Origin of the sequence: Kribbella capetownensis, from assembly GCF_004331485.1 — a bacterium.
In the GTDB taxonomy this organism is placed as follows: Bacteria; Actinomycetota; Actinomycetes; order Propionibacteriales; family Kribbellaceae; genus Kribbella; species Kribbella capetownensis.
In genome coordinates this window covers 55,702-148,819 of sequence record NZ_SJKD01000015.1, presented here as the reverse complement: position 1 = coordinate 148,819, position 93,118 = coordinate 55,702, and the positions used below count along the sequence as shown (strand labels likewise).

96 protein-coding genes (1 of these 96 cut by a window edge) are annotated in these 93,118 nt (G+C 66.8%); 56 read left to right on the top strand and 40 right to left on the bottom strand.

The window, feature by feature from the left end; translation table 11 throughout:
• Both E0H75_RS40930 and E0H75_RS40925 read left to right on the top strand, forming a co-directional pair.
• Positions 1–330 (top strand): methyltransferase (locus E0H75_RS40930; protein ID WP_272948981.1); only part of this gene is annotated, 330 nt, incomplete at its 5' end.
• 53 nt (positions 331–383) lie between these two features.
• Positions 384–680 carry a putative quinol monooxygenase gene (locus tag E0H75_RS40925; protein ID WP_131519105.1) on the top strand — a complete coding sequence of 99 codons (297 nt, stop codon included), beginning with the start codon at positions 384–386 and terminating at the stop codon, positions 678–680.
• A 60-nt stretch (positions 681–740) separates the two neighbouring features.
• Here the strand turns inward: E0H75_RS40925 and E0H75_RS40920 are convergent, their stop codons facing one another.
• From E0H75_RS40920 to E0H75_RS40905, 4 genes are all read right to left on the bottom strand, one after another.
• Positions 741–1,598, bottom strand: a complete 858-nt coding sequence (locus E0H75_RS40920; RefSeq protein ID WP_165554425.1) for a GNAT family N-acetyltransferase — start codon at positions 1,596–1,598, stop codon at positions 741–743.
• Entirely contained in the window at positions 1,595–2,110 is a 516-nt protein-coding gene (locus E0H75_RS40915; RefSeq protein WP_202873431.1) for a GNAT family N-acetyltransferase, read from the bottom strand. Before E0H75_RS40915 ends, E0H75_RS40920 begins: the two co-directional genes overlap by 4 nt.
• A 68-nt stretch (positions 2,111–2,178) precedes the next feature.
• Positions 2,179–3,447: an MFS transporter gene (locus E0H75_RS40910; RefSeq protein WP_131519104.1), complete on the bottom strand. Its 1,269-nt coding sequence runs from the start codon at positions 3,445–3,447 to the stop codon at positions 2,179–2,181.
• Positions 3,448–3,577: 130 nt separating this feature from the next.
• On the bottom strand, positions 3,578–4,108 hold the full coding sequence (locus E0H75_RS40905; protein WP_131519103.1) for a hypothetical protein: 531 nt from the start codon (positions 4,106–4,108) through the stop codon (positions 3,578–3,580).
• 519 nt (positions 4,109–4,627) lie between these two features.
• Between E0H75_RS40905 and E0H75_RS40900 the strand changes: the two genes are divergently transcribed.
• Positions 4,628–6,919 (top strand): BTAD domain-containing putative transcriptional regulator, encoded by a 2,292-nt coding sequence (locus tag E0H75_RS40900; RefSeq protein ID WP_165554423.1) that lies wholly within the window; start codon positions 4,628–4,630, stop codon positions 6,917–6,919.
• 81 nt (positions 6,920–7,000) lie between these two features.
• On the top strand, positions 7,001–7,753 hold the full coding sequence (gene ppgK / locus E0H75_RS40895) for a polyphosphate--glucose phosphotransferase (RefSeq protein WP_131519101.1): 753 nt from the start codon (positions 7,001–7,003) through the stop codon (positions 7,751–7,753).
• 23 nt (positions 7,754–7,776) lie between these two features.
• Here ppgK and E0H75_RS40890 read toward each other — a convergent pair whose 3' ends face one another.
• The 10 genes from E0H75_RS40890 to E0H75_RS40845 all read right to left on the bottom strand — a co-directional run bounded on the left by E0H75_RS40890 (position 7,777) and on the right by E0H75_RS40845 (position 17,458).
• The gene (locus tag E0H75_RS40890) at positions 7,777–8,757 is read right to left on the bottom strand and encodes a calcium/sodium antiporter (RefSeq protein WP_131519100.1); all 981 of its coding nucleotides are present in this window, start codon (positions 8,755–8,757) and stop codon (positions 7,777–7,779) included.
• 109 nt (positions 8,758–8,866) lie between these two features.
• Positions 8,867–10,480 (bottom strand): ABC transporter permease, encoded by a 1,614-nt coding sequence (locus tag E0H75_RS40885; RefSeq protein ID WP_238163565.1) that lies wholly within the window; start codon positions 10,478–10,480, stop codon positions 8,867–8,869.
• Complete coding sequence (locus E0H75_RS40880) at positions 10,477–11,391, bottom strand: ABC transporter ATP-binding protein (RefSeq protein WP_131519099.1); 915 nt, start codon at positions 11,389–11,391, stop codon at positions 10,477–10,479. The genes E0H75_RS40885 and E0H75_RS40880 overlap by 4 nt, the downstream gene beginning before the upstream one ends.
• A gap of 86 nt (positions 11,392–11,477) precedes the next feature.
• Positions 11,478–12,143: a TetR/AcrR family transcriptional regulator gene (locus E0H75_RS40875; protein ID WP_131519098.1), complete on the bottom strand. Its 666-nt coding sequence runs from the start codon at positions 12,141–12,143 to the stop codon at positions 11,478–11,480.
• A 93-nt stretch (positions 12,144–12,236) separates the two neighbouring features.
• A complete protein-coding gene (locus tag E0H75_RS40870) occupies positions 12,237–12,992 on the bottom strand; it encodes an ABC transporter permease (RefSeq protein ID WP_131519097.1) in 756 nt (251 codons plus the stop codon).
• Positions 12,989–13,699 carry an ABC transporter ATP-binding protein gene (locus E0H75_RS40865; protein ID WP_131519096.1) on the bottom strand — a complete coding sequence of 237 codons (711 nt, stop codon included), beginning with the start codon at positions 13,697–13,699 and terminating at the stop codon, positions 12,989–12,991. Before E0H75_RS40865 ends, E0H75_RS40870 begins: the two co-directional genes overlap by 4 nt.
• Positions 13,692–14,246: a TetR/AcrR family transcriptional regulator gene (locus tag E0H75_RS40860; RefSeq protein ID WP_238163564.1), complete on the bottom strand. Its 555-nt coding sequence runs from the start codon at positions 14,244–14,246 to the stop codon at positions 13,692–13,694. The genes E0H75_RS40865 and E0H75_RS40860 overlap by 8 nt, the downstream gene beginning before the upstream one ends.
• Before the next feature lie 58 nt (positions 14,247–14,304).
• Positions 14,305–15,885 carry an ABC transporter permease gene (locus E0H75_RS40855; RefSeq protein ID WP_131519095.1) on the bottom strand — a complete coding sequence of 527 codons (1,581 nt, stop codon included), beginning with the start codon at positions 15,883–15,885 and terminating at the stop codon, positions 14,305–14,307.
• Positions 15,882–16,823 (bottom strand): ABC transporter ATP-binding protein, encoded by a 942-nt coding sequence (locus E0H75_RS40850; RefSeq protein ID WP_131519094.1) that lies wholly within the window; start codon positions 16,821–16,823, stop codon positions 15,882–15,884. Before E0H75_RS40850 ends, E0H75_RS40855 begins: the two co-directional genes overlap by 4 nt.
• Positions 16,820–17,458 (bottom strand): TetR/AcrR family transcriptional regulator, encoded by a 639-nt coding sequence (locus E0H75_RS40845; protein WP_131519093.1) that lies wholly within the window; start codon positions 17,456–17,458, stop codon positions 16,820–16,822. Before E0H75_RS40845 ends, E0H75_RS40850 begins: the two co-directional genes overlap by 4 nt.
• A gap of 238 nt (positions 17,459–17,696) precedes the next feature.
• Here E0H75_RS40845 and E0H75_RS40840 point away from each other — a divergent pair, with 238 nt between their 5' ends.
• Positions 17,697–17,951: a hypothetical protein gene (locus E0H75_RS40840; protein WP_131519092.1), complete on the top strand. Its 255-nt coding sequence runs from the start codon at positions 17,697–17,699 to the stop codon at positions 17,949–17,951.
• A complete protein-coding gene (locus tag E0H75_RS40835; protein ID WP_131519091.1) occupies positions 17,951–18,205 on the top strand; it encodes a class I SAM-dependent methyltransferase in 255 nt (84 codons plus the stop codon). The genes E0H75_RS40840 and E0H75_RS40835 overlap by 1 nt, the downstream gene beginning before the upstream one ends.
• A 70-nt stretch (positions 18,206–18,275) precedes the next feature.
• On the opposite strand, the gene E0H75_RS40830 is transcribed toward E0H75_RS40835, so the two are convergent.
• Positions 18,276–18,911, bottom strand: coding sequence for a GAF and ANTAR domain-containing protein (locus E0H75_RS40830; protein WP_238163569.1), 636 nt, complete (start codon positions 18,909–18,911; stop codon positions 18,276–18,278).
• Between the two features lie 224 nt (positions 18,912–19,135).
• Complete coding sequence (locus E0H75_RS40825; RefSeq protein WP_131519089.1) at positions 19,136–19,579, bottom strand: Hsp20/alpha crystallin family protein; 444 nt, start codon at positions 19,577–19,579, stop codon at positions 19,136–19,138.
• A gap of 119 nt (positions 19,580–19,698) precedes the next feature.
• Between E0H75_RS40825 and E0H75_RS40820 the strand changes: the two genes are divergently transcribed.
• From E0H75_RS40820 to E0H75_RS43400, 6 genes are all read left to right on the top strand, one after another.
• Positions 19,699–20,334, top strand: a complete 636-nt coding sequence (locus tag E0H75_RS40820) for a type III effector protein (RefSeq protein ID WP_131519088.1) — start codon at positions 19,699–19,701, stop codon at positions 20,332–20,334.
• A complete protein-coding gene (locus tag E0H75_RS40815; RefSeq protein WP_131519087.1) occupies positions 20,331–20,600 on the top strand; it encodes a hypothetical protein in 270 nt (89 codons plus the stop codon). The genes E0H75_RS40820 and E0H75_RS40815 overlap by 4 nt, the downstream gene beginning before the upstream one ends.
• A 482-nt stretch (positions 20,601–21,082) precedes the next feature.
• Positions 21,083–21,856: a sigma-70 family RNA polymerase sigma factor gene (locus tag E0H75_RS40810; protein WP_131519086.1), complete on the top strand. Its 774-nt coding sequence runs from the start codon at positions 21,083–21,085 to the stop codon at positions 21,854–21,856.
• Between the two features lie 62 nt (positions 21,857–21,918).
• Complete coding sequence (locus E0H75_RS40805; protein ID WP_131519085.1) at positions 21,919–22,272, top strand: TraR/DksA family transcriptional regulator; 354 nt, start codon at positions 21,919–21,921, stop codon at positions 22,270–22,272.
• A gap of 31 nt (positions 22,273–22,303) precedes the next feature.
• Entirely contained in the window at positions 22,304–23,221 is a 918-nt protein-coding gene (locus E0H75_RS40800) for a GNAT family N-acetyltransferase (RefSeq protein ID WP_165554421.1), read from the top strand.
• A gap of 47 nt (positions 23,222–23,268) precedes the next feature.
• Positions 23,269–23,445 carry a ScoMcrA-related endonuclease gene (locus E0H75_RS43400; protein WP_165554419.1) on the top strand — a complete coding sequence of 59 codons (177 nt, stop codon included), beginning with the start codon at positions 23,269–23,271 and terminating at the stop codon, positions 23,443–23,445.
• A gap of 218 nt (positions 23,446–23,663) precedes the next feature.
• Here the strand turns inward: E0H75_RS43400 and E0H75_RS40795 are convergent, their stop codons facing one another.
• The 3 genes from E0H75_RS40795 to E0H75_RS40785 are packed head-to-tail and all read right to left on the bottom strand — an operon-like array spanning position 23,664 to position 26,921.
• The gene (locus E0H75_RS40795) at positions 23,664–24,449 is read right to left on the bottom strand and encodes a hypothetical protein (protein WP_131519083.1); all 786 of its coding nucleotides are present in this window, start codon (positions 24,447–24,449) and stop codon (positions 23,664–23,666) included.
• Between the two features lie 2 nt (positions 24,450–24,451).
• Positions 24,452–26,596: a TPR repeat domain-containing protein gene (locus tag E0H75_RS40790; protein WP_131519082.1), complete on the bottom strand. Its 2,145-nt coding sequence runs from the start codon at positions 26,594–26,596 to the stop codon at positions 24,452–24,454.
• Complete coding sequence (locus tag E0H75_RS40785; protein ID WP_131519081.1) at positions 26,586–26,921, bottom strand: hypothetical protein; 336 nt, start codon at positions 26,919–26,921, stop codon at positions 26,586–26,588. Before E0H75_RS40785 ends, E0H75_RS40790 begins: the two co-directional genes overlap by 11 nt.
• A gap of 345 nt (positions 26,922–27,266) precedes the next feature.
• Between E0H75_RS40785 and E0H75_RS40780 the strand changes: the two genes are divergently transcribed.
• Together E0H75_RS40780 and E0H75_RS40775 are read left to right on the top strand one after the other, a co-directional pair.
• Positions 27,267–28,694, top strand: a complete 1,428-nt coding sequence (locus tag E0H75_RS40780) for an META domain-containing protein (RefSeq protein WP_131519080.1) — start codon at positions 27,267–27,269, stop codon at positions 28,692–28,694.
• 411 nt (positions 28,695–29,105) lie between these two features.
• Entirely contained in the window at positions 29,106–29,519 is a 414-nt protein-coding gene (locus tag E0H75_RS40775; protein ID WP_131519079.1) for a PPOX class F420-dependent oxidoreductase, read from the top strand.
• Here E0H75_RS40775 and E0H75_RS40770 read toward each other — a convergent pair.
• Positions 29,445–30,035: an aldo/keto reductase gene (locus E0H75_RS40770; protein WP_202873429.1), complete on the bottom strand. Its 591-nt coding sequence runs from the start codon at positions 30,033–30,035 to the stop codon at positions 29,445–29,447. The genes E0H75_RS40775 and E0H75_RS40770 overlap by 75 nt on opposite strands.
• Before the next feature lie 127 nt (positions 30,036–30,162).
• Between E0H75_RS40770 and E0H75_RS40765 the strand changes: the two genes are divergently transcribed.
• Positions 30,163–31,032, top strand: a complete 870-nt coding sequence (locus E0H75_RS40765) for an alpha/beta fold hydrolase (protein ID WP_131519078.1) — start codon at positions 30,163–30,165, stop codon at positions 31,030–31,032.
• Positions 31,033–31,069: 37 nt separating this feature from the next.
• Here the strand turns inward: E0H75_RS40765 and E0H75_RS40760 are convergent, their stop codons facing one another.
• Positions 31,070–31,948, bottom strand: a complete 879-nt coding sequence (locus tag E0H75_RS40760; RefSeq protein ID WP_131519077.1) for an alpha/beta fold hydrolase — start codon at positions 31,946–31,948, stop codon at positions 31,070–31,072.
• 102 nt (positions 31,949–32,050) lie between these two features.
• On the opposite strand from E0H75_RS40760, the gene E0H75_RS40755 reads away from it, so the two are divergent.
• The 4 genes from E0H75_RS40755 to E0H75_RS40740 all read left to right on the top strand — a co-directional run bounded on the left by E0H75_RS40755 (position 32,051) and on the right by E0H75_RS40740 (position 34,837).
• On the top strand, positions 32,051–32,668 hold the full coding sequence (locus E0H75_RS40755; RefSeq protein WP_131519076.1) for a TetR/AcrR family transcriptional regulator: 618 nt from the start codon (positions 32,051–32,053) through the stop codon (positions 32,666–32,668).
• 143 nt (positions 32,669–32,811) lie between these two features.
• On the top strand, positions 32,812–33,588 hold the full coding sequence (locus E0H75_RS40750) for an LLM class F420-dependent oxidoreductase (RefSeq protein WP_238163563.1): 777 nt from the start codon (positions 32,812–32,814) through the stop codon (positions 33,586–33,588).
• 256 nt (positions 33,589–33,844) lie between these two features.
• On the top strand, positions 33,845–34,066 hold the full coding sequence (locus E0H75_RS40745) for a hypothetical protein (protein WP_238163562.1): 222 nt from the start codon (positions 33,845–33,847) through the stop codon (positions 34,064–34,066).
• An 87-nt stretch (positions 34,067–34,153) separates the two neighbouring features.
• A complete protein-coding gene (locus E0H75_RS40740; RefSeq protein WP_131519074.1) occupies positions 34,154–34,837 on the top strand; it encodes a DUF6766 family protein in 684 nt (227 codons plus the stop codon).
• 188 nt (positions 34,838–35,025) lie between these two features.
• Here E0H75_RS40740 and E0H75_RS40735 read toward each other — a convergent pair whose 3' ends face one another.
• The 4 genes from E0H75_RS40735 to E0H75_RS40720 all read right to left on the bottom strand — a co-directional run bounded on the left by E0H75_RS40735 (position 35,026) and on the right by E0H75_RS40720 (position 39,977).
• Positions 35,026–35,583, bottom strand: coding sequence for a hemerythrin domain-containing protein (locus tag E0H75_RS40735; RefSeq protein WP_131519073.1), 558 nt, complete (start codon positions 35,581–35,583; stop codon positions 35,026–35,028).
• Between the two features lie 299 nt (positions 35,584–35,882).
• Positions 35,883–37,922, bottom strand: a complete 2,040-nt coding sequence (locus tag E0H75_RS40730; RefSeq protein WP_131519072.1) for a glycoside hydrolase family 36 protein — start codon at positions 37,920–37,922, stop codon at positions 35,883–35,885.
• Positions 37,923–37,929: 7 nt separating this feature from the next.
• Positions 37,930–38,679: a FadR/GntR family transcriptional regulator gene (locus E0H75_RS40725; RefSeq protein ID WP_131519071.1), complete on the bottom strand. Its 750-nt coding sequence runs from the start codon at positions 38,677–38,679 to the stop codon at positions 37,930–37,932.
• Complete coding sequence (locus E0H75_RS40720; RefSeq protein WP_238163561.1) at positions 38,676–39,977, bottom strand: L-fuconate dehydratase; 1,302 nt, start codon at positions 39,975–39,977, stop codon at positions 38,676–38,678. The genes E0H75_RS40725 and E0H75_RS40720 overlap by 4 nt, the downstream gene beginning before the upstream one ends.
• Positions 39,978–40,135: 158 nt before the next feature.
• Here E0H75_RS40720 and E0H75_RS40715 point away from each other — a divergent pair, with 158 nt between their 5' ends.
• The 6 genes from E0H75_RS40715 (at position 40,136) to E0H75_RS40690 (ending at position 49,624) form a co-directional block, all read left to right on the top strand.
• The gene (locus E0H75_RS40715) at positions 40,136–42,511 is read left to right on the top strand and encodes a glycoside hydrolase family 95 protein (protein WP_131519069.1); all 2,376 of its coding nucleotides are present in this window, start codon (positions 40,136–40,138) and stop codon (positions 42,509–42,511) included.
• Positions 42,512–42,536: 25 nt separating this feature from the next.
• Positions 42,537–43,529, top strand: coding sequence for an ABC transporter permease (locus tag E0H75_RS40710; RefSeq protein ID WP_131519068.1), 993 nt, complete (start codon positions 42,537–42,539; stop codon positions 43,527–43,529).
• Positions 43,526–44,476 (top strand): carbohydrate ABC transporter permease, encoded by a 951-nt coding sequence (locus E0H75_RS40705; protein WP_131519067.1) that lies wholly within the window; start codon positions 43,526–43,528, stop codon positions 44,474–44,476. The genes E0H75_RS40710 and E0H75_RS40705 overlap by 4 nt, the downstream gene beginning before the upstream one ends.
• A gap of 55 nt (positions 44,477–44,531) precedes the next feature.
• Positions 44,532–46,226, top strand: a complete 1,695-nt coding sequence (locus tag E0H75_RS40700) for a type 2 periplasmic-binding domain-containing protein (protein WP_131519066.1) — start codon at positions 44,532–44,534, stop codon at positions 46,224–46,226.
• Between the two features lie 70 nt (positions 46,227–46,296).
• A complete protein-coding gene (locus E0H75_RS40695) occupies positions 46,297–47,730 on the top strand; it encodes an alpha-L-fucosidase (protein ID WP_131519065.1) in 1,434 nt (477 codons plus the stop codon).
• A 1-nt stretch (position 47,731) separates the two neighbouring features.
• Positions 47,732–49,624, top strand: coding sequence for a beta-L-arabinofuranosidase domain-containing protein (locus tag E0H75_RS40690; RefSeq protein ID WP_131519064.1), 1,893 nt, complete (start codon positions 47,732–47,734; stop codon positions 49,622–49,624).
• Between the two features lie 259 nt (positions 49,625–49,883).
• On the opposite strand, the gene E0H75_RS40685 is transcribed toward E0H75_RS40690, so the two are convergent.
• On the bottom strand, positions 49,884–50,378 hold the full coding sequence (locus E0H75_RS40685) for a carboxymuconolactone decarboxylase family protein (protein WP_202873428.1): 495 nt from the start codon (positions 50,376–50,378) through the stop codon (positions 49,884–49,886).
• A 406-nt stretch (positions 50,379–50,784) separates the two neighbouring features.
• On the opposite strand from E0H75_RS40685, the gene E0H75_RS40680 reads away from it, so the two are divergent.
• Positions 50,785–51,555, top strand: coding sequence for an SDR family NAD(P)-dependent oxidoreductase (locus tag E0H75_RS40680; RefSeq protein WP_131519063.1), 771 nt, complete (start codon positions 50,785–50,787; stop codon positions 51,553–51,555).
• Between the two features lie 79 nt (positions 51,556–51,634).
• On the opposite strand, the gene E0H75_RS44455 is transcribed toward E0H75_RS40680, so the two are convergent.
• Complete coding sequence (locus E0H75_RS44455; RefSeq protein WP_238163560.1) at positions 51,635–51,862, bottom strand: hypothetical protein; 228 nt, start codon at positions 51,860–51,862, stop codon at positions 51,635–51,637.
• A gap of 913 nt (positions 51,863–52,775) precedes the next feature.
• On the opposite strand from E0H75_RS44455, the gene msrB reads away from it, so the two are divergent.
• From msrB to E0H75_RS40655, 4 genes are all read left to right on the top strand, one after another.
• Positions 52,776–53,246: a peptide-methionine (R)-S-oxide reductase MsrB gene (msrB, locus tag E0H75_RS40670; protein WP_131519062.1), complete on the top strand. Its 471-nt coding sequence runs from the start codon at positions 52,776–52,778 to the stop codon at positions 53,244–53,246.
• Entirely contained in the window at positions 53,243–53,794 is a 552-nt protein-coding gene (msrA, locus tag E0H75_RS40665) for a peptide-methionine (S)-S-oxide reductase MsrA (protein ID WP_131519061.1), read from the top strand. Before msrB ends, msrA begins: the two co-directional genes overlap by 4 nt.
• A 507-nt stretch (positions 53,795–54,301) precedes the next feature.
• Complete coding sequence (locus E0H75_RS40660) at positions 54,302–54,613, top strand: transposase (RefSeq protein WP_475009196.1); 312 nt, start codon at positions 54,302–54,304, stop codon at positions 54,611–54,613.
• Between the two features lie 119 nt (positions 54,614–54,732).
• Positions 54,733–54,924, top strand: a complete 192-nt coding sequence (locus E0H75_RS40655) for a hypothetical protein (protein WP_131519060.1) — start codon at positions 54,733–54,735, stop codon at positions 54,922–54,924.
• Between the two features lie 36 nt (positions 54,925–54,960).
• Here E0H75_RS40655 and E0H75_RS40650 read toward each other — a convergent pair whose 3' ends face one another.
• On the bottom strand, positions 54,961–55,539 hold the full coding sequence (locus tag E0H75_RS40650; protein ID WP_131519059.1) for a hemerythrin domain-containing protein: 579 nt from the start codon (positions 55,537–55,539) through the stop codon (positions 54,961–54,963).
• 111 nt (positions 55,540–55,650) lie between these two features.
• Positions 55,651–55,872, bottom strand: a complete 222-nt coding sequence (locus E0H75_RS40645; RefSeq protein WP_131519058.1) for a DUF7218 family protein — start codon at positions 55,870–55,872, stop codon at positions 55,651–55,653.
• A 195-nt stretch (positions 55,873–56,067) separates the two neighbouring features.
• Here E0H75_RS40645 and E0H75_RS40640 point away from each other — a divergent pair, with 195 nt between their 5' ends.
• Positions 56,068–56,808 carry an endonuclease/exonuclease/phosphatase family protein gene (locus E0H75_RS40640; protein ID WP_131519057.1) on the top strand — a complete coding sequence of 247 codons (741 nt, stop codon included), beginning with the start codon at positions 56,068–56,070 and terminating at the stop codon, positions 56,806–56,808.
• A gap of 139 nt (positions 56,809–56,947) precedes the next feature.
• Here the strand turns inward: E0H75_RS40640 and E0H75_RS40635 are convergent, their stop codons facing one another.
• Positions 56,948–57,853 carry a manganese catalase gene (locus tag E0H75_RS40635; RefSeq protein WP_131519056.1) on the bottom strand — a complete coding sequence of 302 codons (906 nt, stop codon included), beginning with the start codon at positions 57,851–57,853 and terminating at the stop codon, positions 56,948–56,950.
• 544 nt (positions 57,854–58,397) lie between these two features.
• On the opposite strand from E0H75_RS40635, the gene E0H75_RS43395 reads away from it, so the two are divergent.
• Positions 58,398–58,571 (top strand): hypothetical protein, encoded by a 174-nt coding sequence (locus E0H75_RS43395; RefSeq protein WP_165554417.1) that lies wholly within the window; start codon positions 58,398–58,400, stop codon positions 58,569–58,571.
• A 32-nt stretch (positions 58,572–58,603) separates the two neighbouring features.
• Here E0H75_RS43395 and E0H75_RS40630 read toward each other — a convergent pair whose 3' ends face one another.
• Positions 58,604–59,395, bottom strand: a complete 792-nt coding sequence (locus E0H75_RS40630) for a GAF and ANTAR domain-containing protein (protein WP_131519055.1) — start codon at positions 59,393–59,395, stop codon at positions 58,604–58,606.
• A 340-nt stretch (positions 59,396–59,735) separates the two neighbouring features.
• Between E0H75_RS40630 and E0H75_RS40625 the strand changes: the two genes are divergently transcribed.
• The 7 genes from E0H75_RS40625 (at position 59,736) to E0H75_RS40600 (ending at position 64,130) form a co-directional block, all read left to right on the top strand.
• Complete coding sequence (locus E0H75_RS40625) at positions 59,736–60,002, top strand: hypothetical protein (RefSeq protein WP_131519054.1); 267 nt, start codon at positions 59,736–59,738, stop codon at positions 60,000–60,002.
• Positions 60,003–60,117: 115 nt separating this feature from the next.
• Complete coding sequence (locus tag E0H75_RS40620) at positions 60,118–60,525, top strand: BON domain-containing protein (protein ID WP_165554415.1); 408 nt, start codon at positions 60,118–60,120, stop codon at positions 60,523–60,525.
• 471 nt (positions 60,526–60,996) lie between these two features.
• On the top strand, positions 60,997–62,172 hold the full coding sequence (locus E0H75_RS40615) for a carboxylate-amine ligase (protein ID WP_165554413.1): 1,176 nt from the start codon (positions 60,997–60,999) through the stop codon (positions 62,170–62,172).
• Complete coding sequence (locus tag E0H75_RS40610; RefSeq protein WP_131519051.1) at positions 62,169–62,819, top strand: HemK2/MTQ2 family protein methyltransferase; 651 nt, start codon at positions 62,169–62,171, stop codon at positions 62,817–62,819. The genes E0H75_RS40615 and E0H75_RS40610 overlap by 4 nt, the downstream gene beginning before the upstream one ends.
• Positions 62,820–63,006: 187 nt before the next feature.
• Complete coding sequence (locus E0H75_RS43390) at positions 63,007–63,147, top strand: hypothetical protein (RefSeq protein ID WP_165554397.1); 141 nt, start codon at positions 63,007–63,009, stop codon at positions 63,145–63,147.
• A gap of 32 nt (positions 63,148–63,179) precedes the next feature.
• Positions 63,180–63,383 carry a hypothetical protein gene (locus tag E0H75_RS40605; protein WP_202873427.1) on the top strand — a complete coding sequence of 68 codons (204 nt, stop codon included), beginning with the start codon at positions 63,180–63,182 and terminating at the stop codon, positions 63,381–63,383.
• Positions 63,384–63,449: 66 nt separating this feature from the next.
• On the top strand, positions 63,450–64,130 hold the full coding sequence (locus tag E0H75_RS40600) for a GAF and ANTAR domain-containing protein (protein ID WP_238163559.1): 681 nt from the start codon (positions 63,450–63,452) through the stop codon (positions 64,128–64,130).
• Positions 64,131–64,315: 185 nt separating this feature from the next.
• On the opposite strand, the gene E0H75_RS40595 is transcribed toward E0H75_RS40600, so the two are convergent.
• Positions 64,316–65,575 carry an MFS transporter gene (locus E0H75_RS40595; protein ID WP_131519050.1) on the bottom strand — a complete coding sequence of 420 codons (1,260 nt, stop codon included), beginning with the start codon at positions 65,573–65,575 and terminating at the stop codon, positions 64,316–64,318.
• Between the two features lie 552 nt (positions 65,576–66,127).
• On the opposite strand from E0H75_RS40595, the gene E0H75_RS40590 reads away from it, so the two are divergent.
• A complete protein-coding gene (locus E0H75_RS40590; protein ID WP_131519049.1) occupies positions 66,128–67,159 on the top strand; it encodes a Ppx/GppA phosphatase family protein in 1,032 nt (343 codons plus the stop codon).
• A gap of 233 nt (positions 67,160–67,392) precedes the next feature.
• Here the strand turns inward: E0H75_RS40590 and E0H75_RS40585 are convergent, their stop codons facing one another.
• Positions 67,393–68,184 (bottom strand): Fpg/Nei family DNA glycosylase, encoded by a 792-nt coding sequence (locus E0H75_RS40585; protein WP_131519048.1) that lies wholly within the window; start codon positions 68,182–68,184, stop codon positions 67,393–67,395.
• Between the two features lie 219 nt (positions 68,185–68,403).
• Between E0H75_RS40585 and E0H75_RS40580 the strand changes: the two genes are divergently transcribed.
• From E0H75_RS40580 to E0H75_RS40570, 3 genes are all read left to right on the top strand, one after another.
• Positions 68,404–68,820 (top strand): CBS domain-containing protein, encoded by a 417-nt coding sequence (locus E0H75_RS40580; protein ID WP_131519047.1) that lies wholly within the window; start codon positions 68,404–68,406, stop codon positions 68,818–68,820.
• A 247-nt stretch (positions 68,821–69,067) separates the two neighbouring features.
• Positions 69,068–69,532 carry an MFS transporter gene (locus tag E0H75_RS45185; protein ID WP_131519046.1) on the top strand — a complete coding sequence of 155 codons (465 nt, stop codon included), beginning with the start codon at positions 69,068–69,070 and terminating at the stop codon, positions 69,530–69,532.
• A gap of 356 nt (positions 69,533–69,888) precedes the next feature.
• Positions 69,889–70,377 carry a CinA family protein gene (locus E0H75_RS40570; RefSeq protein ID WP_131519045.1) on the top strand — a complete coding sequence of 163 codons (489 nt, stop codon included), beginning with the start codon at positions 69,889–69,891 and terminating at the stop codon, positions 70,375–70,377.
• A gap of 118 nt (positions 70,378–70,495) precedes the next feature.
• Here the strand turns inward: E0H75_RS40570 and E0H75_RS40565 are convergent, their stop codons facing one another.
• From E0H75_RS40565 to E0H75_RS40550, 4 genes are all read right to left on the bottom strand, one after another.
• A complete protein-coding gene (locus E0H75_RS40565; protein WP_202873426.1) occupies positions 70,496–71,077 on the bottom strand; it encodes a DUF6328 family protein in 582 nt (193 codons plus the stop codon).
• Between the two features lie 215 nt (positions 71,078–71,292).
• Complete coding sequence (locus tag E0H75_RS40560; protein WP_165554409.1) at positions 71,293–71,904, bottom strand: lysoplasmalogenase; 612 nt, start codon at positions 71,902–71,904, stop codon at positions 71,293–71,295.
• A gap of 356 nt (positions 71,905–72,260) precedes the next feature.
• Positions 72,261–72,962 carry a GAF and ANTAR domain-containing protein gene (locus tag E0H75_RS40555; RefSeq protein WP_131519043.1) on the bottom strand — a complete coding sequence of 234 codons (702 nt, stop codon included), beginning with the start codon at positions 72,960–72,962 and terminating at the stop codon, positions 72,261–72,263.
• Entirely contained in the window at positions 72,959–73,732 is a 774-nt protein-coding gene (locus E0H75_RS40550; RefSeq protein WP_165554407.1) for a GAF and ANTAR domain-containing protein, read from the bottom strand. The genes E0H75_RS40555 and E0H75_RS40550 overlap by 4 nt, the downstream gene beginning before the upstream one ends.
• Before the next feature lie 574 nt (positions 73,733–74,306).
• On the opposite strand from E0H75_RS40550, the gene E0H75_RS40545 reads away from it, so the two are divergent.
• Positions 74,307–75,014, top strand: coding sequence for a GAF and ANTAR domain-containing protein (locus E0H75_RS40545; RefSeq protein ID WP_238163558.1), 708 nt, complete (start codon positions 74,307–74,309; stop codon positions 75,012–75,014).
• A 149-nt stretch (positions 75,015–75,163) separates the two neighbouring features.
• Here the strand turns inward: E0H75_RS40545 and E0H75_RS40540 are convergent, their stop codons facing one another.
• Positions 75,164–75,646, bottom strand: coding sequence for a MarR family transcriptional regulator (locus tag E0H75_RS40540; RefSeq protein WP_131519041.1), 483 nt, complete (start codon positions 75,644–75,646; stop codon positions 75,164–75,166).
• A gap of 161 nt (positions 75,647–75,807) precedes the next feature.
• Here E0H75_RS40540 and E0H75_RS40535 point away from each other — a divergent pair, with 161 nt between their 5' ends.
• Genes E0H75_RS40535 through E0H75_RS40525 form a run of 3 tightly spaced genes read left to right on the top strand, consistent with a single transcriptional unit; the run spans position 75,808 to position 81,739 of the window.
• Entirely contained in the window at positions 75,808–78,789 is a 2,982-nt protein-coding gene (locus tag E0H75_RS40535) for an FAD-binding and (Fe-S)-binding domain-containing protein (protein ID WP_202873425.1), read from the top strand.
• A complete protein-coding gene (locus E0H75_RS40530; RefSeq protein ID WP_131519040.1) occupies positions 78,786–80,603 on the top strand; it encodes a thiamine pyrophosphate-requiring protein in 1,818 nt (605 codons plus the stop codon). Before E0H75_RS40535 ends, E0H75_RS40530 begins: the two co-directional genes overlap by 4 nt.
• Before the next feature lie 2 nt (positions 80,604–80,605).
• Positions 80,606–81,739, top strand: a complete 1,134-nt coding sequence (locus E0H75_RS40525; protein WP_131519039.1) for an enolase C-terminal domain-like protein — start codon at positions 80,606–80,608, stop codon at positions 81,737–81,739.
• A gap of 113 nt (positions 81,740–81,852) precedes the next feature.
• On the opposite strand, the gene E0H75_RS40520 is transcribed toward E0H75_RS40525, so the two are convergent.
• The gene (locus tag E0H75_RS40520; RefSeq protein ID WP_131519038.1) at positions 81,853–82,323 is read right to left on the bottom strand and encodes a hypothetical protein; all 471 of its coding nucleotides are present in this window, start codon (positions 82,321–82,323) and stop codon (positions 81,853–81,855) included.
• A 65-nt stretch (positions 82,324–82,388) separates the two neighbouring features.
• On the opposite strand from E0H75_RS40520, the gene E0H75_RS40515 reads away from it, so the two are divergent.
• Positions 82,389–82,580, top strand: coding sequence for a DUF8129 domain-containing protein (locus E0H75_RS40515; RefSeq protein ID WP_131519037.1), 192 nt, complete (start codon positions 82,389–82,391; stop codon positions 82,578–82,580).
• An 87-nt stretch (positions 82,581–82,667) separates the two neighbouring features.
• Here the strand turns inward: E0H75_RS40515 and E0H75_RS40510 are convergent, their stop codons facing one another.
• The gene (locus tag E0H75_RS40510) at positions 82,668–83,462 is read right to left on the bottom strand and encodes an SDR family oxidoreductase (RefSeq protein WP_238163557.1); all 795 of its coding nucleotides are present in this window, start codon (positions 83,460–83,462) and stop codon (positions 82,668–82,670) included.
• Positions 83,463–83,756: 294 nt separating this feature from the next.
• On the opposite strand from E0H75_RS40510, the gene E0H75_RS40505 reads away from it, so the two are divergent.
• The 8 genes from E0H75_RS40505 to E0H75_RS40470 form a co-directional block, all read left to right on the top strand.
• Positions 83,757–86,207, top strand: coding sequence for a molybdopterin oxidoreductase family protein (locus E0H75_RS40505; RefSeq protein ID WP_131519035.1), 2,451 nt, complete (start codon positions 83,757–83,759; stop codon positions 86,205–86,207).
• Entirely contained in the window at positions 86,204–86,695 is a 492-nt protein-coding gene (locus E0H75_RS40500; RefSeq protein WP_131519034.1) for a hypothetical protein, read from the top strand. Before E0H75_RS40505 ends, E0H75_RS40500 begins: the two co-directional genes overlap by 4 nt.
• Before the next feature lie 391 nt (positions 86,696–87,086).
• Positions 87,087–87,851 (top strand): alpha/beta fold hydrolase, encoded by a 765-nt coding sequence (locus tag E0H75_RS40495; RefSeq protein WP_202873424.1) that lies wholly within the window; start codon positions 87,087–87,089, stop codon positions 87,849–87,851.
• Positions 87,848–89,173, top strand: a complete 1,326-nt coding sequence (locus E0H75_RS40490; RefSeq protein WP_202873423.1) for a hypothetical protein — start codon at positions 87,848–87,850, stop codon at positions 89,171–89,173. The genes E0H75_RS40495 and E0H75_RS40490 overlap by 4 nt, the downstream gene beginning before the upstream one ends.
• A 520-nt stretch (positions 89,174–89,693) precedes the next feature.
• A complete protein-coding gene (locus tag E0H75_RS40485; protein WP_131519032.1) occupies positions 89,694–90,686 on the top strand; it encodes a hydroxyacid dehydrogenase in 993 nt (330 codons plus the stop codon).
• 143 nt (positions 90,687–90,829) lie between these two features.
• Positions 90,830–92,101, top strand: a complete 1,272-nt coding sequence (locus tag E0H75_RS40480; protein ID WP_165554405.1) for an extracellular solute-binding protein — start codon at positions 90,830–90,832, stop codon at positions 92,099–92,101.
• Positions 92,098–93,039 carry a carbohydrate ABC transporter permease gene (locus E0H75_RS40475; protein WP_131519030.1) on the top strand — a complete coding sequence of 314 codons (942 nt, stop codon included), beginning with the start codon at positions 92,098–92,100 and terminating at the stop codon, positions 93,037–93,039. The genes E0H75_RS40480 and E0H75_RS40475 overlap by 4 nt, the downstream gene beginning before the upstream one ends.
• Positions 93,036–93,118, top strand: the beginning of a protein-coding gene (locus E0H75_RS40470; RefSeq protein ID WP_238163556.1) for a carbohydrate ABC transporter permease. 799 nt of this gene lie beyond the right edge of the window; the window shows 83 of its 882 coding nt (coding positions 1–83); it begins with the start codon at positions 93,036–93,038; the stop codon falls past the right edge of the window. The genes E0H75_RS40475 and E0H75_RS40470 overlap by 4 nt, the downstream gene beginning before the upstream one ends.

The following is a 93,118-nucleotide window of genomic DNA, read 5'->3' as shown; positions in this document are numbered from 1 at the left end:
GAGCTCCCGGCGGGCCATGACGTCGTACTGCTGTCCATGATCATGCACGACTGGACGCCGGAGCAGGACCTGGCGATCCTGCGCAAGTGTTTCGCGGCCCTGCCGTCCGGCGGCCGGATCGTGATCAGCGAGTTGCTGGTCAACGACGAGAAGACCGGCCCACCCGCCGCCGCCTTGATGAGCCTCAACATGTTGGTCGAAACGGTCGGTCGCAACTACACCGCGGCCGAGTACGAGCACTGGCTGCACGCCACCGGCTTCGTAGACGTCCAGACCGTGGCCTTCGAGGCGCCGGGCGCAAACGGCGCGGTCATCGCCCACAAACCCTGACGGCTTCGCGCGCAGTACGGTCGGAGGAGGGAACTCACGAGAGGACGACCGAGATGAGTGTTGACCGCGGGCTGCTGGCGACGTTGGAGGCCAAGCCGGGTAAGGAAGAGGAACTGCGCGCGTTCCTCGAGAAGGGGCGGGAGCTCGCGGTCGCCGAAGAGGGGACCGTCACCTGGTACGCGTTCCGGCTCGGGCCGACGACGTTCGGGATCTTCGACACGTTCGCCGACGAGGACGGTCGGCAGGCCCACGTCAACGGCCAGATCCCAGCCGCCCTCGGACAGGTCGGTCCCGAGCTGCTCGCGGCCGACGCGGACATCCGGCCGATCGACGTCATCGCGGTCAAGTAGCGCAGGGCCGGATCGAGAGTCTCGTCGGCAGTGCGTCGTGTGGCGTGGGCAGGTGGCTGGTCAGGACGGATCGGTGTGCTTGACGAGGACGGCTCGGGTGTAGAGGAGGTCAAAGCCGCTGCGTTGGGCGTTCTGCTGGGATTTCGAGGCGGGTTGGGTGGTGATCACACCGACGTCGCAGCCCGCGGTGGCGGCGTCGGAGAGGCGGGTGGACAGCAGAGCGGACTGGATGCCGTGGCGGCGGTGCGCGGGAAGTGTCGCGGCGCCGGCGAACTGGGCGACGCCTTCGGCTGTGCGGAGTCCGGCTCCACCTGCGATCTCGTCGTTCAGCAGCGCGATGTAGCGGATGATGTCGGCTGAGGCCGCGTCGCGTTCGGCTTCGATGTAGGTGTCGCGCGGGAACTCCTCGCGCCACGGGACTCCCTGCGTGTCGGGTACGGCGACCGCGTCGGCCATCAGGTTCAGCCAGACGGCGAGCTCCTCGTCGGCACTCGGCCGGACCTCGATCCCGTCGGGCAGTGTGACGTCGTACTCGGCCTCGACGACGATGCCGAGCACGTTCTCGAACGACTCCAGCTGGTATCCCCGCCGGCTGAGGGCGATGCCGATGTCGGGGTCGGCGAGGTGCGGAAGCTCGACCTGCACCGGCGCGCCGACGGCGGCGTACGCGTGCTCGATCTCCTCGAGCTCGTCAGCAGTCGGTACGCCGCTGAATCCGAGCCCGACGACTTTGTTGAACGGCGAGTCGTCGGTGGCGAAGCTCGCGATCCCGCCCGCGACCGGGATCAGGAATCCGCGGTCGTCCGCGAGGCGGAGGTGTGCGGCGCGAGCGGTTGCTTCGATGAGCTGGGTCTCGACCCGCTCGATCCGCTCCGCCAGGTCAGCGTCGCAGAACAAAGGTGTCCGTTGGGTGTTCATGACTCTCCTGACAGGTCCTGCCCCAGCCAGACCCGGTCGCGCAGTGGGATGCCGTCGATGATGATTTCGCTGGGATAGCCGGTCGAGGCGACGAACGCGTCGCGTTCGACGCTGAGCATGCGGAAGCCTTGACGTTGGTAGAAGCGCAGATTGCCGGTGTCGGCCGCAGCCGTCGCGACGAGGAGGCATTTCGCCGCGTTCTGCCGGCAGTGTTCGAGCGCCGCCCGGACCAGCGCCCGGCCGACACCCGCGCCGCGGCGACTCTCGACGACCGCCATGCTCTTGAGTTCGGCGGTGTCGTTGTCGGGGATCAGCTGAAGGTGGCCGATGATCTCGCCTTCGTCCTCGGCGACGAACAAGGTACCGAGCTCGAGGTAGGTGTCGATCTGTTGCTCGGAGTCGTCGGCCTCCCGGAAGAGCGGGCGCAGCGGCTGCCGGTCGAGGTCATAGCGATAGACGAGCATTTCCATGATTGCGATCCCCTCTGCGGCGCCCGACATCGACTGCGACATGGGCTCTGTGTCGCGAGGGACCGGAAACGTTACACGGCCACCTGCCGGATCCTGTACGTCGTCTGCGGTCAGTGACGGGAGGGTGTCGGGGTCTCGGTGTCCGGGAGTTGGCGCAGGGTTCGTAGTGGGCTGAGCAGTGCGAGGGTGGTGCTGGTCAGCATGATCAGGCTGCTGATCACCAGGGTGGCGCGGAATCCGGCCAGGGCGCCGAGGGTGCCGCCGAGGAGGGCGCCGATCGGTTGCATCCCGTGGACCAGGAAGCGCCAGGTGGCCTGGGTTCGGGCGAGGAGTTCTGGTGGGATCAGGATCTGGCGGATGGTCTGCTGGTTGATCCCCCACAGCGTTGGGCCCCAGCCGCGGAGGAGTTGCGCGATGATCACAACCGTCAACGCCAGCGCCGTCGGCCCTCCGGCCGCGGCCATCACCAGCCCGGCCAGACTCGACAGCGTCGTCCCGACGATGAAAGCGGGCCCGTTACCGAGCCGGCCGGTGATCTGTACTCCGATGCTGGCGCCGACGATTCCGGCGACCCCGGCCACCGCGATGACCAGGCCGACCAGTCCAGCCGACAAGCCGAGATCACGGACCAGGAACAGCACCACGATCACGACCTGCATCTGACCGGCCAAAGCGCCGACAGTGGCGGCGACAGTGGTCGCCCGTAGCGCCGGGTGCTCGAGCGCTGCCCGCCAGCCGCCCCGGATGCCCTTGAAGAGCGACTCTTTGGCCTGGCCGGCGGCAGTCGATCGGCCCGTGACGGTGATCCGCGCCTTTGAGATGGCCGAGAGCAGGAACGAGGCAGCGTCGACAGCGATCGCTGCTGGGGCGGTGAGGAGCTGGACGAGGACGCCGCCTAGGGCACTGCCGCTGGTGGCGACGACCGAATTGCTGAGCGCGAACGCGCTGTTGGCTGTCAGCAGTTCGCGGCGGGGGACCAACAGAGGCGCGAACGACTGGGCCGCGATCACGGAGAACAGGCTGCAGGTCCCGGTGATCACGACAACGACGTACAGCTGCCACATTCGCAACACTCCCGTCGCGGCCAGAATCGGTACGGCGGTCAGCGCGGCGGCGGCCAACAGGTCAGCACCGACAATGACTCGGCGATACGACAACCGGTCCACCCACACCCCGGCCGGCAGGCCAAGGACGAGGTGCGGCAGGAACGAGACTGCTCCCAGCAAACCCATCTGTACCGGCGATGCGCCGAGGACCAGGACCGCGGTCAAGGGCAACGCTACGGTCGTCACACTCGATCCCAGCAGGGAGATCGAGTCGCCGCCGAACAACCGCCGGAAGTTCCGATGGTCGGCCAGGACACGCCACTGCGCTTTCATCGACCCCAGTAAACGCCAATGGTGGCTCTGACCAGGCCCTGACGACGAACGAAGGGGCCCAGTCGTCAGCTGGGCCCCTTCTCCTTCCCCTGTGAAGGTCCGTTCGCCCTTCGTCGAGGTTGGCTTGGGATCAGAACCCGAAGTCCTTGCCGTCGAGGATCTGGTCCGGCTTCGGCGCCTTGGGAGCGGCAACCTTGCCGTACTGGGTGAAGGTGAGGAAGTCCCGGCCGGCGTCGTTCTGGAAGCGGACCGGTCGCGCGGTGCGGACGTCGACCCAGAGCGTGGCGCCCTGCGCCCTCAACCCGACCGAGGTCACGCCGTCCACCACCTTCTTTCCGGTCTTCGCGGGGTGACCGATGTCGCCGAAGAAGCCTTGCAAGAACGTGTCCCGCTTGGTCAGGTCGATCAGGCTCTGTCCGTCCTCGTCGATCTTGGACGGCTTGATCCACTTGTTCTTCAGCACGGACAGCATCGCGCGGATCTCGGCTGCGCTGGCCTTCTCCGTCTTCGCCATCGCCCGGATGGTTGCTTCCGACATGAGCATGTAGACGTCCTTGCCGATGACGCGATAGGTGACCGGCGTCCCGGCGACGAGGAAGGCGCCCTGACCGCTGCTCTTCGTGAGTTGGAGATCGAGTCGCAGGTCTCCGGTGTCATCCACCAGGAGGCCCTTGACTCTCAGCCCCGACGCGGCGCTCGCTGCTGTTCTCGCCCGGGCGAGGAGAGTGGCTGCGGGCAAGGTGGACAGGTCGGGCGGCGCGGGCGTCGTACTGGGCGTCCGGGAGCTCGCGGGGGCAGCCGCGGTGGTCGATGGCGTGGTCGATGTTGTGATCGTGTTCCCGACGGGGTCGCACGCGATCAGTGCGGTGGCCAAGAGCGCGGTACCTGCCCAGGCTCCGCCTCGAATCCAGGGAAAGGACATGACAAGTTCTCGCTTTCTCTCGCCGGTGACGACCGGCGCGGGGGTGGGACGGCCGGTGACGTCCGGCTGCTGCCGCGGGTGCTCTTCGATGTCCACGAGCAGCGGTGACGAGAACACTCTGGTGCGCCGTACTGCGGTTCCACTGCCGTCTACTGCGGCCCCACTGCCGGATAGACTGCTGTGCTGCGGCCGGACGTCGCGCAGCCGCCGGAAGACGGGCTGTCCCGGCGCCGAGTCGGCAGGTTGGGGGGTGTGGGCGTGGGCGTCATTCGGTTTGAGCTCCTCGGACCGCTTCGTGCCCGGCGCGACGAAGAGACGCTCGACCTCGGCGCGGCAAAGCAGCGCGCAGTCCTCGCTACCCTGCTGGTCTCGGCGAATCGGCCCGTGTCGACGGCGCGCATCGTCGACGTTGTCTGGCAGGGTGCGCCCCCGGCCAACGGCGCGAATGTCGTCCAGAAATACATCGCCGGCCTGCGACGGGTGCTCGAGCCGGAGCGTGCGCCGCGCAGCAGCGGGAAGCTCCTGACACTGACGGCGGCCGGGTACGTTCTCGCGGTCGAACGGGGTGACACTGACGTCCACCGATTCGACGAGCTTGTCCGGCAAGGGCACCAGCAGCGGGCGATGGGAGACCTCGAGGAGGCGGCTGCCAGTGTTCGCAGTGCACTGAGCCTCTGGCGCAGCAGTGAGGCCCTGGCCGGAATCAGCGGGCCTGTGTTCGACGAGGTCCGCCTGGAGCTCGAGAGCCGCCACGCGGATGCGGCCGAGACCTGGGCCGACCTTCAACTGGACCTAGGCCGCCAGGCGAGTCTGCTGCCCGACCTCAGCGGTCTGATCGAGCGCCATCCGCTGTGTGAGAACCTTCGCGCCGCGCAGATGCTGACCCTCTACCGCACAGGTCGCCAGGCCGAGGCGCTTGAGGCGTACCGCGCCACCGCCCAGCTGCTGAAGATGCATGGTCTGACCCCGACGGCTCAGCTGCAGACCCTTCACAACCGCCTGCTCAACAACTCCCCGGATCTCCTTCCGACGCCGGACCCCTCCCAGCAACTCACCTCAGGTGGTTGTGTGCGCATCGACGTACTCGGTCCGCTCCGAGCCTGCCGGGACGGCGAGCCGATCGACCTCGGCTCGAGCAAGCAGCAAGGGGTGCTGGCGACGCTTCTCCTGTCTGCCAACTCGACCGTGACGCCGGAGCGCATTCTGGCCGCAGTCTGGCCGGACGACGCTCGACCGGACAACGGGTCGAACGTCGTACAGAAGTACGTCGCAGGTCTGCGGAAGGCACTCGACCCCGACCGGGCTCCGCGGAGTGCCGGGGAGGTGCTGACGCTCACTGATGCCGGCTACCGGCTCGAGGTACCACCGAGAGGCTCCGATCTCGACGAGTTCACCGGGCGGATCACCCGAGCACGCGAATTGCGAGTCGGTGGTGAGCTGGAAAGGGCGGCTGAGGAGCTGGAGTCGGCGCTCAGGCTCTGGCGCGGGGAGGCTTTGCGCGGCTTTGTCGGGCCGGTCTTCGACAGCGCCCGGGACCGCCTGAACGACGACCGCGCATCCGCCTTGGAAGATCACGCCGAGATCCTGCTGACGTTGGGACGACTCGACGCCCTGATCGAGTCGCTGCCTGCGCAGATCAACGAGTTCCCGCTCCGTGAACGGCTCCGCGCCGTACAGATGGAAGCGCTGTTCCGCAGTGGCAGGCGTGCGGAGGCACTCGCGGCGTACGCCGAGATCCGGCGGCTGCTGGTCGATCAGTACGGGATCGAGCCCAGCCAGGACCTGCAGAGTCTGTACGCCAGGCTGCTTGACGACGAGAGGTCGCAGGGAGGCAACTCCATTCCAGCGATTCCGGCGTCCGCATTGCCGGACGCCTCCTGGGAGCGAGCTGCGGCTCCGAGACGGACCCGCGGACAACGCATCCGCTGGAAGATCCTGGCCGCGGCGTTGCCGATCCTCACCTGGGGCTTCGCCTGCGGACCCATGATGGGCGTGCTCGCCTGGCGGCGTCGCAGCCGTCTACTGGGGCTCGCGGCGATCGCGTACTTCGCTCTGCAGTGGACTGGCGCTGTCCTGTTCAGTCAGAGCCCGGAAGACTTCAGCGGGATCCAGGACGACATCGGCATGTCACTGATGATCTTCCCCTTCCTGGCCTGCTCGGCGCACGCGGCCGTGATCGTCGCACCGGCCTCGAGCGCCGCGGAGCGCCGCCTTGCCGGAGCGCATCGCCGGGTCGCCCGAGAGATCGCGGCTCGCTCGCCGCTGGACGCGCAGCGGCTCGGCATCGGCCGCCCGGATCTCCCGCGGACATTCGACGACGGCGGCCTGGTCGACCCGAACCACGTCCCCGCCGCCCTTCTCGCCAGGGTTCCCGGCATCTCTTCCCAGCACGCCGCGCTGATCGTCATCGACCGGACCCAGCGCGGCCCGTTCACCTCTCTGGAGGATCTGAGTCAGCGAGGCCTGCTGCCGCAGCCTCTGCCGGACTCGATCGCCGACCACCTGGTGATCGTCGACCAATCGAAGACCCTCAGCGAGGCGCCTGAATGAGGCGGAGCGGGCGCCGAGGGCGTCCGAGGCGTGTGGCAGGCTGGCGAGCATGCGAGCGAGGGGAGAGATCAGGTGCCCAGGATGAGTAGTTCGACCGCTTTCGGGGTCGACATCGGCGGCAGCGGGATCAAAGGCGCCATCGTCGACCTGGAGAAGGGCGACCTGGCCACGGAACGGGTGAAGTACCTGACGCCGAACCCGTCCACCCCGGAGCTCGTCGCCGCGGTCGTGGCCCGGCTGGTCAAGGAGGCCGGGTGGACCGGTGAGCTGGGTGCGACGTTCCCGGCCGTCATCAAGAACGGGGTGGCCAGGAGCGCCGCGAACGTCGACAAGAGCTGGATCGGGACCGACGTCGACAAGGTTCTCACCGACACCACCCACTGCGACGTGACCGTGCTCAACGATGCCGACGCGGCCGGTATCGCCGAGGCTCGGTTCGGCGCGGCCAAAGGCGTCGACGGCGTGGTCATCCTGCTCACCTTTGGCACCGGGATCGGGAGCGCGCTGCTACTCGACGGCCAACTCGTGCCCAACACCGAGCTCGGTCATCTCGAGCTGGACGGGCACGACGCGGAGAAGAAGGCATCCTCGGCGGCGAAGGACAACGAGGGCCTGTCGTACAAGGACTGGGCCAAGCGGGTGCAGCGATACCTTCGGCACGTGGAGAACCTGTTCACCCCCGACCTGTTCGTGGTCGGCGGCGGGGTCAGCAAGAACGCCCACAAGTGGGTGCCGCTGCTCGAGCTCTCCACCCCGGTGAAGCCGGCGCAGCTACTCAACAACGCCGGCATCGTCGGTGCAGCGATGGCCGCACACGAGAAGTTCACCGAGTAGACCGACCACAACCCGGGCCGGCGTTACGTGGACAGCAGGAGCGGCATGGTCAGGGCGTAGGCGGCGAGAAGGGCTAGCGCTTCGACTCGGGTCAAGGCCAGACCGCGGCGCAGGAGCACCCAGGCGAGGCCGGCGGTGAGGATCATCGTGACGCTCAGTGCCACAGCGGCCCTGGCCGGGGCGGCCGAGCCGGATGCGAATCCGACCACCGCGCCGCCGATCAGGCTGTTGAACAGGTTGCTGCCGAACAAGTTGCCGACGACCAGGTCCGACTCGCCACGGCGTTGGGCCTGGACAGTGGTGACCAGCTCCGGCAACGACGTCCCGAGGGCGACCAAGGTGAATCCGATGATGACCTGCGGAACCCCGAGATCCTCAGCGATCGCCGACGCGTTGCTGACCAGCAGTTGGGCGCCGGCCAGCACACCCGCCAGGCCCAGTGTGGCCCGGATCGGTTCGAACCAGGCCGGCAATCTCGACGGGGCAACGGGTACGTCGATTTGTGCTGCCGCGTGCGTGAACTCCACGGCGTCGTCGGCGATCTCTTCGTTGCTGCGGCCCTGCCGTGCCCAGCCGAGCAGGAGGAATATCGCTCCCACCCCTGTGACGGCGAGAGCGGCGCCGGTGATGGGGCGCAGGCCTGCCCAGGCAAGGAACGAGAACAGGACGACGGCGCCGACCGCGAGCGGTACCTCGCGCCGGATCACCTGTGACGTCACTGCAACCGATCCGGCCAGCGCCGCGATCCCCAGGACGAGCGTCAGGTTCAGGATGTTCGACCCTGCAATGTTGCCCACGGCAAGACCGGTGTCCCCACGCGCCGCGGCGACGCCGGAGACCAGAAACTCGGGGGCCGACGTGCCGAGGCCGATGACCACGACACCGACCACGACCGGGCTGATCCGGATTCGCTTCGCCAACCGCGACGAGCCAAGCACGAGATGATCAGCTGCGAAGGTCAGCACCACCAGGCCGGCCACGGCAAGCAGGATCTGAACCACCATCGGGAACCTCCAACGTCGGCGACAACGCCGACCAGGCTTCCCGGCACACCACGGTCACCGTACACCGCACTGTCGTCGCCCTGCACCCGATTAGCAGTGTGCCGAGCCGTCAGGTGGTTTCGATGTCGCGATGGCGGAAGGTCGTACTGCCGACGAGGGCGAGGCCGGCCGCCAATCCGGTGAGGACGAGCAGTGGTACGACGGGCAGGTCGGCGAGTGGGGCCGCTGTGGTGTGCGCGAACGGGGACAGGTCCTTGATCCAGTCCGGCAGGTCGAGCAGGGCGCCGAACATCCCGAAGAAGACGGCGTACCCGACGACGATCCAGGCAAGCGCCGAGACCGACGGGCGTACGCCGAACAGGGCTGCAGCCACGCCTGCCACGACCATGACGGCCGGGAGGAACGCGAGTGTGCCGAAGGCGAGCTCGGCGATCGTGCTGGGTCCGGCGGCGCCGCTCGCCGCTCCCAGCCCGACGCCGACACCGCTGATCATCAGCAGCGCGGCGGACGCGAGCGTCGTGAACCCGACCCACGCGAAGAACCAGTGCCGGCGGGCGACCGAGGTGGCCAGCGCCGCCTCGGTGTGGCCGGTGCGTTCCTCGGATCGCAGTCGCAGTACGGAGATCACGGCGAACGCGCCGACGAGCAGCGCGAAGAACAGAGCCATCGTGGAGTAGAAGGCGTCGACCGGATCCTGCCCGTTGGCGGTGAAGACCTCGCCCAGCTGTGGGTTGTCCGCGACGGCGTCGATGACGGAGTCGCTGAGAGAGCCCATCGGTACGGCGAAGACGAACAGCCCGATCGCCCAGCCGATGAGACCGGCGCGCTGCTGGCGAACGGCCAGTCCGAAGGGCGTCGACAGCGACGGCGCGGCCTCGGCCCGGCCCAACCTCGGCGGAAGCAGGCCGGCGCCGACGTCACGCCGTACCGACACCGCATAGCCGATCGCGACGGTCACGACGAGGACCGCGACCGAGAGCAGCAGCGGCCACCAGCGGAGGTCGACGAACGGGCGGGCTTGTTGTGTCCAGGCCAGTGGTGACAGCCAGGACAGCAGGTTTCCGCCAGGCCTGGAGACGTCGCCGATAGCGCGCAGCAGGAAGGCGGCGCCGACGGCGGCCATGGCGAGGCTCGAGGCGGCCCGCGAGTGCTCGGTCAGTTGGCTGGTGACGACGGCGATGCCGGCGAACGACAACCCGGTGAGTCCGATACCTGCTCCGACGGCGAACGAGTCGGTCGCGGGAAGATCGCCGCTGAGCATTGCCAAGGCGGTGAGCAGCGCGACTCCGGTGTTGGCGATCACGGCGACGATCAGCGCGGCCGTGGTGGCCGCGTACCGGCCGACGACGGTCGAGCGGATCAGTTCGGCGCGGCCGGTTTCCTCCTCGGCGCGGGTGTGCCGGGTGATGAGGAAGATGCTCATCATCGCGGCCGGGATGGCGAGGTAGAGCACCATCTCGTTGGTGATCATGGCGCCGAGTGTGTAGTTGTCGAGCCCGTAGCCGGGGCCGGACATCATCTTGGCCGCGGGGGAGTCCATCAGTCCGGCGCGGACCTGTCGTTCCGCGGGTGTGCTGTAGACGGTCGGCAGGGCGCTGACGGCGTACAGCATGCCGAGCCCGATGGCGCCGATCCAGATGGGCAGTTTCACCCTGTCTCTGCGGAGCGCGAAACGCACCAGTGTGCCCGTGGCGGTCAGGTCCTCGTTCATGACTGAGTTCATGAGTCGGCTCCGACCAGGTCGTCGCCGTACTGGCGCAGGAACAGCTGCTCCAGCGACGGCGGCGCGCTGTGCAGCGTGCGTACGCCGAACTGCCCGAGCTGCCGGATCACGGCGGGCATCTCGTCGGCGTCGACGTCGAAGGTGACGGCGAGGGTGGCTTGGCTGTCGTCGTACCGCAGATCGTGGACGCCGCCGAGCGCCGCCAGCGCGGCCGGTTGATGGTCGAGGGTGGCGGTGATCGTCGTACGGGTCAGATGCCGCAGCTCGGCCAGCGTCCCGGACTGGACGGCGCGGCCGTTGCGGATGATGGTGACGGTGTCGCAGAGCTTCTCGACCTCGGCGAGGATGTGGCTGGACAGCAGCACCGCACGCCCGGCCTTCTTCGCCTCGCCGATGCAGTCCTGGAAGACGGTCTCCATCAGCGGGTCGAGACCCGAGGTGGGTTCGTCGAGGACGAGCAGTTCGACGTCGGCGGCGAGTGCCGCGACGAGGGCGACCTTCTGCCGGTTTCCCTTGCTGTACGTGCGGCCCTTCTTCGTCGGGTCGAGTTCGAACCGCTCCAGCAGTTCGTTCTTGCGGGCCTTGTCCGGCCCACCGCGCAGGCGGGACAGCAGATCGATCGCTTCGCCGCCGGTCAGGTTCGGCCACAGGCTCACGTCACCGGGAACATAGGCGAGCCGGCGGTGCAGGGCGACGGCGTCGATCCACGGGTGCTTGCCGAGCACCGAGACGTCGCCGGAGTCGGCGCGCAGCAGACCGAGCAGGACCCGGATCGTGGTGGACTTGCCGGCCCCGTTCGGGCCCAGGAACCCGGCCACCTGACCGGTCGGGACGGACAGGTCGAGTCCGTCCAGGGCCTTCACCTGACCGAAGGACTTGTGCAATTGCGAGATCTCCAGGGCAGCAGGCATTGCTGAACCTCTCCAGAGTTTTCCGGGGTGCTCCCGGCGTGATGTCGTCAGAGGGCGCCGACGTCGCGGCGCCGTGTCCGCGCGTGCTACTGCTGGCCGGCGGCCGGCGGGTCAGGGACGTACATCAGGTAGTCGTCGAGCATCGTCCGGTCGACGAACAAGCCGTCAGTGAACAGCTCCAGCGCGGGCAACGTGACCTCGTCGGACATCCGGCGCAGCTCCGCCCGGAAGTCGTCGACCTCCACCGCCCTGCCGTGCAGGGACATCCACAACAGCATCGAGCCGGTGTGCTGGTACGTCAGCCACCGGGCCCGGGCGGCCGGGTCGCGGCTGGGCCGGATCATGCCGGACTGTACGCCGGCCTCCAGGTAGTCCTCGGCGTCTTTGGCCATCCGGTCGACGAAGACCTTCCCGAGCTCGCCACCGGCCTGGATGCTGCGCAGGGCGTACATGGCGTACGGCGCGTACTGCTCGACCTCGGCGAGTTGCGCGATCGCATTCACGCTCCGCGTCGTCGCCTTCATCTTCTCGGAGTGGATGAACTCCAGCACGTACCCGTCGCAGGCCGCGCGCAGACCGTCCTTCGACCCGAAATGGTGCACGACCAGGCCTGCGGTCACCCCGGCATCGGCCGCCACCGCCCGCAGCCCGGCCGAGAACCCGTCCCGACCGAACCGCCGGATCGCGGCATCACGGATCCGAACCGCCGTACCGACGGGCGGCTCGCTCTCCGAGGCTCGCGTTGAACGCACGTTCAAAGCCTAAACGAGTGTTCAATGACAGCGCAACCACTTGTGTCCGCGGCAATCACGCGGCGCACGGGCGACCAGGGCAGGCCGACCTTGCTATCGGTCGAGTTGGAGGTTCTTCCAGGACTGGAGGGTGAGGGCGACCGCGGCGGCGACAACCGGGGCGATGAGGCTGAGTTGGAGCGGCGTGACCGCCATGTCGCTGTGGATTGCCCACAGGGCCGGCGTGGCGAAGGGATACCACCCGCCGGCTCCGGTGAGCACGGAGACCTGGGACGTCACCAGGATGACGATGGCGGTCGCGATTCCGGCGAGGACCGATCTGCCGACGGTGGCCGCCCACGCGGCCGGTGTGGCGATGACGATGCTGAAGAGGGACAGAGCGAACTGGCGTCCCATCCATGGCACGACGTCGGCGGGAATCGGGCCGAGCCCGGCCGCCAGCCCGAGAAGGATCAGGGCGAGGAGCAGTGCGGCCGCGGTCACGGCTCCCCAGGTCAGGTAGACCACGAGCTTGGCTGCGGCCAGGGTCCGTCGAGACACCGGGATGGCGAACAGGCCGGCGATGGTGCCGTCAGCGAACTCGCGGCTGAACAGCCAGCTCAGTACGACGCCGTACCCGACCAGCCCGGCAGCTCCGGTCACCTGCACGGCGACGGCGAAGTACCCGGCCCATCCGCCCGGGTCGATGAGCGGCCCGAGCTTCGCGGCCAGCTGAGGGTCGTCGGTATGGACGGCGAACAGCATCGAGGAGCAGATGAGGGAGATCCCGAGCACGATCAGCACCGAGGTGACGCGTACGACGGTCGCGTGAGCGAGCTTGGTGAACTCTGTGACGAGCCCGGTGATCATGCGGTCACGTCGTCACTGTGAACGAGCTCGAAGAAGGAGCGCTCGATGTCGATGCCGTGTGGATCAAGTGTTCCGATGATCCGCCCAGCGTTCAGGACCGAGATTCGGTCGGCCACCCGGGCCACTTCGTCGAGGTGATGGCTGCTGACGAACACACCTGCTCCTGTATCCGAGCGGCGCAGCAGTGCCTCGCGGAGCAGAATCACGCCGGCCGGGTCGAGGGTGTTGGTCGGTTCGTCCAGCACGATGAATCTGGGGCTGTGTTGCAGCGCGGACGCGAGGCCGAGGCGCTGCTTGTTGCCGAGCGACAGTTTGCCGGCCCGGCGTCCGGCGTACTGGCCGAGATGCAACTCCTCGATGGCGGCGTCGACGATGCCTTCGATGGCGGCCGGGGCGACGCCGTGGAGTCTGGCGCCGAGGGCGAGGTTTTGCCGGCACGTCAGCTCGCCGTAGGCCAACGGGTAGTCGACGAGGTGTCCGACAGTCGTCCAGTCGGCTCCTTCGAGACTGCGGCCGGCGATCGCGACGGTGCCGCGGTCCGGCTTGAGCATTCCCAGCAGAAGCCGCATGAGTGTGGACTTCCCGGCACCGTTCAGGCCGACCAGCGCGTGGATCTCGCCCGGCGCGACCCGGATATCGACGCCCCGTACGCCGGTGCCGTCGTCGAACGTGCGCACCAGACCACGTGCATCGACCGCGTCAGCCATGGCGGCCTTCCAAGACGTCCAGCGCGCACACGATCGCCTGGCCGAGGTCATCGTCGTCGGTCATGCTCCACTCGAGCAGGGCGGTGTTGAGCGCACCCATGACGGCGTTCGCCGCGATCAGTGCCGCCGTCCGGGTGGTCGTGCCGTCGGTCAGAGCCTCCGCGATCATCGCCGCGGTCGCGGCAGTACCGGCAGCGATGCCCGCACGCAGTGCCGGAGTCCGGGCAACGATGCGGAGCCGTACCCGTACGTCTTCGACCGACGCTGGCGGAATCTCGCGCCACGCTGCCCGGACTCCGCGAGCCGCACGGCTGATCGGATCAAGACTCGCCGGCTGCGCACGGATCGATGCACCGATCACGGGATCGTACGGATCGTCCACGAGCAGGCTCGCCTTGCCGGGGAAGTGCCGGAAGAACGTCATCTCTGTGACCCCTGCGCGCGCGGCGATCTCGCCGACGCTGGTTCCGTCGTACCCGCGCTCGATGAACAGCTCCAGCGCCGCGGCCAGCAACCGTTCACGCGTCCGCTCCGCCCTGGCACCCACAGCCCAAATGTTAGTCACTAACATTCAATGCTGACAAGGCTCGTTCTCAAAGACCGTGCTATGCCCTTGGTACGTCCCGACGGTTGAAGGCGATGAACCCGACCAGAAGCAGCGCGATGGCGACCCCGGCCAGTGCGGTCAGACTGCCGGGATCAACCGTTCCCAGCGGGGGGTTGCCGACGTGCGTTGTGGGAGCAAGGTCGAGGACCGATCGCGCCAGCTTCAGCCCGGGGCCGAGGAACGCGATGAAGGTCACCACCGCGTACGCCGCCCAGGTGAGCCCGAAGCCGCGCGGCCACAAGCCGAACAGTGCCAGCGCGAGACCGGCGAACACCAGTTCGGCCGGCAGATAGTCCAGGCCGGCCGTCATGACCACGCCGGCGTCGTCGTTGCTTCCGACCGACCAGGCGGTCGACAGCGCGAGAACCGAGGACGAGGCGACGACGATCAGGACCAGTCCGGCCAGTACGACGCCGGCATGAGCGGCGAGCCAGCGGGTCCGGGACAGCGTGCCGGCGAGCCGTGCCTCCAGGCGGCCTTCGGCCTCTTCGGTGCGGAGGGTGCCGAGTGCCTGTACGACGTACCCGCCGGCGAGGACGGCGAGATACAGCTGGGTCACAGCAACGAAACCGTCCAGCGGTCGCCCGTCCTGGATCCCCATGGCCTCGGCCAATGCGGGATTGCCGGCCATCGCGTCCAGCAGTTGTTGGGCCAATGAGCCCATCATCGCGGTGAGCAGAACACCGCCGGCCAGCCAGCCGATCATCGCCGGACGATGGATCCAGATCGCGAAGCCGATCGGCTGCCGGTGGAGCGAGGTCGACCGTGCGGATCCTGCGGCCCTTCGCCACAGGACACTGCCGATATCGCGGCGGGCGGCCAGCCACACGGCAGCACCGCCCAGGGCGGCACCGACGACGATCGGTACGGCGAGCGCCCACCAGCGCTGATCTCCGAACGGTGCGGCCTTCTCTGCCCAGCCCAGCGGCGACAGCCAGGTCAGCCAGGACTTGGTCGTGTCACCGATTCCCCGCACCACGTACGCGACGGTCAACATGATCAGACTCCACGTGTAGACCCCACGCGCATGCAGCACGAGTTGCGCCATCAGCGCGGCGTACGCGGCGAACAGGAAGGCGATCCCGCCGAGCGATGCGCTGTAGAGGATCGCTCGGGACACCGGGACCCCCACGACGTCCAGTCCGGCTGCGAACATGGCCGACGTCGCGACGATCGCCGCGGTCGCCACCGCAAGGGCCGCGAGGACCGGTTGGTGCCGCGCGATCCGCCCGCCGAGGATCGTCTCGAGCCGGCCTGACTCCTCCTCGCGCCGGGTCGATCCGGCGACCAGGCCGATGCCCAGCAACGGCAGCAGGAACGAGGCCAGGAACCCGAACTCGTCCTGGATCACCCCGCCCAGGCTGTCGATTCCCTCGACGTGGCCGTTGATCGCGGCCAGCGCGCTGCCGGAGGTGACCGCCTCGGCGTAGCTGTGGATCTTGGCCGGGGTGTCGTACAGGCCGGCGATGCTCGCGGCCGTCCCGACCATGCTTGCGGCGAGGGCGACGACCCAGACGGCGATGCCACGGCGCCGAGTGCGCCAGACGATCCCCACCATGGTGCCCAGCCCGGCGTTCATTGCGGGGCCCCGGCCAGCGACTCACGGCTGTCGGGGGCGTCGGGCATCTCGCCGTAGTTTCGCAGGAACAGTGCATCGAGACTCGGTGGAGTGACGGTCAGGGTGTGGATCTGTGCGGCGTGCAGCCTGCCGATCGTCGCGTCGAGCTGATCCGCGTCGATCGTGAAGCGGGTGTCGACCTGCCCGTCCAGCCGTTCGGACACACACTCGGCCACCCCGTCGGCACGAGCCAGCCCTTCGGGTTCCCGTGCGGTGACCACGTGGACCGACGTACGGGTGTGCCGACGCAGGTCGGCAAGACTGCCGGTGGTCACCGTGCGACCGTGGCGAACGATGCTCACCCGGTCGGCCAGCGCCTCGACCTCGCCGAGGATGTGGCTGGAGAGCAGCACCGTCACGCCGTCGGTTCTCCGTTCCCGCACGCACTGCTGGAACGCCTGCTCCATCAACGGGTCGAGGCCGGAGGTGGGTTCGTCGAGTACCAGCAGGTCCACGTCCGCGGCCAAGGCAGCCACGAGGGCCACCTTCTGGCGGTTGCCTTTGGAATAGTCGCGGATCCGCTTGCCAGGGTCGAGCTCGAAGCGTTCGATCAGTTGTTCCCGGCGCTTCTCGTCGACGCGGCCGTGCGTCGCGCCCATGACGTCGAGACACTGGCCCCCGGTCAGGCCGGGCCACAACGCGACGTCTCCGGCGACATAGGCCAGTCGCCCGTGCAGCCTGGCCGCCTCCCGCCAGGGATCGGCGCCGAACAGTTCGGCGGTACCGCCGCCGGCCCGGATCAGTCCGAGCAGGATGCGGATCGTGGTCGACTTGCCCGCACCGTTGGGACCAAGGAAGCCATGGACCTCGCCGGCACGAACACTCAGGCTCAGCCCGTCGAGGGCGCGGACCTTTCCGAACGTCTTGGTGAGTTCGCGGATGTGGACGACCTCACTCACGATTGCTCCTCCTCGGGTGCGGACACGAACGCGCCCTGCTGGTAGACGGCGGTGACCTCCTTGGCCCAGCGGGCCATGCCTTCCGGCGTGAGCGGATCGACCCCGATCGCGGCAGCAACCTGGTTCCGCAGGAGGAGCAGCGCCAGGTCGTTGACCAGCAGGAAGGCAGCGCGGACCGCTGGGTCCTCACTGGGGCGGGTGGCGCCGATCTCGGTCAGGGAGTCGAGCAGTTGGTGGGTCTGGTTGAACCACCGGCCGAACAACGCGGCGCCCGCCGGGTCATTGGTGAGAAGCAGGCGGCGCAGGTATGCGGGCAACGGTGATCCCGGCGGGAACGCACGCGCGAACATCTCGGCGACGGACATCCAGTTGTCCCCGGCCACAGCATCGGCGACATCGTGCTCGTCCATCGCGAACAGGGAGTCGAAGGCGCGCCCGGCGTACGCATCCACCGCCGCGCGCAGCCCGTCCTTGCTGCCGAAGTGATGGACGACCAGCGCGGGCGACACGCCTGCCGCCGCGGCGATCTGCCGCATCGTGACGGCATCGTGCCCAAGCTCGGCGAACAACCGGAGCGCGGCGTTCCGGATCACGGCCTTCGCGGTCAGGTCGCCGTCTTCGTCGACTGAACTCATGTTCAGTATGCTAAACACACGAACAGCGAGGGTCAAGACAGTTGGCAGGGATCCGCAAGCAGGGGGCGTCCGCGGTAATGACGCCCGTTCTGGTCTTGCCCAGCGTGGCCGTCACCAGCCGCGCAGGCGGCCACTACTCCAGGCAGACGCGGAAACACTGGAACGGATCCTGCTGGCGCTGACAGCGTTCGGGATCCTCGACCGCACAGCAGAGGGCCGGTACGGACTCAGGACGAAGATGCGCCCCTACCTCGACCCCTCCGACGACCGCTACATCGGCGGTTTCGTCGACCACCTGGTCAACGAGACATCCGACCAGATCACACGTCTCACCGCCTATCTCGACCACGGCAAAGCTGAAGTCGACAAAGGCCTCCCGTCGCCCTTCGAGACGTTCTACCGCACCTACGCCCTGGCCGAGCGGCTCGACTTCGTAGCTAGTGACTTCTTCACCGACGAACTGCCCAGCGGCGAGGTGGTTGCCTTCGGCTAGTGCTCTCGGACTGGACCGATGCCGGCTGCGCTCAGCTGCTGACCAACGCCTACCGTGCCTGCCAGGCACCTGGCCGGTCTGGCGATCGCGACACGCCCATTCACGCCCTGCTCAACCGCACCGCCGTCGAACAGGCCGCGACGACGCCGGCAGGCGAGACCACCTCGACGGTGAGCCGGTATGCGCTCGAGATGGCCCTCGACCTCAACACCTGGCTCCAGTCCCTCGACGTCCGACTCGACCTCTGGATGTGATGTCCACGGACGCTGGTTTGTCGGTCAGGTTCTCCTCGGGTACGCCGTACTGGCTCAGCTCGGCGTGCGGTCATCGGGGGAGGTTGCGGGTGTCGATGAGTGTTTGGGCGACGTCGCGGAGTTTGGTGTTGGTGTCCTGGGAATAGCGCTTCAGGGTTGCGAAGGCCCGGTCGCCGTCGAGGTCGAACCGTTCCATCAGGATGCCCATGGCCTGGCCGACCAGTTTGCGGGCATCGACGGCCGCCGCCATGTTCTCCTCGTGCCGTGCGGTCGCGACGGCGACCGAGGCATGCCGGGCGAGGATGTGCGCGATCGCCTCGTCGTCGCTGCTGAAACCGTCAGGGATCCGGCTGTACAGACCGAGTACGCCGACGGTGCGTGACTCGTCGCCAAGCATCAGCGGGATGTCCAGCACACTGCGCACGCCGAGACGGGTGACCATTGCGGCCCACGCGGGCCACCGCGTGTCGGTTGTCGTGTCGCGGACCAGCACGGTGGCCCGATGTCGCATCGATGCCGTCAGGGGACCGTCGCGGGTGTCGAGTTGAAGCCGATAGATCTCGGCGACGATCGGATCGGTGACAGCTGGGATCTCCGGCCTGCCACGGGTGGACAGCGCGACGCCGGCGTAGCTGCAATCCAGCGCCTGGAGCGCGAACTGCACCACGGCGCCGACGGTCTCCTCCACTCCCTCGGCCTCGTGCATCTCGACGGCCAGTCGCGCGAAGATCTTCGCCTGCGTTGTCTCGACCGGGCCGATCGGCGGAACAGACTCATCCGGTACGCCGTTGGCAGGAGCCGTTGGCTGATCGGCGTAATCGTTGAGCGCCATCGGTTTCCTCGCATCCCGTTGCTGGGTCATCTACTGGGTCGTCGTACGCCGACCTCCCGGATCGGTGCAGTTGCGCACCGCACCGATCCGGGTCTGGCTCAGGCGTTGATTTGCTTGTGCGAATCGGCGTCGGTGATCGCGATCCTGCGTGGCTTGGCCTTCTCGGCGATCGGGATCCGCAAGGTGAGGACGCCGGCGTCGTAGCCGGCGTCGATCCGGTCGGTGTCGAGGGTCTCCCCGAGGAAGAGTTGCCGCGAGAACACACCGAGGGGGCGTTCGGCAACCTGCATCTCGACGTCGTCGGCCAGCTGGGGCGGTCGGCGCTCGGCCTTCACGGTGAGCACGTTGCGCTCGATGTCGAGCTCGATCGCGTCCGGAGCGACACCGGGAAGATCGAACGCCACGACGTACTCATCGCCCGCGCGGTACGCGTCCAGAGGCATCGGATTCGGCCTCGACCAGGTGCCCGGGGTGCTCGCGCTGCCCAGGACCTGCTGGGTCAGACGGTCCAGTTCCCGGAACGGGTCAGTGCGCATCAACATCGTCGTACACCTCCTGATTCACAGACATCGGTGGCGTCAACACGCAGAACCGTTGTAGCATGTCATCGAATCGATGACAAGACGGATCGTCATCCAGCGGATGACGGATGGTGGACTTCATGGAGAACAGTCAGCTGCGCGGCCTTCTCGACGGCCTCGAGCTTCTCGAGGCGCCGGAGGAATTGGAGCAGGCGGAAGCCCCAGAGTTGCTGGCTGCCCTCGGTGCGCTGAGTCGGCTGCGCACCAGCCTTGATCACTGGGAGCCCGCGCTGATCGAGTCGGCTCGGTTCCGCGGCCTGACGTGGGCGCAGATCGCGCCGGCGCTCGGCCTGGCCAGTCGGCAGGCCGCCGAGCGGCGGTACCTGCGGCTCAAACCGCAAGCCGCCGACCGCCCCGGAACGACGCGGGAGCATCGCGTCGACGCAACCCGCAACCTGCGTTCGGCTGATCGCGCCGTGGCCGATTGGGCCCGCGGCAACGCCGCGTCGCTGCGCCAGGTGGCCGGCCTGATCACGGCTCTTCCCAGAGATTCGGCGAACCGTTCCGCCGTCAACGACGCCATCGATCGGGTGCGAGCGGTCCTCGGCAGCGACGATGCCGCAGAACTCGTGCAACCCCTGGCCGACGCGGCCCGATGCCTCCGGGCGACTCACCCGGACCTGGCCGACCAGATCAGCACCTTGACCAGAGCCACCGACAAGATCCGCGACGCCGACCTCGCCCGCCGAACCACACCAGGAGGTATCGAGACGTGAGTACTCCCGCCCTGTCGGACAAAACGCCCCGCCGGCCCGCACCTGGCAGCGACCTGGCACGCGGAGTACCTGCGGAGTTCGTCGAGACCTACTACGTCGACGGCGCCTGGCACTCGCGCCGCCATGACAGCCGAGTTCCCTTCGCCAGTGGCGATGACGAGCTGGATCAGATCGCACTCGGCTCTCAGGTTGCGCGCTGGAACCGGCTGCCACACATCATCCGAACAGCGTCCGGCGACATCGCCGAAGTCCTGTACGTCTCATAGGCGGCGGAGGTACTTCGCCGCCTCATCGGACTCTGAGGCCTACCCGGCGCGAGGCCGGTGCCGGCCCCCGTCGGGCCTCGTTAGCTGCCGATCGGTGTTTCGGGTTGTTCGACGTCGGCTGTGACGCCGAAGTGATCTGTTCCGAAGGTCCCGTCGACCGGCAACGCCGAGATCACTCACCGGCAGGACCCGCGCCGGCCACTCTGCCCGGGGATGGGTCGATGCGCAGAGGTGATCGGCAGGGGATCCGAAAGAACGGCCCTGCCCGCGGCCACGAACCTTCGACGACGAATCCGCACCCGAAGGGAGGTGGCGTCGGGATCGGTCATCGAGTTCCCGATGCCTACGAGGAGTTGGCTGATTGCAGAGACGTTGCGCGCTATGGAAGCCTCGCCCTGGATGGCTGTCTGCCACGCGAGGATGTGCTCGCTGTAGCGCAGCACCTTCAGGACTGCGGTGCCTGCGCAGCACACGTCGGCCAGATGGCCGCGACCACTGCCGTGCTCGGCGCCCGCCCCAGGACACGAGAGATCGGATCGGCAGATGCCTCAGCGGACGGCCGGGCCGGCGCACGCGCGACCCAGGCGCCGACGGTCGACCAGAGCCAGCGGATTCTCGCGGCGCTGGCGCGTGCGGCGGACCCAGAGCACGCAGACGACCTGGTGCAAGAGACCTGGGATCACTTTCTCAGCGCGAAGCCGGTGGCGGTGCCCGGACGCGACGAGCTCGTCGAGTACTTGTTGCGACGCATCGATGACCGTCAGAAGCAGGCGGATGTCACCGCCGGTGAGTGGGCGGACAGCCTGCTGAGGCATCACTCGCACAACGCGGCCGATCTCGCGGAGTCGGACCTGCCCCCTGATCCGGGTGGATTTGGTTCCCTCCGGGAGTTGGCCGATCTCGATGCACTCGATCCGGATGCCGACCAGGCGGAACTCCTGTTCCCGGACCTCTACAGCGACGGACCCGACAAGGGCGAGTGGACGAGCCCGCCGAGTGCGTGGCCGTCGGTCACCAGGCTCCTGGGACCGGACGCGGAGGTGGAAACCTCGGAGCTGTACTCCGTCGTCGACGCCGCCCTCGATGAGCTGCCGCAGGATCTGGGCGACGCACTGTATCTGGTCGACATCGAAGGCCACTCGTTCCAGACGGCCGGTGGGTTGCTCGACCGAGAACCCGCCCGGCTCCAACGGGACCTCGCTCGAGCGCGCCGCGATGTACGTGCGCGGGTGGACGCCTACCTCGCCGGCCGGTGACGAGGAGGCGCATCGAGCATCGAACGGACTCGCCCGGCACGGACAAGACACAGGAGAACGCTATGGACCTCGAACGGGCCAAAGAACTGATCGTGGCGGAGCGCGAGCGGGTCACCAACTTGCTGAGGACCGCTGCGGGCGAACGCCTGGATGACAACGCCGCCGAACAAGATGCCGGCGATGGCGACGCCGATGGCGCGCAGCCGTTGGAGCACGAGGAGGTCGACAGTGCGGTCGAGAAGAGTCTGCGGGAACGACTCGACGCCCTGTCGCGAGCTGAGCAGCGGCTGGCGGATGGCACGTACCAGCTGTCGGTCGAGAGCGGTCTTCCCATCCCGGACGAACGCCTCGAGATCGACCCAGCCGCCGAGTTGACGGTCGACGAAGCAGAGCGCCGCGAGCACCATGACTACTGAGAACGTGACCGGGGCGTCGAGGGCGGCCCAGGTGACAAAGCGAACCCAGTCGGCATCGAACGACTCGGTACACGTGCTCATCAACTCGATCTCGTCCCAGTTCGAAGCGGTCGGGTGCGGTGAAACGATAGGAATCCTTGCCTACGCTCGGGCCGGGCGGCACTTCGACCTTCGACACACGTTCGTGCTGCCCGAACGGCGCGGCAGGGGTGTCGCGGGTGGGCTGGTGGCCGCGGCGCTCGATGCCATTCGCAGCGCGGGCGGGACCGTGACATCGTCCTGCAGCTTCGTCAGTGCCTTCCTTCGCGACCACCCGGCGTACGACGATCTCAGGACCTCCGCGCCCCTCCGGCCACGGCCGCCGAGACGACATGGCCGTCCGCCGATCGCCGGCGAGTCTGCCATCGCGGTCGAGCAGATCGTCAGCAATCGGCTGCGGCTGCGTCCGTGGATGCTGAGCGACACCGGCAGCGCGCTGTCTGTCTACGGTGACGAGGCCGTGGATTGCCTGATGCGACCCGCCACCGGAAAGGTCGAGGACCAGCGGTCCATGACGCGCCTCCTCGACAGCTGGATCGCTCAGGCAGACCAGCTTCGGCACCCGCAGGGCCGCTGGGCGGTGGAGTTGGTCGATTCAGGCGCTCTGGTCGGAGGAGTCGCCCTGCTCGAGCTGACGTGGTCGGGGACCCGCCGCCTGCTCATATCGGGCGCACTGGCGCCGCAAGCGGTTGGGCAAGGCCTGGCTGCCGAGGCCGGACAGGCTGTGATCCAGTACGCGTTCCAGTTGACCGGGGCAACCGCGATCCATGGTCTCGTGCTCCCCGGCAACAGGCGAGGGGCCGCGACCTTCGAGCGGATCGGGATGACCCGTGCGCCCGGCGTGCAGCACTATCGCGGTCTCGCAATGCACCTGTACGGGATCGAGCGAGGTCGCCAGTCCGGCTCGTAATCTCCGTCAGCCGCCGCTCCGGTCCGTGCGCCGCCATGTTTGGTCAGATGGAACGAGCAGTTGGAGGGCTGAATGGCGTACTCGATCGACTGGAATCCGGTGCCGCGTACGAGCTCGCCACCGGGACAAGTCTCGCCCCGGCCGACTTCGAAGGCGGAAAGACCGGTGCGGTGAAGGTCCTCGGCAAGCTGGGATTCACGGTCGAGAAGAGGAGCGGCACCTGAGCGACTCGTGGGCCGCCGTCGTACCGCGCCTGCTACGACCTGCGATGGATTGTCGAGAACGGTGAGGTCACATCTGGACCCAAGCTGGCCGCTGTGCCACCACTACTTGATTCCATCTGGCGCCACGACTGGCGCCACGACGCCGGCATTCGCCCGCCCTCCTGTTCCGACCTTGCGACAATTCGCGGCTGACCGTGGCGGGCGTCCGCTCGCGGTGGCTACCAGCCCGGGCTGGCTGGAAGCGTTGGGGGAGGGGGTGTTGCGGGGCGGTTGGGTCGCTTGTCGTCGGTGTAGCCGGTGGGGTAGCCGAGTTGAGGATGGTTGCGTTTGAACCATGCAATGCATTCGCTGGGTGGTGTCACGCTGACGTCCCAGGCGACAGCGATCCATCCGCCGAAAACGTTGGTGGTGGGCCCTTTGAGCCACGTGTCGTAGGGCAGTCGTCCCACTGGGGCAGGCGTCGGCTGGTCGTCGGTCAGGCTCTGGGCGAAGGCCGCGCTCGGAGTGGCGCCGCTGGTGTTGGACTTGCGCATGACGAGATCGCGTACTGCGAGAGCGGTGCCGGCGTCGACGAAGGAGCCGTCGGCGTCAAAGCCGAACTCGTCCCAGCGGTCCGAACACAGGCTGGCGCGGAGCTCGCCGTCTCGCACCGTGAGGGTTCGGATGAGGTAGCGATCGGTGCCCCCACCTTTTGCGGGTCCGTTCGCCGCCGCCGTCATACCGCTGAGGAGTTCGGGCGAGGTCGCGTCGGCGAAGCCTGGGTAGGAGACGAGGGAGTCCTGATACAGGGTCTGCGACTCGACCCAGCCCCGGACTGTTTTGGCCTGGTCGGATTGCACCGAGATCCCGGTCGCGGTCTGCCAGATCCAGGACCGCGGGTAGCCGACCGGTGTTTCTTCAGCTGCCTTGTCGGACGCGAACAGCGAGCATCCACTCAGGGCCGCGCCGACAGCAACAGCCAGGGCAACGGCGCGGCCCGCCGCCCGCAGTTCGGTCAGGTTCATGGTCAGCTGATCCCGAGTTTGTTCTTGAGCCCATCACGACTGTCGGCACGATACTTGTCCTGGTCCAGCGCAGTAATTTCTGTGTAGGCCTTCAGATAGTCGTCCTCGAGGCTCTTCCCACCAGGTAGCGTGCCGGTCGCTGTCTTGTAGGTGTCGGCGAGATCGTTGTACTGACTCGGCCGGAACTCTGCGGGCGACTTGAGCCGGGGTGGGACATCGGACGACCGGATGGCTTCTGGAAGGTCGTTGACATCGAGTTGTCCTGACTCGACCAGGGCCTGGGTGATGTTGTAGCGGATCAGCAGCAGTGGCGCTCCGGTGGCGCGGGTGTTGAGACCCTCGGTTTTGATCTGCTGTGGCTCGACAGGCTCGGTGTCGGATCCGATGAAGCGGCCGAGGATGCGGTCGGCGATGTCGACAGGATCCACCCCTGGGATGCTGGGGAGTTCCTTCTTCACCTCGCCGAGCAGTTGGTCAGTGCCCTTGCCGAGAAACTGGCTGACGATGCCGAGCGCCTTGCCACGAATGGCGTTGGCTTCCGCGGCCGCCAGTTCTTTGTCGTCGGTGCGTTCGAGCGCCACGTTGTTCAGGGCGGAGTCGAGCATGATGTCGAGTTGCGCGGCACGGTGGGCGTGATCGAGGACGTGGCCGGGGTGGGCCAACTCGTCGTGGATACCGTCGACGTTGTACCTGTAGATCGAGGCGGCCAGAGCTTCCGCCGCGGTCGGGTCGGTCGCGACCAAGGTGAAGAATCGGGCCGTGACCTTCTGACCGTCCGTCATTCCTTTGGCGTCGGTGGTGAACAGGTCGGCCGCGGGGTCGGAGAACTCTTTGAGGAAGGCCGCGGTGTCGTGAGCGAGGCTGCGGGCTATCTCTGGATTGACCACGCCCACCGCCTCGCGCCCGGACCACTCTGTGTCCAGAGCCTGGTTCAGGACGGCCGGATCGGCCAGGGTCGTGACCAGGCCCTGCATCGCCTCGGTGGCCAGAGTCCGTCGCTGGGGATCCGTCGATTGCTTCGCGTCCGCGATCCAGTCGAAGACCGAGGATGCGGCTTTCCCGTCGTCGCTCCATGCGTAGGTGACCAGCGGGGTGAGAAATTCCTTCGCGCCCTTGTACCCGGCGAAGACATCGGCGTCGCCGTCGGCGGGAACCCCCATACCCTGGTTGGTCAGTAGATCGTGCATCGCCTTCTCGTTGCGGCCGGCGAGTGTGAGGAACGTCTTGCCGATCTCGTCGTTGACCGGCGGATGGATCGACCGCAGCGCCTCGGCCGACTCGGAGACGGTGATGGCCAGGCGCTTGCTGAGCACGGTACCGGCTTGATCCTGACCATTGCTGTTGGCAAGGAACGCCGCGAGTTCCTGTGCCTTCTGGCCACCCATTGCCGAGGTCGACATCGGATAGTGCCATGGGTCGGACGCCGCCTCACGAACGAACTCGGGCAGCCGGTTCCAGCCGCCGCCGCGGCGTTCGTCCGACAGCGTCAGGAGGCCGCCGACCACGGACGCGGCCAGGGCAGCGCGGGTCTTCGCATCGATCGCCGTCGGGACGATCTCGCCCGGCATGTACGTCGTTCTGGTGGGGGCGATCCAGTTCTTGTCGTCCTTCAGGTAGTCCGGGACCTTGTAGACGTCCTTGCCGAGACCGGTGTAGAAGCTCTGCAGGAACAGCAGGTCGTCGGGGCTGAGCCGCCCCTTGGTGTTGCGGATCCGCTCGATCGCCCTGATCGCGGCGACCACGCTGTCGCGGCCGGGTGGCTTGCCGTTGAGCGCGGCGCGGACGTTCTTCACCGCCAGGTCGACGGCCTGCTTCGTCGCGGTGGTCGGGTCTTCAGGCATCGACAGCATCGTGGTGCCAGCAGAGACCTGCATGCCTTGGGACTCGAGCAGTACGGCGGCCGCGTGACGGCGGCGCAGCATCGGGAGTTGGTCGTGCAGCCACAGGCCGACGTTGGTGAGGTTCGTGATCGGGTGGGTGGAGACTCCGACCTTGTCGAACTCGGCTTTCAATCCCTTGAGTTCGGTGCCGATCGCCGCCTCCATGGTGGCCAGATCGTTGATGACGCCGCCCAGAACAACGGGGTCGATCATGCAGAAGCCGTCCGCGAGGCTGGAGTGGCGGCCGCCTTCGTCCTTACGCGCCATGGTGCCCGCCGAGCTTGGCCCGCCACCGGGTGGCCTCGTCCTCGGTGCAGGTGGCCGGCGTACGGCGCAGCAGATCCTGCAGGTCGTCGTCCAGGGAACCCACGCCCGTGATGTACGTGGTGGAGCGTGGGGTGAACTCGCCGGCCCACAGGGTCGCCGCAGTACTGACCCAGGCGGTGCCGTCGGAGATCGCGGTCGCCGGCTTCTGCTGCTTGTTCTGCAGCCTGGTCTGGATGGTGCCGACCCGCTTCAAAAGCGTGGTGAGGTAGGCGTGCAGCGGATGCGGCACACTGCCGCCACCAGCCGTGTCTGATGCCTCGGCCATGTCAGCGCGCCGGGGCCCTGTCGTAGGTGACCGTGCACGCCGCGGACTCAGTCTCCGCGGCGGCCGAGTACCGCACGCCCGCACCGTCGCAGGCGGCCGATCCCAGGATCAGTCCCGCTGCAGGCGCCGAACCGACCGACGTTCGACCGACCGACATGTTCGTCTTCCCCCGTGTCGACTGCCAGCACCTGACTATAGATGGCTAAGGGTTACCATTCGCTGACAATCTGTGTGTGATCTGGCCAACGCCAAGCCGCATAGTGACACATTGTGACTATCGGACACCACTCGATTGCATCAAGTTGCAATCTCGCCGCCGGCCGTCACCCGGCGGATACTTGCGAAATGATGGAGTCGTTGCCTGAGCTCGATCGGGCGCAACTGCACGCGATCGAGGTGCTGCGCGGGGGTGGGGCTGTCGTCGTGACCAATCCCAGTCCGATGACGTACGGCGTGGTGGCTCGCGATGCCCGTGCGGTGAACCTCCTGAAAGGTCGCCCCGTCGACCAGCCGGTCGGAATCTCGGTCCACTCGGAAGCCGCGCACGATCAGCTGTTCCGCTACCTCGACCTCGGGACCGACACTCTCGCCGCGATCGACTTCGCGCTCGCCGAGCGAATCGCCGTACTGGCGCCAATCCGGTCGGACCCGACGATGCCCGAATGGCTGGCGCCGGCCATCAAGGACGGCTGGGTGGTGTTCTTCGACGGATACTGGGGTCCACTGGCGCTGCTCTGGCTGACCTTTCCCTTCCTGTACGGAAGTAGCGCCAACCGAACCAGCGAAGCTCCGGCCGCCTCTGCCAGCGAAGCCCGTGCGCGGTTTCCGACCGACACTGTGATCATCGACGCCGACCACCTCCGTACGCCGGCCGCCGCATACGGAGCCAGCACGATGGTCCGCGTCGAGCCGGACGGTCGGCTGAGCCTGCATCGCTCGGGTATCCAGGACCAGGCGGCGGGTGGACCCGACGTACTCCTGGACCGACTGCACGAGTTCAGATCCGCGATCGCGGTTCTGGACGGATCAACCAGTACGCCGATCGGCGAGGCGTACCTGTCCACCGCAGTCACTGAGGATGGCGAACCCAGGCGGCTGGTGCCGAACACGCGTATCCGGCTCGGGTTCGCGCGAGCGCCCAACAAGAATGCTGACGGGCCACGGGTGTGGGACGTCGTACGGGCGCATGTCGGCTGCAACAGCATGGGCACAGCCGTCGCGGCCGGCGAACTGCTGACCGACGGGCGCCTGTGGATCGACGGACTCGGCGGCACCCAGGTCGGCTGCCAACCGCCGCTTCGGGACCAGGAGGAGTGGTTGAAGACGTTCCTGACGAGCAAACCCTCCTGGCGGCTGAACGGTGACGAGCTCACCCTCGCCTCAGGCGGTACGACGATCACGCTGCTGGACCGGACGATCGCCGAACCCGACTTCCCGCTGGACGGGATCAGGTGGGAGGTCGTCACCACCATCACCAACGCCGATCTGCGCCAACACCACCATCACGCCGAGCAAGCATGGATCAGGTTCGACGGCGGGCGCCTGACCGGCTGGAGCGGATGCAACGAACTCTCCGGCACCGTCACCCGCAACAACACAGAACTGACCTTCGCCAACCTCACCACCACCAACCGCGCCTGCCCACCCGAAACCGCCCCGCTGCAAGCCGCAATCCTGGCAACCCTCGGCCCCGCAGTCACCTACACCATCGACCACAACCAGCTGACCCTCCTAACCCCATCCGGCATCGGCCTCGACCTAAAAGCGGCGTAGAGCGGAGGGACGTGGAGCCTGTCCAGCAGCGCTCTACTTCGCTTGCGCCTTGTGGTTGAGCGGCTCGCCGCGGTCGTCGGTCTCAGCGACCCAGGGTGGAGACCTTCCCCCAGCTCCGATCGCCAGAGGGGTCTCGGCATGTCAGGCCTCCAACCGGTCTGGCTGCAGGGCCCTCGGGCGCCGCCAGCCGAGGTGCCTGGTCGGGTCGTCCGAGCCCAGTATCAGTGCTGGCGATCGAATTGATCGGAAAGAGTCGTTTTTCTCGATCGGAATGCGGATCTAACGTGAGGAACACGCGACGTACGACAACCGAGGAAGCGCGACCGTCACACCGGCTCTCGCCGCTCCACCCAGCGTCACGGTTAACGCGGATCGCGAGTCGAGATGAAAGGAAATACGCGAATGACAACGATGAGCGACTATGAATGGCGATCTTTCGTTACGGCGGGAACACGGCTTGCCCACCTGGCCCTGACCCGCGTCGACGGGCGACCCCATGTCACCCCGGTTTGCTTCATCCTCGACGGCGACGAACTCGCCTTCGCCCTGTCCGCTGGCAGTGTGAAAGGCGAAAGCCTGGCCCGTGATCAGCGCGTCGCAATCTGCGTCAGCGATGAGCAGCAACCCTACAGTTTCGTCACCATTGAAGGAGAAGCGCGCATTTCCGCCGAACCAGACGAGATCAAACACATCGGCGTGGGTATCGCTCACCGCTACTACCCCTCGCAACCCGCAGAGGAGATCGCTGAATCATTCGTGCAGACAGGTTTCACCGCAGTTCGGATCAGCATCGCGAAGGTCATCGCCCGGTCCGGCCTCGGCTGAGACGCCGCCTGAGAAGAGCTCGGCCTGCGCGACGTCGTCCGTACTCCAGCCGTACGCCCGGATCTTGCCCGCCTCGACCAGTTCTTCGAGCACGTCACGGATCACCAGGCTCTCCGCGTCGGAGTCGGTGCCGCAGTGCAGTTGGTAGAGGTCGATGTAGTCGGTGTCCAGCCTCCGCAGGGACGCCTCGCAGGCGCGGCGTATGTAGTCGGGTGATGTGTCGGTGCCGGCGAGCGTGCGCCGGGTTTCGTCGTAGATGTGGCCGAATTTCGTCGCGATGACGACCTGCTCCCGCCGGCCGGCGAAGGCGCGCCCGAGGACACGCTCACTGCGCCCGGTGCCGTAGGCGTCGGCGGTGTCGAAGAATGTCACACCCAGCTCGAGGGCGCGATGAATCGCACGGATCGACTCGTCGTCGTCGACCTCGCCCCAGGACACCGGCTTCCCGTCCCTCGTGATCGTTCCGCTGATGGACCAGGCTCCCAGACCGAACTTGCCGATGAGTGGGAGGACCACCGTTGCGCCGTACTTGACCTTGACGCGGTCGCGGCGAACTCCGACATCTGATCAGTCCGCCGCCTGCGCCTCGACGTCACCGGGGTGCCGCGGGAGCATGGAGCCGACCCGGAAGAGGGAGATCCAGATGACCGAGGCCACGACCCGAACGATCGACGTACCAGGCGCCGTACTGATCTACGACATCCGTGCCGGCAGCGTTGCAGACAAGCTCCCGCTGGTGATGGTTGCTTCGCCGATGGCCGCCGCCGGGTTCACGACATTAGCCGGCCACTTCACCGACCGCATCGTGGTCACCTATGACCCGCGGCAGAGCGAGCGCAGCAAACTCACCACCGATGCGGATCCCACCCCGGAGACCCACGCCGACGACATCCACCAGGTGATTCAGGCCGCCGTGGGCCCCGGCCCTGTCGATGTGCTGGCGAGTAGCGGTGGCGCGGTGAACATGCTCGCGTTCGTCGCGGCGCATCCGGGCGTGGTTCACACGCTCGTCGCCCACGAGCCGCCGCTCGTGTCGGTGTTGCCTGACCGCACGGCAGCGCTGGCAGCCGTCCGCGATGTCCGGGACACCTACGAGCGTGATGGCCTGGGCCCGGGGATGGCCAAGTTCCTGGCTCTGATCATGCACAGCGGCGAGGTCCCCGCCGATTGGTCCGATCGCCCGGCTCCCGATCCGGCCCAGTTCGGGTTGCCGACCGAGGATGACGGCTCACGGGACGATCCGATGCTCGGTCACGGCCACATCGTCAATGTCACCGGATACGAGCCCAACTATGCCGCGATCAAAGCTGCTCCGACAAAGGTAGTGATGGCCTACGGCATCGAGTCGGAGGGTCTGATCACGCAACGCGCCGCGCTGGCCGTTGCTGATGCCCTTGGAGTTGAGCCGACGGCGTTCCCGAGCGACCACGGCGGCTTCCTGGGCGGGGAGTACGGCCAGACCGGCGACCCGGATTCGTTCGCCGTCCGGCTGCGCGAGGTCCTCGACGGCTGAGTCGCGGCCCCTCCACCTGGAACGACGCCTGGTCGACCTAGTACTTCGGCACCGATGCGTCTGCGGTGGTCCAGTGATGGCGGATGTGGGAGGCGAGCTCGTCGGCGCGTTCGAAGGGAAAGAAGAGCTTGCCGCCGTCGATCTCGACCACGTCGCGTGCGCCGGGGAGGAGGTGATGCAGCCAGTGCGCCCATTTGAGATCGAAGAACTCGTCGTCGGTGGCCCAGGCGATCAGCGTTGCGGCCTGCAGGTCGCGCAAGGACGGCTCCGCGGCGAGCAGGTCGTCCGGTCCCAGCGCGGCGATCAATTCCTGGAAGCGCGCGGCCGTCGCCGGCGTACCGATGACGGGCCGGAGAAAAGAGTCGACCATCTCTGCGCTCAGCAGGTTGGGGTTCTCGAAGCTGGGGGCGAAGAACGACCGGGCCGCGGCCGGGTCGGCGAGAAGTGCCGGAGCGGTGGCGCCGAGTTGGCCGGCGCGAGCCGCGTCGACGGTGGCAGCCATTGCCTCCGGAGGGATGTTGTCCTGCGTCTCGCAGTTGGTCAGCGTCAGCGTGTGGATCAGCTCGGGATGGCGGGCGGCGAACACCTGGACGATCGCGCCGCCGGTGTCGTGGCCGACCAGGTCGATGCGATCGAGGCGCAGGCTCGCGCAGACCTCGGCAAGTGTGTCGGCGAACGCCCCGACAGTGAGTTGGTGCTCCGCGGCGGCTTGGCTCTGCCCGTGCAACGGCAGGTCGATGGCGACGCACCGACGCGTGTCGGCAAGAAGCGGGATCAGGTTCTGCCAGATGTGGGCGTTGGTGGCGATGCCGTGCACGAACAGCGCGGGCGCGCCGGCGCCGATCTCGACGTAGCTGATCTCGCCCGACAGCGTGCTCACCGTATGGCGATGATCGTCGAACCCGGGCTGGAACATCGTTCGCCTCCATGATCGTAGAGTGGTGCCGGACATCTGAAGAAACCGACTGTCGGTCTAGAAGTTAGTAAACCGACCGTCGGTTTGTCAATGGAGGATTGTGTGGATCGACGCATCGACAAGGGCCAGGCCACCCGACGGCACCTGATCGAGGTGGCCACCGAGCTGTTCGCCGACCGTGGCTACGAGGGCACGTCGATCGAGGCCGTCCTGGAGCGGACCGGGATGAGCCGCGGATCGCTGTACCACCACTTCCCGGGCAAGGACCGCCTGTTCGAGGCGGTGGTGGAGTCTGTCCACACGCAGGTCGGTGAATCCGCGCTCGCGGCCGTCACCGCCAGCGGAGCGACCGAACCGCACGACCTGCTCAAGGCGGCCGAGCTGGCCTGGATCCGCCTCGCCAGCGAACCCGTCGTACGCCGGATCCTGCTGATCGACGCGCCGACCGTGCTGGGCTGGCGACGCTGGCGTGACCTCGAAGCGCAGTACGGCCTCGGCATGCTCAAGACCGTTCTCCAGCAGGCGGCCGACACCGGCCACGTGCCGGCGAACCTGGTCGAATCCTTCGCGCACATCCTGCTTGCGGCCGGCAACGAACTGGCGCTGGTCATCGCGCTGGCCGAGGACGTACCGGCTGCCCAGGCCACTGCCGAGGCCGCTGTCGAGGAGTTCCTCGCCCGCCTGCTACGTCCGATCAGCGAGCCCGCGAAACGCACCTAGCCGGCCGGTTCTGCCGGCGTCTGCCACCGCGACGACTGCTGACCCCCGCATCGGGTCAGGGGGACTGGGACTTTCAGGATCTGAACCGGTGACACTGCAAGCTTCGACAATCTCGATCATCTGTTCCGATGGGAGAAGCGCTCATGAAACCTGTTCGTATCGGTGCTCAGGTCGCCCCGCAGAGGGCCGCGGCGTACGCCGACATCCGGCGTGCCGCGGCCGTAGTCGAGGAGTTGGGCGCGGACATGCTTTTCACCTGGGACCACTTCTTTCCACTGGGCAAGGTGGCCGACGGCGCGCACTTCGAAGGCTGGACGATCCTCGCAGCGTGGGCCGAGCAGACTTCCCGCGTCGGTCTCGGCGTACTCGTCAGCTGTAACACGTATCGTAATCCCGATCTGCTGGCAGACATGGCCAGGACCGTCGACCACATCAGCGGTGGCCGAGTCGTGCTCGGCATCGGCGCTGGTTTCAAGGAGCGTGAGTTCCTCGAGTACGGCTACGAATTTCCCTCGGCCGGCCGTCGGGTCGCTGATCTCGCCGCGGCACTGCCTCGCATCGAGAACCGGCTCGCCGTATTGAACCCACCGCCGATGGGTCCGATGCCGATCCTCATCGCCGGCGGCGGTGAGCAGAAAATGCTCCGGATCGTTGCCCGGCACGCTGATATCTGGAACACCTTCGCCGAGGGTGACGACCTGGTGCGCAAGCTCGGCCTGCTCGAACGCTACTGCGCCGAGATCGGCCGTGACCCGGCCGCGATCGAGGTCTCCGTGCACGTTGGAGGCGACCCTTGGGAGAACGGTCCGGCGTTGCGTGAGTTGGGCGTCAGTCTCTTCACCATCAGTACCAGCGGACCCGAGTACGACCTCGACACCGTTCGTCGCTGGATCTCCTGGCGTGACGAGCAGAACGCCTGACGTTGCGCGAGTGCGTTTGAGACCGCGGCGGGGCGGCGCGTCTGCGAGGGATGGGTGGCGCTGGTCTGGGAACCTGCTGATCATGAGAACGTCGGCTCTTGGTGCCCTGGTGGGCATTGTGGTGTTTGCGTGTCCCGCGTGTGGCTCCGACCTGCCGGCCGCCGCGTCGGGTGCGGCGGGGCGGTTCTATCAGGCTCTTGAGGTCCACGATGGTGCCGCGGCTTGTGCTCTCCTGGCACCGCAGACTCTTCAGGAGGTGGCGGAGTCAGCGCAGGGTGAGTGTGAGACGGCGATTCTGGACGAGGGCATCCCGGCCGGCGGTGAGGTGATCGCGCTGCGGCAGTACGGCACTCAGGCACAGGCGCGGATGAGTGATGACACGGCGTTTCTTGCGGAGTTCGATGACGGCTGGAGGGTAGTTGCCGCGGCCTGTGTGTCGCAGGGGCAACGGCCTTACCAGTGCAAGGTGAAGGGGTGATTGGCTGATGCGGTTTGTCTTTGTCGCCTACCTCGCGGTCGTCATCATCGGCTTGGCGTATTTTCTCAGCCTCGGGGTGACCCGTCGATGAGCCGTGTTCGGCGTTTCCTGCGGAGCAACTCTCTGAGTCTTGTCTTCGGCGGGCTGTTCCTTGGTGCGTTGGTCGGGCAGGCGTTCGCCGGCCTCGCGGAGTTCAACAATCAGCAGGTGGCTGACGGTCTGGCGACGGTGACATTCGGCCGGTATGTGACGTCGGCTGATTTCGCCGTGGATGTCGCCGAGAACTGGCAGAGCGAGTACCTGCAGTTCCTGCTCTACATCGTGCTGACGGTTTGGCTGGTTCAGCGTGGTTCGCCTGAGTCGAAGAAGCTCGACGAGCAGGGCCGGGAATCGGACGAGAAGCAGAAGCTCGGCCCGTTTGCGGGGCCTGATTCACCGCGCTGGGCGCGAGTTGGTGGCTGGCGCACGAAGATCTACTCCTCGTCGCTGGGCCTTGTGATGGGGTCGGTGTTCCTGGCCTGCTGGCTGGTGCAATCGGTTGCGGGCTGGTCGGCGTTCAATGAACAGCAGTTGAAGCAGTTGCAGGATCCACAGTCCTGGGTGGGCTATGTCGGCTCGGCGGATTTCTGGAGCCGGAGTCTGCAGAACTGGCAGTCAGAGTTTCTTGCGGTCGGATCGATGGCGGTCCTGAGCATTTATCTGCGCGAGCGCGGATCGCCCGAAAGCAAGCCCGTCGGCACCTCACACGCCTCAACCAGCATCGAAGGCTGAGCACCCGGCACCCCTCGGCAGAAGACTTGTGTTCCGATCTGAGCCAGCCGAAGCTCCTGAAGCAGCTCGTGCCGTGTGGCCCCGCGAGGATGCTCCTCGGCCGCTTCGCCGCAGCCGACGGTTGATTCTGTGCGTTGACCACGACATGCTCCGCCTCGCGCTGGAAGTATTCGGTCTCGAGGCCGGGATCACAGGTCGGCTTGGCTCTGGACCTTCTTCTCGAGCTTGTCCTTGCTGAGCCCGGAAGTCCCGGAGATGTCTGCGTTGGCTGCCTGCTGGGCGAGCTGGTCGCGGGTCATGTCTCCGGGCTGTTCGCCGAGATGTTGTTTGCGACTGGCAACGAATGCCTCGCCGAGCTGGGTACGACGTTCGTCCGACAGGTTGGCGCGCATCCCGGGGAGGACATTGGTCTCCTCCTCGTCGACGTGGTGTGAGACCGCGTCGATGAGGTTCTGCAGGACCTTCTCGAAGTCGGCCGACGCAGGATCGGTCGAGGCCAGCTTGGCGAGGAGTTGGTCGGCCTCGATGTGTTCCTGCTGACTGTGCTTGACCTCGTCCTCCTCCCCGGCCTCCGACGCCGCGACCGGGTAGACCTCGGCCTCCTCGGCGCGGCTGTGCGCGGTGAGCAGCGTGGTCAGCACGGGAAGCAGGTTCGGCCGCTTCTCCGGGCTGTCCTTGAGCTCGTCGAACAGCCGTTCGACCTCACGGTGGTCCTGCATGATCAGATCGACAACGTCGCCCGCCATCACACTGTCCTTTCGCCTGGGTCTGGTGCGGCGCCGGTACCCACGGCCATGCTCGAGACACCCCAAGCCTCATCAACAGGTGCGCGGGCTCCGCATCCGACGTCGACGAAGCCCCGAGATAACCGGCCCAAGTCGCGAACGTCGCGCCCCGCCGACCCGTCCGTCGTGAGATCGACCCCAATGACCAGGACACCGCATCCGCAAGCCGCTGGTGGACGCGACCATGTGGCCAAGGATCCGGCCGCTCCCGGTCAGTCAGCCGCCGTGCTTACTTGGATACGAGCCTCGCTGGGATTGCGTCAGTCTGCCGTGGTGGGGGTCAGGCGGAGGACGCGTGCGGAGGGTTCGGCGGTCTTGGTGGTGATGGTGAGTGCGTCGTCCGTCCAGGTGTAGGTCCAGTCGGTGTCGTCGGTGGGGAAGTGGGGGGCGATGCTTGCCCGGCTGAGGGGGAGGGTGATGGTGGACGGGCCGGGAGCGCGGTGCCAGAGGGTCAGGTAGGAGGCGTCCGCGCCGTCGAGTGAAAGGGCGATCCATTCATCGGTCCACGCCGGCAGGCCGAGAGGCCACGCAGGTACGAGCGAGTCGAGTTCGTCGAGGATGGACCGATGAGCGGTCAGTGCCGAACGGATCAGGTCGAGCTCGGCAGGCGTCATTGTGTTGAGGTGACCCGACAGGTAGAGCCGGCCGGGGATCCCGTTGACGAGGGCGAAGGTGAACTCCTCGCGAGTGGTTCCGCTGATCGGGTACGCCCAGTGGCCGGCCTGCTCGGGGAGTACGGCGGCCGGCGCGGCGGCCGCGATCGGTGCGTAGAGCAACGGATGCTGCTGGTCCGAGGTCGACTGCAGGTGGAGCCGGGAGAGCATGGCGTAGTCCATCCGCATCGCACCCGAGCCGCAGTTCTCGATCAGCAGGTCGGGGTGCCTGGCCTGGAGACCGTCGATCCAGTCGAGCAGCGCCCGATTGTGCTCCAGTAGTCCGTGGCCGAGGGACGTACCGCCCTTGTCGGTGCCGGGGCCGGTCATCGTGTTGTTGTCGAACTTGAAGAAGCCGACCCCGAATTCGCCGACCAGCCGGTCGACCGTGTCGTCGAGGTGCTTGCGGGCGGCCGTACTGCGCAGGTCGAGCAGGTAGCGCCCGGACTCGGCGACCCGGATGCCGCGGCGGGTCAGGAAGGCCTCGTCGGGCAGTGCGTCGGCGATCGGCGAACGGACGCCGATCACCTCGGGTTCGAGCCACAGCCCGGAGACCATGCCGTGCTGGTGGATCCGGTTGATCACCTCGCCGAGCCCGTTCGGGAATCGGGTCGTCGACGGCTGCCAGGCTCCGACGGTGTTCCACCAGTCGCCTTCGGCGTACCAGCCGGCGTCGATGCAGAAGTAGTCCGCACCGGCGTCCGCGACTGCGTCGACGAGCGGCAAGAGTTTCTCGGTCGTCGGATCGCCCATCAGGGTGTTCATGTAGTCGTTGAAGACGACCGGCATCCGATCGTCGATCGGCCGTCGATGACGGAGCGCGCGCCGTTGCCGGGTGAGGGCCGCGAACGCACTGTCGCGGTCGGTTCCGGTGACGAGTGACACGGGCACGGTCGTGAAGGACTTGTCGGCGGTGAGTTCGACGCTCCACTGGTGTTCGGCGTCGGTGGGACCGCTGAGCAGCAGGTAGCCGCCGCGCCGGGTCTCGCCGAGCTCGTAGTGCCAGGGTCCGTTGTGCTCGATCTGCCAGCCGAGGGCGTACGGCGTATTTCGATCGACGACAACGCCGACGGGCAGCCATTCGCCGCTGGACCAGGAGCCCGTGCTGGTCACGGCGTACCGGCTCCTGCCGACTGGATGATGTGGGGCGCGGTCGATCCGCGCCACCGCCTCGGCGCGCACCGAACGGGCCGACCAGCGGTTCTCCGCCATCCAGCTGTTGGCGGCGGAATACAGCTCGACGTCGATCGACGCGAGCCCTACGACCAGGGACGACAGGAACGTGAGTTCGAGCGTCGCCGGGTCGGCCATCGAGGCCTCGGACCAGGCACGGACACCGGCCCCTGCTTCGAACACACTGGTGACCCGCAGGCCGGTGGTGGGCTCCTCCTGAGTGATGCGCAGCGTTGTCCCGGTGTCCTCGTGGCCGAGGTAGCGCAACTGCTGCCCGAGACTGGTGTCGACATGCCGGCTGGTGCTTGGCGAAAGTCCGTACCCGACGGCGGACACCTCGACCAGCGGCTGACTGGTGTCCGGCTCAGCGCCGTCTGGTTGAGAGACTTCGCGTACGCCGATCAGCCGCACCGGGCCGGCGTCGAGGGCAAAGGTGAGCCTCAGATCGGGCGTGCTCCAGCGCAACAGGGTCATCCAGCTCTCATTCCGTAGTCGTATCTACGACATCTCGCTCGAGCAGGTAGTCCTCGACCGTGAACAGGTGGGCCGCCATGCGGGTCCGTGCCCGGTCGGAGTCCCGGGCGGTGAGCGCGGCGAGGATGGACAGGTGTTCGCGGTGCGCCGTGTCGTCGGCGCCGGGCTGCGAGATGGATCGGCGTAGCCGGTCGCGCATCGTTCGTCCACCCAGCGCGTCGATCAGCGCGGCCAGCACCGGGTTCCCGCCTGCCGCCGCGACGATCCGATGGAAAGCGATGTCGTTCTCGATCACCGTCTCGTGGTTGGGCTCCTCGGCTGTGAGTTCGGCGGCGTTGTGGCGCAACAGTTCGCCGGCGGCGTCCAGCTCTGCCGGGCCGATGTGCTGCGCCGCCAAGGCGGCGGCCTCTGTCTCGAGGACCCGGCGCACCGCGTGCAGGTGAGATGTGCCGCTGCCGGTCTGCAGGTCGACGACGAAGCCCATCGGAGCCAGCAGCATCGAGGAGTCCAGCTTGGTGACGTAGGTGCCGTCACCTTGCCGCGTCTCGAGAACTCCCATCATCGACAGCGCGCGGACGCCCTCACGCAGGGGATTCCTGGAGACGCCGAGCGCTGCGGCGAGGTCCTTCTCGACGGGAAGCCGATCGCCGGGGCGAAGGCGGCCGTCGATGATCAACTGGCGGATGCCCTGGACCACGACGTCCGTCTGCGAGACGCCGGGGACACGAGTCTGCTCCGACACCTTGCCGGGAGTCATGGAAGTGCCGGCCCGTCTGCGTGCTGCGCCCAGTAGGTGCCGTCCGGGTACCGGTAGGCCTGGAGTGAATCCGTGTGCATCTCGGCACTGTAGCCGGGTGATCTCGGGAGTACGTACGCTCCGTTGCGGATCTCGCACGGCTCGACGAAGTGTTCGTGCAGGTGGTCGACGTACTCCGTGACGCGGTGGTCGAGGCTGCCTGATACGGCGACGTAGTCGAAGATCGAGAGGTGCTGAACGAGTTCACACAGACCGACTCCCCCCGCGTGGGGGCACACCGGTACGTCGAAGCGGGCGGCGAGGAGGTAGACCGCGAGTACCTCGTTGACGCTGCCGAGGCGGGCCGCGTCGAGCTGGCAGTAGTCGAGGGCGCCGGCCTGGAACATCTGCTTGAACAGGACCCGGTTCATCCCGTGCTCGCCGCTGGCGACGCCGATCGGTGCGACCGCCCTGCGGATCGCGGCGTGTCCGAGGATGTCGTCGGGGCTGGTCGGTTCCTCGATCCACAGCGGGTTGAACTCGGCAAGCGCCTTGACCCATTCGATCGCCTGCGGGACGTCCCACACCTGGTTCGCGTCGATCATCAGGTTGCCGTCAGGCCCGAGAACCTCGCGAGCGATCCCGCAGCGCCGGATGTCGTCGGCCAGTACGGCGCCGACCTTGAGCTTGACGTGTTTGTAGCCGGCGGCAACGGCTTCCTCGCAGAGCCTGCGGAGCTTGGTGTCGGAGTACCCGAGCCATCCGGCCGAGGTGGTGTAGCACGGGTAGCCGGACGCCTCGAGCTCAGCGATTCGTTGCTTACGGCCCTCCTCTTGCCGGGCGAGCAGGTCAACGGCCTGGGCCGGCGTCAGTACGTCGGTGAGATACCGCAGATCGGCGGCGTCGACGAGTTCTTCGGGTGACATCTCCGACAGCAGTCGCCACAGCGGCAGGCCGGCCCGCCGGGCGGCCAGGTCCCAGACCGCGTTCATCACCGCGGCCAGAGCCAGGTGGATGATGCCCTTGTCCGGGCCGAGCCACCGCAGCTGGCTGTCCGACTGCAGTTGCCGGTAGGTCCCGCCGAGGTCTCCGCACAGCTCGTCGACGTCCCGGCCGACCAGTGGCTCGGCGCGCTGCGCCGCGGCAGCCGCGCACAGGTCGGTGCCGCGCCCGATGGTGAAGGTGAAGCCGTACCCGGCCAGGCCCGGGTCGTCCGTGTGCAGGACGACGTACGCCGCCGAGTGGTCGCCGTCCTTGTTCATCGCATCGGATCCGTCGCTGGTCAGCGAGGTCGGGAACCGGACGTCGATGACGTCCACCGAGGTGATGCATGGCATGCGGGCCCCCACGATCAGTGATAGATGGGATCTCTATCTAACTTTTGATGCCGTTCAGTATGGACCGGCGGTGGCGCTGGCGCTACGATCCCGACAATTCATAGGATTAATACCTCGTCGTCTCGACGGAGGACAGTGGTATGGGCAATCTGGTGAGCTCTGACCGCTCCGGCGCGCAGCGGATGGTCTACGACCGCCCGGCCGCAACGTGGCTGGAGGCGCTGCCGCTCGGCAACGGCCGGATCGGTGCGATGTGTTTCGGTGGAGTCGGCAGGGACCGGATCGGGCTGAACAACGAGACGTTGTGGTCGGGCGGTCCGGAGACCGCCCGGTTGCTGTCGACTCCGCTGGGTGCGACCGGAGCGGACGCCGTACAGGCTGTGCGCGACGCGCTCCGGGCCGGTGATATCCGGCGGGCACACGAGTTGGCCCGCGGCTTTCACTCCGGCTACTCGCAGGCTTACCTGCCACTGGGCGATCTCCTTCTCGAGGTTCGCGTCGATGGCGCTACCCCCGAGGCCGGCCAGGTCACGCGGTATCGCCGTGAGCTTGATCTCGACGCCGCGCTGGCCACGGCGGAGTACGAACTCGGGGAAGTCGTGGTGCGACAGGAGGTCTTCGTCAGTGCACCGGACGGCGTACTCGTCCACCGGATGACCGCGTCCGAGCCGGTGCTGGCGCTGACCTGCCGGTTGACGTCGCAGTTGCAGTCGCGCGCGCACGCCGTCGAGGACGGGGTCGGGCTGCTCCTTCAGGCTCCAGCCGATGTCGCTCCTCCGCATCGCGACGTGCCGGAGCCGATCCGGTACTCCGATGGTGCGGATCGCGGGATGGCAGCCGCCATCGCGTTGCGCACCAGGACCGATGGCGAGGTCGAGGCGAGTGACTCCGAGCTCGCGGTCGAAGGCGCAACAGAGATCACCGTGATCCTCTCGACGGCCACGGGGTACGACGGTCCGTTCAGCACACCGACCCGGACGGCCGCGGAGTGCTGGTTCGCCGCGGATCAGACCGTACTCGCGGCACTCGATCGTGAGTACGACGAGCTCGTCGCCGATCACCAGACGGATCACCGGCGACTCTTCCGGCGTGCATCGCTCGAGCTGGCCGGCTCGGCGGAGCAGTCCGGGCCGGCGACCGATGTGCGGGTTGCCGGGGCGCGTGAGGTCGAGGATCCGGCCCTGGCGGCGCTGATCTTCAACTACGGCCGGTACCTGATGGTGGCGAGTTCGCGATCAGGTGGGTTGCCGACCAATCTGCAGGGGATCTGGAACGACATCCTGCGGCCGCCGTGGAGCAGTAACTACACGGTCAACATCAATACCGAGATGAACTACTGGCCGGCCGAGACGACCAACCTGTCCGAGTGCCACGAACCCTTGCTCCGGTATATCGATCACCTTGCCCAGGCGGGCCGTCAGACGGCTCGGGAGCGGTACGGATGCGGCGGCTGGACCGCGCATCACAACGCCGACGCCTGGTGCTGGACGCTGCCGGTCGAGGGGGATCCGCGCTGGTCGAACTGGCCGATGGCAGGTGCTTGGCTGGTCCGCCATCTGTGGGATCACTTCGAGTTCACCGGCGATGCGGAGTTCCTCGGTAAGTCCTGGCCTGTCCTGCGTGGAGCGGCAGAGTTCTGCCTGGACTGGCTGGTGGAGATGCCGGACGGCAGTCTCGGTACGGCGCCCTCGACGTCTCCGGAGAACGACTACATCGCCGGCGACGGGCAACCGGCCTCGGTCACCGAGTCGTCGACGATGGACCTGGCGCTCATCTCCGATCTGTTCCACCGGGTTGAGCAGGCGGCGGAACTGCTCGATGTCGTGGACCCGATCGTGGGTGACCTGGCGACTGCCCGGAAGCGACTGCTCGAACCGTCGATCGGCGCGCAGGGCCAGCTGCAGGAGTGGGCGGCCGACCTGCCGGAGGAAGATCCGCAGCATCGCCACCAGTCCCATCTGATCGGCGTGCATCCTGGCGACGCGATCACGCCGGAGGGCACGCCGAGTCTGGCTGCCGCGGCCGTCCGGACGCTCGATCTGCGCGGCTACGAGGCAACGGGATGGTCGCTGGCCTGGAAGATCTGCCTGCGTGCTCGCCTGCGCGACGCGGCCGGCGCGCGCCGGCTGGTTCGTGCGTTCCTGACTCCGGCCGACGACACCGGCACGAGTTACGTCGGCAGTGGCGCAGGTGTCTACCCGAATCTGTTCTGCGCGCATCCGCCGTTCCAGATCGACGGCAACTTCGGGGCGACGGCAGGAATCGCGGAGATGCTGCTGCAGAGTCACACCGGCGAGGTCGAACTGCTGCCGGCGCTACCCGCCGAATGGACCAGTGGACGAGTCACCGGCCTGCGAGCTCGCGGCGGGGTCGTCGTCGACATCACCTGGACACCGCACGGCGTCGAGGCAGTCCTGACCGCCGATCGGGACCAGGAACGGGTCGTGCGGCGCGGCGACGAACGGATACCGGTCCGATTGACGGCCGGTATCGGCCACCGCGTGAGCTCGAGTTGATCGCCGGCGTGGACGAGGAGGTCTCATGGCAACGCTGACAACCGTCCGGCCACCGGCCGGTGAGCTACCCAACCGGCCCAAGCGACGACGGCGGCGCGAGCGCCCCGGGATCAAGGGGCTGCGGCGCAGCCTTCAACGGCACTGGACGCTGTATCTGCTGATGGTCGTGCCGCTGATCTGGTTCGCGGTCTTCAAGTACATTCCGATGTCGAACGCCGTCCTGGCGTTCAAGAACTTCAACGTGACCAAGGGCATCTGGGGGAGCCCGTGGATCGGCTGGCAGAACTTCGAGCTGTTCTTCCACAACCCGGTGTTCTGGACCCTGGTGAAGAACACCTTCGTGCTCTCGGTCTACACCGTGGCAGCGAGTTTCCCGATCGCGATCATCCTGGCGCTGGCGCTGAACGAGATCCGCACCGGCCTGTTCAAGCAGACTGTGCAGCTGGTGACGTACGCGCCGTACTTCATCTCCACCGTGGTGGTCGTGTCGATGACGATCCTGGTGCTGTCGCCACGGCTCGGGATCGTCAACGAGGGACTGGGGTTCTTCGGCGTACCGGCGGTCGACTTCCTCGGTAACCCGGACTACTTCCGGCACATCTATGTCTGGTCCGACGTCTGGCAGACCACCGGGTACTCCGCGGTGATCTACCTGGCCGCGTTGTCCGGCATTGATCCGGCGCTGCACGAGTCGGCCAAGATCGACGGTGCCACCCGGTTGCAGCGGATCCGGCACGTGGACCTGCCGGGCATCATGCCGACCGCGGTGATCATCCTGGTTCTTGCCGTCGGCAACATCATGGCGATCGGCTTCGAGAAGGCGTTCCTCTTCCAGAACCCACTCAACCTGAGCCAGTCCGAGATCATCGCGACGTACGTCTACAAGACCGGTCTGCTGAACGCGGACTTCAGCCTGGCGACCGCGGTCGGGCTGTTCAACTCGGTGATCAACCTGGTCCTGCTGCTGATGGTCAACATGATCGCCAAACGGATCACCGGGAACGGACTGTGGTCATGACCGCCCAGGTTGAAGTGCGAACGGTGCCGAGCAAGCGTGACGAGCGCCGAGCGGCGCGGGCCCGCCGGATCCGCGAGCCGCGCACGGACCGGATCTTCCTGTTCTGTGTGTATCTGCTGCTGGCGGTCTTCCTCCTGGTCGTCATGCTCCCGCTGCTGTACATCGTGGCCAGCTCGTTCAGCAGCCCGGCGGCGGTCTCGTCCGGCCGGGTGCTGTTCTGGCCGGTGGAGTTCTCGCTGCGCGGGTACCACGCGGTGTTCCAGAACCCACAGGTCGTTCAGGGGTACCTGAACTCGTTGTTCTACACCGTGGTCGGGACGATCGTCAGCGTCACGATGACGATCGCGATCGCCTACCCGATGTCGCGGCGTACGCTCGTCGGCCGCAATGTCGTGATGACGCTGATCCTGTTCACGATGCTGTTCACCGGCGGCCTCATCCCGACGTACCTGGTGGTCCAGTCGGCCGGCCTGCTGGACACCCGGTGGGCGCTGATCATCCCGCAGGCGATCGGGGTCTGGCAGGTCATCATCGCCCGGACCTACTTCCGGACCGCGATCCCCGACGAGCTGGTCGAGGCCGCGGAGCTGGACGGGTGTGGCGACCTGCGCTTCCTCTGGTCGGTGGTGATCCCGTTGGCCAAGCCAATGATCGCGGTGGTCGCGTTGATGTACGCGATCATGCAGTGGAACTCGTACTTCGACGCGCTGATCTATCTGAAGAACCCGGACCTGTTCCCGCTCCAGCTGGTCCTGCGGAACATCCTGATCCTCAACACGACCGGCGGCGGGGCCGTAGACGCGTCCGTCGTCATCCAGCGTCAGCAGCTCGCCGACCTGCTCAAGTACTCGCTGATCGTGGTCGCGAGCGTTCCGGTTCTGCTGATCTATCCGTTCGTCGCCCGCTACTTCACCAAGGGAATCCTGATCGGCGCCGTCAAGGGCTGATCCTCCGGCACCACCCGGTATCACCCCGTATCACCTCGACCCCTGTGAGGGAACCATGTCTGTACGAATCAGTAGGCGGAGGCGTGCCGCGATCGCCGGTATCAGTCTCCTGGCACTCGGCCTCGCGGCCTGTTCCGGAGGCGGTGGCTCGGACGACCAGCAGGGCAAGCCGTTGCCCACGATCACCGGGAATCCCGCGGTCACCCTGAACGTCTTCGCGCCGCAGTCGGCCGAGACGAACCTGGCCACGAACGACTTCACGAAGCTGATCCAGCAGAAGTTCAACATCACCATCAAGTGGCAGACCACGACGTTCGACGGTGGGCCGGCCAAGGAAAAGCGGCAGATCTCGCTGGCCAGCGGCGACTATCCCGATCTGTACCTGCTGATTCCCTGGGTCGACCAGTTCACGACGGCGGACCTGCTGAAGCTGTCCAATCAGGGTGTCGTCGTACCGCTGAACCAGCTCATCGACCAGTACGCGCCGAACATCAAGAAGGCCCTGGACGCCACGCCGGACTGGAAGGCGATGGCGACCGCGCCGGACGGCAAGATCTACGGGATGCCGCAGTGGGTCGACTGCTTCCACTGTTCGTACCCGGACAAGCTGTGGATGAACTCGGCGTGGCTGAAGAAGCTGGGCCTCGAGCAGCCGAAGACCACCGAGGACCTGCGGAAGGTGCTCCAGGCGTTCAAGACCCAGGACCCGAACGGCAACGGCAAGGCCGACGAGATCCCGCTCAGCGCGAACCTCCGCGACAGCCTCATCCCGTACTTGATGAACGCCTTCATCTACGACCCGCAAGGGCAGAACAACAGCGGCGGCAACAACACCACACTGGTTCTCAACAACGGCAAGGTCGACGTCCAGGCGAACAAGGACGGCTGGCGCGAAGGTCTGCGGTACATCAACTCGCTCTACAAGGAAGGCCTGATCGACAAAGGCGCCTTCACGCAGAACCCGGACGCGATGCAGCAGCAGGGCAACCACGGCGGCTCGGTCATCCTCGGCTCGGGCACCGTCATGCACTCGGGCATCTTCGTCACCATCGGTTCGGCGGACGGGCGGGACAAGCAGTACGACGCGGTACCGCCGCTGACCGGTCCGAGTGGCGCGAACTACGCCAGCTACGTCTTCCCGAGCATTCCCGGCGCCACGTTCGTGCTGACGTCGAAGGCCACACCGGAGAAGCAGATCCAGGCGATCAAGATGCTCGACTACATCTTCACCGATGAGGGACAGAACAATGGACAGTTCGGCTCGGAGGGCAAGGCCTGGACCAAGCCCGGTCCCGGCGATGTGGCGCTCGACAAGTCGCTGAAGCCGAGCTTCAAGCAGATTCCCCTGAAGCCCGGGTCGAAACCGCGGAACAGCGGCTGGGGTCCGCTGGCGCAGTACAACAACACCGCGAAGTACCGCAACTCCGAGGTCATCGACACCGACACCTCCTCGCAGGCGGGGTACGAACGCAAGCTGTTCGACGCAACGAAGTTGTACGCCGGCCACGAGGACAAGGCTCAGATCTACCCGTTCTGGCGGGTCTGGATCGACCCGTCGCTCGCCAACGAGGTCGCGACCCTGCAGACCAACCTCGAGAACTACATCCAGCAGAACTCCCTGCAGTTCATCACCGGCTCGAAGAACATCGACACCGAGTGGGACAGCTACGTCAAGGGGCTGGACGGTCTCGGTCTGAAGCGCTACCTGGAGATCCAGCAGGCGGCGTACGACAAGGTGCCCAACAAGTAGGCCGACCCGGGCCGGCCGGAGGGAGTGATCCGGCCGGCCCTCACCCCGTGGCAGCGACGAGGAGCAAAGAGTGCCGTTCGACGCAACGTTCGAGTCCCTGGCCACGTTCGAGTGCCCGGACTGGTTCCGGGATGCGAAGCTCGGCATCTGGTCGCACTGGGGAGCACAGTCGGTCCCCCGATACGGCGACTGGTACGCGCGCCACATGTATCGGGAGGGCAGCGATCAGTACCGCTACCACCTGCGGACCTACGGGCACCCGTCGCAGTTCGGCTACAAGGACGTCGTACAGCTGTGGAAGGCGGAGCGGTTCGATCCGGACGAGCTGATGGATCGATTCGTGGCTGCCGGTGCCCGGTACTTCGTGGCCCAGGCCGTGCACCATGACAACTTCTTCAACTACGACTCGGCCGTCAACCAGTGGAATTCGGTGAAGATGGGGCCGGGCAAGGACATCGTGGGTCTGTGGAAGGCTGCCGCAGACCAGCGCGGACTGCCGTTCGGATTCACCGAGCATCTCGGTGCCACGCTCGGATGGACGGCGGTCAACAAGGGCAGTGACAAGCACGGGCCGTTCGCCGGCGTACCGTACGACGGAACCGACCCGGCCAACCAGGACTTTTATCTCGACAACAGCCGGCACCTGCCGGCCCAGGACGTCGAAGTCCAGGACCCGTGGTACAGCGATGATCCCGAGTGGCACAGGCACTGGCTGGACGCGGTGACCGAGATGATCGACCGCTACCAGCCGGACCTTCTGTACTCCGATGGACCGCTGCCGTTCGGCGAGGTCGACTACACACCCGGTCTGCAGGCGGTGTCTCACCTCTACAACACCAGCGTGCGGATCCACGGGACGAACCGCGCTGTCTACCAGCAGAAGGATCGCCGGCCCGAGGTGAGCTCGGTCGGGGTGATGGACATCGAACGGAGTCAGACGCCCGGCATCCACCCCTCGCCCTGGCAGACCGACACGTCCGTCGGCGACTGGTTCTACAACGTTCGCGATGTCTACAAGACCGCCGGCCACGTGATCGAGATGCTGGTCGACATCGTGTCGAAGAACGGGAACCTGTTGCTGAATGTGCCGCAACTGCCGGACGGCACGATTGACCTCGAGTGCTCACAACTCCTGGACGACCTCGGCGCCTGGACGCGGGTCTGCGGCGAGGGCATCTACGGCACGAGACCGTTCCGCGTGTTCGGCGAGGGCCCGTCAACCGTTGTTATCAAGGGTTTCACCGAAGACCGGGTCAGCTGGACGAGCTCCGACTACCGCTTCACCCGCCGCGCCAACACTCTCTACGCATTCCAGCTGGCCTGGCCGGACGACCGCCGCGCCGTCATCCGCAGCCTCGCCGACCACGAGACAGTCACCACCGTCCGCCTCCTCGGCCACGGTCCCGTCCCCTTCGAACAGGCCCACGGGATCCTCGTCGTCCGGCTGCCCGACACTGCTCCGGTCGACGTCGCGAACTGCCTCGCCGTCGAGGTCGGCGCCTGACATGCTGCGCACGGTTCGTGCCTCGGGCGGCCGGACAACACTGACGGAAGGGCCGGCCAGAGACCGATGGTTGCTGAACGCCCGCTATCTTCGCGGTCTCAGCGCGGACAACCTGCTGCGGCCCTACCTGGCCGAGGCCGGTCTGTGGAGCTACTCGGGCTCCTGGGCCACGACAGTGGGCGGTGACTCGCCCGATGGTCCGGAGACCTGGCACTGGGGATGGGAGTCGCCGACGTCTGATCTGCGGGGCCACATCCTCGGGCACTGGCTCTCGGCGGCGGCGCGGGTCGGTCAGGAGGACCGTGAGGTGGCAGCACGAGCTGCCACCATCGTCGACGAGCTCGCGACCTGCCAGCGGGCCAACGGCGGGCAATGGGCCGGATCGATTCCACCGGCGTACTTCGAACGGCTGGCCGCGGGCCGTGCGGTGTGGGCTCCGCAGTACGTCGTACACAAGACGTTGGTGGGGTTGGTTGACCAGTACCGAATCGCAGGCAACGAACAGGCGCTCGAGATCGCGTCGGGTTTCGCCGGATGGTTCCACACCTGGACGAGTGGACTGTCGCGCCAGCAGCTCGATGACATTCTCGACCGCGAGACGGGCGGGATGCTGGAGGTCTGGGCAGACCTCTTCGCATTCACCGGCGATCAGACCGCTGCCGCTCTGATCGAGCGGTACGAGCGGCGCCGGTTCTTCGAGCCTCTCCTCGCCGGTGCCGACGTACTGACCAACAAGCACGCCAACACCCAGATCGCGGAGATTCTGGGGGCGGCCAGGGCATGGGAGGTCACGGGGGAGCGACGCTGGCGTGACGTCGTCGAAGCCTTCTGGGACTCTGCGGTGCATACCCGCGGGACGTACTGCACCGGTGGCAGCAGTTGCGGAGAGGTGTGGCAGCCGGCCGGTGAACAGTCCGCGCGTCTGCACGCTGTTCAGGAGCATTGCCTCGTCTACAACCTGATGCGCCTTGCCGCCGTGCTGTTCCGGTGGACCGGAGATCACCGCTACGGAGACTACTGGGAGCGGAATCTGGTCAACGGGATCTGGGCGCAGCAACATCCGGACACCGGTATGCCGGCGTACTTCTTGCCGTTGGCAACCGGAAGCCGCAAGCAATGGGGGCGGCCGACCGAGGACTTCTGGTGCTGTCACGGAACCCTGCTGCAGGCGCAGAGCGCAGTCGGCGAGGCAGCGACGTACGTCGACGACCGCGGAATCACCGTCTGCCAGTATCTGGAGTCCGACACATCCTGGCCCGACCTGTTCGGCAGCCGCATCGAACTCGCGATCAGGGCGGACACCGACGCCGGTGTCGCCCTAGGCCAACGTCAGACCGCCCATGCTGCCGCCGGAATTCAGGAGCTCTTGTCGCGGCCGTTGCCGCGCCGCCGGCCGAACGACCGCGTTCACGTCGTCGACGTACGATGCGAGCGACCGGCCAGTTTCGACGTGCGGCTCCGGGTGCCGCTGTGGGCAACGAGCTCGCCGACGGTCGAGATCGACGGGAAGCCCGTTGCGGCCGAGGTCCGGAACGGGTGGATCGTGTTGGCCCGGACGTGGAGCAGCCAACGCATCCGGCTGACTGTTCCGGCGGGCTTGTCCGCCATGCCATTGCCCGACCGGCCGGAGATGGTCGCCGTACTCGACGGTCCGGTCGTCCTGGCCGGCCTCACCGAGCAGGAGACCGTGCTGTCCGGCGACCCCGCCGACCCGGCGTCGTTCCTCACACCTGACCGGGAGAGACACCACAGCTGGTGGCAGCCCGGAAGCTATCGGACCGTCGGTCAGTCCAGCGGCGTGCGCTTCGTCCCGCTCGCCGAGATCCGCGACGAGCGGTACACCGTGTACTTCCCGGTGCGGTCAGCCTTTCAGCGAGCCCTGGAGGAGGGCTGAGACGAACCGTCGCTGGAAGACCCCCTGGTGGCAACGACCTTGGCCCGGCTTGGCCAGTTTGCTTTCAGGCGCCGTGGACCGTCCCAGACCGAGCCGCCGACGCCGGCAACGGCGGCTCGGCCGACTCACACCCATCGAGTTTGAGATGAGTCAACCGGTCCTACTCGCGGCCTGAAAACCCCGGGCGACGGCCTCATCACCAGGCTCGAGATCGCTCCCGGACCCGTTGGCATCGATGGATCATCCCGGTCGTACCGGCTCACGAAGGTGCCTGCTCGGTGAGACCGGGGACGGCGCCCTCGGCCAGCTTGAGCCGGGTCCAGACGTTCATGTTGATGACGATCCCGATGATCTCGAGGACTTCCTCCTGCGAGAAGTGTTCGGCGAGAGCGTCGTGCCGGGCACCGAAGTCGTCGGCGACGGTTGCATCCGCGACGCGCGTGATGGCCTCCGTATAGGCAAGCGCCGCGCGGTCCGCGTCGCTGTGGAAGCCGGTCTCCCACCAGGCGGTCAGAGTATCGACGACTGGTCGGGGGACGCCGGCGTCACGTGCTGCCTCGTAGTGGAGGTTCAGGCAGTAGGCACAGTTGTTGATCTGCGCTACGCGCAACCGCAGTAGCTGGGCCAACTGTCGGTCGATGCGCAGGTGGGCCTTGTAGCCGAAGGCATCGGCGCCGTGGCGCGCGAGCTTGGTGAGGTCCTCATTGGCCGAACTGTCGGCCCGGCGGTTCGTGAAGGTTACCTCGGTCATCATTGCTCCAGTCGGCGTTGGCGATGTTCGAGCGCAGGTAAACATCGCTCAAAATGGACTATATAGTCCCAATCGGATTGGTCTCGGCTGGCGTAGATCGATCCGTACTCAAGGACGACGACTCGGCCTGCACAGATTCTGCCGACCAGCTGTGTGATCGAGCCCGACTGGGTGGCGATGTCCGGTTCCATAAGGGCCTTTGCGATGATAGTGCGGCACCCATCCTGCGTCGAGACGAGGTCAAGAGCCGCTCTTGAGCGACTTGCGTCGATGTGCGAACTCTTCCAGGCCGAGCTTCGGCGTGATGTGCAAAGAGGACTTGACCGACCACTTCTGTCGGACTAGGTTCGATGTCCGAGAACTGGGTCTGCCACCACATATTCGCGATCCGATGGAAAGGCCAACAGTCATGAGTGAGAGCTTCGAAGGCCGCAAGATCGTAGTCGTCGGCGGTACCAGCGGTATCGGTCTCAAGACCGCGGAGAATGTGATGGCGGCGGGCGGCTCCGCAGTGATCGTCGGCCGTCCCGGGCAGAAACTCGACAAGGCCGTGGCAGGCTTGTCCAGCTCAGGCACCGCGTGGGCCGTCGCAGCCGACCTGACCGACTGGGACCAAGTGGTCGAGGCCCAGAAACAACTGGCGGAGAACCACGCCGATGCCACGCTCCTCGTCAACTCAGCGGGCCTGGTCCGGCTCAAGACGTTCCTCGACCACGACGTCGCGGACTACGACTCGTACCACGACCTCAACCGGTCCACGTACTTCCTCACCCAGACCGTCGTCCGAGGCATGATCGACGGCGGCCAGGGCGGCGCGATCGTGAATGTCGGCGCGATGTGGGCGCACCAGGCCCTCGCCGCGACGCCGTCATCGGCCTTCTCGATGGCCAAAGCGGGCCTCCACGCACTCACCCACAACTTGGCTATCGAACTGGCCGGCAACGGTATCCGTGTGAACGCAGTAGCCCCCGCCGTCACCGAGACGCCCCATTTCGACTGGCTTCCGGCCGACCAGCGCGCAGCCACGCTTCAGCAGATGGCTGGCCTGCACCCGCTCGGCCGAGTCGGTACTCCGCAGGACCTGGCTGCGGCGATCATGTTCCTCCTTTCGCCGGCCTCGAGCTGGACCACGGGTGCAATCCTCAACGTCGACGGCGGCGTCATGGCCGGCCGCAACTGATCCCGAGACGGAACGACGGGACCCGCGCCGTACGCGTGGGTCCCCGTCCGGAGCCTTGGGAGAGCTTGCCGGATGCGACTCAGCTGCGAATCTGAACGATCGTCTGTCCACTGATTCGCTCGGTCCGATTGAAGGCGGCGACGGCGTCGTCCAGTGTCACGACCTGGCCGATGTTCGTCTGTAGCCGACCGCCGCGTACCCGCTGGACGATCTCGCCCAACTGGGCGCGGTCGGGCAGAACGACGAAGTCGATCGCCACGGACTCCGCCAGCCCGCCGGCACGGTACGAGTCCGTGAGGCCGAACACCCGTTGTCCCGCTGACAACCCAGTTGTGCCGTAGCCAAGAGCGGTCACCACTCCGCCAACTCCTGTCCCGGAATCGACGGTGTTCGGTCGCGGCCGAGGCGGTCGGTCCAGGTCGAGGGCCACGTGAGTTCACCGGAGGTAAATCCTGAGGCATGAACCTCGACCAAGACCTCGTTGACCGCGGGCTCCGGCTCGGGCTGCTCCGCCAGCGTCATCGCACTGGTTCCGGCGGTCTGATCCGTTACCACAATCGCCTTCGTCCGTCGCCTCTGTCTGTGTACAGCCCCCGTCGTGGCGCTGCTCGGTGACGAGTATCCGTGGCACGAGGAACTCATTGTCAGGTCCCTTGCCGACGATTTCCGTACCCGACCGTTGTCGATCGCTCCCAGTTCGTGTCGGCTTGATCGTTCTCCTCACTCTCTGCGGGCGAGTGTCACGAACCGTGCTGCTGTCGCGGCCAGCGTGGCGGACGCGGAGGATTCCCCGCAGTCTCGTCCGCCACCACGATTGCCCTCATACGGCACCTCCCTCTATCCAGTTCCCGCCTACACAGCCTTTCGGCTCACATGCGTTGGCGGCTCCACACTCGGGCTCTTTCCACACAGGTCGACTTCGGTGCAGGGCGTAAGGTCCCGCCGCGGACGACCACTAATGGTTATCAGAATGAGCCGCCACCGCTACTGATCACAGATCGACCGCCGCGGAGCAGAAGCCGGGAGTGGCCGCACACCTCGCTGCCTGTGGAGCATGCGCGGAGGATGTGGACGGACTACTGGCCGCTGTGCAGGAAGATGCACTCCTCCGGACTGAGATCGCAGTCACAGCGGGTTCTGCGGAACTCGGGACCAATTCAACTGCCCGTGGTGTTGTGCATGGTGACGGCGCAGCCAGCGACGTCAGAGAAGGAGAAATCGTGTCTCACGACTACCGGAAGACTTCGGAGGCGCTCAGCCGCCTCACCGACAACCAGTTCCACGTCACTCAGGAGGGCGGGACGGAGCCCGCGTTCCGTAACGAGCACTGGGACAACCATGAGGCCGGGATCTACGTGGATGTGGTCTCCGGACAGCCCCTGTTCTCGTCGACCGACAAGTACGACAGCGGCACCGGCTGGCCGAGTTTCACCCGGCCGATCGCGGCGGACGCCGTCCGTACGGAGTCGGACAGGTCGTACGGGATGATCCGCACGGAGGCGCTGTCCACCGGGGCAGGCAGCCACCTCGGCCACGTTTTCGGTGACGGTCCGGTCGACGCCGGCGGTCAGCGGTACTGCATGAACTCCGCCGCGCTGCGCTTCGTCCCGGTCGCGGAGCTCGAGGCACAGGGCTACGGCGAGTATCGGTCACTGTTCGAGGCCACCAATACGGAGGAGCACGCATCATGACCAGTGGAATTCACGACACCGGCGAGATCACCCGCAAGCCGGGCACTGAGACCGCGGTTCTCGCCGGCGGGTGTTTCTGGGGTATGGAGGATCTCATTCGCCGTGAGCCCGGCGTGCTCGACACGCGTGTTGGATACACCGGCGGGCAGAACGACCACGCGACGTACCGCAATCACCCTGGGCACGCGGAAGCGGTCGAGATCGTCTTCGATCCGGCGCAGACGACCTACCGTGACATCCTGGCGTTCTTCTTCCAGATCCACGACCCGTCGACGCTGAACCGTCAGGGCAACGACGTCGGTACGAGCTATCGCTCGGCGATCTTTCCGCTGACTCCCGAACAGGACGCTGTCGCTCGCGACACGATCGCCGACGTCGACGCGTCAGGTCTGTGGCCGGGCAAGGCCGTGACCACGGTCGAGCCCGCAGGACCGTTCTGGGAGGCCGAGCCCGAGCACCAGGACTACCTGATCACGTACCCGGCCGGCTACACCTGCCACTTCGTGCGCCCGAACTGGGTGCTGCCGCGGCGCACTATTACCGCCTGAGTCCATAACCCCGGAGGGCGTGTTCATCGCTGAGGCGATGGACACGCCCCTCACTGCTGTGCTCCCGGATCTTCGTCGGCGAGGCTCCCAGCAACTTGTGCCAATGCCATCTCGATCGCGATGAGTTCCTTCAGAAGACATCGGAGCTTGTGGAGCAGATGCCTGGAACAACTGCTGGTTGACAGTGGCAGAGATGCGCTGTGCGCACTTTCGCCGGCGGACGCTGGTCACCGACTGCGTGGGGTGTCGCTGGTGACCTCTCCCGGTAGGCCTCCGTGTCCTCGGACAGTTCGTGGATCTCGTCGGCGTCGGCTACTACTTCTGGTTGCTGTTCATCGGGTTCCACACGACGTTCCTGGTGCAGCACACGCCGCGGCACAACTTCGAGCAGCTGTCCCGGATCCGGTCCGGGTCGGGCGCAGTCAGGGCGTCGCGCTCTTCGCACAGTAAGCACGTGTCCGTCAGTGGCCACCAAGGAGTCGAAGGTAAAGTCGAGGATGGACGGCCTTGGGTCACGATGGTGATGTATTGCAGGGGATTCGGGCCAAGAACCCGCGGATCACGCTGCACTTCACGCCGACGTCCGGCTCCTGGCTGAACCTGGTCGAGATCTTCTTCGGGATCATCACCCGCCAAGCGATCCGCCGCGGCAGCTTCAACAGCGTCAAAGAACTCACCACCGCGATCCGCCGGTTCATCGACGGCTGGAACGATCGCTGCCAACCCTTCACCTGGACCAAAACCGCCGACGACATCCTCGACCACGCCACCCCAGGTCAAAGAACATCCTTTACGCGACGCCAGGTACCACGCGACTGAATCATCGGGGGACGTCGAGCGATCTGCCCGCGTGAGTGGTATTTGCTGTAATTCGGGTACCTGTACTCGGCCGTCCAGCAGCGGCGGCGTTTCGAGATTGGCGCTCACGGAGGGTGGCCATGATCACCGTTGGTGGCGTAGACACGTATTACGACTATGACGAGCAGCAGTGGAAGTACCGCCGACTGGGCGGCGGCCCGGTCCGCCTCAAGTCTTCACGTTCGGAGTTGTCCGGCACGAGCGCGGAGAAGGACGCCGAGGAGCGTCAGTCCGACTCCCCAGCTCCTCGCGAACCGGCGTCGCAGCCGTGATCTGCCAGGCGACACCGGGCCGTCCAGGCTTGGTGCTCAAGACCTCTCTGTCGAGCGGTCGGTGAGTTTGTCGCGGAGGCGGTCGACCAGTCCTACGCCCGGGCCGACGAGTTTGTGGAAGAGTTCGGCGTTCGGTGCGGCGGGATGCGGTCTGGTGGGGGCCAGCCTCTTCGCGTGCTCGACCTTCTCCTTCAGTTCGACCAGGGTGGCGGCGGGGAGGTGGGCTCGCAGCTGCGGGAACTGCTCGGTCTCCTCGTCTTGAACGTGGTCGACGAGTACCTGTTGCAGTTGCCGGAGCGCGCCCTCGAACTCGGTGGTTCCCGCGTCCGCGCTCTCGAGCTGCTTCATGAGCGCCTCGAGTTCCCGGTGCTCCTCGGTGTCGTGTTCGACGGCCTGGTCGCCGTCGGGGAGGTGGTCGCGCAGCGCGGGGTAGACATACATCTCCTCGGCGACCGAGTGCCTGACCAGTTCCGCGATGAGCTGATCGGTCAGGTCCCGCCGTTCGTCGGCGTCGCTGGATGCGCTGATCTGGTTCGCGAGTTCCCGGACCTCCCTGTGGTCCTCCGTCAAAACGTCGATCACGTCCTGGTCGGCGCTGCCGCCGGTGGAAGCCATCAGCTTCTCCTTCGTTCGCAGGGATGATGCCGCGCCGGTACCCGCCCCTTGACCGTGGAAGCTCCTGAGGCTGTGCCGTGCAGAGACGAGCGCGTAGCCGGTGTTCGGTGATCAGCTCTTCGCTGCTGCCTTGCCGCCCTTGCGGCCGGCCTTCTTCTTCTGGGCGGTGCTGCCGCCTTGGCTGCTGTTGCCGCCCTTGCCGCCCTGTTTACCGCCGTGCTCGCTCGACTTCGGGGAGTTGGCGATCTTCGCCGCGCGCTGTTTCGACATCCCCTTGTCCTTCAGGGCTTCGTACTGCTTCTCGTTCTTCACGTTCGATGACTTTCCGGGCATCAGTACCTCCACGAGGTGTGTGGTCCATCGTGCTGCCGGTACCCACCGTGGAGACTCTCACCGTGCTTCGGCAGACCAGCCGGGCGACTGGCGTCGTACACAGTCAGACCGGTGACGTGATCCTGACCATCCGAGAAACTCGGCATCGCCGAAGGGTGTCCGAGTGTCGCGGGGAGGTCCGGGTACTGGGCCGGCATGCGGTTCATGACATGGAACGTCTGGGGTCGGTTCGGAGACCGATGGTTGCGGCGGCAGCGGGCGATCGCCGCTACGGTGCGTGCGCAGCGACCGGAGTTCGTTGCCTTGCAGGAGACTTGGCGGGTTGACGGGTTGACGCAGGCGACGGTTCTCGGAGCCGAGCTGGGGATGGCATCGGCCTTTGCCCCCTCGCGGATGCCGCGGGACGCGCATCCCGGCGTACGTCTCGGCCTCGGCATTCTGAGTCGGTTTCCGTTCCGGGCCGTCGAGCGGCACAAGCTGTCGGGCGACACCGTTGCGTTGCGCGGTGAGATCCGCCTCGGTAGGCGCAGTCTCCATTTCATCACCAGCTGCCTGGACTGGGAGGAAGACCGCCAACGCGAACGGCTGGCCCAGGCCCAGGCACTGGCGACGCTGGTGTCCGAGCTCTCCGGTTCCGGCGACCGAGTCGTGTTCGCGGGCGATCTGAACTCACCGCCCGGCCATCCCGAGCTCGAGCCTCTCCTGGATGTGCTGGAGGACTGCTGGCGGCCGGGAGAGGATGGGGTTGGCGTCACGTATAGCTCGCACAACCGCTATCTGGGCCGCGGCGAGTGGCTCGAGGACAACCGGATCGACTACATCCTCACCAGGGGAGGTTTGGTGCCGCGCGAGTCACACGTGCTCGGTTTCGACGAGGACCGAGGTCTGCCGCCGTCCGACCATTACGCTGTCGTTGCCGACGTACTAGTCGCCTGAATCTCACTCGCGACGAGTGATGCGGCCTCCTCGTAGGGACCCAGTAGTCTTTCGGTCGAATGCCGGACTCCGCGCGCGGGTGCTCAACCCGACTGCCTGAGCTGAGCATGCGCCGTGTAGTGGTCGGCTGGGGGATCGATCAGTTGGCTGATCGTCGGGTCGACGACTTCTTGGCCTTCTTCGTCGCCTTCTGGGCGGCTGACCTCGCCTTGGACTTCACCGTCGCCTTCAGATCCTGACTGGTCGAGTACGTGCCGAACAGCGCCGGGTCCGGTGCAGGCGCTGAGGCCGGGCCGCCGAGAGGTTCGGGATCGGTCAGGTACTCCAGCGGGTCGTCACCGTCGGTCCAGCCGCCCTTGCGCCCGTCGGTGCCGTCGGACAGCCGCCAGATGGTGTGGTTGTGTTCCTGGTCTTCCTCGTCGAACAGGGCGTTCGGCACGATCGGTGCCTCGAGCCCATCGGACTCCAGCTCCTCGATCGCCTTCAACCACTGCTTCTGGTGCACCGTGTCGCGGGCGAGATTGAACTGCAGCATCGCCTTGACGCCAGGATCGTCGGTCATCTTGTAAAGACGCGCGGTCTGCAGCCGGCCGTGCGCTTCGGCGGCGGCGTTCGCCCGGAAGTCGGCCAGCAGGTTCCCACTGGCCACGATGTATCCGCCGTTCCAAGGCACCCCTTGAGAGTTCGCCGGAAGCGCTCCGCCGCCGGCGATGATTGCCTGCTGCGGGTCCATCCCGCCGATCATCGCCGCCATCACGGGATCCTGGACGGCCTCGGCCGTCATCGTCGCAGGTGCTCCCTCGAGCAACCGGGCCACCATGGTGGCCAGCATCTCGATGTGACCGATCTCCTCGGTCGCCGTGTCCATCAGGAGGTCCTTGTACTTGCCTTCCATCCGGCAGTTCCAGCCCTGGAACAAGTACTGCATCGTCACGCTCATCTCGCCGAAGGCGCCACCGATGAGCTCCTGCAACTTGCGTGCATAGACGGGATCGGAACGCTCGGGCTTGGCCTCGAACTGTAATCGCTTCGTATGACGGAACATGGCGACTCCCTGGTCGACTTCTGACAACTGGCCACCGCGGTTCCTGACTGGACCCACGTGAGGGCCGATCGGCCCTCGGTACCCCGCAAAGCACCGTCGATGCGCACCTTCGAACCCCAAACCTTCGACCACCTGACGGCGACGGAGACAGCGCCGATCGACGAGGTCATTCGCCGATCTGGCGGTCGATGACCTCGCGGCTGTGGTGCTACCCGGCGGCGTAGCTCGTCCGGACGCGCTACGTCGCGACGAGAAGGTAGTTGCCTTCGTCCACGGAATTGGCCGGTTCCGGCAGCGACGAGACCCGCGCGCGACCCGAGGACACGCGGTGGCAGATGGTGCTGCACGGTGGGGAGCTGCTCGGGTCTGCGCTGAAGCTGGCCCGGGCGACCCGTGGCGAGATCGACAATCTGCCAGGGCTCCGGGTCTTCGAGGAACGGCTGCCCGCCGAAGAGGCCTCGCACGACCTCGATCGGCTGCAGATCATGATCGACACTCTGGACGCGGGCATCTCGGGTTCCAGGCCGCCGACTGGTTGCGGTCGGTGCGGGCGATCAACGTCGGGCTGTCCGACCACCGCCGGATCCTGGCCCAGTTCACCTTCGCCGACGACCAGGACCGCGCGGATCGGCTGGCGTCGGCCCTGGCCGATCTCGCCCGGACCTCGTTGCCCGCGCCGTCAGGTCTGGGCTGGAACGGCTCAGGTCGCGCGCGGTGAGCAGACCAGGGTGCGCGACCGCCGGCTCGTCATCACGGCCGGGTACGGCGTTCAGTCCTGGGTTCGGCTGTGCCGGGGAGTTTGCGGGTGTCGATGAGTTGCTGGGCGACGTCACGGAGCTTGGTGTTGGTGTCCTGGGAGTACCGCCTGAGGATCGCGAACGCGCGGTCGCCGTCGAGGTCGTAGCGTTCCATCAGAATCCCCATCGCCTGGCCGACCAACTTGCGGGCGTCGACGGCTCGCGTCATGGTCTGCTCGCGGCGCGCCGTCGCGAGCGCGACCGACGCGTGCCGGGCGAGGATGTGTGCGATCGCCTCGTCGTCGGCTCCGAACGCGTCCGGATCAGGGCTGTAGAGCCCGAGCACACCCACGGACTGTCCATTGGCGCCGACGGCGAGCGGTACGTCCAGCACGCTGCGGACGCCGAGACCGGCGACCTTCACGGCCCAGTCCGGCCAGCGGTTGTCCGAGGTGGTGTCGCGAATCAGCACGATGGTCCGGTCACGCAGCGACTCGACCAGGGGCCCGGCCTGGGCGTCGATCTGCAGGTTGTAGACGTCGGCAACGACCTGATCGGTCACGGCGGCGATCTCGGGCCTGGAGCCCCGGGTGTGGAGGGCGACGCCGGCGTAGGTGCAGTTCAACGCCTGGAGTGCGAACTGGACGACAGCCTCAACGGTCTCGTCAACGCCATCGGCCTCATGCAACTCGACGGCCAGCCGCGCGAACGTAGCCGCGGCCTCCCCATCGGCCGGGTGAATCGCCTGCCGGTCGGTTTCCCGCGGTGGCTCGGTGTCGGCACCCCGGCGTACGGTGTGATCCATACCCCACATCATCCCTCACGGCAGCTCGGCTCCGCCTCAGACGCCGGGCCGACCGGTTGCCGGACTCCTTGCCACGGAGAACCCGGACTCTGCGCGCTCACGTGGACATGCAGGGTCGGGGATGGGGCGAGGTCTTTGGCCCTGACCACCATCCGCCTGAGTTCGAGCAACTCGTCGACGTTGCAGGCTTGATGCAGGCGTGGCAACAGGTCCTGCTTCGTCGTCAGAGGTTTCGCGGTGGCTCGGAGGGGCACCGCGCTGGCAGCGGCGCTCGATCAGCCCGCTTCCGCACTTGAGACGCCAGGTGCTTCGCTGAATCCAGTTAAGGAGCACCACGCTCATGTCTGCTCATTCTGAGACCAACGCCAACCACGCCATCCGTTCCGAGCGCGGTATCGGCACCGGCACCAAGCCAGCCTTCAAGACCACCGAACTGGTCGCTTACGTGCTGGCCGTGCTGGGCGTCCTGATCGCTTCCGCGGTGGTCGACGACGGAGCGTTCGGGGCGAAGGAGGCTTGGTTCGACGTCACTTTGCTGACGATCGGCTACATGGTCAGCCGTGGCCTCGCCAAGTCCGGCAGTCGCGATTCCTCCGACGACCGGTAGAACCACTCCGCAACAAACGAGTACCGCCCTGCGCAGGGGTCAGGGCGGTACTCGGGTTCCATCACAGCCCGACAAGGTGAACCATGGTGATAGTGGAGCGGCGCTGGAGGCGATGATGACTATGCGCAAACTGCTCGCAACCGCCGCGGTGGTCGGTGCCGCGGTCGGCGCGAAGATCGGTATCGACAAGCTGCGGAATTCCAGCCGTGCCGAGAGCACGATCGCGGATCTGCGCCGCCGAGGCCGCCATTGGGTCGGCCAGGCGAAGGGCATGGCCTACCACGCGCTGCGGCGCCATCCCGACGCCAACGTGGACGACGCGACGCTGGCCGACCGCGTGCGTTCCAGCATCGGACCGCTGGAGAAGCGGCTCCACGTGCCGCGGGTGCTCGTCACGGTCGAGAACGGCACCGTGATCCTGCACGGCGAAATCCCTAACAGCGACGTGGAAACCGAGATCGTCAGCGCCATCGAAGGCATCGCCGGAGTCCACGACGTCCGGTCACACCTCACGTCCGCCTGACCCCACCACGGGACTGCTCGTTCGTGCGAGGCCGCCGGCGTTGGGAACCAGCACGCCGGCCGCTGCGTCGTGCAGCCCGCCTGGTGTCCAGCTCGCCGCGCCGAGTCCGTACAGCCCGATCGAGGTCGACGACAGGGTGCTGTGCCAGGCGGTGCCCCAATCGTCCGACGCAAAGCGGCACCCAACGGTCAGGCGACAGGGCCGAACTGCAATTTCACCGCTGGGACCAATGGGTGCGAGGAGGTACCTCGCGACACGGCCTGTACACCCGGCGATCGGCCAGACCGGCCGTGCCTCGCCGAGGATTGGGTCACGAGGCGGCGGGTATCGGGTGGCCGAGGTTCAAGGGGCAGCCTCAGGAACTACCGGGTCGCGCGGAGCGCCCGGCGCGGACGAGAGGCTCCCATGGCCGACGCCGAATCCCTCCACCCCTCCACCTCGATAGGTGTGCGCCATCCGGTGAGCGCGCCCGTGATCGATCGGAACGGGTCGCAGGACTCCACCGGCACTCCGACATCTGGCTCGTGGGACGACGCCCCGCTCGACGCCGCACCTTTGGACGCGAGGCCGCTCGATGCCGCGACGCTTAAGTCGCTGTTCTCGAGCACTGTTCCCGGCACGGTCGGGTTCGAGGAAGAGCTCCTGGTGGTGTACCGGGGGAGCTGGCTGCCGGCCGACGCCGCCGCCGTGGTGGCGGACATCGGTGACCCTCGGGTCAAGCCGGAGCTGCCGGCGTGCCAGCTCGAGATCGCGACCTCCGTCCACCAGGAGGTGGCGGTCGCCATCGACGAGCTGCGCACATGCCGAGCACTGCTCGCCGCCGCCTGCGGCCCCGACCTGGCCGTGGCAGCCGCTCCTGTCCATCCGCTCCTCGACGGACGCACCGCACTGTCGGCCACGGCGCGGGCCGCCAACCTCGGTGCCCGCTATCGCCAGATCATCGAGCGGCAGTTGGTGTCCTCGCTGCAGGTGCACCTGGCCTTCGGCGATGCCGACTGCACGTTAGGCGTTTACCACGCGCTGCGGGATCTTCTCCCGGAGCTGGCGGCGCTGGCGGGTGCTGCCCCATTCGCCGCCGGACGGGACACGGGCCTGTGCTCGGTGCGTCCTGTGATCGCCTCCGAGCTGCCTCGCCAGGGCATACCCCCGATCATCGCCTCCTGGGAACAGCTCGCCGGGGACCTCGCCTGGTTGGTCCGAGGGGGCGCGGTCTCCGACACGTCAGAGTGGTGGTGGGAGCTGCGACCGCACCTGCGCTACGGCACGCTCGAGTTGCGCGTCCTCGACGTACAGCCGACTGTGGACGGGACCAGCGCGGTGGCAAGGCTCGTGCACGCGCTCGCCGCCCGGTTCGCAGAGCTTCACCACCTCGGCGAGCTCCAACCGCCGGCGCCGACCTGGCGGATTGCGGAGAACCGGTGGGCCGCGCTCCGTGACGGCGTCCGCGGCGAACTCCTCGACCTGCGCACCGGCGAGGCCCGACCCGCCCGCCGCTGCCTCCACGACCTGATCGATGCCGCTGAGTCCTACGCTCCCGACGGCCTGGACGACGTACGAGCGATGGTGGAGAACCCAGTGGTGGAGCACCTCCGAGCGCTCGGTCCCGAACGGGTCATGCCCTGGCTCGCGGAGGTGTTCACCGAATGAAGCTGCTGACCCTTCCGGGCGTCTTCGCTCCCATCTCCGACTCGTGGATGCTGGCCCGCGCCATCCGTCAGGAGGCCATCGGGCCTGGCTCCCGGGTGCTCGACGTCTGCACCGGGAGCGGTGTCCTCGCACTCACCTCGGCGGCGTGCGGCGCGGCCACTACCGCGACCGACGTCTCCCGGCGAGCGCTACTGACCGTCAAGCTCAACGCGCTCCGGTGCGGCCTCCGCATCCGGACGCTGAGGGGACGGACGTTCTCACCTGTGGCCGGGGAGCGGTTCGACCTGATCGTGAGCAACCCGCCGTACGTACCCTCGCCCCGGCCCGACGTGCCCCGCCGTGGGGCGTGCCGGGCATGGGAAGCGGGCCATGACGGGCGGATCGTCCTCGACGCACTGTGCGACAAGGCCCCCGCCCACCTGCGCCCTGGTGGGGTCCTTCTTCTCGTACATTCGTCCCTGATCGATACGGACGCGACCCTGGATCGGCTGCAACGAGCCGGCCTGGTCGACGTGGAAGTGCGAGCGCGTGAGCGGGGTCCGCTAGGCCCCCTCATGCGAACCCAGCAAGCCGCAGGGACGATCGCTTCCGACGTCGACGAGGAGGAAGTGGTGATCATCCGGGCAAGCATCCCACCGGCCCGCTGACCCACAGGCACATAACGGTGGAGAGCAGTCGCCGCCCGTGATCCTGGCCTGGCGTCCTGTGCGATTGCCGCTACCGCCGTAGATCGGTTCGCTGTGGTCGGCTTCGGGGTTCATCTCTCCCTTCGCCCGGGGCGTTCCTGCTGATGGGGTTACTGCAGCTCCCGTCCGGCGTGCCGCGGCGGTGGGTGTGTCTGAAGCTCGTGGGCTCGACGGGTGGGTGATCTATCAGCTGGATCCGGCGACCTTCTTCGACACCGATGGCGACGGGACCGGCGACCAGGAGCTGCAGAGGGGTTCCTGCGTCTGCCGTACGACGTCGCCGCAGTAGGAGAACTCCTGACCTGCCCGTTCTGCATCTCGGTGTGGATCGCGACCGGCTTCACCGTGGGGTTCCTGTTCGTCCCAGGGTTCACCCGGCTGGTGGCGTCGACGCGTCTCGCGGCCAGAGCGCGCGAACTTGTCGATGAGGGCACTGCCCTCGAGGCAGCCTGTCGAATCATCATCTTGGAAGATCAGCTCGCCGAAGCCCTGCGTATCAACGAACAGTTGCGGGGCCGGAGCTAGCACCATGGTGTCGGCGGGGTCAGGCCCCGGGTGCCCACGGCAACCACATTTCGCTTGGAGACCGAGATGGCCCTGCTGGATCCCGCCAAGTCATTCGACGCCGATATGTTCGCGCAGTTGGCGATCGAGTTGCACGACGCCCCAGGAGTGGACGAGACGCTGGAGACGGTGGTGCAGTTCGCGTTGCAGGCCGAGAACTGCAGTCACGCCGGCGTCGTGCTAGCGGTCCGAGGGGGCCGCGCAGAGATCGGCCTGGTCACCGATCCGATCCTCGGTACCTTGTACCGGGTCGAGATCGAGGCCGGCGCTTGCCGCATTGTCCGGCGCCACGATCGTCGTTCCCGACGTCGCCACCGACCACCGCTGGCCGCGCGGCAATCCGCAGCCGCGGACGCCGGGATCGGAAGTGCGCTGCATGTCCCGATGACGGCCGGCGACCGAAAAACAGGCGTCCTGTCGCTGTACAACACCCAGTCGAAGGCGTTCACCGTCGACGATGAAGCGAGCCTGCACATCCTGGCCCGGCACGCCTCGGTCGCAGTCGCCACGGCCCGGCATGAAGTCGCGATGGTTCAGGCTGTGGATGCCCGCAAGCTGGTCGGACAGGCAATGGGCATCCTGATGGAACGCTTCGACATCACTGCTGATCAGGCGTTCGCGGTCCTGAGGCGCTACTCCCAAGACACCAACACCAAACTGCGCGACGTCGCCCACCAGTTGGTCGATACCCGCGAACTGCCTCACTGACAGCGCTCGCGGCCGAGCGCTGATGACCGTCTGCCACGCCCGGATCGCTCCGGCGACTGCGAAACCAAGGGCGGCGACCAGCATCCACCCAGACGATTGCGCCAACTGCGTGGACGAGTCCTGGCCGATCAGTCGTCGTACAGCTGTGGGGCCGACGCGCGTCGGGAGAGCGCGGCACCGGTAGGCTACCCGGTCGATCCCGCCTGTCGGTCGGCGTGGAGTTCGTCGGCGTCGCGGACGCCGCGCAGGGCAAGATAGACGGGAACAGGCGAGACGGCGACGATGGCGCCGGCGATCAGCAGGGTGGCCCGGATGCCAACCAGCTCGCCGAGGATACCGCCCAGCGCTGCCCCGAGCGGAAACAGGCCCATGATGAGGAAGCGCATCGTCGCGTTCACGCGGCCGAGAAGCTGTGGCGGACAGAACCGCTGCCGGAGGCTCAGACTGCTGATCGCATACACGATCTGACCGAACTCCCCTGCTGCGGTGCCGACCGCGACGAGGATCACGGACCAGCCGGGTTGTGCGAGCGGCGTCAACAAGGCGAGTGGACCGGTTGCGGCCAAAGCCAACCAGATGATGCGAGCTGAGCCGAACCGGCGAGCGAGCAGGGGCGTCAGCGCCGCGCCCGCCATGGCCGTCACAGACCCTGCCGCGAGCAGCAAGCCGATCAGCCGAGGCGACAGCAGGAGGGTCCGCACCAGAAAGATGAAGGAGACCGAGGCCGCTGTCGCGAAGGCGAGATTGCCTGTGGCGCTGGTGAGAGCGATCGCTCGCAGACTCGGTGACCGTGCCACGAATACCAGGCCTTCCTTGATCTCCGTGCGCCACCGTGGAGGCTCTGGCGACTGGTCCGGTGCAAGCTCCGATGTCCGGATCGCCACCAGTGATCCCGCGGAGAGTGCAGAGGTCATTGCCTGCATCAGTACGACGTTCACGGCGCCGGCTGTCGCGACGAGCCAGCCACCAATGCCGGGGCCCAGGACCTGGCCTGACGCCCGTACTGTCTCGATCGCAGCATTACCTGTCAGCAGCCGGTCGTTGCCGATGATCGAGGGGAGGTAGCTCTGGTAGCCGACGTCGAAGAAGACGCGGGCGACCCCGACAAGGAAAGAGACGATGATCAGTTGCGTCATCGTCAGCAGGCCGAACACTGCCGAGAGAGGAAGCGTCGCGAGGGCGACGGCACGAGCGAGTTCGCTGCCGATCAGCACAGGGCGACGTCGCCGGCGGTCGATCCATGCACCGGCCGGCAGGCCCACGAGCGTGAAGGCGACGGTCCCGGCGGCCGTCACCAGGCCGAGTGCCGCCGGCGACGCATCGAGGACGAGTACTGCGAGGAGTGGCACAGCGACGCCGCTGACCTGGGCGCCGAACTGACTTATGGTCTGGCCGATGAGCAGTAGCCGAAAGTCGAGCTGCCGCCATCTCTGGCTGTCAGACACGCGAACCTCCGTGGAGCCGGGTGGGTGGACAACCCCACCCCGTCACTCCGAAGGCGTCGCTAGGGGTGGGGCACGTTACCTGCTTCGCAGTGCGGGGTCAATTTCGCGGTACCGACCGTTCCCGGCGGGGCTCGAAGGCGGCCTGGTTGGGGTGGATGTCGGCACGACCAACCTGAAGGTGCCGGAATCCGGATCGAGACCCCTGGTGCCGACGGCAAAGTCGGCGGCTGTCACGAGCTCTTTGCCGCGTGTGGAGGTGAAGGCAACCGAGCAGGCGCCCTTCGCCCGGCCGCCGCCAGGCCGTTGACCCCGGTGGGCGAGGTACCGGAGGTGTCGGGTACGGCGCGAACCCGGTGGCGAAGCCGGAACGCGTGCTGTAGTCGGAAGACGGCATCGAGGCGACGTGAGCGTAGTCGCGGGTTCGTCGCTCGCATCGTGTGACGGGTCGGTGGCATCAGGCAATCTGTTCAGGAGGTGCCATGAAACGACAAGAGCCGCGGGCACGCATCGGCACGCGATGGACGGTGTTTCGGGTGTGGGAACTGGTGTCGCGTGAGAATCGGTGTGCTGGATGTCGGGTCGAATTCGGCCCAGCTGCAGGTAGTGGAGGCGTCACCCGGTGCGCCGCCGCTGCCGACGCATGCGGTGAAGCACGCAACCCTGCTCGGTGAGGCGATTCAGCCGGACGGTTCGATCGCGCAGGAGGGCGTCGACCGGGTCATCGAGGCGGTTCGCGACACGGTGGCCGCAGCGCGGTCGTTGCAGGTGGATCGGCTGTTCGCGTTCGCGACGTCGGCGGTGCGTGATGCCTCGAATCGCGCGGAGATCGCGGCGCGGTTGCGGGACGAGGCGGGGATTCAGCCGAGGTTCCTGACGGGCGAGGACGAGGCTCGGCTGACGTACCTGGCGGTCCGCCGCTGGTACGGCTGGTCGGCCGGGCGGTTGCTGGTGCTGGACATCGGTGGTGGTTCGATGGAAATCGCCCTCGGTCGCGACGCGCAGCCTGAGCTGGCTGTGTCGCTGCCCCTGGGCGCGGGTCGACTGACGAGAGCCTTCTTGCCCGACGATCCGCCGAACAAGCGACAGTTGCGTGAGCTGCGCCGCCACAGCCGGTCAACATTGCGAGAGATCTCAGACCGGCTCCGATGGGAGGGCGATCCGAAGAGGGTGATCGCCAGTTCGAAGACTTTCAAGCAACTGGCTCGGCTGACCGGTGCTCCGCCGCAACGGACCGGACCGTTCGCACAGCGCCGCCTGCGTCGCTCCGATGTAGCGGCGTGGATCCCCCGGTTGGCGAAGGCGCCGGCGGCCGAGCGAGCTCGACTCCGCGGTATCTCCGAGGCTCGTGCCCGGCAGGTCGTTGCCGGGGCCATCGTCGCGCACGCTGTGATGACGACGCTCGACATCACATCGGTTGACGTGTCGCCGTGGGCGCTGCGGGAAGGCATCATCTTGCACCATCTCGAGACTGTCATGCATCAGGAGCAGCCACTCACGCTCGATTCTCTGCAGCCTGTCGAGGTGCTCGAGCCCACCGTCACACAGCCTGCCAACGTCACCGTGATGCCGGTCCCGTCCGCCTGATCCGGACGACACCGAACCCCCACCGACTGCGACTGGATCACACCTGAGGAGGTATGGCGATGAGCACCTCTCCTGTTCCGCCCGTTCCACCGGTGGTGCCTGGAGGCAGTCCCGACGAGCCCGACGTCACGACACGGCCCGGTGACGACAGCCCGCTGGAGCAGCCCGTTCCGGAACCCGATCCCGACGAAGACCCCGACGAGCAACTCCCGCGAGAGTAGGCATCGGCCGTTTCACGTGGCCGTCTTTGGTTGGCATTGGGGGCACCAAGTGGTGCCCCTGCTGCCGACGCGGCCGTGAGAGAGCGCGGTGCCGCAGCGCGGACAGACTCCCGAGGCTTCGTCGCGACGGCCGGTGAGCCAAGTCTTGCGCGGTGGCACGCGCCCTTGTTCGATGGACTTCCGTAGCACGGTGCGCATCCTGGCGTGGAGGCGGGCGAAGTCCTGGCCGTGCAGATCGGCGCACGATCGGCGGGGATGGATGTAGGCGCGCCAGAGGATCTCGTCGGCCAGGAGATTGCCGAGGCCGGCGATGACCGACTGGTCCACGAGCGCCGGTTTGACCTGTCGGCGCAGCCCGCTCAGTCCGTCCCTGAGCTCGGAGGCCGACAGGTCTGCCGCATCCGGACCGAGTTCGGCGAGTACACGCCGTACGGCGTTCTCATCGCGCGCGAAGCCGAGTCCGTGGAGCTTACGCATGTCGCGATAGCGCAGTTCGCCGTCGCCGAAACCGAAGACGATCCGGTCGTGGCGGTGCGGACTGGTTGCCCAGTGCAATGACCCGGTCATGCCGAAGTGCAGCAGTACGGCGCCGCCGCCGCGCGAGCCCACCACCGGAACGAACAGTTGCTTGCCGTGCCGCCACGGCTGCCCGAACTCCCGTCTCCGCAGTACACCGCGTAGGCGCCGGACACCGATGCCGTGGAGTACGCCGGCGTCGAGCACGTCGACGTACTGGACCGGACGCCCGACCGCGTGATCGGCAAGCACCCGGCGAAAACCCTCGACATCCGGCAACTCCGGCACCCTTGCGCTGTACCCCGCCGCACCCCGCGGCAACCGGCGATGCCGCCTGAATCCTCCGGACTATTCGTCACCGGACAAGTCGCGACAGATCATGGTGACTCCCTGACTGCTCCCCTCCCCGGGACGAAACGGTGAACCTACGAATGCGGAGTGCCGGTCCGGGCACCGGCTGGATACTCGAAGCATCGTGGACTGTGAGACTGAGCGAGGTGTTCGGTGATGACGACCGCACGTGACTTGATGACGGCCGGTGCCGAGTGTGTCGGTGAGAACGAGAGCCTGGTCGAGGCCGCCCGCAAGATGCGGGAACTGGACGTCGGTGCCTTGCCGATCTGCGGCGAGGACAACCGGTTGAAGGGGATGCTGACCGACCGTGACATCGTGATCAAGTGCATTGCGGACGGTGGTGATCCGGCAGCAGCGAACGCTGGGCAGTTCGCCCAGGGGAAGCCGGTGACGATCGGTGCCGACGACAGCGCCGAAGAGGCGATGCAGACGATGAGCGAGCATCAGGTACGGCGTTTGCCGGTGATCGATGGCCATGACCTGGTCGGCATGCTGGCCTTGGCCGACGTCGCCCGCAGCCTCGGCAAGTCGGATACCGGTGACGTCGTCCAGGATGTCTCTCGACCCTGACGATCGGTCCGTCGGGTCCGGAGCGTCTCGAGGCCAAGATCCGCAAGCAGCTGGACGACCGCAACGCCTCCACATCCACTGGTGCTCGGCCATCAGCCTTCGATGCCGCGCAGACGGCGTACTTGGCGAGGTGGCGAACAACGTGCTTGCGACAACCGCTGGGCGTGCCAGGACGGCGTGACGCGAATGACTTGCGGTGGGGTCGACGGTGTAGGCGTCTTCGCCGAGGTCGTCTTGGCCGCCCGCAGTGGCGGCCTGTCTTGCTGTTGCTGTGTGCCGCGGATGTCTTGGTGACGTTGGACGGTACGGTGTTGCCGGGTTCGCGCACAGTACGGCGCTTCTGCTGTCGGCCCGGGCCGTTCAGGGCCTGGGCGCGGCCTTGGCTGTGCCTGCGGCACTCGCGTTGCTGTCGGCTATGTATCGGCAGGAACGGCAGCGTCAACGCGCGCTCGGTGATCTCTCGGCGGCCATGGATATCAGCATGGTGGTCGGCTTGGTCGTCGGCGGGCTTTCACCGCGACTGTGGGCTGGCCGTGGTGCTTGTTCATCGTCGTACCGATCGGCCTCGTCGCGGCCGGGCTCGCTCCAGCAGCGCTGCCCACGAGCCGGGATCAGACAGCACCTCGACTCGACCTGCTCGGAGCGGCGCTGGCTGCGGCCGGATTCGGGACGTTGGCGTTCGGGATCTCACGGTTCGACCAGCTCGGTGTGACCGCGATTCCGGTGCTCCTGGGTGCGGTCGCTCTGCTGGTCGGGTCCGTCGCCGTCGAGCGTCGTCCGGTGGGTTCGGCAGCATGCTGTTCATCGCAACGCTCTACCTGCAACAAGTGCTCGGGTACTCCGCTCTGCAGACCGGACTCGCCTTCGTACCGCTCACGGCGCAGGGGATGAGTGGTATCCGTGACGGCGAACGCGGGCTCGCGTCTGAGCCTGCGCGTGGCAACTGCTCGCAGTCTCAGGCAGCCTGTCCGCGTCGCCGCAGCGGCTGCTGGTTCGTGATGACCCCACGTCCACGCTGCCATGCCTCGGTACATCCGCCGTTCTGTGAGGTGGGTGCAGAATGACGGGATGGCTGTTGTCGAGGAGTCGTCCGGCGAGGCTGCAACGATTGCGGAACAGATTGCTGGTCTCGCTCAGGAGAAGGGTTTGACCGTCGCGGTCGCCGAGTCTCTGACGAGCGGTGAGATCGCGTCCCGCTTGGGTGCAGCTCCGGAGGCCAGTTCGTGGTTCACCGGCGGCGTGGTGGCGTACGCGTCGGAGGTCAAGTTCACGGTGCTGGACGTTGAGCCGGGACCTGTTGTGACGGCGCAGTGCGCTGCTCAGATGGCTCGTGGTGTTGCCCGCTTGACGGGTGCTGATCTCGCCGTGGCAGTGACGGGAGTTGGTGGCCCGGGTCCGGACGAAGGCCACCCCGCCGGAACAGTGTTTCTCGCCGTCAGTTCGGGCTCGGAAGAGCAAGTCGCCCAGCATCGGTTCGACGGCGCTCCACCGCGGGTAGTGGAGCTCGCAACCATCGCCGCGCTGCAGGCGCTGTCGACCGTGCTGGTGACGATCTGAACGGCGGCGTGGGTGACATACCTCGCAGACCAAGGTCCATGCGGTCATCGCACTCGGTCAAGCGGGTCGTCCGTCGGACCAGCGATCCTGCGCGGTGAGCGGATCAGCGCGAGTGTCCTCACTCGGACGCCGGACGGCGGTGGTTCTCCTGGATGCGGCCGACCCGGTGGCCGGGGACGATCGGTGGTGTCCGAGAGGGTTCAGTTCGGCGAGTGGTCTTGTGGCTGTGTCTGATGTAGGTGGGGATCGCGAGCCAGAAGGCGACGAACCACGCGAGGACGGCCGCGACCAGGACGATGGCGGCCAGGCGGGGGAGTACGACGTCCAGCGCGATCAGGACTCCACCGCAGATCGCTGCGACGAGGAAGACCAGCCCTGCGCAAGCCAGGCGATCCGCGATGGTGACCAAGCGGTCGCGGAGTCCCAGCTGGTAGAGCATGCGGTGGAAGGCGACTGGTGCGAGGAACAGTGCGACGGCAAGTGCCGAGGCAATCAGGGTGCCGGCGTACACGGCGTGGGTGAATTGATCGGCGGTATGGAACTTGCTCTGGAAGCCGATGGCCAGCAGGAAGGCGAACAGGATCTGGGTGCCGGTTTGGGCGAGCCGTAGCTCCTGGAGCAGCTCGTTCCAGTGGCGATCGAGTCGCTCGCCGGAAGTCTCGCCATCGCGTTCGTACGTCAGGGGGCCGGATCGAATCATGGTTGACTCACTTGGGTGGCATGGGTGCGGCGTACCGGTTTCGGATCGGTGCTCATGGTCTGCCTTCGGTACTGCGTTGTGTCCTTCGCGGTACCCGCTATCCGCCGGGCCGACACCCAGCATTGGTTCGTGCGCGGGTTGGCGGGTCCGGACACGGCACGGGAACCGAGCAGGTCATCCACCGCTGGCCTGGCCGATCTCGCGGTCGGAACCTGTCACGATTGCTTGAGGCATGCAGCGCCGTTGCCCTTGGCAGCCACCTGGATACGCTGTTGGCCATGGTGCGCGACGACTCCGGAGGCCAATTGGTACTGGCCGATCGTGTAGGTGAGGCCGACCAGCGGAGCGCGGCTCGGGAAGTCGTGGCCGGCAAGGCGGGTACCGATCAGAGCGTCGGAGATGACGAAGAGTGCGCCGCCGGACCCAGTGCGCCGGTCGTACCAGCCAGAGGTCACTGCAGTCGCCGTCAGCATCACGGAATAGGCGGCGACGGGTCTCCGGAGCGGGCCGAGGCGCGGCCAGAGGACAGCCACGATCGCGGAACCGGCGCCGGTGTACGCCGCGAGGACCTGCCAGCGAGTTCGCTCGAGGCCGCGCGCGAACAGTGTCACGTAGCAGGCGTGTGCAGCGGCGTACGTCGCCATGCCGGGGTACAGCAGGCCTTGCTCCATCAGGGTGTCACCCGTGGCCGAGGCGAGGAGGGCGGCTACGAGGAGGCGTGGACATCCTCTGCGTCTAGACCATGCCGCGAGGGTCGGCATGAGTGCGCTCTTCGAGACGACCCGCAAGACAGGGACGTTGAGCACATGGCCGACAGCATGGGCCATTGCGCAACCCCAGTAGGCAGCCGCCCAACCCGTGTCCTGTGAATGCCCCATCGACAGCAAGCCACCGAGCTCGAGTCGGTTGACCAAGCGACCAGCGCGATGCTTCACACCCGACCGGTACCCTGTCGCTCGCGGCGAAACCTGCCGGGTCGGCCCGTCGGTACCGGGTCGGCGCTGACCCGGTACCGACGCTGGCGGCGGCGAGCGTGATTTCGATGACAGCTGAGAGTGACGATCGCCGTAGGGTTGCCAACCACTGTCTGACAGCCGCGGCCACGAGGCCGGCCGAGCTTGCGTCCGTTGACCACCCGGCCGGATGGGTGCCACGGCTCAGCCGATTTCGGCGGGTACCGCGGTCAGTGGGGTTGTTCGGCGTGGTGGATGATTCGGGTTGCGATGGTGGTGAGGGTTTCGCCGGTGTTGCGGGGCATCGAGTTGAGTAGCTGGTATGCCTGGGCCATGTCGATATCGTGGCGCTCGGCCAGGACGCCCTTGGCCTGTTCGATCACGATCCGGCCTTGGAGCGCGTTGTTGATACGGTCCGCGATCTCGTTGTCGCCGACATCCATGCTGTGCAGGATCACGACGGCTGCGACATCGGCGAAGGCCTGGGACAGGTGCAATGCGCTGTCGTCGAGTGGTTCGGTCGTGCGGTGGAAGGCGTTGAGTCCGCCGATGACGTTGCCGTGCCAGCGCAGCGGACTGGTGTGGATCTGGGCGAAACCTGCGGCGGCGATGGCCTTCCCGATCTCACCCCATCGCTGGATGATCTGCTCCGATCCGATGACATGAAGCTGTTGACCGGTGCTCAAGGTGTCGACGCAGGGGCCGGTGTCGGTCTGGATCTGGTAGAGCTCGAGCTCGGCGGCGGTGTGGGAGGTTGCCGAGAGCAACTCGAGCCCGTTCTGGCCGTCGTGGACCAGGATGCCGAGCGCGGCGGCACCGGTGAGAGCGCCGCAGTCCTCCAGCAACCCGGTGATCGTGCCGACCACATCGTGGGGGCCGACCATCGCGGCGGCCGCGTTGGCGAAGGCTTCGGAGGCGTTGGCGGCGATCATGAGGTCTGGGTTCCCCCGTCGGTGTCGGTGTCTCGGTCGGATTCGCGGGACGACCCCGGCAACTGATCGGGGCGAAGCGAGGTGTCGGGATCGGCAAACCGCAGCCTGCGGTCCACGACAAGCCGGGCGACCTCAGTCATGCTGGCGTTGTGGGCGAACGCATGGGCGCGCAGCAGCGCCACGGCGTCGGTGACGGTGATGCCGAGTTGGGTGAGGACCATGCCGGTGGCTTGATGGATCGCGGCCCGGTCGGCCCAGGTCCGGCTGTCGAGATCGTGCAGGTATCCCTCAGGGTTCTGCAACAGTGCGGTGCCGATCGCGTCGGCCAAGAACTGGGCGGTGGCGGCATCAGGCACCGGGGGAGCGGAATGGTGGGTGGTCAGTACGCCGAGCACTTGCCCGGCGGGCCTGATCGGTACGGCGTGGAGCGTCAACTCACCGACTGCGGCCTGGGCGGCGGCGGTGAAGTTCGACCAGGCGCTGCCCTGGGCATTCAGGTCGAGGGTGACGATGGTTCCCGAGCGGTAGGCCTGGTTGCCAGGGCCCTCGCCGAGGACCTCCTGAAGGTCCTCGAGCCGGGCCGCGGCATCGTCGGTGCTGCACAGCGTCACCCGCTCGGCTCGGGTGTTCGACAGGGTCAGCGCGGCTCCGTTGCCGCCGAGGATGCGAAGGTACGCATGGCACAGGCGTACTTCGAGCGGCTCGCCGCTCGGTTCGGCGATCGCGCGCGCCAGCCGGGCGAGCAGGCCAGTCTTGTCAAGCGTCGCCACGAAGCGCTCCTTTCGGAGCCAGCCCATCCGACCTCGGACAGTCGAAGCCGGCGTCGTGATCAGTTGAGGCAACGACGGGTGCGTCGAGTGGGGTCTGAACCGTCTCGGTCAGGTTGATCGGTGCCTGCATGGTGGCGACAGCCTTCGTCATGGCTGCGGCGAGACTTCCCACCGGATCATGCTGCATGAGGACTCCTCCGGTGGCCGGGTGGCGCCTTGTCTGACGGTTAGGGATCAAACGTCTCTACCTGTCACCGTACTCCCGGCATGCGGTCGGGCGATGGCACCTCGACAAATGCTGACGGCCGGAGCGTCCGAACCCGGCTGGCATGCATGGACGCCCGCGACGCGGGCACGGTCTCCTCAACGCCCTCGGCCTCATCCAGTTCGATGGCCAGCCGGGTCGACGTGGCAGCGACCTCCCCACCGGCAGGGTGAATCGCCGACTACCCCGGTGGTGCGCGTTCGCTGGACACTCCGCGAACTACTTTGGCTCTCGAGGCTCTCGAGGCTGACTTCAGGGTCACACTGAGGTAGCCGGCACAACCTGCCGCCACCATCAAGGAGCCCGATCGTGAATCTGCCGCGCGACACCCACCTCATCGAGGTGATGACCGAGGTCGCGGCGGCGCTGCTCGTACCGATCGACCTCGACGAAACCCTGGACAGGATCACCGCCAGCGTCACCGAGACGATTCCTGGCGTCGACTACGCCAGCGTCTCGGTCACGACCCGCGGCGGCCAGATCCGTACCCTCGCACCGACCGGTGCCATAGCGATCCAGGCCGACGAACTGCAATACGAGTTCGGCGAAGGGCCGTGCCTTCAGGCCGCCCTTACCGAGCCAGTGGTCGAGGTCGACGACCTCACCAGCGATCTGCGCTGGCCCACCTATGGGCCCAAAGCCGCAGCACTCGGAGTCAAGTCGCAACTGTCCTTCCAGTTCCGCGCCGACCCGCACGTCCGCGGCGCACTGAACCTCTACGCAACTCAGCCGCACGCCATCGACGGTGAATGCCGCCAACTGAGCGCTATGTTCGCCGCGCTCGTCGCAGTCGCCATGGGCTGGGCACGCCGCGACCAGACCCTGGGCCAGGCCGTCGTCAGCCACACCACGGTCGGACAAGCAGTCGGCGTCATCATGGAGCGCTACCGCCTCGACCCCGACCGCGCTTTCGGGTTCTTGGTCCGCACCTCCCAGAACGGCAACATCAAACTCCACCAAGTTGCCGAGCGCATCGTGGCCGACGCGGCCCGCACCGCGCAACGAAACGAGCAGTAAGGCTCGCGAGCTGACCGGACACACCCTCGCGGCGACCAGCCGCCAGGGCGCCTCGCCCCGAACAACGGACGAAATCGGGACGCGAGACGACTGGTCACCCGCTGCCAGTCTGCGCCCCTAAGCCAATCAATCGGTGCGCCGTGGACATGTCAGGCCTTGGCTGGATGGTGGACGAGCTGGGCCGCGTGGGCGAAGGAGATGAGGCCGGCGGCGAGGGCGGCGCGGTCGTCCTCCGTCATGAGAGCAAGGATCTCGGCGATGCCGCCTCGGCGAGCGCTGCGAATGCGGGCCAGGCCCCGGCGGCCTTTGGCGGACAGCCTCAGCTCTACCGTCCGTCGATCGTGGTCGGGGGTACGGCGAAGAACCAGGCCGTCGTCGGCCAGCCGGTTGATGATCCGGCTGGCCGAGGGGGCGGAGACGTCGAGCTGACCCGCGAGATCGCTGAGGCGCAGCGGTCCGTGCTGGTCGAGCGTGAGCAGCATCCGGATCTGTAACACGGACAGCTGTGCGGACGTGCTCAACGCACCCAGCGTCACCTCGAAGAGCGCGATCGACGCCTGTTCGATCACCGGCGCCGACGCGGCCGCGTCCCTGCGATCGCGCGCACTGGTGGCCGTCACCTGGTCACTCATCGTCCGACGATACCAGCCGCAGGATCCGCCTCCCGGCAACGGTAGTTGTCATAGATCAAGAGTTGACCTCCATCACTGATCGGAGTTTGCACCGTCGGAGCCGTGGGTACCGGCGGGCCGGTTCAGCCGTGCTGCCGAACCGCGACCCCGGGAGGGATACCGTGACGCTGGAGCTGGAGCGGACAGTCGATGTTCCCGCCGCGCCGGAGTGGCTGGAGCGAGCCCTGCGCGGCAGGGTCGACGGTGAGGTCCGCTTCGATCGGGGTTCGCTGGCGACGTACTCGTGCGACTCGTCGAACTACCGCCAGATCCCGATCGCTGTGGTGGTACCGCGGACGGTGGAGGCCGGCGTCGGGGCCGTCGAGGTCTGCCGAACAGCGCGAGTCCCGGTAGTGTCCCGCGGCGGTGGTACGAGCCTCGCCGGGCAGGCGACGAACGCGGCGGTCGTGATTGACTGGAGCAAATACTGCCATCGGATGGTGTCGGTGGAGGCGGCCGCCAGGACCTGTGTCGTCGAGCCGGGGATCGCTGTGGACGACCTGAACCGGGCGCTGGCGCCCGACGGGCTGATGTTCGGGCCGAAGCCCTCGACGCATCAGACCTGCACGATCGGTGGGATGGTGGGGAACAACTCGTGTGGCGCGAGCGCGCAGGCGTACGGCAAGACGGTCGACAACGTTCGCCGGCTCGAGGTGCTGACGTACGCCGGCGATCGGATGTGGGTCGGGCCAACGCCCACTGACGAACTGGAACGCATCACGTCCGGCCACGATGCGCGGGCTGACCTCTACCGACGGCTGGTCGGCCTGCGGGATCGGTATCTCGGCCAGATCCGCACCGGTTATCCGAAGATCCCGCGCCGGGTCTCCGGATACAACCTCGACGCGTTGCTGCCCGAGTCCGGGTTCGACGTGGCCAAGGCTCTGGTCGGCAGTGAGGGAACCCTGGTAACCGTTCTGCACGCGGAGCTCGAGCTCGTGACGGTACCGGCGTACCAGACGATGGTGCTGCTGGGCTACCCCGATCTCGAGGCGGCCGGCCGGGCAGTACGGCGGATCCTGCCGCACGAGCCATGGCAGCTCGAGGGGCTGGACGAGATACTGATCGGCCTCGAGCATGGCGAGCACCTGGTCGACACAGCGATCCGGCGGCTGCCGGAGGGGCGGGCCTGGCTGACCGCGCAGTTCGCGGGCGAGACGTTCGCCCAGGTCGACGCGGCCGCGCACCGGCTGATGGACGATCTGAAGACCGGCGACGATCCGATCCCATCGATGGTCTACCTCGACGATCCGGGCCGGGAGGCCGAGCTGATCGAGCTGCGGGAGGCAGGTCTGGGCGCGACCGCGCATCCGGTCGCCAGGCACGAGAACTGGGAGGGGTGGGAGGACTCCGCCGTTCATCCGAACGACCTGGGGGAGTACCTGCACGATCTCCGCGAGCTGCTGTCGCGGTTCGGGTACGACGAGACCGAGACCTCACTGTACGGACACTTCGGACAAGGCTGTGTGCACACTCGGATTCCGTTCGAGCTGCGGACCGCAGACGGAATCGCGCACTACCGCGACTTCGTGCGGCAGGCGGCCGAGCTGGTCACGAGGTACGGCGGTTCGCTGTCGGGGGAGCACGGCGACGGCCAGTCCCGGGGTGAGCTGCTCACGATCATGTTCGGGCCGGATCTGGTTGTGGCGTTCGGTGCGGTCAAGGCGATCTTCGATCCGGACAACCGGATGAATCCGGGCAAGGTCGTGGACCCGAATCCGCTCGACTCGCACCTGCGTCTCGGTACCGGCTTCGCGCATCCGCCGATAAAGACCCAGTTCAGCTATCCCAAGGATGACGGCACGTTCACGAACGCGGCGCTGCGGTGCGTCGGCATCGGCAAGTGCCGCACATCGGCCTCCGAGAACGGTCAGGTGATGTGCCCGTCCTACCTGGTCACGCGGGAGGAGGAACATTCGCCGCGGGGCCGTTCACGGCTGCTGTTCGAGATGGTGCGCGGCGAGGTGATCCCGGACGGCTGGCGGTCGACCGAGGTCCGCGACGCGCTCGACCTCTGTCTGGCCTGCAAGGGGTGCAAGGTCGACTGTCCGGTCGGCGTCGACGTCGCGACGTACAAGGCCGAGTTCCTCTCGCATCACTACGCCCACCGGATCCGTCCGACGGCGCACTACTCGATGGGCTGGCTGCCGGTCTGGGCGCTTGCGGCCCGGCGTGCTCCGAGGCTCGTCAACGCCGCGACACACCGAGCACCGCTGTCCGGCATAGTGAAGCGAGCCGGTGGGATCGCGCCGGAGAGAGCACTCCCTCGCTTCTCGGAGCAGCCGTTCACGGACTGGTGGCGCACTCGCCCACGCCGAGCCGAGCGGGCGGAGCGTGGCCGGCTCGTCCTTTGGCCGGACACGTTCACCAACTACTTCCGTCCGTCCATCGGTAGAGCAGCCGTCGAGGTGCTCGAGGCCGCCGGGTTCGAGGTGACGCTGCCTGCGCGGTCGGTGTGTTGCGGCCTGACCTGGATCTCGACCGGTCAACTCGGCGTCGCCCGGCGGGTTCTCCGGCGTACTGCCGGCGTGCTCCGCGATGACATCCGCGCCGGCACGCCGATCGTCGGCCTCGAGCCGTCCTGCGGCGCGGTCTTCCGGTCTGACGCCCACGAGCTTCTCGGTGACGACGAGGACATCCGGCGATTGTCCAAGCAGTTCGTGACGTTCGCAGAAGTGCTCCAGGACAGGGCATCGGACTGGACGGCGCCCCGGCTGGACGTTCACGCGATGGTCCAGACCCATTGCCATGAGCACGCTGTCCTGGGGGCCGATGCCGAGGCCAAGCTGATCGAGCGGGCCGGGATGGACCGGGAGCAGCTCGACTCGGGTTGTTGCGGGCTCGCCGGGAACTTCGGTTTCGAGCGTGGCCACTACGACGTCTCGATGGCCGCGGCGGAGCGTGTCGTGCTGCCTCGCGTCCGTGCGGCCGAGGACACGACGCTGGTCCTCGCCGACGGCTTCAGTTGCCGCACCCAGATCGAGCACGGCACGGACCGCAAGGCGATGCACCTCGCCGAGGCGCTCGCCGCCGGACTGCATGCGGCCCGGCTCGGCTCGAGACCTGAACAGACCATCACCGACCACCTTCGGGAGGACTCATGACCACGACCGTCGCCGACCAGATCCTCCAGCGCCTGCGCGAGTGGGACGTCGAGCACGTCTTCGGGTACGCCGGTGACGGCATCAACGGACTGCTGTCGGCCTGGGAACGGGCCGAGGACCAACCGCGTTTCGTGCAGGCGCGGCACGAGGAGATGGCGGCCTTCGAGGCGGTCGGCTACGCCAAGTTCACCGGACGCGTCGGTGTCTGTACGGCGACCAGCGGTCCTGGCGCGATCCACCTGCTGAACGGTCTGTACGACGCCAAGCTCGACCACGTCCCTGTGGTGGCGATCGTCGGTCAGACAGCTCGTAGCGCGATGGGTGGCAGCTACCAGCAGGAGGTCGATCTGCACACCCTGTTCAAGGACGTTGCGGGTGACTACTGCCAGACGGTGATGGTGCCGGAGCAGTTGCCGAACGTGCTCGACCGGGCGATCCGGATCGCGGCCACCCGGCGTACCGTGACGGCGCTCATCGTGCCGGCGGATCTGCAGGAGCTGGAGTACACACCGCCGTCGCATGCGTTCAAGATGATCCCGTCGAGCCTGGATCTGGCGTGGTCCGCGCCGGTTCCGCCGACGGAGCAGCTCGAGCGGGCCGCCGAGATTCTGAACGCCGGTGAGAAGGTCGCGATCCTGGTCGGCCAGGGTGCGCGCGGCGCGGTCGACGAGATCACGCAGTTGGCAGAGCTGGCCGGTGCCGGAGTGGCGAAGGCGTTGCTGGGCAAGGATGTGCTGTCTGACGAGTTGCCGTGGGTGACGGGTTCGATCGGTTTGCTGGGCACGCGGCCGTCGTACGAGCTGATGATGGAGTGCGACACGTTGCTGGTCGTCGGGTCGAACTTCCCGTACTCGCAGTTCCTGCCGCCGTTCGGGCAGGCGCGGGCGATCCAGATCGATCATGATCCGACGATGATCGGGATGCGGTACCCGTTCGAGGTGAACCTGGTCGGTGACTCGGCCCGGACGCTGCACGAGTTGCTGACCTTGGTGCGGCCGAAGAACGATCGGTCGTGGCGCGACGACATCGAGGCCAAGGTGGCGCGCTGGTGGGAGGTCATGCAGCGCCGGGCCTACACCTCCGCGGATCCGATCAATCCCGAGCTGGTCTTCCATGAGCTGTCCCAGCGCTTACCGGATGACGCGATCATTGCCGCGGACTCTGGTTCGGCCGCGAACTGGTACGCGCGGCATGTCCGGATCAGGGGGTCGATGCGCGGCTCTCTGTCCGGGACGCTGGCCACGATGGGGCCTGGGGTGCCGTACGTGATCGGCGCGAAGTTCGGTCTGCCGGATCGACCCGCGTATGCGTTGGTGGGCGATGGCGCGATGCAGATGAACGGATTGAACGAGCTGATCACGATCGCGAAGTACTGGCAGGAGTGGGACGATCCCCGCCTGGTCGTCGCCGTACTGCACAACAACGATCTCAACCAGGTCACCTGGGAGTTGCGGGCGATGGGTGGTTCGCCGCAGTTCCTGCCGTCACAGGAGTTGCCGGAGTTTCCGTACGCCGGCTACGCGAAGTTGCTCGGGTTGCGCGGTGTCACGGCCGAGAAGCCGGAAGACGTCGTACCGGCGTGGGAGGAGGCGCTCGCCTCGGATCGTCCGTGTGTGGTCGAGTTCCGTACCGATCCGGCGGTGCCGCCGATCCCGCCGCACGCGAGCTGGGACCAGATCGAGAAGGCGCTCGAGTCGATCATCCGTGGTGACAGCGACCGCGTCGGCATGATCAAGGAAGGCTTCAAGTCCAAGGTCCAGGAATTCCTGCCAGGCGGTAAGCACCCGGCGGATCAGGGCCACGACGACTCGTGATCATGCGGAGCGACGGATCGCACCGCCGTCCGGCCGTCGGCCTCGGCACGATCGAGAACGTGCGTGCATCGGCGTACACCATTCCGGCCGATTCACCCGAAGGCGACGGTACGTTCGCCTGGAACAGCACGACGTTGGTTCTGGTCGAGACCGATGCAGGTGGGCAGACAGGAATCGGCTGGACCTACGGAGCCGCCGCCTGCGTCGACGTGGTGGAAGGCCAGCTCGCCGGTGTGGTCGAGGGCAGGGATGCCTCGGGCGTCGGCGGATGCTGGACCGCGATGCGGTCCGCCTTGCGGAACGTCGGACGCCCGGGCGTCGCCGGGATGGCCTTGTCGGCGGTCGATTGCGCGCTGTGGGACCTGAAGGCCAAGCTTCTCGGCCTACCGTTGCAGCGGTTGCTCGGCGCCGTCCACGACGACGTCCCCGTCTACGGCAGCGGCGGCTTCACGACGTACGACGATCGGCAGCTCGAACGGCAGCTGTCCCAGTGGGTGCACGCCGACCGGATCCCGCGGGTGAAGGTCAAGATCGGCGAGTCCGGCGGTTCCGATCCGGAGCGTGATCTTCGGCGGGTGGCGTTGGCCCGCGAGATCATCGGCCCGGCGACGGAGCTGTTCGTCGACGCCAACGGCGCCTACAACGTCGGCCAGGCGCGACGGGTCGCCGAGCGGTTGGCGTCGTACGACGTGACGTGGTTCGAGGAGCCGGTGTCGTCGGACGATCTGAGCGGGCTGCGGTCGGTACGTGAACGCGCCACCGCCGACGTGACCGCGGGAGAGTACGGCTATGACCTGGTCTACTTCGAGCGGATGTGCGCGGCCCAGGCCGTCGACTGCCTTCAGGTCGACATCACTCGCTGTGGCGGCGTCAGCGAGCTGCTGCGGATTGCGGCGGTGGCGGACGCGCATGGTCTCGACGTCTCCGGGCATTGCGCACCGGGCCTTCACCTGGCGCCATTGGCCGCGATCCCCAATCTCCGTCATCTGGAGTGGTTCCACGATCACGTCCGGATCGAGTCGATGCTGTTCGGCGGACTTCCCGATCCGTCGGGTGGCCAGGTCGGCCCGTCCGACAAGGCACTCGGTCACGGCCTTGTCTGGTTGCCGGACACCGCCGCCGCCTACCGGGTTTGACTCCCCACGGGCGGTTCGCCGGCGGCCACCCAGGATCGAACCAGCGACCGTTCTCATCGGGGCCGAGAGGGAGACACAACAGCCTTCACGGTGATCTCGCCTTTCAGTTGCGGTTACCGGCGCTCCAGGCCGTGCAGTACGGCTGCGGTGACAGCGCCGTACGCGAGGTGAGGAGCAACATCGGCCAGCCAGTCTGTGGCTTTCCAGGAGCGGGGGTCGGTGATGCCGAGGGCCACCATGGATGCATCGGTACCGACCATCGCGCCCACGCCGGCAATCAGGGCCGTTGCCGGCGCCGGCGGCCGCAGGCCGAAGGCCCGGCTCATGCCGAGAACGGCGCCGATGCCGACACCTGTGCTGATGCCCAGCAGCGCGCCGAGACCGGTTTGGCGGTTCTCCCGGGCCTCGTCGTCCCCCGGGATGGTTACGCCGCTGCGGTCGGACAGGTCCCGTACCGCATCTTCGGGTACGGTGCTGGCCGGTCGACCGCGGGCAGCCATGTCGAGGTACGTCACGGCGTTCAACGCGGTTGTTCCCGCGGCTCCTGCGGCCATACCGGCGCGAAGCGAGCTCCAGACATTCATTTCTCGGAGTTCTTGCTGTTCGCTCTGGTTTCCGCGACATCACGGAGAAACAGGCCGCGTTACCGGTGTCCGATTTCGATGACCTGCAGGCCGGCTCGGTGATGTCGCGGGTCGCCGCCCTGGATCTCCAACAGGTGGAACAGCTGATCGGGTACGAGCGCAACCACGCACACCGTGCCGAGGTGCTCGAAGTCTTGAGCCAGCGACGCCGCCAGCTCCACGACGTCTCCGAAAGCGCCCCGGCAGCGCTCTCCTGAGACGTCGCGCGTTCGACGACTTTCCAGGCGTGAGTACCTCCATAAACTCCGTCTGGTGCCCGGTTTCGCGGGGCCAATGCACCCGAGTCAGGGGAGTGGACGCCCGCCCGTGGCGCCGATGCGCTCGCCGGTGATGTACGTCGAGTCGTCAGAAGCGAGGAAGACATACGCCGGCGCCAGTTCGGCGGGCTGCCCTGCGCGGCCGAGTGGGGTGTCGACACCGAACTCGCCGACCTTGTCAGCCGGCAGGGTGGCTGGAATGAGGGGTGTCCAGACCGGGCCAGGAGCGACGGAGTTGACCCGGATGCCCTTCGGAGCCAGCTCCTGTGCGAGGCCTTTGGTGAAGTTGAGGATCGCAGCCTTGCTGGTCGCATAGTCGAGCAGGTTTGGCGACGGTTCGTAGGCCTGGATGGAGGTCGTGTTGATGATCGCAGAACCCTCCGACAGATGGGGGAGCGCGGCTTTGCAAAGCCAGAACATGGCGTAGACATTGGTCTTGAGGACCTGATCGAACTGCTCGCTGGAGATGGCCGCGATGCCACTGCGGGACATCTGGTAAGCCGCATTGTTGACCAGGATGTCCAAGCCACCGAGTTCTTCCACACACCGGTCGACGAGCCGCTGACAGTGCTGCTCGTCCTGGATGTCTCCGGCCAAGGATGCCGCCGTACGACCGGAGTCCACTACCAGGCGGCAGGTCTCGCGAGCGTCCTGCTCTTCGGCTTCGAGGTGAGAAATCATCACGTCCGCACCCTCCCGGGCGAAGGCCAGAGCGACTGCACGTCCGATGCCGGAATCGCCGCCGGTGATCAACGCCCGTTTGCCGGCCAGCTTTTCGCTGCCACGGTAGGTCTGCTCGCCGTAGTCGGGTTCTGGGCTCATCGCACCGCTGCGTCCAGGGTGTTCCTGCTTCTGAGGCGCTTGCTGGTCTGGTCCGGCGTACCGGGTTGTCGGATCGGTGCTCATTGTTCGCCTCCAGTGGTATGCAGAGCGTGTTCTGCGGTACCCAGAGAGAAACGATGCATGCGCAAGTCAGGGCGAGTCGGGTGGAGAAGTCGTGGCCGGCGACTTCGGTGCCGATGAGGGCGTCCGAGATGAGGAAGAGGGCGCCCCGAGGCTTGCGCGCCCTCACTTCTCGGACGGTTTCAGGCTGATTCGCCGGGGTACTGCGCGCGCATGGGAAGTGTCGACCGGATAGCGGAGCCCTGGGGTACGCGTACGCCGTACGGCTCGGGGGGTGAGTGGCCGGTCCGGGTTGATACCCGGCTGGACGATGGGTTGGGCGAAGCTGACGTCGATCGGTGGGTGCAGTCCGCGACGATCCTGCATTCGAACGGTGACGGGTTGGACATCGCGGTCAAGGCCGGGCGGATCGTCGGGGTGCGTGGTCGGGCCGTGGATCGGGTCAATCGCGGCCGGCTTGGTCCGAAGGACCTGTTCGGGTATCAGGCGAACAACTCGCCGGATCGGCTGACCACTCCGCTGATTCGCCGCGACGGTGAGTTGGTGGAGACCGATTGGGAGACCGCGATGACAGCGGTCGCCGGGCGAACCAAGGAACTGCTGGCCGAGCGCGGTCCGAGCGCGGTCGGCTTCTACACCACCGGTCAGCTGTTTCTGGAGGAGTACTACACCCTGGCCCTGATCGGTCACGGCGGCATCGGCACGAACCATATGGACGGCAACACCAGGCTGTGTACGGCGACAGCCGCGGAGGCCCTGAAGGAGTCGTTCGCGAGCGATGGTCAGCCGGGTTCCTACACCGACATCGATCACGCCGATGTCATCGCGCTGTACGGCCACAACATGGCCGAGACCCAAACCGTTCTCTGGACGCGGATCCTGGACCGCCTTGCCGGCCCGAATCCGCCCCAGGTCATCTGCGTCGACCCACGCCGTACGCCCGTCGCGGCCGCCGCCACAGTCCACCTCGCACCCAAGCCGGGAACGAACCTCGCGCTGGTGAACGCGCTGTTGCACGAGATCATCGCCAACGACCTGATCGACCGCGACTACATCGACCGACACACCGTCGGGTACGACGAGCTCGAGAAGCAGGTGGCTGACTGCGACCCGGACTGGGCGGCTGCCGTCTGCGACGTACCGGCAGGGGACATCCGGGACGCGGCCCGGATCCTCGGCCAGGCCGAACGATTGCTCTCGACCGTGCTGCAAGGGTTCTACCAGTCACACCAGGCGACTGCGGCCTCGGTGCAGGTCAACAACATCAACCTCGTCCGGGGCATGCTCGGCAAACCCGGCTGTGGGATCCTGCAGATGAACGGTCAGCCTACCGCGCAGAACACTCGCGAATGCGGCGCCGACGGCGACCTTCCGGGCTTCCGGAACTGGGCCAACGACCAGCACGTCAGCGATCTGGCCAAGGTCTGGAACGTCGAGCCGGCCCAGATCCCGCACTACTCCGAGCCGACTCACTTGATGCAGATGATGCGCTATGTCGAGGACGGCTCGATCCGGTTCTTGTACGTCAGCGGGACCAATCCGGCGGTTTCGCTGCCCGAGCTGGGCCGGATCCGCGAGATCCTGTCCCAGGAGCGGTTGTTCCTGGTCGTGCAGGACATCTTCTTGTCCGAGACCGCGCAGTTGGCCGACGTGGTCCTACCCGCGGCGACGTGGGGTGAGAAGACCGGCACGTTCACCAACGCCGACCGGACCGTGCATCTGTCGGACAAGGCGGTCGATCCGCCCGGGCAGGCTCGGGCCGATCTGGACATATTCATCGACTACGCACGGCGACTGGACCTGAAAGACAAGGACGGCCAGCCGTTGGTGAAGTGGACCGATGCCGAGGGTGCCTTCGAGGGCTGGAAGCGGTGCAGTGCCGGCCGTCCGTGTGACTACACCGGGCTGACCTACGAGAAGCTGCGTGGCGGGAGCGGTATCCAGTGGCCGTGCAACGATGAGCACCCGGACGGCACTGAGCGCATCTATCTGGATGGTGAGTTCTGGAGTTCACCGTCGTACTGCGAGAGCTACGGCAAGGACCTGCTCACCGGCGCGCCGTTGGACCCGGTGGAGTACAAGGCCATGAACCCCTCCGGCAAGGCGGTGCTCAAGGCAGCCGAATACCTGCCGCCGCATGAGCCGCCGACGCCTGAGTACCCCTATTTGCTGATCACGGGCCGGACGCTGTACCACTTCCACACTCGCACGAAGACAGGTCGGGTTCCGCAACTACAGAGCGCCGCGCCGGATGTCTGGGTGGAGATGTCCGCGCTGGACACCGAGCAACTCGGGTGGAGCGAGGGTGACCGGCTGCGGGTGTCCACGCCGCGTGAGAGCGTCGAGGCGCGACTGCGGATCAGCAGCATCCGGCCGTCGACGCTCTTCCTGCCGTTCCACTACGGGTATTGGGACGCTGCGGATGGCGATCATCATCGCGCCGCGAACGAGTTGACGATCACCGACTGGGATCCGGCGTCGAAGCAGCCGCTGTTCAAGTCTGCCGCCGCACGTGTCGAGCGGATAAGCCTTGGCGACGGTCCGTCGGCGGCGCCGACTACCACGGGCTCCAAACCCTTTGCCCACGGCTCGGTTCCGGACACCCGAGGCGGCGCTCAGGCCATGGTGACCGAGCAGCTCGCCGGTGAGGAGAGCAGACAATGAGCGACAAGGTGGGAATGGCCATCGCCGAGTTGCACAGCGCCGAGAACGATCTCGCGGCCGAGTTGCTGCACGCATCGCAGCGGCACAAGGCCGATCATGACATCTTCTACCTCGGCAGGGACCTGGCCCGGTGGTCACAGGAGCACGTCCGGGAACTCGCGGCACACGGCAAGAACTACGGTGTCGAGCTCGATGCCGAACCTGAGGACGACACGACCCTGGTGGCGATGATCCGGCAGAAGAGTTCGGAGCTGATAGGCCGTCGCCACGATCCGGCGCTGCTGTTGTTGAGGGATCTGCGCGAGATTCACCGCAAGGCGGCCGGGGTCTCGCTGGACTGGGAGATCCTTGCCCAGACCGCGCAGGCACTCAAGGACGACGAACTCCTGTCGCTGTCGATGAAGTGTCACCCCCAGACCCTGCGGCAGATGCGGTGGGCGAACGCGATGCTGAAGTCGAACGCCGCCCAGGTCATGGTCACCCCTTAGGTACGCGGCACCGGTCACTACGACCAGCGCCTCCTCGACCGTGCGGTGGCCCGAGCCGGATCCCCGGCAGCATCATCAACCGAACAATCACGGCCGGCGGTGGGGTGCGGTCTACGTTCTGCTGGTCGCCCGCGACGATCACCTGACCAGACAGCTCCTCGAGGTGTCGTGCGACCAGTGGTCTCCGTAGCCAACCGACGGAGAGCCTGGTCCAAGCCGCCCGTTGGCTCGGCAGACACAGCGCTCGGAGGGTGGCCGTGACCGCGTGGAACGACCGGATCGCGGCAGTCCGGGTGGTCGGGTGCGCGCAGCATTTACCTCGCCGGCCCGCTGAACCCGGCTTTGTTCCGCCAGTGCTGGGTACTTCTCGAGTATGCACACACCGCCACGCATGCCTGAGCAGATGCTGATGCGGTACGCCGATGTACCCGAGGGCCGTATGCGCAGCCGGGTACTCGGAGAGCCGCGCGCGGGCACGCCGCCGGTCGTGGTTGTCCAGGGCATGGCCGTCTCGGACTACCTGCTGCCGGCATGCGCGGCTGTGGGCGAGTGGACGCAGATCTTTCTTCTTGACCTCCCCGGCTACGCCGGGAGCGGACAGCCGACGCACTACCTCGACGTCCGCGGATACGGTGAGGCGGTGGCCCATTGGCTGGAGGCCGCCGCCCTCGATCACGCCGTGGTCGTGGGGCATTCCAGCGGCACCCAGGTCGCCGCCTGGGCCGGCGTCCTGTGTCCTGAGCGGGTGGCGGCAGTCTGCCTGGCCAGCCCCACGGTGGATCCGGTCGCGCGCTCGTTGCCGCGGCTGCTGCTGCGGTGGCGCCTCGACGGGCGCTACCCGACGCCAGGCCTGCAGCAGAATCATGTGCCCGAATGGAAGCGCGCTGGCGTCCGCGGCATCGCGCATCTGCTCAGGGTGCACCTGGCGGACAAGCTGGAGGAGCAGGTGGCTGAGCTCTCGATGCCGGTGCTGATCATCAAGGGAACGGACGACCGCATCAGCACCGACCGCTGGGTCAACGAGCTGTGCCAGGCCGCCGTGGAGGGCGAGGTCGCGACAGTCCCAGGACCGCACACATTCACCTGGGTCGACCCGCACGCCTGGTCACAGCCACTCCAGCGGCTCGCCAGACGCACGGCAGGATCACGGCCGTGACCGTGCGCCCCCAGCGCTCCATCGCGGCGTTCGACTCGGCGACCGCCATGCTCCTGGCGTTGTCGCGAGCGCTGGCGGAAAGGCCGTTCGAATACCTCGGCCAGTCCCCGATCACGGCGCCGCTCGTCTACGCCAGCCGACTCCTTCCGCTCCCGCTCCGCCGTCGGGTCTACGCCTTCGTCACCGGCTCAGAGGGCTTGCCACCGAGACGCCTCCGCGAAGTGGAACTGGACCAAGTGGCCGCCTGGGCGGTTCATCAGTATCCCGAGCGGCAATACCCCGCGGTCGTCGTGGGCTCCTCCAACGGAGCGCTCACCCACCTGTACGCCGCCTGCGGCATCCCGTGGCTACCCCAGACATGGCTCGTGCCAGTACGCCGTCGTTGGGCCGACCCAGACGACGTACGCGGCGCTCTCGACTTCGGTGTGCAGCATGCGCCGCCGCTGCTGCGCAGCAACGCGACAGTCGGACTCCACCACATGCACGACCCGAACCAGGACGCCCTCAGCGCCTCACAGATGGCCTACTTCCGCATCAAATGGCGTGGGCTGCCACCGGCGTACCAGCACTTCCTCACCCACCGGCTTCAGCCGCACGCTCCAATCATCGTGACGCGTGACGCGTCCACATGGCCAGTCACCCGCGTCACGGACCACCACGTCTTCCAGTTCGGCGCCCAGGGCGGGATGAGCCCGGACCAGTACCAGGCACTCCCTGGGGCCCCGGAAACCAGCGAAGAGGTGGCAGAAGCGGAGTGGGGGTTCGACGACGAACTGCTGGAGCACATCCGCGCGTACGCCGACAAGCACGATCATCCGGTCGTCGAGCTGCGCTACCACCATCCCCAGGATCCGGCGGCTGCGGTAGCCGATACCTACGCCGCCTGGCTTCGACGACATGACATCGAGCCGAGGCGGCTGCTGGTCAGCTCCTTCATCGTCCTCGACCCCTGGCAGACCGTCGACACCGCGTCAGTCCCGTATTGGACCTACTTTCCCACCAGCCAGGGCGCGCACGCTCTGTCCGACTACCTCGACGGCCACACCTTCGACGAAATCGGCATCATGCTCTTCAGCCACGGGACCCGCTCCCGCGGCCTTGCGGAAGTCGACTGTTGGCAGCAGCTCGCGAACCGTGCCCGGCGGCGCGGGCGTCTGCTGGCGGTGGAGCGGTCGGCGTTTCCAGCGGACTTCAGCACATTCGCGCGCTACACCCCAGCACTGCGCCGGCTGCCACGCGCCAGACGGCCGCAGTCACCGCTGTCTGTGGAGACGGCACTCCTGGGTCTGAGCGAATCCGAGCGGATCTCCGTGCTCGGCTGACCCGGTTACAGCGCCGACGACTGCCTCGCCCCCCGGGCTTAGGCGTAGTAGGTTCTCGGAGCGATCGTGCAGTCGTGCGTGCTCGGCGCACGACAGATCGAAGCGATCCCGAACCGAGTCTTGTGCTCGGCGATGAACCCGCCAGAGCACCGCTGTCGCGGGTCGACCGCCTTGGCCTTGGTCTGCTCGTCCTACCTCCTCGGCATGAGTGCCACCTTCCCCACGAAGGAGGTGCGCATCAAACCCGGGTGGTTCAAACACGGTGCACGACATGGCGATGACGATCACGGGTGGGTTGTCGAAGTCTGAGTGGCAGCACGTGCCGAGGCGGGACTCAGCCGGCCGACAGTTGGAGCGCGTGCAGCAGCTGCGAGAACGGGTAGGAGCGGCGCAGGCGGCAATGGAGAGACTAGGGCGAGCGATCGACGCGGGGTAAGCGGTTGCACCGAGAAACGCCCCTGCCTACCCTGAGAGCAACCGTATAGAAACGTTTCTGTTGTTACTGTGTCGAAAGGCTCTCATGGTCACGCCCATTGTCTATGTCGATCTGTCGCCCGAGCTCGAGTCCGAACTGTTCGCCGGCGAGTCGCTGCAGCGATTGGAGCGGTTCGGTCGACTGATCCGGCGTGGTGCGCCGCAATCGGACGATCGGGACGATCGGCGACTGCTGGCCGACATCCTGATCACAGGGTGGGGATCGAAGCCATTGCCGGCCAGGCCGGGTCCTTCGGACCGGCTGAGGCTGATTGTGCACAGCGCGGGCTCGATCCGTTCGCTGGTGCCGTTGTCGCTGCTACCGCACGGCGTGCGGGTCAGCCAGGCGTCGGCGGGGATGGCGCAGTCGGTGGCGGAACTGGCGCTGTACATGACGATCGCGCGGCTGCGGGACCTTGATCGAGTCGACCGGAGGATGAACGCCGAACACGGGTGGAGCGCGGCCGACCTCGGTCTCGGGCGCACCCTGGCAGGGGCGACGGTTGGTGTGGTGGGAGCGAGCCGGGTCGGGCGCGCCTATGTCAAGCTGGTCGTCGCGGCCGGCGCGGACGTCCTGGTTCACGATCCCTATCTGAGCGAGCGCGACGGCAAGGAGTTGGGAGCCAGGCTCGTCCCGCTCGACACGCTTCTCGGGCAGTCGGCGGTCGTGGCACTGCATGCGCCGGTGCGGCAGGAGACGAGACGCATGCTCGACGCACGCCGGCTCGCGATGATTCCCGATGGCGGAATTCTGATCAACACTGCCCGAGCGGCGCTGGTCGATACGGCGGCTCTGCTCGCCGAACTCCGCACTGGACGCCTGAGTGCGGCGGTCGATGTGTTCGACGAGGAGCCGCTGCCGGCGGATTCGGAGTGGTGGCGCCTGCCCAACGTCCTGCTGACGCCGCACCTTGGCGCCCGGACCTGGCACTCCCGCCGGACTCAAGGGGCGATCGTGGTCGACGAGATCAGGCGCTATCTGGCCGGCCTCGATCTGCGATACGAGGTGCTGCCCGGCACCTACGACCTGATGGCCTGATGCGCAGAGCACGTTTCAGAGATCCGTGCGAGATATTGCGAAACGATACTAGAAATGCGTACCCTCTGCGGGAAACGCTTACCACTGAGGCTGGGGAGCGACCGACAGGAGTGGTGGAGATGATGCAGCGAGGATTGAAGGCCGTGACAGCGACGGCGCTGACCGTTGGGCTGACGGCGATCGCCGCGTGTTCGTCCGGCGGTTCCGAGGTCCAGGAGAGTCAGGACCCCGCATCCGCGACCGGCACACTGCGCGTCGTGGTGCCGAACTTCCCGGCCAACAACGTGGGGCAGGCGGTGTTCCAGGGGATCGTCGACATCTTCCACAAGACGTACCCCCAGATGAAGGTCGAGCCTGATTTCGTTCCGTACGACAATCTGAACGAGAAGATCTCGACCTCGCTGGCGGCCGGTAACAACTACGACGTGGTCAGCGCCGGCATCGGTTGGGTGCAGCCGCTGGCCGACCTGGGCGCGATCCAGTCGCTGACCAAACTGGGGGTGAGCACCGAGGACCTGGAGAAGTCGGTGTACCCGGCGTTCGTGGCGCCGATGAAGTACCAGGACGAGTTGTACGCCGTCCCGGTCGTCGCCAACCCGAGATTGCTTGCCTACAGCAAGAGTGCGTTCGCCGAGGCGGGCCTCGATCCGGCGAACCCACCGCAGAGCCTTGCGGAGTTGCGCGAGGACGCGAAGAAGCTGACCAAGCGCGACGCGAAGGGACAGATCACCAGGACCGGCTTCGACTTCTGGGCGCCGGCCAGCAACTACCGTCAGCAGTTCGTTGCGTTCCTGGGCGCCAAGGGTGGCGAGATGTTCACTGCCGATGGGCAGCCCGCCTTCAACGGTGATCAGGGCGTCGAGGCGCTGCAGCTCATCCATGACATGGTCAGCGTCGACAAGTCGTCGCGATACGGATACCAGAACTCGGCCAAGACGGCTCTCGTGACCACTGGTGAGGCCGCGATAGGGTTCGCCAGCCCGTACGTCGACTGCTCGACCGGCGGGGACGGGATCGGTGACAAGTGCAAGGACCTGGTCTACTTCAACTTGAAGGACACCAAAGAGGTCATGTACGTCGGTGGGCGGGTCGCTGCGGTGGGCGAGGGAACGAAGTACCCGCAGGCCGCGCTCGCGTTCGTCAAGGCCATGCAGGACCAGAAGTCGCAGGAGGCGATCTCCAAGCTCGACGTCGGCGTCCCGATCAGCAACGACGCTGGGGACAGCGCCTTCGTGAAGTCGAACCCGGCGGGCTCGTTCGCGTGGAAGAATCTCGACAAGGCCATCTTCGAATACGGCGGCGCGACCTTCCTCGACTTCCGGGCGAAGTTCGGTCCGTCGCTGGACGAAGTGATTCTGGGACGGAAGTCGCCTCAGGACGTGCTCAAGGAGCTTGACTCGGTGGCGCGCAAATGACCACTCAGACCCTCGAGAGGCCGGCGGGCGGCGGCGTCGACCGACTCCCTGCCCGCCGCCGCCGCGGGGGAGTCGAACGGGCCAAGGCGCGAGCCGGCTGGCTGCTGCTTTCGCCGGCCCTGGTGCACTCGGTGATCTTCGTCGCGCTGCCGGGCCTGATGGCTGTCTACCTGAGCTTGACCAACGCTCGGGTGGCCGGCCGGGGCAAGTGGATCGGCCTGGGCAACTACGTTGAGCTGTTCGGGGACGCGCAGTTCCGGGACGCCGTACTGCGGACCCTGCTCTACACCGTTGCCGTGGTTCCGGTGGCGATGGCGTTGTCGCTGGCGGTTGCGATCGCGCTCAACCAGAAGATCCCCGGACGGGCCCTGTTCCGGACACTGTTCTACGTCCCGGTGGTGACATCGACCGTCGCGGTCGCATCCGTGTGGCTGTGGATCTACAACCCTGCGGCGGGGCTCGGCAACCAGGTGCTGTCGTTCTTCGGGATGGCCCGGTCGGGCTGGCTGACCGACCCGGACGTCGCGTTGCCGGCGTTGATGGTGGTGGGTGTGTGGCAGGGTCTGGGCGCGAAGATGATCATCTATCTCGCGGCGCTGCAGAGTATCTCCAAGGACCTGATCGAGGCGGCGACGCTGGACGGGGCCTCCCGCTGGCAGGCCTTCCGGCACGTTACCTGGCCAGGCATCGCGCCGGTGCACTTCTTCGTCCTGGTCACCTCGATAGCGGGCTCGTTCCAGGTGTTCGACCTGATCTACGTCACCACTGGTGGCGGGCCGGCGCACGCGACCAACGTGCTGACCTTCGACATCTTCACCAACGCCTTCGAACGGCTGCATATCGGCTACGCGTCCGCGGAGACCGTGATCATGCTGGTGTTCGTCGGCATTTTGATCGGCCTCGGCCGGCTCAGCGTGCGTAACCGGGAGGGCTCGTGAGTACTGTCGTACGGGTGCCGCGGCCGAAGGCCGGTAAGGCGCTCCTGGTCGCTTTCCTCACCGTCGGCGGGTTCCTGAT

Excerpts from the sequence above, each read along its gene's own strand:
- E0H75_RS40925 (WP_131519105.1), top strand. The coding sequence starts at position 384 with ATGAGTGTTGACCGCGGGCTGCTGGCGACGTTGGAGGCCAAGCCGGGT.
- E0H75_RS40920 (WP_165554425.1), bottom strand. The coding sequence starts at position 1,598 with ATGAACACCCAACGGACACCTTTGTTCTGCGACGCTGACCTGGCGGAG.
- E0H75_RS40915 (WP_202873431.1), bottom strand. The coding sequence starts at position 2,110 with ATGTCGCAGTCGATGTCGGGCGCCGCAGAGGGGATCGCAATCATGGAA.
- E0H75_RS40910 (WP_131519104.1), bottom strand. The coding sequence starts at position 3,447 with ATGAAAGCGCAGTGGCGTGTCCTGGCCGACCATCGGAACTTCCGGCGG.
- ppgK (WP_131519101.1), top strand. The coding sequence starts at position 7,001 with ATGAGTAGTTCGACCGCTTTCGGGGTCGACATCGGCGGCAGCGGGATC.
- E0H75_RS40890 (WP_131519100.1), bottom strand. The coding sequence starts at position 8,757 with ATGGTGGTTCAGATCCTGCTTGCCGTGGCCGGCCTGGTGGTGCTGACC.
- E0H75_RS40885 (WP_238163565.1), bottom strand. The coding sequence starts at position 10,480 with ATGAACTCAGTCATGAACGAGGACCTGACCGCCACGGGCACACTGGTG.
- E0H75_RS40880 (WP_131519099.1), bottom strand. The coding sequence starts at position 11,391 with ATGCCTGCTGCCCTGGAGATCTCGCAATTGCACAAGTCCTTCGGTCAG.
- E0H75_RS40870 (WP_131519097.1), bottom strand. The coding sequence starts at position 12,992 with ATGATCACCGGGCTCGTCACAGAGTTCACCAAGCTCGCTCACGCGACC.
- E0H75_RS40865 (WP_131519096.1), bottom strand. The coding sequence starts at position 13,699 with ATGGCTGACGCGGTCGATGCACGTGGTCTGGTGCGCACGTTCGACGAC.
- E0H75_RS40855 (WP_131519095.1), bottom strand. The coding sequence starts at position 15,885 with ATGAACGCCGGGCTGGGCACCATGGTGGGGATCGTCTGGCGCACTCGG.
- E0H75_RS40845 (WP_131519093.1), bottom strand. The coding sequence starts at position 17,458 with ATGAGTTCAGTCGACGAAGACGGCGACCTGACCGCGAAGGCCGTGATC.
- E0H75_RS40840 (WP_131519092.1), top strand. The coding sequence starts at position 17,697 with ATGCGCCCCTACCTCGACCCCTCCGACGACCGCTACATCGGCGGTTTC.
- E0H75_RS40830 (WP_238163569.1), bottom strand. The coding sequence starts at position 18,911 with ATGCACGAGGCCGAGGGAGTGGAGGAGACCGTCGGCGCCGTGGTGCAG.
- E0H75_RS40825 (WP_131519089.1), bottom strand. The coding sequence starts at position 19,579 with ATGTTGATGCGCACTGACCCGTTCCGGGAACTGGACCGTCTGACCCAG.
- E0H75_RS40820 (WP_131519088.1), top strand. The coding sequence starts at position 19,699 with ATGGAGAACAGTCAGCTGCGCGGCCTTCTCGACGGCCTCGAGCTTCTC.
- E0H75_RS40810 (WP_131519086.1), top strand. The coding sequence starts at position 21,083 with ATGGCCGCGACCACTGCCGTGCTCGGCGCCCGCCCCAGGACACGAGAG.
- E0H75_RS40805 (WP_131519085.1), top strand. The coding sequence starts at position 21,919 with ATGGACCTCGAACGGGCCAAAGAACTGATCGTGGCGGAGCGCGAGCGG.
- E0H75_RS43400 (WP_165554419.1), top strand. The coding sequence starts at position 23,269 with ATGGAACGAGCAGTTGGAGGGCTGAATGGCGTACTCGATCGACTGGAA.
- E0H75_RS40795 (WP_131519083.1), bottom strand. The coding sequence starts at position 24,449 with ATGAACCTGACCGAACTGCGGGCGGCGGGCCGCGCCGTTGCCCTGGCT.
- E0H75_RS40790 (WP_131519082.1), bottom strand. The coding sequence starts at position 26,596 with ATGGCGCGTAAGGACGAAGGCGGCCGCCACTCCAGCCTCGCGGACGGC.
- E0H75_RS40785 (WP_131519081.1), bottom strand. The coding sequence starts at position 26,921 with ATGGCCGAGGCATCAGACACGGCTGGTGGCGGCAGTGTGCCGCATCCG.
- E0H75_RS40780 (WP_131519080.1), top strand. The coding sequence starts at position 27,267 with ATGATGGAGTCGTTGCCTGAGCTCGATCGGGCGCAACTGCACGCGATC.
- E0H75_RS40775 (WP_131519079.1), top strand. The coding sequence starts at position 29,106 with ATGAGCGACTATGAATGGCGATCTTTCGTTACGGCGGGAACACGGCTT.
- E0H75_RS40765 (WP_131519078.1), top strand. The coding sequence starts at position 30,163 with ATGACCGAGGCCACGACCCGAACGATCGACGTACCAGGCGCCGTACTG.
- E0H75_RS40760 (WP_131519077.1), bottom strand. The coding sequence starts at position 31,948 with ATGTTCCAGCCCGGGTTCGACGATCATCGCCATACGGTGAGCACGCTG.
- E0H75_RS40750 (WP_238163563.1), top strand. The coding sequence starts at position 32,812 with ATGAAACCTGTTCGTATCGGTGCTCAGGTCGCCCCGCAGAGGGCCGCG.
- E0H75_RS40740 (WP_131519074.1), top strand. The coding sequence starts at position 34,154 with ATGAGCCGTGTTCGGCGTTTCCTGCGGAGCAACTCTCTGAGTCTTGTC.
- E0H75_RS40735 (WP_131519073.1), bottom strand. The coding sequence starts at position 35,583 with ATGGCGGGCGACGTTGTCGATCTGATCATGCAGGACCACCGTGAGGTC.
- E0H75_RS40730 (WP_131519072.1), bottom strand. The coding sequence starts at position 37,922 with ATGACCCTGTTGCGCTGGAGCACGCCCGATCTGAGGCTCACCTTTGCC.
- E0H75_RS40725 (WP_131519071.1), bottom strand. The coding sequence starts at position 38,679 with ATGACTCCCGGCAAGGTGTCGGAGCAGACTCGTGTCCCCGGCGTCTCG.
- E0H75_RS40715 (WP_131519069.1), top strand. The coding sequence starts at position 40,136 with ATGGGCAATCTGGTGAGCTCTGACCGCTCCGGCGCGCAGCGGATGGTC.
- E0H75_RS40710 (WP_131519068.1), top strand. The coding sequence starts at position 42,537 with ATGGCAACGCTGACAACCGTCCGGCCACCGGCCGGTGAGCTACCCAAC.
- E0H75_RS40705 (WP_131519067.1), top strand. The coding sequence starts at position 43,526 with ATGACCGCCCAGGTTGAAGTGCGAACGGTGCCGAGCAAGCGTGACGAG.
- E0H75_RS40700 (WP_131519066.1), top strand. The coding sequence starts at position 44,532 with ATGTCTGTACGAATCAGTAGGCGGAGGCGTGCCGCGATCGCCGGTATC.
- E0H75_RS40690 (WP_131519064.1), top strand. The coding sequence starts at position 47,732 with ATGCTGCGCACGGTTCGTGCCTCGGGCGGCCGGACAACACTGACGGAA.
- E0H75_RS40685 (WP_202873428.1), bottom strand. The coding sequence starts at position 50,378 with ATGATGACCGAGGTAACCTTCACGAACCGCCGGGCCGACAGTTCGGCC.
- E0H75_RS40680 (WP_131519063.1), top strand. The coding sequence starts at position 50,785 with ATGAGTGAGAGCTTCGAAGGCCGCAAGATCGTAGTCGTCGGCGGTACC.
- msrA (WP_131519061.1), top strand. The coding sequence starts at position 53,243 with ATGACCAGTGGAATTCACGACACCGGCGAGATCACCCGCAAGCCGGGC.
- E0H75_RS40655 (WP_131519060.1), top strand. The coding sequence starts at position 54,733 with ATGATCACCGTTGGTGGCGTAGACACGTATTACGACTATGACGAGCAG.
- E0H75_RS40650 (WP_131519059.1), bottom strand. The coding sequence starts at position 55,539 with ATGGCTTCCACCGGCGGCAGCGCCGACCAGGACGTGATCGACGTTTTG.
- E0H75_RS40645 (WP_131519058.1), bottom strand. The coding sequence starts at position 55,872 with ATGCCCGGAAAGTCATCGAACGTGAAGAACGAGAAGCAGTACGAAGCC.
- E0H75_RS40640 (WP_131519057.1), top strand. The coding sequence starts at position 56,068 with ATGCGGTTCATGACATGGAACGTCTGGGGTCGGTTCGGAGACCGATGG.
- E0H75_RS40635 (WP_131519056.1), bottom strand. The coding sequence starts at position 57,853 with ATGTTCCGTCATACGAAGCGATTACAGTTCGAGGCCAAGCCCGAGCGT.
- E0H75_RS40630 (WP_131519055.1), bottom strand. The coding sequence starts at position 59,395 with ATGGATCACACCGTACGCCGGGGTGCCGACACCGAGCCACCGCGGGAA.
- E0H75_RS40625 (WP_131519054.1), top strand. The coding sequence starts at position 59,736 with ATGTCTGCTCATTCTGAGACCAACGCCAACCACGCCATCCGTTCCGAG.
- E0H75_RS40620 (WP_165554415.1), top strand. The coding sequence starts at position 60,118 with ATGACTATGCGCAAACTGCTCGCAACCGCCGCGGTGGTCGGTGCCGCG.
- E0H75_RS40610 (WP_131519051.1), top strand. The coding sequence starts at position 62,169 with ATGAAGCTGCTGACCCTTCCGGGCGTCTTCGCTCCCATCTCCGACTCG.
- E0H75_RS40600 (WP_238163559.1), top strand. The coding sequence starts at position 63,450 with ATGGCCCTGCTGGATCCCGCCAAGTCATTCGACGCCGATATGTTCGCG.
- E0H75_RS40580 (WP_131519047.1), top strand. The coding sequence starts at position 68,404 with ATGACGACCGCACGTGACTTGATGACGGCCGGTGCCGAGTGTGTCGGT.
- E0H75_RS40570 (WP_131519045.1), top strand. The coding sequence starts at position 69,889 with ATGGCTGTTGTCGAGGAGTCGTCCGGCGAGGCTGCAACGATTGCGGAA.
- E0H75_RS40565 (WP_202873426.1), bottom strand. The coding sequence starts at position 71,077 with ATGATTCGATCCGGCCCCCTGACGTACGAACGCGATGGCGAGACTTCC.
- E0H75_RS40560 (WP_165554409.1), bottom strand. The coding sequence starts at position 71,904 with ATGGCCCATGCTGTCGGCCATGTGCTCAACGTCCCTGTCTTGCGGGTC.
- E0H75_RS40555 (WP_131519043.1), bottom strand. The coding sequence starts at position 72,962 with ATGATCGCCGCCAACGCCTCCGAAGCCTTCGCCAACGCGGCCGCCGCG.
- E0H75_RS40540 (WP_131519041.1), bottom strand. The coding sequence starts at position 75,646 with ATGAGTGACCAGGTGACGGCCACCAGTGCGCGCGATCGCAGGGACGCG.
- E0H75_RS40530 (WP_131519040.1), top strand. The coding sequence starts at position 78,786 with ATGACCACGACCGTCGCCGACCAGATCCTCCAGCGCCTGCGCGAGTGG.
- E0H75_RS40525 (WP_131519039.1), top strand. The coding sequence starts at position 80,606 with ATGCGGAGCGACGGATCGCACCGCCGTCCGGCCGTCGGCCTCGGCACG.
- E0H75_RS40520 (WP_131519038.1), bottom strand. The coding sequence starts at position 82,323 with ATGAATGTCTGGAGCTCGCTTCGCGCCGGTATGGCCGCAGGAGCCGCG.
- E0H75_RS40510 (WP_238163557.1), bottom strand. The coding sequence starts at position 83,462 with ATGAGCCCAGAACCCGACTACGGCGAGCAGACCTACCGTGGCAGCGAA.
- E0H75_RS40505 (WP_131519035.1), top strand. The coding sequence starts at position 83,757 with ATGGGAAGTGTCGACCGGATAGCGGAGCCCTGGGGTACGCGTACGCCG.
- E0H75_RS40500 (WP_131519034.1), top strand. The coding sequence starts at position 86,204 with ATGAGCGACAAGGTGGGAATGGCCATCGCCGAGTTGCACAGCGCCGAG.
- E0H75_RS40495 (WP_202873424.1), top strand. The coding sequence starts at position 87,087 with ATGCCTGAGCAGATGCTGATGCGGTACGCCGATGTACCCGAGGGCCGT.
- E0H75_RS40485 (WP_131519032.1), top strand. The coding sequence starts at position 89,694 with ATGGTCACGCCCATTGTCTATGTCGATCTGTCGCCCGAGCTCGAGTCC.
- E0H75_RS40475 (WP_131519030.1), top strand. The coding sequence starts at position 92,098 with ATGACCACTCAGACCCTCGAGAGGCCGGCGGGCGGCGGCGTCGACCGA.